Below are 112,461 nucleotides of genomic sequence, written 5' to 3'. Positions count from 1 at the left end.
CCTGCAAAAGGTGACGGATCACTTTACGACCCTAAGTGGGCGTGAGGTAACCCTCGAAATCTGGGTGGAACAGGCGAATCTGGACAAGACCGACCACGCCATGGCCTCGCTCAAGCGGTCGATGGCCTGGGACGAAGCCACCTACGGGCGCGAGTACGATCTGGATCTTTTCATGATCGTGGCGGTGAGCGATTTCAACATGGGCGCCATGGAGAACAAGGGGCTCAATATCTTCAACTCTGCCGCGGTGCTGACCCACCCGGATACCGCGACGGACGGCACCTTCCAAAACGTCGAGGGTATCGTCGCCCATGAGTACTTCCATAACTGGTCGGGTAACCGCGTCACCTGTCGCGACTGGTTTCAGCTCTCGCTGAAAGAGGGCTTCACCGTCTTTCGCGACCAGTGCTTCTCGGCGGACACCAACTCGGCGCCGGTCAAGCGTATCCAGGACGTGTCGTTTTTCCGTACCGCGCAGTTTGCCGAGGACGCCGGGCCCACCGCGCACCCGGTTCGCCCGGATCATTACATCGAGATCACCAACTTCTACACCCTGACCATTTACGAGAAGGGCGCGGAAGTCGTGCGTATGCTTTATAACCTGATCGGCGAGGAGGCCTTTCGCCAGGGGGCGGACCTGTACTTCGAGCGCTTCGACGGCCAGGCGGTCACCATCGAGGACTTCGTTGGCTGCATGGCCGAGGTGTCCGGGGCGAATCTCGACCAGTTCATGCGCTGGTACGGCCAGGCGGGTACCCCGGAGATCGATGCGTTTGGCGAGTACGACTACGTTCACGGCGAGTACCGTCTGACCCTTCGCCAACGTACCCCGGCAACGCCGGGCCAAACCGACAAGCAGCCGCTGCACATTCCGGTGTTGATGGGGCTGGTGGGCACCAAGTCCGGCCAGGATTTGACCCTGACCCTCGACGGCGAGTCGCTCGGCAAGGAAGGCGTCGTCCACCTGACCGAGAACGAGCAGACGTTTGTGTTCAGCAACGTGGCCGAGGCCCCGGTACCGTCGCTTTTGCGCAACTTCTCGGCCCCGGTCACGCTTCACTACCCGTACTCCCGCGAGGATCTCGCTTTCTTGTTGACCCATGACAGCGATGGCTTCAACCGCTGGGATGCGGGCCAGCGCCTGTCGATGCTGGCGTTGGACGATTTGATCGCCGCGCACCGCAACGGGGTCGAAAAGGTCATGGACAGCCGAGTCATCGAGGCCTTTAGAGCGCTGGTGGCCGGTGAAATGGACGACAAGGCGGTGCTCGCCGAGATGCTGACGCTGCCGACCGAGGCCTACATCGCCGAACAGCAGCGCATCGTCGATGTCGATGCCATTCATTCGGCCCGCGAGTTCATGCGCCAGTCGCTGGCGGTGGCGCTGCGCGATGAGTTCATCGCCACTTATGAAGCGAACGTGCTCGATGAGCCCTACGCGCCAAGCCCTGATCAGATCGCCACGCGCAGCCTCAAAAACGTCGCGCTTGCGTACTTGATGTCGATCGAAGACGAGAAGGGCATTGCGCTTTGCCAGGCGCAGTTCGAGGCGGGTCTCAACATGACCGACGTGCGCCAGGCGCTGACGCTTCTGGTACACAGCGACCGCGACGATTTGGCGGCGCCGGCGCTCAAGGCCTTTGGTGAAAAGTGGGCCCATGACGCGCTGGTCATGGATCAATGGTTCACGGTGCAGGTCACGCGCCCGCAGCCCGATGTGCTCGAGCGGGTGCGGTATTTGATGGACCATCCGGCGTTTTCGATGAAAAATCCCAACAAGGTGCGCGCGCTGATCGGTGCGTTTACCCAAAACCGGGTCAACTTCCACCGTCTGGATGGCCAGGGCTATAGGCTTCTGGCCGATGCGGTGATCGAGCTCAACCGCTTGAACCCGGAAATCGCCTCACGACTGGTCACGCCGCTGACGCGCTGGCAACGTTTCGACGAAACCCGCCAAGCGCTGATGCGTGATGAGCTAACAAGAATCAGCAAAGAGCCGCTCTCTTCCAACGTTTTCGAGGTCGTCGAAAAAGCGTTGGCGTGAGGGTGTGGAGCAACCATGCAAAGGAAAACGCCGGTGACAGATTCGGATAAGCGTTACTTACTGATTATTAACGGTAAATCTGCTGGAGATCCGGTGTTGCGCGAGGCGGTTATGGCCGAGCGCGAAGCAGGGAAGCAGATCGAAGTCCGCGCCACTTGGGAAGCGGGGGATGCTGCCACATTCGCCTTTGAAGCTGCCGGCAACGGTATTACCCACGTGATTGCCTGTGGCGGCGACGGCACGGTCAACGAAGTGGTCAACGGGCTGATGCGCGCAGCCCACGACCAGCGTCCGGCGTTGGGTATCGTGCCCATGGGTAGTGCCAACGATTTCGCGGTCTCCGTGGGGCTTCCGTTGGAGCCCCAGCCCGCATTGGAGGCGGCGCTTGGCTACAGCGCTTACCCGATCGACGTGGTGCGCATGAGTGCCGAGACCGAAGGCGAGGAGTCGATCAGCTACTACGTCAACATGACCACCGGTGGTTTCGGTGCCGAGATCACTTCGACCACACCCAAGATGCTCAAACGCATGCTGGGGGGCGGCGCATACTCGCTGATGGGTGCCTTGAAGGCGTGGCGGCATCAAAGCTATAAAGGGACGCTGCATTGGCAGGAGCAAAAGCGCAGCGAAGCGCTATTGCTGCTGGCGCTGGGTAATGGGCGCCAGTCCGGCGGCGGCCAAGTGCTCGCCCCCCGGGCCAAGCTCGACGATGGCCGTCTCGACGTACTGCTGGTCAAAGACTTCTCCTCGGTGTGGGAGCTGCCCACCTTGATTGGCGAGCTGCAGAACTTTCCCGCGGAGGGCCGTTTCGTGCGCTACTTTACCGCGACCCGGTTCATGGTGACCACCCGGGGGGAGGACGAGCCCTGGCCTTTGACCCTGGACGGGGAGGCGCGCCGACACGAGCGCTTTACCGCCGAGGTCGTGCCGCTTGCGCTGAGTGTACTGCTACCGGAAGGTTGTACGCTGTTGTCCGCCAACGACCCGCACTGATTTATACTGCCGTCATCAATGAATAACGCCATGGTCAACGTAGTGCCATGGCGAATGGCCACCAAAGGAGAGTAACCCGATGGGAAATCGTTTATGGATACCGCTATTGGCAAGTCTGGCGCTTTTATTGAGCGCCTGCGGCGAGTCTCAGGAAGAGCCCACTGTCGAGCCGGATGACTCCGCAAGCTCGGTGTCCGAGGATGAGGCGGTACAAAACGAAGAGGCCCCCCAAGCGGCGGAAAATGCCGCCAATATGCCGGACCCGGAAGAGATGGAGGATGAGGTCGAGTCGCGCCAGGCCGCTGAAGAACTCGAGCGGGCCGAGGCCCTGGACGCCCAGGGCGAAGAGTCGACAGCCACGGTGGGTGAAGAGGTCCAGGCTGGCGAAGAGACACTGGCCGCCGACCCGGATGAAGCCCTCGATGAAGAGAGCGCCATGCCCGGCGAGACGACGCGCTCCGACGTCGACGATGTCATTGCCGAAACCGAGCGCCGTTTTGAAGAGGCCCAGCGCCAGCTCGAGCAACAGTTCCAGGAAGTGGAGAACCAAACCCCTGAGCTCGAACCCATGGAGAGCGAAAGCTTCTCCGAGGAGTGGGAAGTCGAGAGCAGCATCCCGGAGCGGGAGCGTCTCGAAGACGACCTGGAAGCGACGGATGTCGATGCCCTGATCGAAGATACCGAGCGGCGTTTCGAAGAGGCGCAGCAGCGCTTGAACGAGCAGTTCGAAGAGATCGAGCGCGAGCGTAGCGCAACGGCCACTGAAAGTAATTTTACTCGGCGCGACGAGCAGGGTGCTAGCGGTGAAGAGGCCGGTGTGCGGCAAACCGACGGCGAGCAGCCGACGGACAGCGACAGCGGCGAGGCGTCAGAAAACGCGTCCACCACCGATTCAAACCGCGACGACGCGAGCGGCGACGATGAACGCGCCCCTGGCGATGTCGAGGCCGGCGATGAGCAAGAAGGTAGCGAGCAGATCGAAGACGAGCGCGATCTGGATAGCCTCAACGCGGCACAGTAACGTTTGGACAATAAAAAGGCCCGCAAAAGCGGGCCTTTTGTTTCGCGCGGTGCTCGGTGCTACGAGCAGTACCTTGTTTAAAACAATACGTTGTTTAAAACAGTATTCTATTTAAAACGGTACTTAGGAGGCGCGAATGTTGGAAGCCTGAAGGCCTTTTTTACCTTGCGTGACTTCGAAAGTGACTTTCTGTCCATCCTGCAAGGACTTGAAGCCTTCAGCCTGAATTTCAGAGAAATGCGCAAAAAGGTCATCGCCGCCGTCATCCGGTGAGATGAAGCCATAACCTTTGGTGTCGTTGAACCACTTGACGGTACCAGTTGCCATCTTTCGTTTCCTTAACGTTCTTAAGTAATACGTGGGTGCCGCCTTGCGGGCCCACAAAATTCACTGTAGAAGTAAAAAAAGTGATCGTCCAGTGGCGGTTTCAGGTTTCTTTTCAATGCGACGAGCGCTGCCCCATGAGCCAACTCACTCTGTTTGATGCCCAGTTCATTCCCTTCGTGGTGGCGATTACGCTGCTGACCGTAAGCCCGGGCGTGGACACCCTGCTGGTCATTCGCAACACCGCCCGGGGCGGGGTGCGCGATGGCGTCGTCACCAGTATCGCGATCTGCTGCGGGCTGTTCGTGCATGCGACGGTCTCGGCGCTGGGCATCTCCTTGATCCTTCTGCAGTCCGCCTTCGCCTTCACGCTTTTAAAGTTTGCCGGTGCGGGGTACCTGGTCTGGCTCGGCATCAGCAGTCTGCTGGCCGCCAAACGCGGTGCGGCGCTGCCGGTGGGTGGGTTCGACCAGGCCCGCTCGCCGGTCGGCCTTTATCAGCCGGCCAAGGAAGGGCTTTTATCCAACGTATTGAACCCCAAAACGGTAGTGTTTTATATGGCGTTTCTGCCGCAGTTCATCGCACCCACGGACCCGGCGCTTTTGAAGTCGCTGTGGCTTGCCGGGGTGCACTTTGCGATTGCCAACGTATGGCAGATAGGCGTGGTTTTGATGGTGGGGGGCGCGAGCCGGTTTTTGGCAAGCGCGCGTTTTGCGCGGGTGTTGAACGCCACCACCGGGGCAGTGCTGGTGGTGTTTGGCGTGCGTCTGGCCCTCGAGCAGCGCCCGGTCTGACCGGGCGCTACCATGTTTAACTAAGCGCCAACGTTTAACGAAGCGCCAGCAGCGCGCGGTCGTAGCGTACCTGCTGTTCGTTGTCGGTCAGCAGCGTCACGCCTTGGCTGTCACCGCCCTGGTCCAGGCTTTCGAAAATCACCCGGTAGCTAAGCACCGCTTGCACGTAGTCACGGGTTTCGCGAAACGGAATGCTCTCCACGAATAGATCGAAGGACTCCACGCCGCTGCCGTTACCTAGCCACTGATCGACCCGGCCGGGGCCCGCGTTGTAGGCCGCGGTGGCCGCCAGCCGGTTGCCCTGGTAACGGTTGAGCTTGTCGCGAAGATATGTGCTGCCCAGGCGGATGTTGGTTTCCGGGTCCAGCACGCCATACGGGCCGGGGTCGCTCAGACCGAGCTGGCGACTAACCAGAGCGGCGGTGCCCGGCATTAGCTGCATCAGGCCCCGCGCACCGGCGGGCGAAAGTGCGACCGGGTTATAGGCGCTTTCGCGGCGGGTAATCGCCATCAACAGATACGGGTCGACCCCGGTTTGATTGCCCCAGCGCATGAAACTTTCCCGGAAGGCGGGCGGAAAGCGCCAGTCCAGCGCGTCCCACATTTCGGCGGCAATGGTGGTTTGTACCAACAGCGCGTGCCACTGACGCTGGGCGGCATAATCGGCCAGGGCGCGGGCCTGTTCGGGTGGGGCGTTACGCGCCGCGTGCAGCCACTCGCTGTTGGCCAGGCCGTCTTCACCAATGCGCATCAGCGCCTCGGTGCGCTGCACCACCGGAAGGCTCGCGGTACGCTCGCGGGAGATATCGTCGAAATGGCTACGCTCGTTGTTCAACCGGTAGGGCACGCCTAGTTTCTCCGCGGCGGCGAAGCCGTAGAAACTGCGATCCAGTGCCGCCTCACGATAGCGCGCCTCGGCGGCGTCGTGATTGCCGAGTTGCTCGTTGGCGCGGGCCAGCCAGTACTGCCAGCGGCTGTTTTCCTGCTGGCTCGGCGGCATCTGGGCGACCCAGTGCATCACGTCCTGCCACTGGCGTTCCTCCAAACCCCGGCGTACGCGTAGCTCCAGCACCCGCTCGCTTTCAAGTCCCGGTAGTACGCTATCCACCCAGGTGAGCGAACCCGGCACGCTGCGCACCAGCGCGTAAAAGGCGAGCTCCTCTTCGATGACGCGGCGCTCATCCTGGGTGAGCGAAAGCCTGGGGGCAAGGCCTTGCCAGGCGTTCAGCGCTGCCGCAGTGTTGTCTCGGGTATAGCGCTGCATCGCCGCTTGATAAAAGGGCGCGCTCGCCGCGCACTCGGGCCCCAGGCAGGCGGAGGCTTGGGTGATCATCTGCGGGTTGCGGTCGACCGAGTCGACGGTGTCCATGGCGGTCTGCCATTGGCCGCTCAAAAGCCCATCCAGGTAGCTATCGAGGCCGGTTTCGCCGGCCTGCCAGGCAAGCATCTTGCGCTGCCATACGGCGCGGTCGTCGATGGTGTTATCGGCGCGCAGCCGGTTAAACAGGTTATCGCAGGCGTTGGGCTGGGAGCTTCCGGTCAGCCATAGATCCAGCCCCGCGGCGCGTGCCTCGCTCGGTGCGCGCTCCATCAGGGCGCTATAGTAATAGCACTGGCGGGCGGCGCCGGTGGGTTCGCCGTCGGCGACGCTCAATAGATCCGCGTAGCGTCCGGCGTAGCCGTAGTTGGCAATCGCCTGGCCACGCATCCACTCCGAAAGCGGCGAATCGGCGTTGCGCTGAATGAACGCCTGCACCTCATGGGCGGGTACGTTGGGTAGCCTACCGCGTAGGCGGTGATACTCGACGTAACCGCTCAAGACATGACCGGCAAGGGCGCGTTCGTCGATGCGCTGCCACTGCTGGTCGCGGGCAGCTTCCAGCGCCTCGCGCATTTGGGTGTCCGTGGCCGCCGTGGCGCTCGTGGCTAGGCCGATGAGCGCCGCGGCGCATAGCGCTTTGAGGCGAAAACGAGATCGCGTAACCGGCATGGCTTCCTCTCTTTAACGTATGACGCTGACTGCTAGGGGGTTGACCGTCTATAGTGGACTATAACGGCAAACGGTGCTCATTCAATCCCTTTGCCCGATGCATTGAACGAGAATCTCAACCAGGGTGGGTCCTAATGGCGCGATGGATGAAATGGTGGTGGCTGTCACGTTTGAAAGGCCGCGTATGGGCGTTCAAACGGATCCTGCGCGCGTTGAAGCTCTTTTTTCCGATGACCCGGGATGTGCTCAGCGGGCGGTTTCGCCCGGTGCCCTGGTCGGCCTTTGGCATGATGGCGCTGGCCCTTGGCTATCTGATCATGCCCTTCGATCTGATCCCCGATTTTATCTTCATTCTCGGCCTCGTCGATGATGCGCTTATCATCGGTTGGCTGCTGGACCGTATCGACCGGCGCCTGGCCGGCTACCGGGTTTGGAAGTACGGTGAGCTCGAAACACCGGATTCGCCGTCTTCAGCTTCTTGAAATTACTCGCACTAGCCCCATATTGACCTTCACACGACGCTTCGCGCGAACTAACGCGCATTGGTAATGCAGTGATAGGCAATTGAGGGCTACGCATGAGTACGGCAACCCACGAAGAAACACTTGGTTTTCAAACGGAAGTCAAACAGCTTCTTAACCTGATGATCAACTCCCTGTATTCGAACCGGGAGATTTTTCTCCGCGAGCTGATTTCCAACGCCGCGGATGCCTGTGACAAGCTGCGCTACGCCGCACTCGACAACGACGCGCTGTATGAAAACGACAGCGACCTGCGTATCGAGATCGAGCACGACGCCGCGGCCAACACCGTGACGCTACGCGACAACGGTATTGGCATGAATCGCGAAGACGTGATTTCGAACCTGGGCACCATCGCCCGCTCCGGCACCTCCGAGTTTTTGCAGCAGCTCTCCGGCGAGCAGCAAAAAGACGCCAAACTGATCGGTCAGTTCGGTGTCGGCTTTTACTCTGGCTTTATCGTGGCCGACGAAGTCGTCGTGCGCACCCGTAAGGCGGGCGCGGACGCCGGTGAAGGCGTCGAGTGGCGCTCGAAAGGCGAGGGCGAGTTCAGCGTCGCCGATATCGAGCTCGATAAGCACGGCACCGAAATCACCCTGCATCTGAAAGACGATGCCAAGGAGTACGCCGACGATCATCGCTTGCAGGGCCTGGTGCGCAAATACTCGGATCACATCGAAGTGCCGGTGCGCATGCCGAAGACCGAGACCGCCAAGGATGACGAAGGCAACGAGATCGAAGGCAGCGAAGTCACGACTTGGGAAACCATCAACGAAGCCACCGCACTTTGGGTTCGCCCGAAAAGCGAGGTGAGTGACGACGAGTACAAGGCGTTCTACAAGCACGTCGCCCACGACTTCAGCGACCCCTTGACCTGGAGCCACAACAAGGTCGAAGGCAAGCTCGAGTACACCAGCCTTCTATACGTGCCCGGCCGCGCGCCCTTCGACATGTTCGAGCGCGACGGCGCCCGCGGCGTGAAGCTTTACGTTCAGCGCGTGTTCATCATGGACGACGCCGAGCAGTTCTTGCCGCTTTACTTGCGCTTCATCAAGGGCGTGCTGGATACCCGCGACTTGTCGCTCAACGTGTCGCGGGAAATTCTTCAGCAGGACCCCAAGGTCGAGAAGATCAAAGGGGCGCTGACCAAGCGTGCGCTGGACATGCTCAAAAAGCTCGCCAAGGACGACGAACAGTATCAGACGTTCTGGAACACCTTCGGCAGCGTGTTGAAAGAAGGCCCGGGCGAGGACGCCGCCAACCGCGAAAAGATTGCCGAACTGCTGCGCTTCGCCTCGACCCACACCGATACCGCCGCTCAGGAAAACGCGCTGGCCGGCTACATCGAGCGGATGAAAGAGGGCCAGAAGAAGATCTACTACGTGGTAGCGGATAGCTTCAATGCGGCGAAAAACAGCCCGCACTTGGAGATCTTCCGCAAGAAAGGCATCGAAGTGCTGCTGCTTTCTGATCGTATCGACGAGTGGCTGATGAGCCATCTGACCGAGTTCAACGGCTACTCCTTCGCCGACGTGGCCAAGGGGGAGCTTGACCTGGGCGAGGTCGAAGACGAAGAGGAAAAGAAAGCTCAGGAAGAGACGGCCAAGTCCAAGGAAGAGCTGGTCCAGCGCGTGAAAGAGGCGCTGAGCGAAGGCGTGCAGGAGGTGAAGATCACGCACCGTCTGACCGATTCGCCGGCCTGCGTGGTGCTGCCCGAGCACGAAATGGGCTACCAGATGCGCCGCATCATGGAAGCCGCGGGCCAGCCGATGCCCGAGGTCAAACCGATTCTTGAGCTCAACCCGGATCACGCCCTGGTGGCGCGCCTTGAAGGCGCCGACGGCGAACAGTTCAGCCAACTGGCGCACATCCTGCTGGATCAGGCGATCATCGCCGAAGGCGGCCATCTCGATGACCCGGCGGCCTACGTCAAACGTTTGAACAGCGTACTGACCGCGTAAATCAGACGCGTAGACCTTCGGCCCGCCTTTTTGGCGGGCCGATTTGTTTGTGGTTTGAATAGATATCGAGGGCGCTCAAGCGCCGCGCTATTAGTGATAAAGTAGACGTATCGTTTAGGGAGTAGGACAACGTCATGGCTTTGGAGCAGATCAAGGTGGCGGTGCTGGGCGGCGGAAGTTTCGGCACGGCCCTTGCCAGTATCGCCGCCGATAACGGCGCCCAGGTGTGCCAATGGATGCGCGACGAGGCGCTGGTTGCGCAAATCAATCAGGAGCACCGCAACGGGCGCTACCTGCCCGATTACGCGATCAACGCAGCAGTCGAGGCCTCCACGGATATTCGCGCGGTGGTCGAAGGTGCGGCGCTGGTGCTGGTCGCCATTCCCTCCAAGGCGTTTCGCCAGGTGGTGCGTCAGGCCAGGCCCTGGCTCACCGCGGAGCAGATACTCGTCAGCACCACCAAGGGCATCGAGCAAGAGGGCTTTTTGCTAATGAGCCAGGTGCTCGAGCAGGAGACCGGCTTTGAGCATATCGGCGTGATCGCCGGGCCCAATCTGGCCTCGGAAATCGCCGATAAGCAGCTCACCGCCACGGTGATCGCAAGCGCGGACCCGCTGACCCGTACCCGGGTGCAGCAGGCGTTGGGGTGTGGCTATTTTCGCGTCTATGCCAGCAACGACCGCCACGGCGTGGAGCTTGGCGGGGTGCTTAAAAACATCTACGCCATCATCGCCGGGATGGCGGCGGCGCTGGGCATGGGCGAAAACACCCGCAGTATGCTGATGACCCGGGCGCTGGCGGAAATGGGCCGCTTCGCCGTGGCCCAGGGCGCCAATCCGATGACCTTTCTGGGCCTGGCCGGGGTGGGGGATCTGATCGTCACCTGCTCATCGAGGCTTTCGCGCAACTACCGCGTGGGGTTTGCCATGGGTGAGGGGCGCACGCTCGACGAGGCCGTCGATGCGTTGGGCCAGGTGGCGGAAGGCGTCAACACCGTTCCCATCGTGTGCGACCGAGCACGGGAGATGGGGGTCTACATGCCGCTGGCCGAGGGGCTCTATCGGGTGCTGTTCGAAGGCGTGGCCGCCAAGGAAATGGCGAGCACGCTGATGATGGGCGAACACAGCAGCGACGTAGAGTTCGTGTTACCCAGGGAGACCGTCCAGCAAGCGCACAATGAGACAGGGGATTTGAATGACCGCGAGTAGCCGACTTTTAATCATGCGCCACGGCGAGGCGGGCCCCGGGCGGGTCGACTGCGAGCGCAGGCTGACCCAAAACGGCGAAGCCGAGGCCGCGCGCATGGCGCGCTTTCTCGAAACCCGTAAGCTCGGGCCGGTCGTGCTTTACGCAAGTCCCTTCGTTCGCGCCCAGCAAACCGCCCGCGCAGTGGGTGACGCACTCGGTGTGTCGGTGACGACGCTTGAAGGCATTACCCCGGACGACTCGCCGGCGAAGGTCAACGATTGGCTGCTGGCCCGGCCGGAGGGCGAGACGCTCATGTTGGTTAGCCACATGCCGCTGGTCGGCGCGCTGTGCGGGCGGCTCGTCGAAGGCCCGCAAAGCCAAGAGCTCGGCTTTCCCACCGCGGCCATCGCTGAGCTCGAGGCCGATGTCTGGGCAGCGGGCTGCGCAAGGCTCGTTCGCTTTACCGAACCCCGCCAGCTCTAGCTTTTTTCAGGCACCATAAAAAGAAACGGCGGCCAGGGGCCGCCGTTTCTGAATGCGCGAGCGCCAGGTTTAAAGCAGCGCGTCGAGCTTTTCCTTGAGCAAGCCGTTGACCTGCTGCGGATTGGCGGTGCCGCGGGAGGCTTTCATCACCTGGCCCACGAAGTAGCCGATCATCTTGCCGCGCTTTTCCGGTTCGGCGTCACGGTACTGGGCGACCTGGGCCGGGTTCTCTGCGATCACCTGGTCGATCATCGTCTCGATGGCGCCGGTGTCGGTCACCTGCTTCAAACCCTTGGCCTCGATCACCTCGTCGGCATCGCGGCCCTGGCCGTTCCAAAGCGCCTGGAAGACCTCCTTGGCGGCCTTGCCGTTGATCGTGCCATCGACCACGCGACCGATCAGCTGACCGAGCTGCTGGGCGGATACCGGGCTTTGGTGAACGCTCAGATTCTCGCGGTTCAAGGCGCCGGAGAGCTCGCCCTGTACCCAGTTGGCGGCCTGCTTGGCGTCCCCACAAACGCGATGGACTTCCTCGAAGAACTCGGCCATTTCGCGGCTCGCCGAAAGCACGTGGGCATCATAAGCCGAAAGCCCTAGCTCGGTTTGAAAACGCGCGCGCTTGTCGGCGGGAAGCTCCGGCAGCTGGCTTTTCAGGTGGTCCAGGTAGGCCTGGTCGAGCACCACCGGCAACAAATCCGGGCAGGGGAAGTAGCGGTAGTCGTTGGCCTCTTCCTTGGTGCGCATGCTGCGCGTCTCGTCGCGCTCCGGGTCAAACAGGCGGGTTTCTTGCACCACCGTGCCGCCGTCTTCGATCAGCTCGATCTGGCGCTCGACCTCGAAGGCGATCGCACGCTCGACGAAGCGAAAGGAGTTGACGTTCTTGATCTCGGCGCGGGTGCCAAACGCCTCCTGGCCCTTGGGGCGCACGGAGACGTTGACGTCGCAGCGCATCGAGCCTTCCGCCATGTTGCCGTCGGAAATCCCCAGGTACGTGACGATCGAGTGGATCGCCTTCAGGTAAGCGGCGGCCTCTTTGGCGCTGCGCATGTCCGGCTCGGAGACGATCTCCAGAAGCGGCGTGCCCGCGCGGTTGAGATCGATGCCGGTCATCCCCTGGAAGTCTTCGTGCAGCGACTTACCCGCGTCCTCTTCCAGGTGCGCGTGGTGGATGCGGATGCGTTTGGTTAGATCCTCGTCCAGGGTGACTTCGACCTCGCCCGGGCCCACGATGGGGTGATACATCTGGCTGGTTTGGTAGCCCTTGGGAAGATCCGGGTAGAAGTAGTTCTTGCGATCGAACACCGAGACTTCGGGGATCTCGGCGTGGACCGCCAGGCCAAACTGAACCGCCATTGCCACGGCCTGCTCGTTGAGCACCGGAAGGCTTCCCGGTAGGCCAAGATCTACCGCGCTTGCCTGGGTGTTGGGTTCACTGCCAAACGAGGTCGAAGCACCCGAAAAGATCTTGGAGCGCGTGGCGAGCTGAACGTGAACCTCGAGCCCAATTACCGTTTCCCATTGCATTAGGCGTTCTCCTCGGCGAGTGCGGGAAGGTGAAGATGCCAGTCGGTGGCCTGCTGGAACTTGTGCGCCACGTTGAGAAGCTGCGCCTCGGCAAAGTGGGTGCCCAGAATCTGCAGGCCCACCGGGCGGCCGTTCACGAAGCCCGCGGGCACGCTCATGCCCGGAATGCCGGCAAGATTTACGGCGATGGTGTAGATATCCTGCAGATACATCGACACCGGGTCCTTCTTGGCGCCAATGTCGAAGGCGGTGGTGGGCGCGGCCGGGCCCATCAGCACGTCGACGTCCTCGAAGGCGTCCAAAAAGTCCTGGCGGATCAGGCGGCGCACTTTCTGTGCCTTGATGTAGTAGGCGTCGAAAAAGCCCTCAGACAGGGTGTGCGTGCCGATCAGAATGCGCCGCTTCACCTCTTCGCCGAAGCCTTCCTCGCGGGTACGCGTGTAGAGATCGATCAAATCTTTCGGGTCTTTACAGCGGTGGCCAAAACGCACGCCGTCAAAGCGGGAAAGGTTCGACGAGGCTTCCGCCGGGGCGATGACGTAGTAGGCCGGAATGGCGTAGTGGGTATGCGGCAGGCTCACTTCGCGCACGGTCGCCCCCAGCGACTCGTATACCTTGACCGCTTCGCGTACCGCCTGTTCGACGTCGCTGTCCAGGCCGTCGCCGAAGTACTCCTTCGGCAGACCGATCTTGAGCCCGGAGAGCGGGGCGTCCAACTGCTCGAGGTAGTCGGGCACGCCGCGGGTAGCGCTGGTGGAGTCGCGTACGTCGTGGCCGGCGATCACGTTCATTAGATGCGCGCAATCAGAAGCCGAGCGGGCCATGGGGCCCGCCTGGTCGAGGCTCGAGGCGTAGGCGATCATCCCGTAGCGCGAAACGCGCCCATAGGTCGGCTTCAAGCCCGTAATGCCGCAAAACGCGGCGGGCTGGCGAATCGAGCCACCGGTATCGGTGCCCAGTGCGGCGGGTACCAGGCCCGCGGCGACTGCCGCGGCACTTCCGCCGGAGCTTCCGCCGGGCACCGCGTTCAAATCCCAGGGGTTTTTGACCGGCCCAAAGTGGCTGTTTTCATTGGAGGAGCCCATGGCGAACTCGTCCATGTTGGTCTTGCCAAGGCTTATGCTGCCCGCGGCGTTGAGCTTCTCTACCACGGTGGCATCATAAGGGGCGACGAAGTTGTCCAGCATTTTGGAGCCGCAGCTGGTCTTCACGCCCTTGGTGCAGAAAATATCTTTTAGGGCCAGCGGTACGCCGGTCAGCGCGTGGCCGCCGCCGTCGGCGCGGGTCTTGTCGGCGGCTTCGGCGTTATTGAGCGCCTGCTCACCGGTCACGCTGATAAAGCTATTGAGCTTGCCGTCGATTTTCTCGATCCGCTGTAGATAGTGGGCGGTGAGTTCACGACTCGAGAGCTCGCCACTTTTCAAGGCAGCGGCCAGCTGGGTTACGGTTTGATTATGCATGACCCAAAAGCTCCGTTCGGGGCGAATAGAAGGAAGTCAAAAAGCGGGGCGCCAGGCGCACTCACTCCACCACGCGCGGTACCAGGTACAGGCCGTTTTCCACCGCCGGCGCGCAGCGCTGATACTCGTCGCGCATGTTGGCGTCGGTAACTTCGTCGGCGCGCAGGCGCTGGGTCGCGTCCAGCGGGTGGGCGAGCGGCGCGACGCCTTCGGTATCGACGCGCTGTAGCTGGTCGACCATGTCTAAAATCTGGCTGAGATCGTCCACAAAGCGGCTGGCCTGGTCGTCACTGATGGCGAGTCGGGCCAGGTGTGCGGCCCGGCGCACGTGAGATTCTTCAAGCGCCATGATCGGGGTTTCCTCGCAAACGTAATGGAACATATTCCGCATTGAGCGGTATACATACGGTCGTCTTGAATTCGTCTTGCTTGAAGACACGAATTTAAGACATGGAAAATAGCCGCAAAAGGTACCACATAATCAATGCAACGGGCAGGGGAGCGACTCGTGCTTGCTGCCAAGGGGTTGCGGTGATACCGTTTGCATCCGCACAGGGTTCCCGGTCTGCACTAGGTAACAACATCCATGTTCAAACGCTTGAGGGGGCTGTTTTCCAGCGATCTATCGATCGACCTGGGTACGGCCAACACACTGATTTATGTACGCGGTCGCGGTATCGTCCTTGATGAGCCGTCCGTTGTCGCCATTCGCCAGTCGGGCAATATGCGAAGCGTCGCTTCTGTCGGCGCCGATGCCAAACGCATGCTTGGCCGCACCCCCGGCAATATTACGGCGATTCGGCCCATGAAAGACGGGGTCATTGCCGACTTTACCGTGACCGAGCAAATGCTCCAGCACTTCATTCGCAAAGTGCATCAAAGCACCTTTTTGACGCCAAGCCCCAGGGTACTGGTTTGTGTGCCTTGCATGTCGACCCAGGTCGAGCGCCGCGCGATTCGTGAATCCGCCGAGGGCGCAGGGGCACGGGAAGTCTTTTTGATCGAAGAGCCCATGGCCGCCGCGATCGGCGCTGGGCTTCCAGTCGAAGAAGCCCAGGGCTCGATGGTCGTGGATATCGGCGGCGGTACCACCGAAATCGCGATCATTTCGCTCAACGGCGTGGTGTACTCCGAATCCATCCGCGTAGGCGGTGACCGTTTCGACGAGGCGATCACCGCCTACGTGCGCCGCCACTACGGCAGCCTGATCGGCGAGGCTACCGCCGAGCGTATCAAGGAAGAGATCGGCTGCGCCTACCCCGGCGGCGAGCTGCGCGAGATCGACGTGCGCGGACGCAACCTGGCCGAGGGTATTCCGCGAAGCTTCACGCTCAATTCCCACGAGATCCTCGAGGCGCTTCAGGAAACCCTGGGTTCGATCGTGGCCGCGGTGAAAAGTGCGCTGGAGCAGTCACCGCCGGAGCTTGCCTCGGACATCGCCGAGCGTGGCCTGGTGTTGACCGGCGGCGGAGCGCTCTTGCGTGATCTGGACAAGCTGATTGCCGAAGAGACGGGGCTTCCCGTGATCGTGGCCGAAGATCCGCTGACCTGCGTTGCGCGTGGCGGTGGCAAGGCGCTGGAAATGATCGATCAACACACTTTTGAGCTACTCTCAAGCGACTGATTTTAGCGGTTTACTGCGGAGGGTTGCCTATTAAACCGCTATTTTCGCACGGCCCCATACCGGGCTACCGGTTCTTCTTTTGCGTGCTGGCGGCAAGCGCTTTGATGTTTGTCGACCAGCGCTTTACGCGTATGGAAGACGTGCGTGCCCACATGACCATGGTGGTCGCGCCGATTCAGTGGGTCGTTAGTCTGCCAAGCGATCTCCTTAACTGGGGGTCGCTGGTGCTTTCCGATCAACAGGCGCTGGTGGATGAAAACCGCCGCCTGCGCGAGCAGATTTTGACCCTCTCGCACCGTGGCCAGCGTCTGGCCAATCTCACCGCCGAGAACGCTCAGCTGCGCGAGCTGCTCGACGCCGCCGAGCGTACCGAATTTCCCTATATGTCGGCGGAACTCCTCTCTTTGGATAACGACCCGTTCAGCCATCAGATGGTGGTGGACCGCGGGCATCGTAACGGAGCCTACGTGGGCCAGCCGGTGATCGATGCCTTTGGGCTGGTCGGCCAGGTCACGGCGGTGTCTGCCTACTCGAGCCGAGTGCTGCTGTTAGCGGATGCAAGCCACGCCTTGCCGGTGCAGGTCAACCGCAACGGCCTGCGCTTTATCGTTCAGGGTACCGGGCGCTACCAAAGTGTTAACGTATTGCACGTACCGGATACCGCCGACATTCGCGAAGGCGACTTGTTGACGACCTCCGGGCTTGCCGGGCGCTTTCCGCCGGGTTATCCGGTCGCCCGGGTGAGCGAGGTGTATCACGACCCGGGCCAGCCGTTTGCCCAGGTGAGCGCAACACCTTCGGCACAGCTCACCCGCTCGCGCCATTTCCTGCTGCTCTTTCCGCCGCCGCTCGAAGAGGAAGACACCACGCTTTGGAATAGCGACATGTCGCTTTCTGCCCAGGCGATCCACGCCTCCGAGCGCCTTGGCGAAGTAGGCCCGGCGCCACTGCCGGAGGCGCCCAATGGCTAGAGCACCGGTTATTCCCCTCGTCGTGGTATGGCTAAGCCTGGTGCTGGCGCTTTGCCTGCAGGTAATGCCGCTGGCCGACGGCTGGCAGGTCTACCGGCCCGACTGGATCGGCCTGATGTTGGTCTACTGGTGTATGCGGGTGCCCGACCGGGTAGGCGTATTCCACGGCTTCGTGATCGGTTTGATGGTGGATCTGATCGAGGGCAGCGTGTTGGGCCAGCACGCGCTGGTGTTTTCGTCGCTGGCGTTTCTGGCGGCGCTGGTCTATCCGCGCTTTCGCGCCTACTCGCTGGTTCAGCAGGCGGTACTGGTACTGGTGCTTTTGGGCCTTGCCCAATTGGTCGAGCAGTGGGTGCGCGTGCTGACCGGTGAGTTCACCATTCATTTGTCGTTTTTGATTTCGTCGTTGATCAGTGGGCTTTTATGGCCCTGGCTTGCCACCATGCTCAAGGCGCTCGAGCGCCGAGCGGCAGGGGGCTAGCGTATGTCGTCGGGTAATGCCCCGTCGTGTGCTTGCAGCGCCCAAAAGCGCGCGGCCGTGCTCTGCCTGGCCTCCGCGTCCCCTCGGCGCCGGGCGCTTTTGGAATCCATCGGCGTCGCGGTCGAGGTGTGTCCAGGCGATATCGACGAAACCCCTAACCCTGGCGAGCCAGCGCTAGCCTACGTCGAGCGGTTGGCGATCGCCAAGGCCGAAGCGAGTAAAGCGAGTACCCATCTTCCGGTGCTGGGCTCGGATACCGCCGTGGTGCTCGACGGGCGCATTCTGGGCAAACCGCGCGACGCGCGTGACGCCCGAGCCATGCTCACCGCGCTTTCCAACCGGACCCACCAGGTGATGACCGGTGTGGCCGTGATCGGCCCTGCGGGCACCCAGTCGTGCTGTGTCACGACCACGGTGCGGTTGCGCAGAATCGAAGACGATGAAATCGAGCGCTACTGGCAAACCGGTGAGCCCCAGGACAAGGCGGGTGGCTACGCCATTCAGGGCCTGGCCGCGGTCTTCGTCGAGGAGATACGCGGCAGCCATTCGGCCGTGGTGGGGCTTCCGCTTTTCGAGACTTCACGACTACTTTCAAACCAGGGTGTGTCCGTTTGGTCGGCCCGCCTGTAAAGTAGCTTCAAACGGATACCTTGAAGCAGCCGAGCCCCATAAGGAAGAGTGCATGAGCGGTGAAGTCCTTATCAATTTAACCCCCATGGAAACCCGCGTGGCGCTGGTCGAAAACGGGGTGTTGCAAGAGGCGTTGATCGAGCGCTCACGCAGGCGCGGCATCGTGGGCAATATCTACAAAGGCAAGGTGGTCAGGGTTTTGCCTGGTATGCAGGCTGCCTTTGTCGATATTGGTCTGGAGCGCGCCGCCTTCATTCATGCCCACGAGGTGATGGCCTCGGGGGCGCTCACGGACACGCCGCCGACGATCAATCACCTGCTTCACGAAGGCCAGGCGCTGGTGGTTCAGGTCACCAAGGACCCGATCGGCACCAAGGGCGCCCGGCTGACCACGCATCTCTCGATTCCTTCACGGTATCTCGTCTATATGCCGGATTCGTCCAACCACGGCGTTTCTCAGCGCATTGAGGACGAAGCCGAGCGCGAACGCTTGAAAGCGCTGCTCGATAAAAGCGTGAACGCCCAAACACTGGAAATTACCGGCGGCTTTATCGTACGTACCGCCGCCGAAGGCGTGGGCGATGAAGAGCTCGAAAGCGATATGTACTTTCTGCTACGCATCTGGCGCAAGGTGAGCGAGCGCAAGATCAGCGCCGCCCCTCCGAGCGCGATTTACGACGATCTGCCGCTTTTCATGCGCACCCTGCGGGATGTGATGCGCGACGATATCGAGAAGGTGCGTATCGACTCCCGGGAGAACTTCGTCAAGCTCAAGGAGTTCGCCGAAGAGTTCATGCCCTATGCCGTGGATCGCATCGAGTACTACCCCGGCGAGCGGCCGATTTTCGATCTCTATAGCGTCGAAGACGAGATTCAAAAGGCGCTGGCGCGCAAGGTGCAGCTCAAATCCGGCGGGTACCTGGTGATCGACCCCACCGAGGCGATGACCACCATCGACGTCAACACCGGTGGCTACGTCGGCCACCGTAATCTCGAAGAGACCATTTTCAAGACCAATCTGGAAGCGGCTACCGCCATTGCCCGCCAGCTCAGGCTGCGTAACCTGGGCGGTATCATCATCATCGATTTTATCGACATGACCGATGTCGAGCATCAGCGCCAGGTGCTGCGCGTGCTGGAAAAAGCGCTCGAGCGCGACCACGCCAAGACCAAGTGCACCGGCGTCACCGAGCTTGGCCTGGTACAGCTAACCCGCAAGCGCACCCGGGAGAGCCTGGAGCAGACGCTTTGTGAAGCCTGCACCACCTGCGGCGGACGCGGTACGCTGAAAACCCCGGAAACCGTGTGCTATGAGATCTTTCGCGAAATACTGCGGGAAGAGCGGGCCTACAGCGCCGACACCTACCGCGTGCTGGCCTCTCAGCCCGTGGTGGATCGTCTCCTCGATGAGGAGTCGGCGGCGGTAGCCGATCTCGAGGCGTTTATCGAAAAAACCATACGGTTCCAGGTCGAGCAGCACTACTCCCAGGAACAGTACGATATCGTGCTGATGTAATGACGCTACCTGCTTCACTTTTTGGCAAAGTACTGGCCACCCTCGCCGGGCTTTTGGCGCTGATCGCGGTCGTGCTTCTGTCGGTCCGGCTGCTGTTCAGCCAGGCCGAACACCTGATCCCCCCGATCGAGTCGCTGCTCGAATCCAGAATCGGCGCGCCGATCACCATCGAACACCTGGCGCTGTCGCTCGAGCGCAACGATATCGTGCTGCGTCTGGAGGGGCTCAATGCCGAGACCGATGACGCGCCGCTGGTGTCGCTTAAAAGCGCCTACCTGCGCCTGGACACCTGGGCGTCGATCAAAGCGTTCGCGCCGATTTTCAGCGACGCGCGCCTTGCCGAACTCGATTTTCACCTCTATCAAACCGGCGAGGCCAGCTGGGGCTGGCCCGAGCCCGCCACGCTCCCTTTGCTTTTCGCCGAGGAACCCGAGGTCGATCTCGACAAGATCGACCGCTGGACCGCGATCATTTTGAAGCAGCGCCTCTGGATGCGCGATAGCCTGCTTACCCTGCATGGACGCGAAGATTCCCTGACGCTCAGCGCCCCCCGGTTGCTTTTGGGGGGCAACGAGGAGCTTGCGCGCTTCGAAGGCGCGGTCAATATCCTGGAGGCGAGCACGCTCGACGAGGTCGATGCGCTGCCAGCGCTGATTGTGCAGGCGGAAATGCGGCCGGGCCCCGACGGGCCCAGCGATTTCTCTGCCGCGATGCAACTCGAACTGCAGTTGGACCACCTGGTGGCGCTTGGCGATGTGTTTCGCGCCGACCACATGCCGCATATCGAGCAGGCCGGCGGGTCGGTACGGCTGTGGGGTGATTGGTTTGGCGGCGAGCTGAGAGAAGTACGCGTCGGGATGGGTATTCCCCAGCTCACGCTGCGCCAGCAAGCACAGTTTGCGGTGCTGCGTGATATTCAGGCCGACGGACAGTGGGCCCGCGACGACGAGGGCGGCGAGGCGTGGCTTAGCGCCAACGCCGAAAGCGTCGAGTGGGCGCAGCCGGATAACGTCAGCGAAGGGCCGGCGCTGCCGCGCCACTGGTATCTGGCGCACCAGCCCGGCCAGTGGGAGCTGCGCACCAGCCCCTTCGAGCTTGCCTCGCTGACGGCCTGGCGCGAGTACGCCTTTTTGCCCGAATCAGTGACGCGGGTACTGCAAACGCTTTCACCCAGCGGCCAGGTGCAGGGGCTGCGCCTTGGCCAGCAGGAGGGGCGCTGGGGCATAGATGCAGCGGTCACTAATCTCAGCGTTCAGCCCTGGCAGCAGGCGCCTGGCGGTGGCCCGCTGGATGCCTGGGTGCAGGCGCGGGATTTGCGCGGGCGTGTCACCTTTAATAGCGCCGGTGAAAGCGAGCTCTACTTCCCCAGGCTGTTCGAGGCGCCGATGCAGCTTCGCCACGCCGAAGGCCGTGTGGAGTGGGTCTACGATGGCCCACGCAGCATGGTCAGTGGACGCGATCTGGACGTTAACTGGGACGGCGCCGAAATAAGCGGGGGCTTTGGTCTGATGACCGGGGAGGGCCGAGGGCAGTTCGGTCTGAATATCGATTTTGCCAACGTCGACGCCATCAACTACCCGCTCTCCCAGTGGCTGCCGGTCAAAACCTTTGGCGAGGGCATTCGCGATTTTTTGCTGGATGATGTCGGCGGCTTCGTGCCCAGCGGTTCTCTGCGCCTGGGACTGCCCTTTGGCGGTAATCGTGAGGAGAATCCGCTCACCGCTACGCTCGCGCTCGATATCGAACGCGGCTACCTGCCGATTGCCGACGACTGGCCGATGCTCGAAGGCGTGGAAGGGCGTTTGACCTGGCAAAACCAGGTGCTCGAGGCCCAAGTCGACCGGGCACAAAGCCTGGGCGTCGAGGCCTTCGATGGCGAAGTGCGCATGGAAGATGAGTACCTCAACATCGGCGGGCGGCTTTCCAGCAGCGGCGCATCGCTGATCGATTTTATCCAGGCGATTCCCGATATCGATACTGCGCTGCTGAACGACCTGGAGGCCAGCGGCCAGGTGGAGGGCGAGCTAATCGTTGGGCTGGATTTGGACGACCCCGAGGCGCTCGAAGTCGAAGTGAACGCCAGGCCCTGGTTTTCACGGATAAGCTACGCGCCCCTGGACCAGGCACCGCTGACCGATGTCGGCGGAGACATTACCTGGCAACAGCGTGGTTCACGGTTTGCGCTACTGGGCAGCGCCGAGGGGCGGCTACTGAACGGGCCCATCACGGCGGATTTCGACGTGCCCGCCGAAGGGATCACGTTAGGCGGCGAGCTCGATACCGGGGCGCTTTTTACGTTGGCCGGTATCGAATCGGAACACGCCCGGTCGCTTTTGAATGGACGCGCGGATTGGGCGAGCTTCGTTCGCCTCGAACCAACCCCCTACGTGCGCTTTCAAAGCGATTTTACCGGCGTGGAGAGCACGCTACCGGCGCCGTTCGATAAACGCCGCGGCGTGGCGTGGCCTTTCGCCTTCGAGGCCGATATCGAAAGTGGCAACGTGGAGGCCCGGCTGGCGGATGTGCTTCACGCGCGACTTATTGTCGATGATGCCATTGAAGGTGCGGTAGCGGTGGGGCGCGCCGCGCCGCTGACCGAGCTTTCACCGGCGCCGGGACTTCGTATCGAGGCGGATCTCGAGCGCCTCGATATTGGCGACTGGCAGCGCGCGCTGGCCCCGCTGAGCGGCGGCGGGTCCGGCGCCTCCGGCGGGTCTCCGGATGAGCTTTTGCGCTTCGACGCGCCGGTGTCGCTGATGTTCGATACGCCGTGTCTGAGCTTTGATGACGCGTGTCTGGGGGAGCTTAGCCTGTCGGCGCGTTTGGCCGACCAGGCGTTGAACGCCCAGGTCGGCGGCGATATCGTTTCCGGGCGAGTGGCGTATCAGCCGGAAGACGAGCGGCCGCTGGATATCACGATCGCCACCCTCAACGCCGACAAACTGATGGACCTCTCCTTTGGCGATGACGACGCGCCCGCTCCGGACTCCTGGATGGACGCGATCGAGACCTCGCACGTTGAGCCGGTGGGCGCGCCGGACTGGCTAGACAAGATGCCCAACGGGCGCTTGCGCCTTGCCGAGGTCAATATCCAGGATAACCAGGTCGGCCCGCTGACCGCCTACTGGCAGACCGGGCCACGGCGCTTTGCGCTGTCACCGGTGGGGCTCACGCTTGGCCAGCTTTCGCTGACCGGTGAGCTTTTATGGCAGGGCCAACAGAGTCGCGCCGATATCGCCGTACGCGGCGGCGATATCGGCTCGGCGCTCGAGCATCTTGGCCAACCGGTGCCGATTCGAAGCCGCACCACGCGCGCTAACGCAAGCCTTGATTGGCCCGGCGCCCCTTGGCAGTTGGACCTGGCCCGCGCCACCGGGCGACTGGATGCGGATATCCGCGATGGGCGCTTCGTCTCGATGAACTCGACGTCGGCGCGGCTCGTCGGGCTTTTGAACTTCGATAATATTCTTAGGCGCCTGCGCCTGGACTTTAGCGATGTCACCGGCGAAGGTACCGCTTTCGACCGGGTTTACGGCAGTGCCACCGCCGCCGGCGGGCAACTCACCCTTCGCGAGCCCTTGCAAATCGAGGCGCCGGCCGCCACGTTAAGGCTTACAGGACGTGTTAATCTTTTACAGCGTGAACTCGATCAACGCTTGGGCGTCACACTGCCCGTTAGCCAAACGCTGCCTCTGGCCGCAGTGGCAGTGGGGGCGCCGGCCGTCGGCGCCGCGCTGTTCGTCGCCGATCAATTGTTTGGCGAGCCGCTGAATCGAGCAACAACTTTACATTTTCGCGTGCAAGGCCCCTGGACCTCGCCGCGGGTTACTTTGGAAGGCCCTTAATGACCGCACACACGAGCGATTTGGATTTTGCCGCCTCTATTTTACTGGCGCCCAGCGGCCTGGATGTGAAGGCGCTGGATACCGGACTCGACTACGCGCTGGGTGCCGGTATCGACTACGCGGATCTTTACTTTCAGCGCACTTGGCAAGAGGGCTGGGTACTGGAAGATGGCCGCGTCAAGGAGGCCAGCTACAACATCGACGGTGGTGTTGGCGTGCGCTCGCTAGCGGGTGAGAAAACCGGCTTTGCCTACTCCAACCAGATCAACGCCAACGCCCTGATGGATACCGGGCGCACCGCCGCGGGCATCGTGCGTAGCGGCAAGCGCCTGCCGGGCCAGGCGGTCAATATCGTCACCGCCGAGCATTATTACGCCGGCCTCGATCCGTTGGCCGGGCTTGGCGCCGAAGAGAAAGTCGCCATGCTCATGGAGGCGGATAAAGTGGCGCGCGCCGCCGACCCAAGTGTTAGCCAGGTCAGCGCCTCGCTCTCCGGCACGTATGAAGTCGTGCTGGTGCGGGGCAGCGATGGAACCCTTGCCGCCGATATCCGCCCGCTGGTGCGTTTCAACGTCAGCGTCATCGCCGCGAAAAACGGCCGCCGCGAGCGCGGCGGCGCCGGTGGCGGTGGGCGCTACTCCATGGCCACGCTCAAGGAGCAGGGCGCGGCGAGTATTTACGCTAAAGAAGCCGTGCGCCAGGCGTTGGTCAATCTCGAGGCCGTGGACGCCCCGGCCGGGCAAATGCCGGTGGTGCTGGGGGCAGGCTGGCCGGGTATTTTGCTTCACGAAGCGGTCGGCCATGGCCTGGAAGGCGATTTCAACCGTAAGGGCAGCTCGGCGTTTTCCGGGCGTATGGGCCAGCGCGTTGCCGCCAAGGGCGTGACCGTCGTGGACGATGCGACGATCATGGATGGCCGGGGCTCATTGAGTATCGATGACGAAGGCACGCCGGGCCAGAACACGCCGCTGATCGAGGACGGTATCCTGACCGGCTACATGCAGGACAAGCTCAATGCTCGGCTGATGAACATGGCGCCTACCGGCAACGCCCGGCGCGAGTCCTTCGCGCACTTGCCCATGCCGCGCATGACCAACACCGTCATGCTGGCCGGCCAGGACAGCCCCGAGGACATCATCAAAAGCGTCAAGCGCGGTATCTATGCGGTGAGCTTTGGCGGTGGCCAGGTGGATATTACCTCGGGCAAGTTCGTCTTCTCGGCAAGCGAGGCGTACCTGATCGAGGATGGCAAGCTAACCGCCTCGGTCAAGGGGGCCACTTTGATTGGCAACGGCCCAGAGGCGATGGGACGGGTGTCCATGATTGGCCACGACATGGAGATGGATACCGGTGTCGGCGTGTGCGGTAAAGAAGGTCAAGGCGTGCCGGTGGGCGTGGGTCAGCCCACGTTGAAGCTCGATGAGCTGACCGTGGGCGGCACGCAGTCCTGATGGATCCAGGTGCCCCTAAAAAAGGGGCCCTAATGAAGGGTTCTAAAGAACGAGGGTTTCGCGCAGATGCTTGAAAAGCTTGCGGGCGCTGACCGGCGGCTTTTCCTGCTCGCGCTCTTTGCGGGCGTTGCGTACCAGTTGGCGAATGGCCTGGCGGTCGGCGTCCGGATGCTCCGCCAGAAAGCGGTCCACGGCGGGGTCGCCTTCGTCGATCAAGCGGTCGCGCCACTTTTCGAGGCGGTGAAACGCATGATCGCGCTGGTTTTTCTCCGCTTCGATGGCGTCGAACACCGCGTGGATCGCCTCGAGATCCTCCTTGCGCACCAGCTTGCCGACGTACTGCATATGGCGACGGCGCCCTTCGTGGGAGCGAATGCGCGAGGTTTCCTCGATGGCGGCGAGCAGGTCGTCGGATAACGGAAAGCGCGCGCGTTCGGCGGGCTTCATGGCAATGAGCGTCTCGCCCAGCGTCTGGAGTTCGTGCATTTCGCGCTTGAGCTGGGACTTGCTGGGCCGCTCGAGCGGTTCATCGAACTGATCGTCAGGGCCGCTAGCGGGGCGTTTTTTAGGCATACAGGCACTCACTTAATAGATTTGTCGCCAGCTAGTATACCAGCTGCGACCACGACATTTGATCCGCCAGCCACGATAGGCGATGAGGAGAGAGTTATGGCACAGGCATTCGATGCAGCCGCTCAGGAAAAGGAGTTGGTCGCGCGCGCCCAGGAAGCTCTGGCGCTTGCCAAAGAGCTGGGCGCCGATGAAGCCGAGGTAGGCGCAAGCGTCGACCAGGGGCTTGGCGTGAGCGTCCGCCTGGGCGAGGTCGAAACCGTCGAGCTTTCCCGGGATCAGGGAATTGCGGTCACGCTTTACGTGGGCAAACGCAAGGGCAGTGCTTCGTCGAGTGACGCAAGCTCGGCGTCGATCAAAGCGGCGGTCGAGAAGGCGCTGGCAATTGCCCAATACACCGGCGAAGACCCGGCGGCGGGGCTCGCCGACGCCTCGCTAATGGCCACCGAGTTTCCGGATCTCGACGTTCACCACCCCTGGGCGCTAGACACCGAGCGCGCCACCGAACTGGCGCTTGCCTGCGAGCAAGCCGGGCGCGACGTGGCGGGTATTCATCAGTCCGAAGGCGCGTCGCTTTCAAGCGGCGAGGGCGTGCGGGTCTACGCCAACAGCCACGGCTTCATGGGGACCCAAAAAGGCAGCAGCCACTCGCTTTCCTGCATGCTGATCGCCCAGGACGAGCAGGGCATGCAGCGCGACTACGACTACACCAGCGCCCGGGACCCGCGCGCGCTTCGAGACCCGGAAAGCGTAGGCCGTGAGGCGGCCAGGCGTACCCTGCGCAGGCTCGGCGCCAAGCGTCCGCCGACCGGCACCTTTCCGGTCCTTTTCGACCCCTCCCAGGCAAGCGGGCTGGTGGGCCACCTGATGGGGGCACTGGCCGGCGGCGCGCTTTATCGCGAAGCCTCGTTTCTATGCGACAAGCTTGGCGAGCCGCTTTTCCCAAAGTGGTTCAGCCTCGAGGAGCGCCCGCTGGAAGTGGGGGCCATGGCGAGCTCGCCCTTCGACGGCGAAGGCGTGCAGACTCGCCACAACCGGTTCATCGAAAACGGGCGCATCGCAAGCTACATGCTCTCCTCCTACAGCGCGCGGCGCCTTGGCATGAGCACCACCGGCAACGCGGGCGGGGCGCGTAATATTCGTCTCGAAGCGCCGTTGGAAAGTCTGGACGCACTTCTCGAGCGCATGGGGCGTGGGGTGCTTGTCACCGAGTTGATGGGCCAGGGCGTGAATGGCGTTACCGGCGACTACTCGCGCGGCGCGGCGGGGTTCTGGGTAGAAAACGGCAAAATTCAGTATCCGGTGGAGGAGTTCACCATCGCGGGCAACCTCAAGACCATGTTTAGCGGGCTGAGTGGGTTGGGCGACGACCTGGACACCCGGGGCAGCATCCATACGGGCAGCTGGCTGGTCGATGCCATGACCGTGGCCGGTAGCTGATCCCGATACACGCCACTTGCTAAAGCAAAAGCCCGCCGTTCAAAACGGCGGGCTTTTTATTGGGCAGGCTTTTTTAAACGCTAAAAAGTAGGCGCTAAAAAGAGCGCTCAGCGTATACGGCGGTAGTTCGCGTCCAGCCCCAACCGCTCGAGCAGACGGGTGAACAAGAAGGCTTCGTCGCCGGTGAGTGAACGGCTCAGGCAGTTCAGGTACTCACGGCGCGAGTAGCGCCACCAGCGCGGCGCCTTGTAGGCATCGAGGTCGATGGCGACCATGCGCCCGTCGCGTACCAAAAAGTTGCCGGTATGTAGGCCGCGACAGTGAATGCCGTTTTGATCGAACGCCACCAGGGCATCCAAATATTGCGCCTGCAGGTCTGGCGAGTCCAGGATCAGCTCCTTTAGCGCCACGCCGTGGATATTTTGGGTGGCCAACCGGTAGGGGCGGGCCTCGGTGATCGTTGGCGTGGCAATGCCCAGCGCGTCCAGGCGCGAGGCAATCAGCGCGAAGTTGAGCCCGGGGTAGGGGCGAATGCGCAGCAGGTAGCGCAGCCGGTCGAAGGTCTTGGGTTGGAAGGTCTTGATGAACTGGTCGTGCTCGGGGTCAAAGTGGACCCGGGAGTATTTGCCGGTTTGGATTAGCTGCATATTTTGCTCGACAGGTGGATGGGGACGCTGCCGCTTATGGCCCGTTGTCAGGTATCTTCGTCGAAGCGGGCGTCGAACAGTGCTTGAATCGCTTCCAGGGTCTGTTCGGCGTCCTGGCCCACGGCTTCGACGGTCAGCGCCGTACCGCAGGGCGCGGCCAGCATTAAAAGCGACATGATGTTGGCGGCGTCGGCCTTCTGGGTCTGCTTATAGACGTATACCCGAGACTCGAACCGCTGCGCGCAGGTGACAAGCTTGGTGGCGGCGCGGGCGTGAAGGCCGCGCTGGTTGGTCAATGTAAGAATTCTTTCGGGCACCCTGGTTCCTTTTTGCCTAGCGGTGTCTTGGTTGAATGTGCGTGGTTCATAAGGGATGACACGGCAAGCTCCCGCCGCCCAGCATTACGATGGGGTGGCGTCATCAACGCTGTAGTGAATGCCCAGCTCGCGGTGGCGAAGCTGTACGCTGGAGCGCTTATCGAGCATCTTTTTGGCCAGCTGTTCGACCATGTACACCGAGCGGTGCTGGCCGCCGGTACAGCCGATAGCGATGGTCATGTAGCTGCGCTGGCTGCTCTGGTAGGCCGGAAGCCACTTCTCCAGCCAGTTGAGAATATCCATGCCCATCTCATCGACGACCGGATAGGCCTCTAAAAAGGTGGCAATCTCGGCGTCGCGCCCGGTGAAGTGTCTAAGCGTCGGGTCCCAGTAAGGGTTGGGCAGACAGCGGATATCGAACACGATATCCGCGTCCAGCGGCACTCCCCGCTTGTAGCCAAACGACTCGAGCGTCAGGGTGAGCTGGCTCTGGCGCTGGTGGCCCAGCTGGTCGGTGATCCGTCCGCGCAAATCGTGCACCGTCAGCCGCGAGGTGTCGATCATTAGATCCGCCAGTTCGCGGATGCCAAAAAGCGTCTCTTCCTCCTTGGCGATCGCTTCTTCCAGGGTCATCCCGCTGTCCCGGGTCAGCGGGTGGCGCCGGCGCGTGGCCGAATAGCGCTCGAGCAAAATCCGGGCGTCGGTGGTGAGATAAATCACCTGTACGCGGGTACTGCCGGATTTGATGTCCTGAAGCAGCGCCGGAAAGCGCTCCAGGGCGGTGGGCAGGTTGCGCGCGTCGATACTGACCGCCAGGTGCGTGCGCTCGCCTTGTTGTCTTAGCTCATCGACCAGTGAACCCAGCAGCATGGCCGGCAAGTTGTCGATGGCGTAGTAGCCCAGGTCCTCCAGCGCCTGAAGCGCAATAGACTTTCCCGACCCGGAGCGGCCGCTGATAATCACCAGTTGCATAGTGTTTCTCTTCGGTCTGTAGGGCTGGGTGGGTAGGGCCTTTATTTAGCTGCCCGTTTGCTCGCGAATTTTGGCGGTGACGATCTCCAAAAGCTCGCGCTGGCTCTCGCATTTGCGAAACTGCGCGCGCGTGGCGGCGTCATTCATGATGGTGGCAACCTGACCCAACAGCGCAAGGTGGGTGTCGTCGGCCTCTTCCGGCACCAGCAGTACAAACACCAAATCCACCGGGTCACCGTCGATGGCGTCGAAATCCACCGGTTCGGCAAGCTTTAGAAAGCCGGCGATAGGGGCGCTGCAGTGAGGGCTGCGGGCATGGGGAATCGCGACCCCATTACCAATGCCGGTACTGCCTAATCGCTCGCGGCCTATCAGACGGCTGAACACTTCCTGGCTATCCAGGCTGGGCGTATTTTGGGCGATGAAGGTGCTGAAGAACTCCAGCACGCGCTTTTTGCTGCCCCCGGGGACGTCGAACAGCACGCGCTCCGGGGGGAGTATGGTTTCCAGGGTCATCGATTTAACGCACGCCAGCGCCCTGGGCGCGAGCTTGTGCTTTTTCCTTGTGTTTTACGAGTTGGCGGTCGATTTTGTCGGCCAGCGCGTCAATGGCGGCGTACATGTCGTTGTCCTGGGCTTCGGCGTGCAAATCGGCGCCGGCCGCATGGAGGGTGCAGGCGGCCTGCTGACGCTCTTTCTCGATGGAAAGCGTGACATGAACGGTGGTGATATTGTCGTAGTGACGCTCGATACGTTCGAGTTTTTCATTAACGTAATCGCGCAGAGCGTCGGTCAGTTCCAGGTGATGGCCCGTAATATTGACTTGCATCGACGTACTCCTAATCCAGGACTGTCCTTTGATTGTAACCCTTTTTCTACCGTTGCAAAGCCCCGGCGGCCAGTTTCACTTTTTAACGCAAACGCCGCCGTTCGCTGGAGGAGGGAATCCCCATGGCCTCGCGGTATTTTGCCACCGTGCGCCGCGCTACGCTAATACCGCCATCTTCCAATAGTGACACCAGGCGGCTGTCCGAGAGCGGCTTGCCCGGCGTCTCTTCTTGAATCAGTTTTTTCAACCGGGCGCGGATCGCCGTGCTGGAGTGGCTGTCGTTGCCATCATGACCGCTCACCTGGCTCGAGAAGAAGTACTTGAGCTCGAATACGCCGCGGGGGGTGTGAATGTATTTTTGCGTCGTCACCCGTGAAATCGTCGACTCGTGCATCTCCACGGCCTCGGCGATATCGGCGAGTATCAAGGGTTTCATGGCCTCTTCGCCGCGCTCCAAAAAGCCAAGCTGGCGGGCGATGATCTCGCGACCGACGCGTAACAGCGTATCGTTGCGACTCGAAAGGCTCTTGATCAGCCAGCGAGCCTCTTGTAGGTGCTCTTTTAAAAACTGGTTGTCCTGGCTCTTGTCCGCCCGCTTGATCAGGCTTGCGTAATCAGGCTGGACGCGCAGCCGCGGAAGCGCCTCGGGGTTGAGCTCGAGGTGCCAGCCTTCGTTATCGTGGCGTACCACTAGATCCGGAGTGATGTAGCTATCGTTGGTGATGCCATATGCGCTGCCCGGGCGCGGGTCCAGGCTTCTGATCAGTCCGATGACGTCATCGAGTTGCTCGTCGTCAAGCCCCAGGCGGCGCTTCAAAAGGCGCATGTCGTCCTTGCCGAGCGCTTCGAGAAACTGGCGCACCAGGCGCTTGGCGGGCACCAGAAGCGGCGTGTCGTCGGCCAGGGTGGCGAGTTGGAGCATCAGACATTCGCGAAGGTCGCGGGCGAAAACGCCGGTGGGTTCGAACTGCTGCATACGCATCAGCGTGTTTTCTACCTCGCGCTGACTCAAACCCTCGAGCCCCTGGGCCTTGAGCCCTTCGCGAATATCGTTGAGAGGCTGGGTGAGGTAGCCGTTGGGGTCCAGCGCGTCGATCAGGCTTTCGGCAATGGCGTATTCGCGCTCACTGGCGTCGGTCATGGCCAGCTGCCAAAGCAGGTGGCCATGCAGGCTTTGGCCTGCTGCCTGGCGCTCGAAATCCGGCCCCTCACTGCCGGCGCTGGCCGCCATGTCCTGATAGGTGTCGGACCACTCGCTATCGATGGAGAGTTCGCTGGGGATGCTCTCTTCCCATTCGGCTTCGGCGGTCTCGGTCACGCTCTCTTCGCCAAACTCGTCCTCTTGTTCCAGCAACGGGTTGGCGTCGAGCGCCTGCTGGATTTCCTGGCGAAGATCGAGGGTGGAAAGCTGTAGCAGGGCAATGGCCTGCTGCAGTTGAGGCGTCATGGTCAGCTGCGTGCCGACACGCAGCTGTAAAGAGGCTTTCATGACCATTGAAGAACCACTCGTTACTCGTAAAGCTCCACCCTAGTGCGAGTTGGGGTCCGGCGCAAGTGCAATAAATATGCCACTACACGGAACTTTAGGATTGGCGATGGTTTAGAGGCGGAAATCGGCGCCCAGATAGACCTCACGAACCTTCTGGTTATTCAAAATGGCGGTTGAGTCACCGCTTGCAATGATGTGGCCGTCACCCACGATATAGGCGATATCGCAGATATCCAGCGTCTCGCGCACGTTGTGGTCGGTGATTAGCACCCCGATGTGGCGTGCCTTGAGGGCCAGGATGATCGACTTGATCTCGCCGACCGAGATTGGGTCGACCCCGGCGAAGGGTTCGTCGAGCAAAATGAACGCGGGGTCGGTGGCAAGCGAGCGGGCAATCTCCACGCGGCGGCGTTCGCCGCCGGAAAGACTCATGCCCAGGTTGTCGCGGATATGGGTGATGTGGAAATCGTCGAGCAATTGCTCCAGGCGCGCCTCCCGGGCGCGGCGGTCCAGCTCCTTGCGCGTTTCCAGAATCGCCATGATGTTATCGGCCACCGACAGCTTGCGAAAAATCGATGCCTCCTGGGGGAGGTAGCCGATGCCGGCGGTGGCGCGTTCGTGCATCGGTGCCCGGGTCAGGTCGCGCTCGTCGATTCCTACCGTGCCGGCATCGGCCTTGACCAGGCCCACGATCATATAAAACGAGGTGGTCTTGCCCGCCCCGTTGGGCCCGAGTAGGCCCACCACGCTGCCCTGGGTGATCTCCAGGTTGATGTCTTTTACCACCCGGCGGCGCTTGTAGCTTTTGGCGAGATGGCGGGCGTGAAGCGTTTTGACCGCCCCAGATTGCGTGCTCGACACGGTCATTCTCCTATTGCGCGGGCTGTAGCGTCATGCGGATGCGCTGGTTGTCGCTACCGCTAACGTCTGAGCGCGCCTGAACCACTTCGCGGTCGATGAAGTACTCAAGGCGCCCGCCCTGAAAGCGGTCGGCTCGCTGGTGGAGTTCGGCCTGGTCGATAAGCTCGATGCGCCGTTCGCTGACGTGGTAGACGATACGCCGCGCCCAACCTTCCATCGGGCCTTCGTCGTTTTCGAGCTGATTACGAAGGTAGGCGCGCTCGCCGGTGGCCACTGCCTGGGAAAGCTCGCCGGCGTCGTTGCGCGAGATTTCGACACGGTCGCCGCGAATCTGCATTTCCCCCTGGCGGATATCCACATTGCCGGAGTAGACGGCGGTACCCGCGCGCTGATCAAGATCGAGCCGGTCGGCTTCGACTTCGACGGGGGCTTGGCTTGTCTGGGCGGCGGCGCTCAAAGGCAGGGCCAGTACCAATAGCGCGGTACGTAAAAACGGGTGCATAACGACTCCTAAGGCGTTGAGCGGGCAGGCGGGTGAGTGCCGCGTACGTTATCGGTGAGCCGGACCTGGCTCGTGTCGAGCCAGACATCCATGCGGTTGGCGCTCATCTGCTGAGGGGGCTGCTGTAAAAGGGCCGGTGCCTCGGTGTAGGCGTGGCGGTCGACGCCATCGTAGTGTAACCGCTCGGTGTCGAGCTGCCAGCCCTCCTCCGGGGCGAGCAGTCTGGCCGAGCCCTCCATGACCAGCGACTGACGCTCGTTTTGCAGTATGCCGTGGTCGGCGCTGGCGAGCCACTGGCGCTGGTCGGAATCGAATAGCGTCGCGCGCGGCGCGTCGACCTCGGTCAGCGCTTGCTGAGGTGTATGTACCAGGTGCGGCGTTCGAAGGTGCTGTGTGACGCCGCCGGTTTCGCCAAACAGCGTAAGCTCGGCATTTTCCAGCACATGGCCGGGTTCCTCGCGCTGTACGTCCGGGTCGACCTCGACGACCTCCGGCCCGCGCGGGTCGAGCCAGACGAGCCAGGCCCCCAGCGCAATGACCAGCGCCGGTAGCCACAGGCGTTTTCTGATCCGCGTTATCGTCAAACCCGCCATCGCGTTGCCTCTAGAGGTAGGTGTCCATCACCGCGTCCCAGTGGCCCTGGGTCATCAGCAGCGTATCGCAAATTTCGCGCACCGCGCCGTGGCCGCCAAGTGAGTCGGTGATCCAGTCGGCGTGGGTATGCATGTAGTCCGGCGCGTTGGGCACGGTAATGCCGACACCGGCCCGTTTGATGCAGCCAAGATCGGGCAGATCGTCGCCGCAATAGGCCACCTGATCGAGGGTGATGTCCAAACGCTTACAGAGCGCTTTAAGGGTATCGAGCTTGTGCTCGACGCCTTGATAGACGTGGGTGATCCCTAGCGACTTCGCGCGTTGGCTGACCATGGGCGAATCTCGGCCGGTGATCAGCGCGACGTGAAAACCGGCGCGCTTCAAAAGCTTGAGGCCGTGGCCGTCCTGGGTGTGAAAAGCCTTGATCTCGACACCGTCGGCCTGAAAGTAGAGGCGGCCGTCGGTGAGTACTCCGTCCACGTCGATCGCGAGCAGGCGAACGTGGCGGATGCGGTCGTTTAAAGCATCGGGTACGGCCATGGAGTCTCCTTTATAGCGGTATTGGGACTGAGTACGGTTTAAATCACGCCGCTCGAAAGCAGGTCGTGCATGTGTAAGGCACCAATGGGGCGCTCGTGTTCATCGACCACCGCAAGCGCAGTAATGCGGCTATCCTCCATCAGGCGGACGGCCTCGGCGGCGAGCATGTCCGGGCGGATGCGCTTGCCCGGACGAGTCATGACCGTATCGACGCTGATGACACGTAAATCGTGGTGTTCGTCGAGGGTCCGGCGCAGGTCACCGTCGGTGTAAACGCCGGCCAGTCGGCCCTGGGCGTCGACCACGCAGGTAAAGCCAAGCCCCTGGCGGGTGATTTCCAAAAGCGCATCGCGAAGCGGGCTGCCCAAGGGGACCGTCGGCAGACGCTCGCCGCTGTGCATCAGATCCTTCACGCGCAGAAGCAAACGCTTGCCAAGGCTGCCACCGGGGTGGGAAAGTGCGAAGTCCTCCGCAGTAAAGCCCCGCGCCTCCAAAAGCGCGACTGCCAGCGCGTCCCCCAGCGCCAGGGCCGCGGTGGTCGAGCTGGTCGGCGCCAGGTCGAGCGGGCACGCCTCCCGGGCCACGCCGCTATTCAGATGGGCGTCGGCGTGGGTGCCAAGCGTGGACTCGGGGCGGCCGGTCATGCTGATCAAAGGCACGCCCAAACGCTTCAAAAGCGGCAAGAGGGCGGTGACCTCGGCGGTTTCGCCGGAATTCGAGAGCGCGATGACCACATCCGAGCGGGTGATCATCCCCAGGTCGCCGTGGCTCGCTTCACCCGGGTGGACGAAAAAGGCCGGCGTGCCGGTGCTGGCAAGCGTGGCCGCCAGCTTGCCGGCGATATGGCCGGATTTGCCCATGCCGGTCACGACCACCCGCCCCTGGCAGGCCAGAATCAAGGCGCAGGCGTGATCGAAATGTTCGTCCAACTTTTCCTGAAGCTCGCCTATGGCGGCCTGCTCGATTTGTAGCGTGCGCAGGGCGCTTTCACGTAACGCGCTGGGGGAGGCGAGAGGCGCTGACATTATGGGCTCACTAAGCTTGCGGTATTAAGGCCTTAGAATAGCATTTTGGATCAATGGATAGGTATCGCCGTTTTGACAATTCCTTGTAGAGCAACGTTTTAAAAAACATCCTTTTGGGCGGCTTCGCGCGTAACGGGTAGCGTTGAGGTACAATGTTCGCTAATATTTCGGAAACACTGTTTTTAAATTGCCGGTCTTGATGAGCCCGTGCCCAAGCGTTAGCCATGACTTTAATGGTCGCGATATTTTAGCGTTAGTGGTGTCCCGGCCCTGGCGTCGACGATACCGCCGTTAAATCTCGATACGCAAAGTCAGTCAGCTATCCGCCCTGTGAGGAGGGTTTATCCACTCATGACGCAAATACCCTTCATTGAAATCGAAGACCTTCACTTTTCCCGAGGCGAGCACGAAATTTTTCGCGGCGTGAACATGCGTATCCCGCGGGGGCAGGTCACCGCCATCATGGGCCCCAGCGGTACGGGTAAAACCACGCTGTTGAAACTGATCGGCGGCCAACTGGAGCCGGACCGCGGTCGTGTGCTGATCGACGGGCAGGACGTTCATAAACTTTCGCGCAAGGCGCTTTTTGCCCTTCGCAAACGTATGGGCATGCTGTTTCAAAGCGGCGCGCTTTTCTCGGATCTGAACGTTTTCGAAAACGTGGCGTTTCCGCTTAGAGTGCATACCGACCTGCCCGAGGCGATGATTCGCGATCTGGTGCTTTTGAAGCTTCAGGCGGTGGGGCTTCGAGGTGCACGCGAGCTGACCCCCGCCGAGCTTTCCGGCGGCATGGCGCGGCGGGTGGCGCTGGCGCGCGCCATCGCTCTGGACCCGGAGCTGGTGCTTTACGATGAGCCCTTCGTCGGTCAGGATCCGATCTCCATGGGCGTGCTGGTGCAACTGATCAAGCGCCTGAACGAGGCGCTCAGGCTGACTTCGGTGGTGGTCTCCCACGATATCAAGGAGACGCTGAGCATTGCCGACTACCTGTATCTGATCGCCGATGGTCAGGTCGTGGCCGAGGGCACGCCGGACACCTTCGATACCAACGACGACCCCCGGGTGAGCCAGTTCGTTCACGGCGAGCCCGACGGGCCAGTGCCGTTTCACTACCCGGCGGCAAGCTTCTATAGCGATATGCTGGGCCAGGCGCTGCCCAAAAGGACAGAGTAATGCAGGCACTATTCAAGCAAGTCGCAAGGCTTGGTCGTAAAGGATGCGACACGGTAGAGGCCCTGGGCCGCGCCGGGGCATTTCTTGCCCAGTCGAGTGTCGGCGTTCCCTCCAAAGAGGGTTTTTCGCTTTGGCTGCGACAGATGCACTTTATCGGCGTACTGTCGATCGCCATCGTGCTGGTATCGGGGCTATTTATCGGCATGGTGCTGGCGCTGCAGGGCTATACTATTCTGGTCGACTTCGGCGCCGAGCAGGCGCTTGGGCAGATGGTGGCGCTGTCGCTTTTGCGAGAGCTTGCCCCGGTGGTCGCCGCGCTGCTGTTTGCCGGCCGTGCCGGGTCGGCACTAACCGCCGAGATAGGCTTGATGAAAGCCACCGAGCAGCTGACCAGCATGGAAATGATTGGCGTGGACCCGCTCAAGCGCGTGGTGGCCCCCAGGCTCTGGGCCGGGTTCGTGGCGCTGCCCATTCTGACCGTTGGCTTTAGCGTCGTCGGTATCTGGGGAGGCTACCTGGTCGGTGTCGAGTGGCTGGGCGTGTTCGAAGGCTCCTACTGGAGCAACATGCAGGCAAGCGTTGCCTTCGTGAGCGACGTGGGCAACGGCATGATCAAAAGCCTGGTGTTCGCCCTGGTCGTCACGTGGATCGCAGTTTTTCAGGGTTACGATTTGGTACCTACTTCCGAAGGGATTTCCCGGGCGACGACGCGTACCGTCGTCTACTCGTCCCTGGCCGTGTTGGGCCTTGATTTTGTACTTACCGCCGTCATGTTCGGCGGCCTTTGATAGCGGGAGCACGTTCATGAAACGCAGTAAAGCCATGGAGTTCGGCGTCGGTCTGTTTATGCTGGCGGGCATCGTCGGGCTCGTTTTTCTGGGCCTTCGGGTTAGCGGGCTTTCGCTTTCGGCGCCAACACAAACGTTTCAGCTGGAAGCCAATTTTTCCAACATTGGTGGCCTCAAACCGCGCGCGCGGGTCACGATGGCCGGTGTCACCGTGGGTCGGGTCGAGTCCATCGACCTGGATACCGACTGGTACGATGCCCGCGTTGTGCTGCGTCTGGATAACGACCTGGAGGGGCAGCTCTCCCAGGATACGACGGCGGCGATTCTCACGGCGGGCCTTTTGGGCGAACAGTACGTGGGGCTGACCGTCGGCGGGGCGCCGGACACGCTCGAAGACGGTGGCGTTATCCGCGACACCCAGTCGGCGCTGGTACTGGAAGAACTAATTCAGCAATTTGTATCCAACATGGTTAGCAGCTAAACCTGTACCGGATTCGTTATAAAACACTCAGTCGAGAGGTAGAATGTCATGAAAGCCTTCAATAACCCGCTAAGTTACTGGTTGACGGTGCTACTGGCGGCCGTGGTGTTTGCGCTGCCGGCGACCGCCAGCGCCCAGAGCCAGTCCCCCGAGGCGATGATTCGTGAAAACGTAGCCGGCTTCATGGCACGTATCGACGGCCGCGAAAGCTACTACGCCAATAATATTAACGAGCTCAAGTCGATCGTCGATGAAACGCTGGACGAGGTCGCAGACTTTCGTTATATCGGCGCAAGCGTGATGGGGAGCTATTTCCAGAACGCGTCGCCGGAACAGCGCAGCCGTTTTGCCAGCGTCTTTCGCCAGACCCTGATCGATACCTACGCCCGTGGCCTTGTGACCTACGACTACGAAGACCTGCGCGTGCTCGATAACCAGCGTGGCCAGCGTTACGAAGACCAGGCAACGGTCGACATGCAGGTCGTGGCCAGTGGCGGCCAGGTCTATCCGGTCAGCTATAGCCTGCGCCAGACCAATGGTGAATGGCGCGTCGTCAACGTGATCGTTAACGGCATCAACCTGGGGCTTACTTTCCGCAACCAGTTCGACCAGGCCATGCGTCAGCAAAATCGCGACTACGATGCGGTCATCCGCAACTGGTCGCCGGAAGTAGGCGTGGAAGAGCTCGAACAGGGGGGCGATGCGTGACCCAACTGGTAACCCAGGACGGTGTAACGCTCGATCAACAGGGCGCGACACTGTTTCTCCAGGGCGGTTTGACCATGAACGCAGCGGCCCAGGTGGCCGCTGCGGGCACGTTGTGGCTCGAGCAAAGCGCATCGACCCCTGTGACGCTTGATTTTACCGGTGTCGAAACCGCTAGCAGCGTGGCTTTGAGCGTGCTTTTCGAGTGGTTGAGAACCTGTGGTCAGCGCGCCATTACCGTGGAGCGTATCGCGCTTTCACCCCCCTTGATGCGCCTGGCTTCGCTCGCCGAACTCGATGATATGATCGACGCGCCCCACCTCGCCTTGACCTCTTGAGACCGGCATCGCCAAGCGCGATGCTTTTCTTTATCATGTCGCCTTATTTTTTTAATTAATCGTCCCCAGAGGAGTTTTCTGTCTCATGCAACCCAACGAGGTAAAAGCGCTGCTTGAATCCCGCATCGACGGATGTGACTTTCATATTCAGGGGGAAGGTTGTAATTTTCAGGTCGTCGCGGTGGGTGAGGCCTTCGAAGGGCTCTCACCGGTCAAACGCCAGCAACTGGTGTACCAGGCGTTGAGTGACGAGATTGCCTCCGGCGCCCTTCACGCGATCAGCATTAAAACCTATACGCCGGCGCAGTGGCAAAACGCGCCGGAAAACGCCCAGTAAGGCGCCTCCATGGATAAACTCCTGATTACCGGCAACGGTCGTGCCGACGGCGAAGTGTGGGCGAGCGGTGCAAAAAACGCGGCTCTGCCGATTCTGTGCGCCAGCCTGCTTTCGAAAGGCCCGGTGGTGATCGGTAATTTGCCGCATTTGCAGGACATCACCACTACCCTCGAGCTTCTAGGGCGTATGGGGGTCGAGCCCGTGATGGGCGAGCGGTTGAGTATCCAGCTCGATGGCTCCCAGGTCACGCACTGCCACGCCCCTTACGAGCTGGTCAAAAAGATGCGCGCCTCGATTCTCGTGCTGGGCCCGCTTCTGGCCCACTTCGGTAAAGCGGATGTTTCGCTACCCGGCGGCTGCGCGATTGGCTCGCGCCCGGTGGATCTGCACATTCGCGGGCTGGAAGCGATGGGCGCCCAGATTCGCGTCGAGGCCGGCTACATTCGCGCCAGTGTGGAAGGGCGCTTGAAAGGCGCAACCATCTATTTCGATACCGTCACCGTGACCGGCACCGAGAATCTTTTGATGGCGGCGACACTGGCCGAAGGTAAGACGGTGCTGGAAAACGCCGCCCGCGAGCCCGAAGTGGTCGACCTGGCCGAGTGTCTGATCAAGATGGGCGCGAACATTCGCGGCCAGGGTACCGACACCATCGTCATCGAAGGCGTGGAGTCGCTTCACGGCTGCGAGCACGATGTCATGCCGGATCGCATCGAAACCGGGACGTTTTTGGTCGCCGCGGCGATGACCGGCGGCCGGGTGAAGGTCACGCGCACCCGGGCGGACATTCTCGAGGCGGTACTCGCCAAGCTCGAAGAAGCGGGTGCGGACATCACCTGCGGGGATGACTGGATCGAGCTCGATATGCACGGCAAACGCCCGAAAGCGGTCAATATACGCACCGCGCCGTACCCGGCGTTTCCCACCGACATGCAGGCGCAGTTCGTGGCCATGAACGCCGTGGCCGAAGGCCACTCCCGGGTGGTGGAAACCATCTTCGAGAACCGCTTCATGCATGTTCAGGAGCTCAATCGCATGGGCGCTGACATTGCGCTCGAGGGCAATGCCGCGCTGATCACCGGTGTCGATAAGCTCTCCGGGGCACCGGTGATGGCGACCGACTTGCGCGCCTCGGCGTCTCTGGTGATTGCGGCGATGATGGCCGAGGGCGAGACCCTGGTCGATCGTATCTACCATATCGACCGCGGCTACGAGTGTATCGAAGAGAAAATGCAGTTGCTGGGGGCGAAGATTCGCCGCATTCCCGGCTAGCCACGCGACCAACTACTGGCCAACACCATGAGTAAGCAACTGATTTTAGCGCTCTCCAAGGGGCGCATATTAGAGGAAACGCTGCCGCTTCTAGCCGACGCAGGTATCACGCCGGCGGAGGATCTGGGCAAAAGCCGCAAGCTCTTGTTCGATACCAATCTGCCCGATGTGAAGTTCGTCGTCATTCGCGCAACGGATGTGCCCACCTACGTGCAGCTGGGCGCGGCGGATTTGGGGATTGCGGGTAAGGACGTGCTGCTCGAGCACGGCGCCGAAGGGCTTTACGAGCCCGTCGATTTGGATATCGCGCGTTGCAGGCTGATGACCGCGGGCGTGACCGGTCAGGCGCCTTCCAAGGCACGCCGCCGAGTCGCGACCAAGTTCGTCAACATCGCGCGGCGCTACTACGCCGAGCAGGGCATCCAGGCCGAGGTGATCAAGCTTTACGGGGCGATGGAGCTGGCGCCGCTTATGAACCTGGCCGATGAAATCGTCGATATCGTGGACACCGGGAATACGCTGCGCGCCAACGGCATGGAGCCGCGAGAGCTGATCGCGGATATCAGCACCCGGCTGGTCGTCAACAAAGCGGCCATGACCATGAAGCACGATCGTATCAAGCCGCTGCTTGCACGGCTTTCCAGCGCGGTCGAAAAACGCCGGGCAGACGCAGTCCAGTCATAAGGGATTTTCGATGAGTAATAAAGCGGCCACCATCAACCGGCTCTCCACCGCCGAGAGCGCCTTCGGGCAACGCCTGGACGCACTGCTCGACTGGGAAGGTGTCTCCAATAGCGACGTGCAGGCGCGGGTTCATGAGCTGTTGGAGGACGTCAAAACCCGCGGCGACCAGGCCGTCATCGAGGCAACCAACCGCTTCGACCGGGTCGATGTGCGCCAAATGAGCGAGCTCTGCCTGACACCGGCGCGGTTGAAGGCCGCTTTCGACGGCCTGCCCGTTGACCAACGCGACGCGCTGAACGTTGCCGCCGAGCGTATCAAGCGCTACCACGAGCACCAAAAGCCCGTGTCCTGGCAGTATGAAGAGTCGGACGGCACGGTGCTGGGTCAGAAGGTCTCGCCGCTGGATCGCGCGGGTATCTACGTGCCCGGCGGCAAGGCCGCGTATCCCTCGTCGGTATTGATGAACGCCATTCCCGCCCACGTGGCAGGGGTTGGCGAAATCGTCATGGTGGTGCCCGCGCCGGATGGCGTGTTGAACGAGCTGGTGCTGGCCGCGGCGCACCTGGCTGGGGTCGACTACGTCTTCACCATTGGTGGCGCCCAGGCGGTGGCCGCGCTTGCCTATGGCACCGAAAGCGTACCGCGGGTCGACAAGATCGTGGGGCCTGGCAATATCTACGTGGCGACCGCCAAGCGTGCGGTATTTGGCCAGGTAGGTATCGACATGATCGCCGGGCCATCGGAGATTCTGGTGGTGTCCGACGGGCAGACCGACCCGGAGTGGCTGGCGATGGATCTGTTCTCCCAGGCCGAGCACGACGAGGATGCCCAGGCGATTCTGATCAGTTGGGACGCCGAGCACCTCCAAGCGGTCGAGGCGGCCATCAAGCGGCTGCTGCCGACGCTGGAGCGTGAGACGATCGTGCGCGCCTCATTGAGTAAGCGCGGCGCGCTGATTCACTGCGCAAGCGAACACGAGGCGATTGACCTGATCAATCGGGTTGCGCCGGAGCACCTGGAGCTTTCGGTGGCCAACCCGGAGCAGTTGGCCGAGCAGGTACGCCACGCCGGGGCGATCTTCATGGGGCGCTACACCGCCGAGGCACTAGGCGACTACTGCGCCGGGCCCAACCACGTGCTGCCCACCTCGGGCACCGCGCGCTTTTCATCCCCCCTGGGCGTTTACGATTTTCAAAAGCGTTCGTCGATCATCCACTGCACCGCCGAGGGCGCCTCGACGCTTGGCAAAACCGCCTCCGTGCTTGCCCGGGGCGAGTCACTCACCGCCCACGCCCGCTCCGCCGAATACCGCATTCGCGACTAGGTGGCTTCGCGCCAGCGTTTGCTGGCGCGCTTTCCCGGCGGCTACGAGCCGCCCTCAGGCCCTAGAGTGGCGCGAACCGGCGTAGGGCGCTCGCCTACTTCCACGGATGTCTCGATGCGCTCGCCGTTACGTACGACGGTGAGCGGCAGCGACGTGCCCGGTGGGATCGAGGCGATATCGCTCATGGTCGCCCGGGCGTCCAAAATCGCCTGATTGTCGATGGACAGCAGCACGTCTCCCGGTTGAAGGCCCGCCTGGGCGGCCGGGCCGTCGCTCACCACGCCCGCCACGATTACCCCCTGGGGCGTACGCAGCCCGAAAGAGGCCGCAAGCTCGCGGGAGAGCGCCTGGGCTTCGATCCCCAGCCAGCCACGAATCACCCGGCCGCGTGTGACCAGTTCGTTGAGAATGCTGTGGGCCAGATTGGCCGGGATGGCGAAGCCGATACCCTGGGAGCCGCCGGAACGCGAGAAGATCGCCGTATTGATCCCCACCAAAGCGCCTTCGGCGTTGACCAGCGCGCCGCCGGAGTTGCCGGGGTTGATCGCCGCGTCGGTCTGAATGAAATCCTCGTAGGCGTTGAGGCCTAGGTGGCTTCGGCCGGTGGCGCTGATGATACCCATGGTGACGGTCTGGCCGACCCCAAAGGGGTTGCCGATCGCCAGCGCCACATCGCCCACGGCGACTTCCTGGGAGTCGGTGAGCTCGATCACCGGCAAATCTTCCAGGTCGATGCGCAGCACGGCCAAATCGCTTTCCGGGTCGGTGCCGATCACTTCCGCCAGGGTTTCGCGGCCGTCGCGAAGCGCTACCTGAATCTGGTCGGCGTCGTTGATGACGTGGTGGTTGGTCAGCACGTAGCCGTCCTGGCTGATGATCACCCCGGAGCCCAGGCTCGAAAGCATACGCTGGTGGGCGGTGGGGTCTTCGCCGTTAAAAAACTGCTGAAAAAACGGGTCCGACATCAGCGGATGCTGGTCGCGCTCGACAATCCGCGAGGAATAAATATTCACCACCGCCGGGGCGGCCTGGTTGACGGCATCCGAGTAGCTGGCCGGCCCCTGATTGCGATCCAGCGGCGCCGCCTGGCGGATTTCCGGGCGCGGGCGGCTAACATCCTGGGGGCTCGTTTCGCTGGCGGGGACCAATGCGCCAGGGGTTTGCGCCGGCGGGGCGGCTCGAAACGGGTTGGGCAACAGGTCGGGAAAAGCAAATAGCAGCAGCGCAGCCAGAAGAACTCCGGTAACGATTGGCCATACATAGGGCAGCACATAGCGGTGCATGCGAGACATCCTCAGCCGTTGACGGTCTTTTGGGCACGAAAGGGGCGCGGTGGTAGGCGTTTCGTACAAGCATTGAGTTCGCGACGTCTTGTTCGCAAGGCCTCGTTCGCGATAACAAGACGCGAGCTTTACAATAGTGAATAGGGTAACACTTTTTGAACGCGATCCTCAGTAGCCAAACCCCATAAGGAGATGACGTGGTTAACCGCGACCAGCTTGTCAAAGCGTGCGATCACCAGCTTCGCGCATCTAGTTTCAAGGACTACACCGTCAACGGTCTGCAGGTAGAAGGGCGCGACAGTGTCGCCCGAGTGATGACCGGCGTGACGGCCAATCAGGCGCTGCTCGAGGAGGCCGTTGCCTGGCAGGCGGACATGGTGCTGGTCCATCATGGCTATTTTTGGAAAAACGAACCGGTGGCGATTACCGGCATGAAGCAAAAGCGTATCAAGACGCTTTTGAATCACGATATCAACCTGCTCGCCTACCACCTGCCATTGGATGCCCACGCCGAGCTTGGTAACAATGCCGAACTTGCCAGGCGTTTGGGCTGGAAAGTGGAAGGCTGCATTGACGGCGAGCTTGGTGAAGGGCTTTTATGGTCGGGTAGGCTTGGTCAGGCCCAGTCCCTTCACGGTCTGGCCGAGCAGGTAAGTGCGGTGCTGGAGCGTGTACCGACGGTGATCGAGGCGCCCGGCCTTGCCCGTATCGAGCGTGTCGCCTGGTGCACCGGTGGCGCCCAGGACATGATTACCGCCGCTTATGAGGCGGGCGCCCAGGTGTTCGTCTCCGGCGAAATCTCCGAGCGTACCACTCACCTGGCCCGGGAAATGGGTATTCACTACATCGCAGCCGGCCACCACGCGACCGAACGTTACGGGGTGCAGGCGTTGGGCGAGTGGCTGGCCAGCGAGTACGGTGTGGCCCACCGCTTTGTCGATATCGATAACCCGGCCTGAATGTAAAAAAGCGAGGGAGAGCCCTTAATGCCGATCAGTTAAGCTTGGCTACCACCTGTGGGACGGAGCTTTAGCTCGCGACGGGTGGCTTGGACAAGGCGCCTGACGGTGCCATTCGCCGAATTGTCGGACCACCGCTGAAGCGGGCTCCACAACAACGAAATCTTGCATCCATCCCTTGTAGGAGCAGGCTTCAGCCAGCGATGCAGCGCAACGCGCTGCTGGGGTTAGTGATGATGGCAACCAAAAGTGCCGTCGCCACCGAAGGGCGGCTATCGCCGCCATCGCCCAATGGAATTGGGCTCCTACAATGGAGTCGTGCCCCATCCCTCGTAAGAGCAGGCTTTAGCCAGCGACGCATCGCAACGCGCTGCTACAATAGATTTACCGCTCGTTGTGGGTAGGCAAAAGCCTTGACTGATCGGCATTAGGGAGAGCCCTCGCTTTTTTGTTTGGCGTGCCGTGTTTCGGCGATGGCTTAGTAGCGCGGCGGCTGGTCGACGGCAGCTTCTTTTTTCGCCTTCGTGTCTTTTAAGCCGTACTCCTCGGAGAGGGTGCCGCCCTTGCCGTCGGCGTAGTCGCGGGGGGTGGCGGGCGACTCGGCCTCGGGAGCTTTGGACGTTGTCGAAGTACCTGGCGCCGGTGTTTTGCGCGGCTGCGTGAAGGCGGTGTCCGGGTTTTTACTCAGTTCCCACTGCTCGGCGCCGGCGTCCAGCTTGTCCTCGATGTCGTCGGCCTGGCTGCGGATGGCCTCGAGGCACTGGCGAACGTCGCTTACGTGGCTGCCCATCGCTTTTTTGAGTTCGGCGATCTGGTGTTCGCGCTCCAGAAGCGTTTGCTTAAGCGATGCCCGATGGCGCTCACCCTTGTTCGCCAGCCGGTAACACAGAAGGCCGATCAAAAATCCAACGGCCAGGCCGATCAGCGCATAGATGATTGGTGAGTTTGCTTCCACAGTTTTCTCCCTAAAACCAGGTTGGATCAGTTCAGGCGCATCGCCAAGCGCTAATGCACGGCTGGCTTCATTATAGGCGTCACTTAGCGGGTTGGGTCAATGCGCCGATGCGTTCAGGGTTTATCCAGCGTATAATTTGGCTGCTTTACAATGCATTGCCCCTGGTGACTGCGCTGTAAAACGCTACCTTGTGTTAGTGCTTTGAATGCGTACTTTATATCCATACTTTGCAACCGTACTTGGTGTCGTCCGTACTGAGTATCCGTACTTGGCAGCCGTCTTTTGCGCCGCCGCGGGTGGCCATTCGGCTTCCCGCGCCACCCTTTGGAGAGTGTTTGAATGTCATCGAAAACCGCCTCGGCCAAGGCAAGTTCCACGCACCCGCCAACGCCTCTGGCGCGTTATAAAAGCGATATTCAGCGCGATGATTTTCAATTCGATGAAGCCCAGCAAAAGGCCGTCGAGCACCTGCAGCGACTTTACGACGAGTTGCTGGCAACCCCTTCTACAACGCCTAAAACCGTAGTGGCCAACAAGGGGTTCAAGGCGCGAATGGCCGGGCTCATGGGCAAGAAAACGTCAAAAGATGAGCCCGCCATGCCACGGGTGAACGGTCTTTACTTTTGGGGCGGCGTGGGGCGGGGTAAAACCTATCTAGTGGATACCTTTTTCGAGGCGCTGCCGTTTCCCGATAAGATGCGCACCCATTTCCACCGTTTTATGCAGCGGGTGCATAACGAGCTCAACCACTACAAGGGCGAGAAAAATCCGCTCGAGTTGATTGCGGGTAAATTTGCCTCTGAAGCACGCGTTATCTGCTTTGACGAGTTCTTCGTCAAGGACATTACCGATGCCATGATTCTGGCCAATCTTTTGGAGGCGCTTTTCGAACGTGGCGTGGTGCTGGTGGCGACCTCCAATATCGTGCCCGACGATCTCTACAAAGACGGGCTTCAGCGGGCGCGCTTCGAGCCTGCGATCGCGCTTTTGAACCGCCACTGCGAGGTGGTCAATGTGGACTCCGGGGTGGATTACCGGCTGCGCGCGCTGGAGCGTGCCGAAATTTTCCACTCGCCCTGCGATGACGAGGCCGAGCGTGAGCTTGCGCGTAGCTTCAAGGAGATTGCCGGCCAGGCCGGCGAGCAGGGCGCGCCGCTGGAGGTCAATCACCGCGTGTTGAAGACGCGCCGCCTGCACGAAAACGTGGCCTGGTTCGAATTTCGCGAGCTTTGCGACGGCCCGCGCAGCCAAAACGACTATATCGAGATCGCCCGGGAGTTTCACACCGTGCTGGTTTCCAACGTCATCCAGATGAGTGCCAAGCAGGAAGACCAGGCACGGCGCTTCATCAATATGGTCGACGAGTTCTACGACCGGGGCGTCAAGCTTTTGATGTCGGCGGAGGTCGAGGTCGAATCGCTCTATACGGATGGCAAACTCTCCTTCGAGTTCGAGCGCACGCTTTCAAGGCTTCAGGAAATGCAGTCCAGGGAGTATCTGGCGCTGGCCCACAAGCCGTGAGGCCGTGGCGAAAAGCCGGGGCGGCAGGGTAATAAAAATGCCCGGGGCGCTTAACGTGGCGCGTTTTGTCGTGTAGAATGCCGCCTCGCTGTACGTTACGGGCGTTTTCTTTGTCCCGTAACCAAAAAAAATAGGGATGGTGCTTATCCGCTTGGCGGCTAGGACACCCAATACATTTAATCTGGTGAATTTCATCCATGAAGACGTTCAGTGCTAAGCCGCAGTCCGTCCAGCGCGACTGGTATGTTGTCGATGCCACGGACAAAACGCTCGGTCGTCTGGCTACCGAAATCGCTCGCCGCCTGCGTGGCAAGCATAAGCCCGAATTTACACCTCACGTTGACACTGGCGACTACATCGTCGTCATCAACGCCGAGAAAGTCCAGGTCACAGGTAAAAAGGCCACGGACAAGAACTACTACCGTCACACCGGTTACCCGGGCGGTCTGCGCTCCATGACGTTCAACCAGCTGCGTGACCATGCGCCTGAGCGTATCATCGAGTTTGCCGTTAAAGGCATGCTGCCGAAGGGTCCGCTGGGTCGCGCCATGCACGCCAAGCTGAAAGTTTACGCTGGCGCCGAGCATCCTCACGCCGCCCAACAGCCGCTTGAACTGAACATTTAAGGAAATCTTCGCCATGTCACAGCAATATTACGGTACCGGGCGCCGCAAGACTTCCACCGCTCGCGTGTTCCTTAAGCCGGGTTCCGGCAACATCACCGTCAACAACCGTGCGCTGGACGACTTCTTCGGTCGCGTAACCGGTCGTATGGTGGTTCGCCAGCCGCTCGAGCTGACCGAAACGCTCAGCCAGTTCGACGTCTACGTGACCGTTGAAGGCGGCGGCGGCTCGGCACAGGCCGGCGCCATTCGTCACGGCATTACGCGTGCCCTGATGGAATACAACGAAGACTTCCGTCCTGCGCTACGTGCCGCTGGCTACGTTACCCGCGACGCGCGTCAGGTCGAGCGTAAGAAAGTCGGTCTGCGTAAAGCACGCCGTCGTCCGCAGTTCTCCAAGCGTTAATTTTTACGCGCGTTCTGCACAAAACGCCCAGGCCATCGGCCTGGGCGTTTTTTATGCCGGGCGTCTGCGTTGAGAGCGCGCATCTCGAGTTAGCGTAAGCGGTGTTAGGGTGCGCGGCAGGGCGCAGGAAGATGGCGCGGGTCTGCCTCCCCCAGGGAGGCCTTGGCATGTTATTATTGTCTATTGTTTTAATGCGAGGATGCTTTCATGGGTGTTGTGGCCAAGCGGTCTTCTATGATCTTCTATTCAGGTAATGACGATCATTTTAGCCATCGAGTACGCATTGTTCTGGCTGAAAAAGGGGTCGCCGTCGATATCGTCGACGTAAACGACGAGCAGCCGCCGCAGGAGTTAGCCGATCTCAACCCCTATAACAGCGTACCTACGCTGCTGGACCGCGATCTGGTGCTTTACGAGTCCAAGGTGATGATGGAATATCTGGACGAGCGCTTTCCGCATCCGCCGCTGCTGCCGGTTTACCCGGTCGCGCGCGCTCAAAGCCGGCTCTGGATGCACCGTATCGAGCGCGAGTGGTGCCCCATGCTCGACCAGATTCGTACCGGCGGCAAAAAAGAGGCCGAGAAGGCGCGCAAGGAGCTTCGCGAAAGCCTGATCGGTATTTCGCCGATCTTCGAAGACATGCCTTACTTCATGAGCGACGAGTTTACCCTGGTCGACTGCTGTCTGGCGCCGATCTTGTGGCGTCTGCCGGAGCTCAATATCGAGCTGCCCGAAAAGCAGGTCAAACCGCTTCTGAACTACATGTCGCGGGTGTTCGAGCGTGAGACCTTCAAGGCTGCTTTGAACGAGCGTGAAAAAGAGATGCGCGCGTAAAAACCCTTAAAGCCCCGCGGCGTTAGCTGGCGGGGCCTTGATGACCATCAAGGGAGTCTTATGAAATCGAGCCGTCCCTATATTGCCCGGGCGCTTTATCAGTGGCTTTTGGATAACGAGCTAACGCCGCATCTGGTGGTCGATGCCACCCAGCCCGGCGTCGAAGTGCCGCGCCAGTTCGTCCAGAACGGCCAGATCGTTCTCAACGTCGCGCCGACCGCGGTGCGCGATCTGTTCATGGAGAACGAGGCGGTCGGCTTTAGCGCCCGCTTTGGTGGCCAGCCGATGCAGGTCATGATCCCCATTCAGGCATTGATCGCCATCTACGCGCGGGAAAACGGCGTGGGTATGGTATTTGGTCACGAGCCCGAGCTTGAAGAGGGTGAAGACGATGCCGGTGAAACCGATGGCACCGTCCAAAGTGACGAAAGCGAAAAGAGCGGGCCTATGCTTAGCGTGACCGAGCCCACCGAGGAAGGCTCGGGCGAAACGCCTGACGCGCCTTCCGATGGGTCCGGCAAGCCGAAAAAGAAGCCGACGCTTCGCGTGGTCAAATAGCGCCGGCAAAGCAAAGCGTAACGCTGCCCCATAAAAAAGCCTCGCACATTCTGCGAGGCTTTTTTTTACGCGTTACTTTGGGTTAATCGATGTAGTCAAAGACTTTGACGATACGCTGGATGCCGCCGACGCTCGACGCCGCGTTGACGATACGCTCGGCTTCTTCGCGGGTCACCATGCCCATCAGATAAACGCTGGCGTTTTCGGTGGTGATTTTGAGCTTGGAGGAGTCGATATGCTCGTTGGTGGCCAGGTGGCTGATCACGTTAGTGGTAAGCCAGGTATCGCTTAGACGCTGGGTGGCCGGGAGGTTCGCGGCAATGGCCAGCTCGTTGTGCACCTGGTTGACCCCGCGCACGCTGGAGGCGACTTCGCTGGCCGTGTCGCGAAGCTCTTCACTCGGCACCTGGCCGACCAGCAGCACCGTCCCGTTGTAGCTGTGGGCGCGAATACGCGCATCGGCCAGGCGCGCATCCGCGCGGTCGAGGGTGCGCTCGACCTGGCGTTCGACCGTGGCGTCTACCGCCTCGACATCACTGCTTCGCTGGGCGTAGTTGGAAGGGTTGGAGGCCGAGTTGTTGGCGCAGCCCGCCAGCAGCACCGCGCTACAGGCGGTGATGAGGCAAAAAGAACGAAATGCGTTGCGAAGGGCCATGGCCGACTCCTTAAACACGAAAATGGTCAATCAAACGACGACGCTTCAAGCGGCGCCGCCAAAGAGCTGCTCGTCGATTAGATCGCACAGGCAGTGGATCGCCAGCAGATGCACTTCTTGAATGCGCGCGGTAGACGTGGCCGGGACGCGAATCTCGCAGTCATCCTGGCCCAAAAGTGAGGCCATGTCACCACCGTCGCGGCCGGTCAGTGCGACCACCACCATGTCGCGGTCGTGGGCGGCCTGAATCGCCTGAACGATATTGGCCGAATTGCCGCTGGTCGAGATGGCCAGCAGTATATCGCCTGGCTGGCCCAGGGCTCTAATCTGTTTTGAAAACACCTCGTTGTAGCTGTAGTCGTTGGCGATCGACGTTAGCGTGGAAGTGTCGGTGGTGAGCGCCAATGCCGGAAGGCTCGGCCGTTCACGCTCGAAGCGGTTCAAAAGCTCGGCGGAGAAGTGTTGGCTATCCCCGGCGCTGCCGCCATTGCCGCAGGCAAGGATCTTGCCTTCGTTGACCAGGCACTGAACCATCATTTGACTGGCCACCTCGATAAACGGGGGCAGCACTTCGCTGGCGTAGGTTTTGGTATCAATGCTTGCATTGAAGTGGCTAAGAATGCGGGATTGAAAGTCCATTAGGGCTTCCTGGTGTCGTGTTAGTAAGCGTCGAAAGCCGCCTTCTCCCAGTGATACTCGAGAGAAGGGGGTTGGCCGGTCATCGCTAGAATATCAAAGCGGCAGGGTGTTGAGACAGCGTGACGGGCCAGGTAAAGCGAGGCGGCGCGAATTAGGCGGCGCTGCTTGAGTGGGGTCACGGTCTCGAGCGGGTGGCCGTTACGTAGGGAAGTGCGGTGCTTGACCTCCACGAAGACCAGGGTGTCCTGGTCCATCATGACAAGATCGAGCTCGCCTCCTTTGACGTGGTGGTTGGCGGTGATCAGCGTTAAACCCTGACGCTGCAACCATTGAGCAGCAAGCTGCTCAATGGCGGCGCCGCGCTTGCGCGCGGTTTGCGGTTTACTGGTCACCCAGCAGGCCCGGCGATAGGATCGGTGCCGGGCGGCCGTTTTGGAAACGCGCCCAGGGAAGCTCGCGGTGAATGCGGCCATCGCCGGAAAGCGACAGCGTCCCGGTGCTACCGTTGAAGCCCTGAATGGAAGAGAGATCCGACAGCCGGGTCGCCAACTCGTACGCATCGACGCCCATGGCCTGCAGGCGGAAGAGTGACGCGTCCCCTTCACCGTGAAGCGCCTGGTAGCTTGCGCTGAACGGTAGCGCTTCTTCGCCGCCGACAGCTGCATCGGGAATCTGCCAGGGGATATCGACGAACATTACGTCGTCGAGGTCCTGGTTCAAGCGCCGTTCACGGCTGCCCTCGTTAAGGTGCGAGGTGGCATAGATGGGCAGCTCTTGGGCGTAGTAGAAGTCCAGCATGGGCGGTACCTGGCGGGCGTAGTCCGGCAGGGCGAGTAAAAAGAGCGCGTCGATACTGCCAAGCTGAGCGCGATCGCCGCTCACGTTCAGCGCAGTTTGTACGGCGCTGGAAACCTCGTTGTTCGGGTTGTAGCGAACGGCATTGGTGACTTCGCCCCCCTGGCCCTGAAACTCGTTCCAGAAGGCTTCGCCTACGCGGCGGCCCCAGTCGTTATCCGGCACCATGACCGACATTTGGCGCCGACCGTCCTGGTAGGCGCGCCGCGCGGCCTGACGTGCTTCATCTTCGGCAGAAAGGCCGTACTGGAAAAGCCCGGCGGCTTGGTTTTGCGAGCCGCTGCCGTAGTTCAGCGCAAGCGTCGGCAGCGGAACGCTGGACTGCTGTTCGAGGCGGCTGACCTGTTCCTTGTCCAGCGGGCCGACGATCAGCTGGGCGTTCATTTGCTCGGCGCGGCTATAGAGTTCGTCCATGGAATACTGCGCCGCGTCGACGAAGCTCAGCTCGACGCCCTGACCGCGAATCGCGCTGTGTTCGCGCATGGCATTGCTGATCGTATCGGCAATGTTGCTCAGTGGGCCCGACTGGGGAAGGGCGACCATGATGCGGCGAATGTCGGCGCCTTCGAGCGCCGGAAGCGAGGCTTGAACCCGGCCCGGCTCGTCCATTGCTTCCCGGGCCCACTGGGCGCGTTCGCGCAGCGTTTGCTGCTCGTTATCGCGCATGGGGAGCTCTTCGTCCAGTACCTGGGTGGCGCGCAGCACCGCGCGTGGGTCGTCAAGGGCGCGGCCAAGCTCCGAGAAGAGCAGCGCCCAGCGTACGCGGTCCTGCTCAGAAAGCGCGGCTTCGTCAACGGCGGCAGCGGCGTCGAACGCCTCTTCGCGCTGGCCCTGCTGAGCCAGGATGTTAGCGGCTTCCAGGCGGCTCAATGAGGCCTGCTCCGGCCCTTGCTGCTCGGCCTGGTTCAAAAGGCGCCCGGCGTCCTCGGCCGGGGCGCGATCCACCACGCCTGGCTGCTGAATGGCGCACCCGGTCAACACCAGGGCGGTAAAGGCGCTGGCGAGCAGGCCACGGAGTGAACGTTTCATGTATGCTTCCTTGGTTTTTTCATTTGCGCTGTTTAAAGCCGAGGATAGATCCCTCAATCCTTGCAAAAGCATAGCGCACCATTAGCTAGCGTCAGCTATTAAAATCGGGAGACATTATGACTCATCAGCCTCCGGGCACATTGTACGTGGTCGCCACGCCAATTGGGAATTTGGAGGACTTAACGCCACGCGCCGCCCGGATCCTTGAAAGCGTCTCGCGCATCGCCGCCGAGGACACCCGGCATAGCGGCAGGCTTTTGAGCCATCTTGGGATCAACAAGCCGCTCATATCGCTTCACGAGCACAATGAAAGCCACCGGGTGGAGGCATTGGACGGCTACCTCGAAGCCGGCGAGAGCATCGCGCTGATCAGCGATGCGGGTACCCCCTTGATCAGCGATCCCGGTTTCATTCTGGTAAGAGAACTTCGTTCGCGCAACCGCCACATCGTGCCCATCCCCGGCGCCTGTGCGTTGGTCGCCGCACTTAGCGGGGCGGGCCTGCCCACGGATCGATTCAGTTTTCGTGGTTTTTTGCCCGCCAAGGCTGGCGCCCGCCGTCAGGCGCTGGAGGTCTGCAGCGAGCGCGAGGAGACGCTGGTATTCTACGAATCCCCCCACCGTATCGTGCAGACCCTGGAAGCGCTGAACGAGCAGATGCCCAACCGGGCCATCGTGCTGGCCCGCGAGCTGACCAAAACTTTCGAAACCTTTCTACAGGGCGTGGCCAGCGAGCTGCTCGATAGGTTAGCCGCCGACCCCAACCAGGCCCGCGGTGAGTTCGTGGTAATGGTGGCCGGGGCGCCGGCGGCTAAAGAGCAGGACGCGCAGACCATTAACGATGAAAAGCTTTTGAAAACGCTGTTGGACGAGGGGGTCGGTGTGAAGCAAGGCGCGGCGATTGCCGCGAATCTGCTGGGCGGGCGTAAGAAAGAGTGGTACGCCAGATTGCAGGCAATGAAAACAGAGCATTGAGGCGGGGGCGGGGCGCTGGTATGCTTGCCGCCGGAGTTGGCCAGACAGTCGCCGCTGCGCGTGCGCAGGGGAGGAAAGTCCGGGCTCCATAGGGCAGAGTGCCAGGTAACGCCTGGGCGGCGTAAGCCGACGGAAAGTGCAGCAGAGAGTAGACCGCCTAAGCCCCGGAAATAAACCTTCGGGGCCGGTAAGGGTGAAAGGGTGCGGTAAGAGCGCACCGCGCGCCTGGCAACAGTGCGTGGCAAGGTAAACCCCACTCGGAGCAAGACCAAATAGGGATCCATTGGCGTGGCCCGCGCTGGATCCGGGTAGGTTGCTTGAGCGCTTTGGCGACAAAGCGCCTAGAGGAATGACTGTCCACGACAGAACCCGGCTTATCGGCCGACTCCCCATTTCCATGCAAGGCCCCTCTCGGGGCCTTCCAACACAGTGTGCGTATCATGTCCTCTGCCAGCCAGACCGTTTCCGACTTTCGCCATACCAGCGTTTTGCTAGACGGAGCGGTCGACGCCCTCGTGCATTCGGCAAACGGCGTCTACCTTGACGGCACCTTTGGCCGCGGCGGACATTCGCGCCTGATTCTTTCGCGTCTTGACGAAACCGGCCGCCTGTTGGCCATGGACCGGGACCCCCAGGCCATCGAGGCCTCCAACGCCATCGACGATTCGCGCTTCTCGATTACCCGGCGCGAATTTGCGCGCCTTGGCGAATACGCCAAAGAGCAGGGCCTTTTCGGCAAGCTCTCCGGAATACTGCTCGACGTCGGCGTGTCGTCCCCCCAGCTCGATGATCCGGAGCGCGGCTTTAGCTTCATGCGCAACGGCCCGCTGGATATGCGCATGGACCCCACCCAGGGCGAAAGCGCGGCGGATTTTTTGGCGCATGCCAAGGAAGCGGAGATCGCCGACGTTTTCAAAACCCTGGGCGAGGAGCGTTTCGGTAAACGCCTGGCGCGCGCAGTGGTGACCCGGCGCGCCGAGAAGCCGTTCACCCACACCCTGGACTTGGCCGAGGTACTCAAACAGGCACATCCCGCCTGGGAGAAGGGCCGCCACCCGGCCACCAAGGCGTTTCAGGGGTTGCGTATCTACTTAAACGGCGAACTCGATCAGCTCGACGCTGCCCTCGAGGCCGCCCTCGAAGCACTGGCGCCGGGCGGGCATCTGGTCGTGATCAGCTTTCATTCGCTGGAAGACCGCCGAGTGAAGCGCTTCATTCGCCACCACGTCCGCGGCGATACCCACCTGCCCAAGGGCGTGCCGGTGCGTGACGATCAGATCAATCGCCGCCTCGAGGCGCTCAACAAGGGCGTACGGCCTACGCCGTTCGAGGTCGATCAAAACCCGCGCGCGCGTAGCGCGGTCATGCGGGCGGCCAAAAAGCGAGGCTGACCATGCTTGAGCGAATCGACTACTGGTGGTCCGTGTTGCGTAGTGAGTGGCCCTTCAAGCTACGTTTACGCCTCTGGCCCCTCATCATCCTGGCGCTCTTTCTCGGCTGTATGCTGACAGCACTCGCCGTGGTGGCAACGACCCACATGACGCGCACTCAGTACGCTCAGCTTCAGCGCCTTGAGCAGGAAAAGAACCAGCTGCAGACCGAGTGGGGCCAGCTTTTGCTCGAAGAGGGCGCCTGGTCGACGCCGGCACGTATCGAGCAGATCGCCACCGAGCGCCTTGAAATGCGCATTCCCGATGTAGACGATGTCGAGGTTATTCGGCCATGAACCAACGCCGCCGCGGGGGCACCTCCCGGCAGACGCCCATTGCGCCGCCTTTGGGTGGCGGGCGCTTTCTGTTCATTCTCGTTTTAGTCGCCATGGCCGCCTGCGTGCTGGTCGGGCGTATTACACTTTTGCAGGTGATCGACCGGCCGTTTCTGCAAAGCCAGGGCGACGCGCGAACCCTGCGCCACGAAGTGATTCCCTCCCACCGCGGTATGATTACCGACCGCAACGGGGAGCCGCTGGCCATTTCGACGCCGGTGGTAACACTTTGGGCCAACCCCCAGGAACTCCCTGCCGATGCGATCCAGCGCGTCATGCTTGCCCAGGCGCTGGGTATGAGCCTGGGGGATTTCGAGGCGCGCATCGAGCGCTACTCAAGCCGCGAATTCATGTATCTTCGTCGTCAGATGACCCCCGAGGCCGCCCAGCGCATTCTCGATTTGCGCACCCCCGGGGTTTATCAGCAGCGCGAGTACAAGCGCTACTACCCGGCGGGCGAAGTCGCCGCCCAGATTCTCGGGGTGACCAACGTCGACGATATCGGCCAGGAAGGCCTCGAGCTCGCCTATCAGCCCTTTTTGGCCGGCCACCCGGGCCAGCGCCGGGTGATCAACGACCGGCGCGGGCGGTTGGTGCGCGAACTGGGGATCATCAGCGATGCCCAGCCCGGCGGCGAGTTGACGCTGTCCATCGATCAACGTATTCAATATATGGCGTACCGTGAGCTGCGCGCGGCGGTGGCCGAAAACGAAGCCGATGGCGGCGTGCTGGTCACCATGGATGCACGCACCGGCGAGGTGTTGGCCATGGCTAATCTGCCGTCCTACAACCCGAATAACCGCGCCGGCCTCGACCCGCGGGGGTTGCGTAACCAGGCGCTGGTCGACGTGTTTGAGCCCGGCTCGGTGATGAAACCGCTGGCCATGGCGGCGATTCTCGAAAGCGGCGTGGTCGACCGCGATGTGATCGTGGACACCTCGCCTGGCTGGATGCGCATCGACCAGTTCACCATTCGCGATATTCGCAACTACGGCGAGCTGGACCTGCCCGGCATTCTGGAGAAATCCTCCAATATCGGTATGTCCAAGCTCACTCTTCGACTCGACGATACGACGGTCTGGGAGAAGTACAACCAGCTTGGTCTTGGTCAAAGCCCCGGTACCGGCTTCCCCGGCGAGTCCACCGGTAGCCTGCCCGCGCCGGTTCGCTGGTCGCGTAGTGAGCGCGCCGCGCTCTCCTACGGTTACGGGCTCTCGGTCTCGGCGGTTCAGCTGGCCAGCGCCTATACCGCGCTTGCCAATGACGGCGTGCGCATGTCGCCCTCGCTTTTGCGCCTTTCCGACACCCCACAAGGGAGTCAGGCGATCGACCCGAGTGTCGCCAACGATTTGCTCGATATTCTCGAAACCTCGGTCGGACCTACCTCCGGCGGGCGTCGCGCCCGAGTAGAGGGGTACCGGGTGGGCGGCAAGACTGGAACGGTGCGCAAAACCGGCCAGCAAGGCTACGCCGTCGACGCCTACCGCAGCGTGTTTGCGGGTATCGCACCGATTTCGGATCCGCGTATCGTGACGGTGGTGATGATCGACCACCCACGGGCCGGTCAGTTTTACGGCGGCGCGGTCGCCGCCCCGGTTTTTTCCAGCGTGACGGGCAATGCGTTACGGCTTTTGGATGTACCGCCCGACTACGAAGTGGAATAGCGTGAAGGAGACAAAATGACGTCCAGCCCCCGCCGTTTGTGGGATGCGTTAAAGAAAGGGTGGCCGGCCAATGAGCTGCCTGAAAAGCTACCCGCGTTACCCGATGAGTTCCGTTTGACCAGCGACTCCCGAGCGGTTGCCCCGGGTGACGTGTTCGTTGCCGTGCCAGGTAGCCAACGCGATGGACGCGATTACATCGATGCCGCCCTCGAGCAGGGTGCCGCGCTGGTGCTGGCGCACTCGAAAAAGCCGCGCGTTACCTTAGAGGGGTGTGTGCTTCATTTGCCCCACCTGGTGCTTCGCCTGGGTGAGCTGGGGCGTGCGCTTTTCGCCGTGCCCGATGACCTCGACTTGATTGGGGTGACCGGCACCAACGGTAAAAGCTCGGTCACCCACTACATTGCCGAGCTGAGCGAGCTTTTGAATACCCCGGCCGGGGTGATCGGCACTTTGGGTACGGGCCGGCTTGGCGAGCTGGCCGATAGCGGGCTGACCACGCCAGGACCGCTTTTTTTACAGCGTTCTTTGGCCGAACTTGCCCAAAGTGGTGCCCAGCGCGTGGCTATCGAAGCCTCCTCCCATGCGCTGGATCAGCAGCGGCTAACCGCCTGTAATATCCGTGCTGGCGTGTTTACCAACCTGAGCCGGGACCATCTCGATTACCATGGCAGCATGGCCGCCTACGCGGCGGCCAAGGCGAAGCTCTTTCGCCGCCCGGAGCTAGAGCTTGCCGTGGTCAACGCCCAGGACCCGCTGGCAAGGCTCATGCTGGCAGGTCTGGAAAAAGGCGTGCGCGTTTTGGCCATCGGCGATGACCAGGCCTGTACGCTGCGCGTGGTGGGCTGGCACCCTCATGCACTGGGCCAACACGCGCTCATCGCTACCCCGGAGGGGGAAAAGACCCTCGAGATGAACCTGATGGGGCGCTTCAACCTGGATAACGTGCTGCTCGCCATCGCCACGCTTTACGGGCTTGGCGAGCCGCTCGGCGCGCTTTTCGAGGCCGCGTCGAAGCTCAATCCGGTTCCCGGGCGCATGGCGCTTTATAAAGCGGCCCATTCCCCAAGCGTGGTGATCGACTATGCCCATACCCCGAATGCGCTTCACTCGGCCCTGGGCGCGCTGCGCGATCATCTAAGCGAGTCCGGCAAGCTTTGGTGCGTGTTTGGCTGTGGTGGCGAGCGTGACACCGGCAAGCGTGCGGAAATGGCGCGAGTGGCTGAAAAGCAGGCCGATCACAGCGTGATCACCGACGACAACCCCCGGGGCGAACCCGCCGACGCCATTCGCCGCATGATTGCCGAAGGCTTTAGCAAAGCCGGCGCGTTTAGCGAAATCGGCGATCGACGGGCGGCCATCGAGCAGGTGATTGGCCAGGCTGGCGTCGGTGACGTCGTGTTGATCGCGGGCAAAGGTCACGAGGCTTATCAAGAGATCGACGGCGTGCGTCATGACTACCGCGACGCAGCCGAAGTGCTAAAGGCGTTTGAACTGCGGAGCGGCGGTTAATGCGTTGGCACGTAGCGGACGTTGCCGCGTCCCTGAATCTAACCCTACCCGGCGACTTCCCGGCACTCGCGTTCACATGCGTGGTGACCGATACCCGGCGTATCACGCCGGGTTGTTTGTTCGTTGCGCTCAAAGGAGTGCGCTTCGACGCTCACGACTTTATCGAGCAGGCACGCACCCTGGGGGCGGCGGCCGCGCTGGTACAAACGCCGGTCGATTCGGCGCTGCCCCAGCTGGTGTGCGCCGATACCCGCCTGGCGCTGGGGCTTTTGGCTAGGGCCTGGCGCACGCGTTTCGACGCCCCGCTGGTGGCGGTTACCGGCAACAGCGGCAAGACCACCGTCAAAGAAATGACCGCGGCGCTGCTCGCGCCCCTGGGGCCGGTGCTGGCCACCGAGGCCAATCTCAATAACGATTTCGGCGCGCCGCTGACGCTTTTGCGCCTGACCCCCGAGCACCGGGCGGCGGTGGTGGAGCTTGGCGCCAATCACCTGGGGGAGATCGCCTGGACCAGCCGCTTGGCGGCCCCCGATGTGGCCATCATCACCAACGTGACCGGGGCCCACGTCGGCGAGTTCGGGGGTATGGGCCACATCGCCCAGGCCAAAAGCGAATTGCTGCTGGGACTCAAGCCCGACGGCGTGGCGGTACTCAATCGTGAAGACCGCTATTTCGACACCTGGGCGGCGCTTGCCCCGGGCCGGGTGCAGAGCTACGCCGTTGATAGCGAAGCGGATGTCTGCGCAAAGGCACTTTCCTGCGACAGCCAAGGGCGGTATGCTTTCACGCTTGTTCGAAAGGGGTGCGCGCTTGGCGAAGTGCGCCTGGCGCTGCCCGGCAAGCACAATGTGAGCAACGCTCTGGCCGCCGCCGCCGCCGCGCTTGCCGCTGGGGTGTCAGCGGATCGCGTGGTGGCGGGGTTGTCGGCGCTTGCGCCGCTTGCCGGGCGGCTTAGCGTGATCGAAGGGCCCAACGGCAGTACGCTTTTGGACGACACCTATAACGCCAATCCCGGTGCGATGAAGGTGGCGCTCGATACGCTTAAAAGCTTCCCCGGGCCGCACTGGTGTGCGCTGGGGGCCATGGGCGAGCTTGGCGAAAACGCCGAGGCGCTACACGGCGAAGTAGGGCGCTACGCACGCGAAATCGGTGTCGATACGCTGCTCACCTGCGGCGACGCCGCGCGCGCCGTCAGCGATGCCTTCGGTCGCGGGTACCACTTTGACGACCACGAGACGCTCGCGCGTCATATTATTAATACGTTGCCGCCTAACGCCACGCTATTGGTGAAAGGGTCACGCAGCGCGGGCATGGAAAACGTCCTTGCCGCGCTGCTCGGTTGAAACAGGGTAAACGCCGTTCATGTTACTTCACCTGGCGAATTTGCTAGCTCAATACCAAAGCGCTTTTCAGGTTTTCAACTACCTCACGCTTCGCATCATCCTGGCGGCCATCACCGCACTCATGCTTTGCCTGTGGCTTGGGCCGTGGGTCATTCGGCGGTTAGTCGACGGCCAGATCGGTCAGTCGGTACGCGACGACGGGCCCCAGTCTCATCTCTCCAAGGCCGGCACGCCCACCATGGGTGGCGTCATGATTCTCATGTCCATCGCCATCAGTACGTTCGTTTGGGGGGACCTGGCCAACCACTACGTATGGGTGGTGCTGGCCGTTACCCTGGGCTTCGGCGCGATCGGCTGGGTCGACGACTACCGCAAGGTGGTCGAGAAAAACCCCCGCGGCCTGCCGGCCAGGTGGAAATACTTTTGGCAATCCGTGGTCGGTCTCGGCGCGGCGCTGATTCTCTATTTCAGCGCGACCACCCCCGCCGAAACAAGCCTTTTGCTGCCGCTATTCAAGGATTTCGCGCTGCCGCTGGGCGTTTTCTATATCGTGCTGAGCTACTTCGTGATCGTTGGAAGTTCCAACGCGGTCAATCTGACCGATGGCCTGGACGGGCTTGCCATCATGCCCACCGTTTTGGTGGCCATGGGGCTTGCGGTGTTCGCCTACGCCAGTGGTAACGCGGTGTTCGCCAACTACCTACATATTCCGTTCATTCATGGTACCGGCGAAATCGCGGTGTTCTGCGCAACGATCGCCGGCGCTGGCCTGGGTTTTTTGTGGTTCAACACTTACCCGGCGCAGGTCTTCATGGGCGATGTCGGCGCACTGGCCCTTGGTGCGGCGCTTGGCGTCGTGGCGGTGGTCGTTCGCCAGGAGATCGTGCTGTTCATCATGGGCGGTATCTTCGTGGTCGAGACGTTGTCGGTGATCCTGCAGGTGGGGTCGTTCAAACTGACCGGGCGGCGTATCTTTCGCATGGCGCCGCTTCACCATCATTACGAGCTCAAGGGTTGGCCGGAACCCCGGGTAATCGTGCGCTTTTGGATCATTACCGTGGTGCTGGTGCTATTGGGGCTTGCCACCCTGAAAGTGCGCTAGGACCACGCGATTCTCGCAAGGCCAGCGGCTGGCTGTCAGAGCACTGGCCGCCGGATCGCCGGCCGTACGTAAGGAGCCAAGCAATGCAGATACCTGAGGGCGTGACCGCCGTTATCGGTCTGGGGGTTTCCGGCCGGGCGATCTGCCGCCATCTGGCTCGCCTGGGCGCACCCTTTGCGCTTTTGGACACGCGTACCGCGCCGCCAGGGCTCGAAGCGTTTCAGACGCTTTACCCCCAGGCCACTACCTACTGTGGCCCGCTGACCGCGGTCGATTTCAGTCGCGCCCGGGAAGTCGTAATTAGCCCGGGCGTCGACCCTTGTACGCCAGGCCTTGAAGGCCTGCTCGAACAGGTCAACGATAGCACCGGCGAGCCGAGGCTCGTGGGGGAAATCGCGCTTTTTCGGCGCGCGGTGAAAGCGCCAGTGGCAGCGATTACCGGCTCCAACGCCAAATCCACCGTGACGACGCTGCTGGGCGAGATGGCCCGTGCCTGCGGTGTCAACGCCGCGGTCGGGGGGAATCTGGGCACGGCGGCGCTGGAGCTTCTGGAGACCCATCCCGAGGCAGCGCTTTATATTCTCGAACTATCGAGCTTTCAGCTGGAAACGACCCCGCGCCTCGACGCGACGGCCGCGGCGTTTTTGAATCTAAGCGAAGACCACCTCGACCGACACGAAAGCCTTGCGCGCTACCGCGAGGCGAAGGCGCGCATTTTTATCGGCGCCGAACACGCGGTGGTCAACGCCGACGACCCGCTGACCTGGCCTCGCGGCGCCGCGCGGGTTTCGCGCTTTGGCAGCCGCGCCCACGAGGCAGGGGAGTGGGGGGTGAAAACTGTGGAAGGCCAGACGTGGCTCGCCCAGGGGGAAACCCTGCTGCTACGCACGGATTCGCTGAGCATGGCCGGCCAGCACAACTACATGAACGCCCTGGCCGCCCTTGCCCTGGGCGACCGCTTGGGTTTTTCGCTATCTGGCATGTGCCGGGCGCTTGTGGATTTCAAGGGCCTGGCCCACCGCAGCGAAGTCATCGCCACGCTTAATGGGGTGCGCTGGGTCAACGACTCCAAGGGCACCAACGTGGGGGCGACCCTGGCCGCTATCGACGGCATTGGCGCCACCCTCGAAGGGCGGCTCGTTTTGCTGGCCGGGGGTGTCGGCAAGGGCGCGGACTTTACGCCGCTGGCGGCGCCGCTCGCCCGTTACGCCCGGGAAGTCGTGGTGTTTGGCACGGATGCCCCGCGCCTGAAGGCCGTCCTGGGTGAAACGGTCCCGGTGCGCGAGGTGGACGACCTCGCCCAGGCCATGGCGCTTGCCTTCGAGACGGCGCGCCCGGGGGACTGCGTGTTGCTTTCCCCGGCCTGCGCCAGTCTCGATCAATTTGCCAACTTCGAAGCGCGTGGCGAGGCGTTTCGTGAGTGGGTCAACCGTCAACGCAGTGAGGTGGGTGCATGAGCCGACGCCAACGCTTTATGAATGCCGTGACCACTAAGCATCTGCCCTGCGATGTCTGGCTGATCGTGGCGGTGGTAACGCTTGCCGGGCTTGGCTGGATCATGGTGAGTTCGGCCTCGGTCGGCCTGCTGGAAAACAGCTACTACTACTCTCGCCAGCACGCGGTCTTTTTGCTAGTGGCCGGGATTGCGTGCCTTTTCATGCTGTGCGTGCCGCTGGAGGCCTGGCGCCAGAACGCCTCGCTGATTCTGCTCGCCAGTATTTTCATGCTGGTCATGGTATTGATGGTCGGTCAGGAAATAAACGGCAGTAAGCGCTGGATTTCGCTGCCCGGCCCGCTTCCCAGCCTGCAAATCTCCGAGCTTGGCAAGGTGGGGCTGATTTTCTATATGGCGGCGTTCATGTCGCGCTTTACCTATGACCTGCGCAATCGGGCGTTCAGCATGTGGCGGCCTATCGCGGTGCTCGCCGTGCCCGCCGGACTACTCTTTTTGGCGCCGGATTTCGGCGGCATGGTGGTGTATACCGTGTGCGTCATCGGCATGCTGATGATGAGCGGCGCTTCGCTCGTGCTACTGATCGGCAGCGGCAGCGTTCTCGCCTTCGGCGCAGTAATGATGGTCGTGATGGAGCCCTACCGGCTGGCCCGCTGGACCAGTTTCCTGGACCCTTGGGCGGATCAGTTCGCGACCGGCTACCAGCTGACCCAGGCGCTGATCGCTTTCGGGCGCGGCCATGTCGCCGGCACCGGGCTTGGCAATAGCGTGCAAAAACTCCACTACTTGCCCGAGGCGCATACCGACTTCATCTTCGCGGTGATCGCCGAAGAGCTCGGCATGATCGGCGCGATCAGCGTGGTGGCGCTCTTTACCCTGTTCGTTACCCGCGCCATGCTGATTGGCCGGCGCGCAGAGCTTGCCGGGCACCTGTTCGGCGCCTATGTAAGCTACGGTATCGGGTTCATCGTCTCCGCCCAGGCGTTTATCAATATGGCGGTAAGCTCCGGACTTCTGCCCACCAAGGGGCTCACACTTCCCCTGATTAGTTACGGCGGCTCGAGTCTTCTGGTGACCGGTATGATGATTGGCCTGCTGCTGCGCGTAGACGCCGAAACCCGCCACAGCCCCCGGCGCGCCTCCACCCCGTATAAGTCTCGCTTCGAGCCGCGTTTATCTTGAGTAAGGAGTTATTTGTGACGACGAATGCACGTCGACGCATTTTGATCATGGCCGGCGGTACCGGCGGTCACGTGATTCCTGCACTGTCGCTCGCCCGGGCGCTGCAGGCGCAGAACGTCGCGGTGGAGTGGCTGGGAAGCCCACGCGGCATCGAAAACCGCCTGGTACCCGAGGCCGGTATTACCCTTCACACCGTGGCCATTGCCGGGCTACGCGGCAAGGGGATGGTGGGCTGGCTCAAGGCGCCGTTCAATTTGAGCCGGGCGGTGTGTGATGCCCGTCGCGTCATCAAACGCTTCCAGCCCGATGTCGTCGTCGGCCTTGGCGGCTTTGCCAGCGGCCCTGGCGGGCTCGCCGCCAAACTTTCGGGTATACCGCTGGTGATTCACGAGCAAAACGCCGTGGCGGGGCTGACCAACCGGGTGCTTTCACGGCTGGCCAACAAGACCTACGCCGCTTTCGAGAACGCCTTTGGCCCTCGCGCCGAGGTGATCGGCAACCCCGTGCGCGGCGAGATCGCCGTGCTGGGTGAAACGCCGCGTACAAACGCCGAGCTCACCGCGCGCCGGCTCAGGCTACTGGTGGTCGGCGGGTCGCTGGGCGCCGTGGCGCTCAACGAACGCCTACCGGTGGCGCTAGCGGCGCTGGATGAAGCCAGCCGCCCCGAGGTGTGGCACCAGGCGGGCAAGGATCGCGATGAGGCGACACGCCAGGCGTATCGGTCCCTCGATGTCGAGGCCCAGGTGAGCGCGTTCATCGACGATATGGCCGCCGCCTACGACTGGGCGGATCTGGTGGTCTGCCGCGCGGGCGCTTTGACCGTGGCCGAACTTGCCGCGGCGGCGAAACCGGCCCTTTTGGTGCCATTTCCTTTTGCGGTGGACGATCATCAGCGCGTCAATGCCGACGTGCTGGTCAAGGCCGGGGCGGCGCGCTGCGTAGTGCAAAAGGAGTTGACCCCAGAGCGGCTGACTGCGCTGTTGGGCGAGCTATTGACCCACGACACCTTGGCCAGCATGGCCTTGAGCGCGCGCCAGGCGGCGCACCTGGACGCCACCGAGCGTTTAGCGGCAGGATGCCTTTCGTTAGTGAAGCAAGGAGATTCGGTGTGACCGATTTAACGACCGACAAGCCAACCCCATCCGGCACCCCCACCGGGCCTGGCATGCGGCGAATCAAACGCCTGCATTTCGTGGGTATCGGCGGGGCGGGCATGTGCGGCATTGCCGAGGTGCTGGCCAACCAGGGCTACGCGGTTAGCGGTAGCGACATGAAAGTTTCGACGGTTACCGAGCGCCTGCGCGGCTGTGGCGTCAAGGTCTTCATGGGCCACGCGCCGGAAAACGTCGAGGGCGCCGACGTGGTGGTGGTATCCAGCGCGATCGATGAAACCAATCCGGAAATTCGCTGGGCGCAGGAACACCGCGTGCCGGTGGTGCGCCGCGCGGAGATGCTGGCCGAGCTGATGCGCTTTCGCCACGGTATCGCCGTCGCCGGCACCCACGGTAAAACCACCACCACCAGCCTGACCGCCACGCTGTTGGCCGAAGGCGGGCTCGATCCGACCTTCGTGATCGGCGGTAAGCTGACCAGCGCCGGTGCCAATGCGCGCCTGGGCGAGGGCGATTACCTGGTGGCCGAGGCCGACGAATCCGACGCCTCGTTTCTGCACCTTCAGCCCATGGTGTCGATCGTCACCAACATCGACGCCGATCATATGGCGACCTACGGCGGCGACTTCGAGCGGCTCAAGACCACTTTCATCGAGTTTTTACACAATTTGCCGTTTTACGGTTTGGCGGTACTGTGCACCGACGACCCGCACGTCAACGGGCTCTGTGAGCAGGTCAAGCGCCAGTTTGTCACCTATGGCTTCAACGAAGAGGCCGACTACCGCATCACGAATTTCACCCAGCGCGAAGGCGAAGTGACGTTTACCGCGCTGCGCCCGGACGGCGCTGCGCCGCTCGAAGTGCGTCTGGCGATGCCAGGCCGCCACAACGCGCAAAATGCCATGGCGGCGATCGTGGTGGCGACCGACGCCGGGGTGAGTGACGAGGCGATTCTGGCCGGACTCGCCGGGTTTGCCGGCGTCGGGCGGCGCTTTCAGGTGCATGGCCACTTCCCGGCGCCGGGTCAAGACGGCGAGGTCATGCTGGTCGACGACTACGGCCACCACCCTCGTGAAGTCGATATGGTGATCAAGGCGGTTCGCGCCGGTTGGCCCAAGCGGCGCCTGGTGATGCTCTACCAGCCTCACCGCTACAGCCGCACCCGGGATCTGTTCGAGGACTTCGTGCGCGTACTCTCCCAGGTCGACACCCTGGTACTGTTGGACGTTTACAGCGCCGGCGAGGCGGTGATTCCAGGCGCGGAAGGGCGAACGCTTGCCGGCTCGATTCGCCAGCGCGGCGAGGTCGACCCGCTGTTCGTCGAGGAGAAGCAGGAGCTTTCGACGATTTTGGAAAAGGTGCTGCGCCCGGACGACATTCTAATCACCCAGGGCGCTGGCGATATCGGCGGTATTTCGCTGGCCCTGGCAAAGGCAAGGCTTGTGCTGGACGAGGTTGAGCTATGAGTACACAAGCAATGAACACGTCGCTGGATAACGTCGTGGTCGTGTTGGGGGGCGTCTCCGGCGAGCGCGAGGTGTCGCTGAAAAGCGGTGCAGCCATACTCGAAGCGCTAAAACGCCAGGGCGTGAACGCCACGGGCTATGACCCACGCGATGGCGGCCTTGCCGGGCTCGAGGCGCTGGCACCTTCACAGGTGTTCATCGCCCTGCACGGGCGCGGCGGCGAAGACGGCACCCTCCAAGGCGCGCTCGAGCTTTTGAGCATTCCCTACACCGGCAGCGGTGTGCTCGCATCGGCTTTGGGTATGGATAAAGAGCGCACCAAGCAGGTGTGGCGCGCCCAGGGGTTGCCGACCCCCGAAAGTATCACGCTGGACGACGATGCGAATTGGAGCGCGGTCATCGATGCACTCGGCCTACCCATGATCGTCAAGCCCGTTCACGAAGGCTCGACGCTTGGGATCAGCATCGTCAAAAGCGAAGCGGAGCTTAAAGCCGCTTATACCGAAGCCGCCCGGTTCGACGCTCAGGTCATGGCCGAGCGGTTCATCGAAGGCGAAGAGTACACCGTGGCGCTTTTGGGGGATGAAGCACTCCCCGCTATTCGTGTCGAAGTGCCCGGCGGCTTTTACGACTACGAAGCGAAGTACCTCTCCGATACGACGCTTTACCATTTGCCCTGTGGGCTCGACACGAGTGAGGAGCAGGCGCTGGCCGCGCTTTGCCAAAAGGCGTTTCGCGCCATGGGCGGGCAGGGCTGGGGGCGGATCGATGTGATGCGCGACGCCGACGGCACGTTCTGGCTAATCGAAGTGAATACCGTGCCCGGTATGACCGATCATAGCCTGGTCCCCCAGGCCGCGGCGCACGCCGGCATTGGCTTCGACGAGCTGGTCATGAAGATATTAGCGACCGCCGGCCCCGCATGAGCTTCTCTACTGTGAAGATAGTTCTATGAAGACAGCTTTATGAAAAAGCGTAACGCATGGGTGGGCGTGATTTTGCTTGCGCTGCTGCTCGGTGCGGGCGGTCGGGCGCTATGGCTTTGGCTGGACCGGCCCATCGAGCGGGTCTCGATTCGCGGCGAGTGGGATTACGTCAGCGCCGACTACCTGCGCACCCAGCTTGCACCACTGGTGCAAAACGCGACCTGGCTTTCGGCGGATCTGGGCGAGCTGCGCGAACGGGCGCTTAGAATCGGCTGGCTTTTCGAGGTGCGTATTTCTCGGGAGTGGCCCAATGCGCTGGTCTTCGAGCTGGTCGAGCAGGACCCGATCGCGCGCTGGAACGACGATTTCTTGCTCAATCCGCTAGGGGAGCCTTTTCCCTTCGCACCGCTTGATGTACCGCCGAACCTGCCCGACCTGGCAGGGCCCGCGGGCAGTAGTGAAGAGGTGCTCGACTACTATCAGCGCCTGACTCCGCACTTTGCCACGCTGTCGCTAACGCTTTCCCAGCTGCGCCTTGAGCCCCGCGGCGCTTGGCGACTACAGCTCGATAACGGCGCCTGGGTCATGCTGGGTAGACGCCAGCACGATATTCGCCTGGCCAGGCTCACGGCCTCCTGGCAGCGCGAGCTTGCAAGCCAGGGCGACCAGATTCGCTATATCGATCTTCGCTACCCCAACGGGGTGTCGGTTGCCTGGCACGGGCAGAGCGATTTCGACGATAGCGAGGAGTAAAAAGCCGCTTTAATGAATAAAGCGGCGCTTGAAAGGTAAAAGTGAGCGTTTGCCAACAAGGAAAACCCGATAATGGGGTTTAAATTATCCGCCAAGCCCATTATCGTGGTGCATGACTGGTCGTATAATGGTCATCGTTTCTATATGATGGGTTTGTTCGCTGATGTTTATTTGTGTTGATTTAGTGTTACATGCTCTGATCAACGTATAACATTTAAGGATCGGCAGTGCTTCATGGAGGCCAACGCGGCTTAAGCGCTCGTTGTTTATCTGAGTATTTTTAAACGGGCTTTTACGATGCTCGTGTATAAATATACAGGTTTTAAGCGCCATGTACAGACCTGTCACCAGGGATAATTTGGCAAAAGGCGTTGAGTAAATAATGTCACTTTAAAGCGCCGATTCGAAGATGTTCCGCTATGAGAATGAAGAACGTTGAGAAATAAAGTGCGCTGAGAAATAAAGTACGTTGCAGATAGTTCGTCGCAGATAGTTCGTTGCGGATAGTTCATTGCAGATAGTTCGTTGCAGATAGTTCGTCGAGAATAGTCGGCTAATGGCTATCAATGACAGGCAAATGTGTAGATAAGCGGTTGTCGACCATCAACCGTCTATCGTTTACAGGATTACTATAAGGAGATCACCCGACTCATGGCAGGCTCACCCAATGCATCCAATATGGTTGTCGGGCTGGACATCGGAACGTCCAAGGTCGTCGCGATAGTCGGTCAACCCACCGATGACGGTGGAATCGAGATTGCGGGTATAGGCTCTCATCCTTCAAGAGGGATGAAGCGTGGCGTTGTGATCAATATCGAATCGACGGTCCAGTCGATTCAACGCGCGGTCGAAGAGGCGGAACTCATGGCCGGCTGCGACATCCATTCGGTGTACGTAGGCGTTGCCGGCAGTCACATTAGCTCGATGAATTCAGACGGTGTGGTGGCGATTAAAGAGCGTGAAGTCACCCCGTCTGATATTGATCGTGTTATCGACTCCGCCCGCGCCCGGGCCGTTTCCGAAGGCCAGCGCGTGCTGCACGTGCTGCCTCAGGAATTCTCCATCGACGCCCAGGGCGGCATTCGCGAACCCCTGGGAATGTCGGGCGTGCGTCTGGAGGCTCAGGTGCACCTGGTCACCGCGGCCTTGAACGCGGTGCAAAATATCGAAAAGTGTGTCCGCCGCTGCGGGCTTGACGTGGATGCCATCATCCTGGAGCAGCTGGCATCCAGTATGGCGGTGCTCACCGAAGATGAGCGCGAGCTTGGGGTGTGCATGGTCGATATCGGTGGGGGCACGACCGATATGGCCATATTCAGCGAAGGCGCGATACGCCACACGGCGGTCATTCCCATCGCCGGTGACCAGGTGACCAACGATATTGCGATGGCGCTGCGTACACCGACCCAGCATGCTGAAGAGATCAAGGTGAAGTACGCTTGCGCGCTGACCCAGCTGGCCGCAAGCGATGAAATGATCAAGGTACCAAGCGTTGGAGACCGCGCATCGCGCGACCTATCCCGCCAGGCGTTGGCGGAAGTGGTCGAGCCGCGCTACGAAGAGCTCTTTACGTTGGTACGCGATGAATTACGCCGCAGTGGCTATGAAGACATGGTGGCCGCCGGAGTGGTACTCACCGGCGGCACTTCGCGTATGGAAGGGGTGAGCGAGCTGGCGGAAGAGATCTTCCACATGCCGGTGCGCATCGCCTGCCCGCAAAACGTGCGCGGGCTGGCGGATGTGGTGCGCAACCCCATCTATGCGACAGGCGTTGGCCTTTTGCATTACGCACTACAAGAGGCACGTCACGGACAAGGTCTGGAGAGCCATGGGCGAGTTAGCACGGCGCATAAAGCGCGCGGTGAGCTCGTTCAGCGTGATAGCAGGGATGGTCATTCGGCGCTAGCGAAAATCAAAGGCTGGTTCAAAGGAAATTTCTGACAGGGCCGCAAGCGCGGTTCAGGAGACGGGGCTATGTTCGAATTGGTAGATAACGCACCCTCGAGCAGTGCGGTCATTAAAGTGGTCGGTGTTGGCGGCGGCGGCGGTAACGCGGTCAACCACATGGTGGAAAGCAACATCGAAGGTGTTGAATTCATCTGTGCCAATACCGACGCTCAGGCGCTCAAGCGCGTATCGGCTAAAACGGTGTTACAGCTGGGTGGCGAGATCACCAAAGGGCTGGGCGCCGGTGCGAACCCCGAGGTGGGGCGCCAGGCGGCCATGGAAGATCGCGAGCGTATCGCTGAGCTTCTGGACGGCGCCGATATGGTGTTCATTACCGCCGGTATGGGCGGTGGCACCGGTACTGGCGGTGCGCCGGTGGTAGCCCAGGTCGCCAAGGAGCTGGGTATTCTAACGGTGGCCGTGGTCACGCGGCCGTTCCCGTTCGAAGGGCCCAAGCGCATGCGCGCGGCGGAAGAGGGCATGAAAGAGCTCTCCGAGCACGTCGACTCGCTGATCACCATTCCCAACGAGAAGCTTTTATCCGTACTGGGTAAAAACGCTACGCTCTTGACCGCTTTCAGCGCCGCCAACGACGTGCTGCTCGGGGCGGTTCAGGGTATTGCGGAGCTGATAACAAGCCCGGGTATCATCAACGTCGACTTTGCCGACGTGCGCACGGTGATGTCCGAAATGGGTATGGCGATGATGGGCACCGGTGGCGCCACCGGCGAAAACCGTGCTCGCGAAGCCGCGGAAAAAGCAATTCGCAGCCCGCTGCTGGAAGATATCGATCTGCACGGTGCCCGCGGTATTCTGGTCAACATCACCGCTGGCCCGGATCTCTCCATCGGCGAGTTCAACGATGTGGGCGCCACGGTTCAAGAGTTCGCCTCTCAGGAAGCGACGATCGTGGTCGGCACCTCGATCGACATGGAGATGTCCGACGAGCTGCGCGTGACCGTGGTGGCTGCGGGCCTCGATGGCAACAAGCCCAAGCAGGCCGTTCGCGAACCGGCCACGCGCCGCGCCGCAGCGGAGCCGGCGGACTACCGTAAAATGCAGCAGCCCACCGTGACGCGTCAGCAGTCGGCGGCGCGCGCTGAAGCCCAGGAATCGTCGCCCAAGCCGCGCCCGGAAAAGCGCCGTTCCGCGGAATCCGACGACTACCTGGATATTCCCGCGTTTTTACGCCGCCAGGCGGATTGATTCAATACAGTGCGCTGAGTTACCAGCGAGCGTTTTAACCACGACCTATTGGTTAAGGCGCTCGTTTGCTGTTAAAGTAAACACTGTTCGATAACTTTTCTTTCCCTCGGCGTGCCGGCCTTTTGCCGGGCGGCGCCGTTTTTAGAGTTCTACCACGCCCATGATCAGACAACGCACATTACAAAATGTCATTCGCGCTACCGGAGTGGGTCTGCACTCGGGTAAAAAAGTCCATTTGGCTTTGCGACCGGCACCCGCAAACACAGGGATAGTGTTTGTCAGAACCGATCTGGACCCCGTGGTACACGTTCCTGCTCGCGCCGAGCTCGTGGAAGACACGCGGCTTTGCACCGCGCTCTCCTTCGAGGGTGTCAAAGTGGCGACGGTCGAGCATCTGATGTCTGCGTTTGCAGGCCTTGGAATCGACAACGCCTACGTGGATATCAGTGCTGCGGAAGTACCCATCATGGATGGCAGCGCCAGTCCCTTTGTTTTTCTGATTCAGTCGGCGGGGATTCTGGAGCAGGATGCGCCCAAGAAATTCATTCGCATCAAGCAGCGCATCGCGGTGAGTGACGGCGACAAGGAAGCGGTTTTTCTGCCTTATCAGGGCTTTAAAGTATCGTTTTCGATCGATTTCGATCACCCGGTGTTCGAGCAACAAAACCAGCACGCATTGATCGACTTCTCGACGACCTCCTTCGTCAAGGAAGTCTCGCGGGCACGCACCTTCGGTTTCATGCGCGATCTGGAGTTTTTACGCTCCAATAATCTGGCGCTGGGCGGAAGCCTCGACAACGCTATCGTGGTCGATGATTACCGCATCGTGAACGAGGGCGGGCTGCGCTACGAAGATGAGTTCGTCAAGCACAAGGTGCTCGACGCCATCGGTGATCTTTACCAGCTTGGCTTTAGTTTGATTGGCGAGTTTCGTGGCATCAAGTCGGGTCACGCGCTCAACAATCAGCTTTGCCGCGAGCTGCTGGCCCGGCCCGAATCTTTCGAGATCGTGACGTTCGAAGACGAGAAGGACGTCGCCCCGATCTCCTACGCCGCACCAGCCATGGCCTAAGGTATCGGGCAGAAGCACTGGCCCAAAGTAATCCGGGGTGGGCGGTTGAAAAAAACCTACCTTACCCCATTTATAAAGCACCGCTTGCGGTGCTTTATGCGTTTATTTGGGGCTATTTTTACCTTTGGCGTGGGAGGCCAGGCGCTCCAGCGCGCCTTTGAGGCGTGCATCTCGGGTGTCCTCGGCGCATTGGGTCAGCGTTTCACCGGCGCTTTGGGAAAGCGCGCGGGTGTTTCGGGTCGGTGCGGTAATCGGGCGTACCGGACGTACCTTGAAATGAAAGCCGGTGACGGCCTCGAAGCCCGGCAACTGGTGGAGCAGTTCGAGTAGCCGACTTTGCTCGAATCGAAGCCAGGCAAGCCAGCTGGCCTGGCCGCTAATCAGCGTGAGCCGCGCATTGCTGAAGCCGCCGACAAAGATATGCTCGCGCATCTCTTCGGGTAGATGGGCGCTAAGATGACGCTGGGCCTGGTCGATCATACGCGATTGGCGCAGCAGGTTGCTCACCTCGGACGAGCTTGCAAGTACCTGGTTGATGGGCTGTGCGCGAGAACGCTTAACCTTTATACTCATACGCTTAATTCCAAAGAACCGATTCGATACGCCCGCGGCTTTAGCCCGGCGTAAGACAAAGAGCCTACCACGCTCAGGAGCCGACACCCAGCATGCCGCTTAACGCCGCGCCAGCCACTTTGACCGCCCCAGGGCGCGCTCGCCGCTGTGGGCTGGCGCGCTGGTGGCTGGCTGGGCTTTTGGTAAGCTGCTTGCTCCCGGTGGGCCTGTCGCCCGCAAGCGCCGCCAACCGCGGCGAGCGCGCGGTTTTGGTATGCCTCTGGGTACCCGCTATCTTGCGTGCTCAGTCCCGGCGTATCGCGATCAAGCGCCGCGTACGACACCTGGCCTGTCGCGTCAAAACCCCCACCGTACGGTTTTGTAAAAGGCTTTGGGATACCTCTTTTATCACGCTTTATAAGGTCGCCGCTCAAGACGTGCTGACCCAGCGCGGACCGCCCCACCAGTAGCTGTCACTCTTTTTTTCGCCGTTTTATTTAACAGGGTGCCCCGCGGGCGCGCTTGAAATGATTTTGGAAGGTTCATGATTAATACACTACTGCGCAAGGCCATTGGTTCGAAAAACGACCGCGACGTAAAGCGCATGAAAAAAAGCGTCCTGGACGTCAACAAGCTGGAAACCGAGATCGAGGCGCTTGACGACGCCGGGCTTCAGGCAAAGACCGGCGAGCTACGCACCCGTCTCGAGTCCGGCGAGTCGCTGGACAAGCTTCTACCCCAGGCGTTTTCCGTCGTGCGTGAGGCGAGCAAGCGCGTCATGGGCATGCGCCACTTCGATGTGCAGATGGTCGGTGGTATGACGCTGCACAGCGGGCGCATCGCCGAAATGAAAACCGGCGAGGGTAAAACCCTGGTCGCGACGCTGGCGGTTTACCTGAACGCGCTACCCGCCAAGGGCGTGCACGTGGTCACGGTCAACGACTACCTGGCCCGCCGCGACGCCGAGTGGATGCGCCCGCTGTATGAATTCCTGGGGCTCACCGTGGGCGTCATTTTCTCCGGGCAAACCGGTGACGAGAAGCGCCACGCCTACGGCTGCGATATCACCTACGGTACCAACAACGAGTTCGGCTTCGATTACCTGCGCGACAACATGGCGTTCTCCCTCGACGAGAAGGTGCAGCGCGATCTGCACTTCGCCATCGTCGACGAGGTCGACTCGATTTTGATCGACGAGGCGCGCACGCCGCTGATCATCTCCGGCGCGGTGGACGAAAACACCGAGCTTTATAATGTGGTCAATGGTCTGGCCCAGCAGCTAGAGCGTGGCGAGGTGAGCGAAGACGACGAGACGCCGGTGAGCGGCGATTTCGTGCTCGACGAGAAGCAAAAGCAGGTCGAGCTCACCGAGCAGGGTCACAACAAGGTCGAAGAGATGATGCGCGCCCAGGAGCTTTTGGGCGAAAACGACTCGCTCTACGCCGCGCAGAACCTGAACCTGTTGCAGCACGTGCACTCGGCGCTTCGCGCGCGCTACCTGTACCAGCGCGATGTGGACTATATCGTCGTCGAAGGGCAGGTGGTGATCGTCGACGAACACACCGGGCGCAGCATGCCCGGACGGCGCTGGTCGGAAGGCTTGCACCAGGCGGTGGAAGCCAAAGAGAGGGTGACGGTCCAGCGCGAAAGCCAGACGCTTGCCTCCACGACCTTCCAGAACTACTTCCGCTTGTACGATAAGCTGGCGGGGATGACCGGCACCGCCGATACAGAAGCCTTCGAATTCCGCCAGATCTATGGCCTCGATGTGGTGGTGATTCCCACCAATCGGCCGCTGGCGCGTAAGGATCTCAACGACCTTGTCTACCTAAGCGGCGAAGAGAAGTTCGAAGCGATCATCAAGGACGTTCAGGCCGTGACCGAAGCCGGACGCCCGGTGCTGGTAGGTACCGCCTCGATCGAAACCTCGGAGTATCTTGCCAAGCTGATGCTCGAGGCGGGCGTCGAGTTCAGCGTGCTCAACGCCAAACAGCACCAGAGCGAAGCCGAAATCATCGCCCAGGCGGGTCGTCCGGGGGCGGTCACGATCGCCACCAACATGGCGGGCCGCGGTACCGATATCGTGCTCGGCGGTAACTGGGAAGCCGACGCCGCTAAGCTCGACAACCCGAGCGATGCCCAAATCGCCGAGCTCAAGGCCGAGTGGCAAAAGCGCCACGACGCGGTGCTCGAGGCCGGCGGCCTTCACGTGATCGGCTCCGAGCGCCACGAGTCGCGGCGTATCGATAACCAGCTGCGCGGCCGGGCCGGTCGTCAGGGCGACCCGGGCTCCACGCGCTTCTTCCTGTCTTTGGAAGACAGCCTGATGCGCCTGTTCGGCTCGGACCGGGTCAAGCGTTTGATGCAGGCGTTGGGGCTCGAGCGCGGCGAGGCGATCGAGCACAAGATGGTCTCGAACGCCGTCGAGCGCGCCCAGAAGAAGGTCGAAGGGCGTAACTTCGATATCCGTAAGCAGCTTCTCGAGTATGACGACGTGGCCAACGACCAGCGCCGCGTGATCTACGAACAGCGCAACGACGTATTGGGTTCCAACGACGTTTCCGAAGCCGTGATCGGTATTCGCGAAGAGGTCATGGAAAGCACCATCAGCGACTTCGTGCCGCCCCAGAGCCTGGCGGAGCAGTGGGACCTGGCCGGACTCGAAGCGCACCTGAAAACCGAGTTCAACCTCGATGCGCCGGTCACCCAGTGGGCGGGCGAAGATGAGCGCTTCAGCGAAGAGAAGCTCAGAGAGCGCCTGCAAACCATGCACCGCGAAGCGTATGACGCCAAAATCGCCGCCGCCGGCCAGGCGCTCATTCAGCGCTTCGAGAAGCAGGTCATGCTGCAGGTGCTCGATACCCGCTGGAAAGAGCACCTTCAGTCGATGGATCACCTGCGCCGGGGTATTCATCTGCGCGGCTACGCCCAGAAAAACCCCAAGCAGGAATACAAGCGCGAAGCATTCGAGCTTTTCCAGCATCTGCTGACCAATATCAAGGCCGACGTCACGCGGATTTTGAGCCACGTTCAGGTGCGCCAGCCCGAAGAAGTGGATGCCCTCGAGCAGAAGCGCCGCGAAGACGCCGCACGGGAAAAGGCCGCCGCTTCCGAGGCCCAGCAAGTACCGGAGCAAGCCAGCGAAGCGGTCGCACCTGCTACCGCCGGCGCCGAAGCCCAGCCCCAGCGCCGCGAAGGCCCGAAGGTCGGGCGCAACGATCCGTGTATCTGCGGGTCGGGTAAAAAATACAAGCAGTGCTGCGGCAAGCTTCAATAGCCCGCTCTCGGTTTAAGGCGAGAATCGGTTTACGTTAAAGGAGAAGAGCATGGCGGTGGGTCACTATCCGTTTCCACAAATGCCGCCCCTCGAGGGGGTGCGGCTTGGGTCTGCCATGGCGGGGATAAAAAAGCCCCAGCGCCGTGACCTCGTCGTCATCGAGCTGCCAGGCACCGCCACCACGGCGGGCGTGTTTACCCAAAATGCATTTTGCGCCGCGCCGGTGATGGCGGCAAAGGCGCATTTGCAGGATGAAAGCGCGGCGCCGCGCTACTGGGTCATCAATACCGGCAACGCCAATGCGGGCACCGGTGAAGCAGGTATGAGGGATGCGTACCAGACCTGCCAGGCCCTGGCGGAACAGGCCGGTGTTTTGAAGCACCAGGTACTGCCGTTTTCGACCGGCGTCATCGGCGAACCGCTGCCCATGGAGCGCCTGTTGGCCGGTCTTCCCGCCGCCCTTGAGGCGCTGGAGGATGGCCCCGAGGCCTGGGCGTTGGCCGGGGAGGGCATTCTAACCACCGACACCCGCGCCAAGGGCGCCACGGTGACCGCAGAGATCGACGGCCAATCCTTTAACATCAATGGGATTACCAAAGGCTCGGGCATGATCAAGCCCAACATGGCAACCATGCTGGGCTTCGTGGTCACCGATGCGAGCATCGAGCAGCCCCTGCTGGCCCGGCTTCTGCGCGAAACCGTAGATGAATCCTTCAACGCGATTAGCGTGGATAGCGACACCTCGACCAACGATGCCTGTATGCTGGCCGCCACCAACACCGGCGTACGGGTAGAGACTGATGCGCAGGTCGCGGTATTCAAGCAAGCGCTTGGCCAGGTGATGACCCGGCTTGCCCAGTCGATCATCCGCGACGGCGAAGGCGCCACAAAGTTCGTCACCCTCGAGGTAGACGGCGCCGAGAGCGTCAAGGAGGCGCGGGACGTCGCCTTTACCGTGGCCCATTCGCCGCTGGTGAAAACCGCGCTGTATGCCTGCGACGCCAACTGGGGCCGCATTCTGGCCGCCGTTGGCCGCGCGCCGGTCGAGGCCTTCGATGTCAGCCGCGTGATGATCGACTTGGGCGATGTCCGGCTGGTCGAAAACGGCGGCCGAGCGGCGAGCTACTCGGAAGCCGCGGGTAGCCGCGTGATGGCCGAAGAAGAGATCACGATCCGTATCCAGCTTGGGCGTGGCGATGCCCGCGCCACGGTGTGGACCTCGGATCTTTCCCACGATTACGTATCGATCAACGCTGACTATCGAAGCTAGCCGGCGCCTGATCGAGTCGCGTTTATAGTAAAGTTTAGTCCTGTGCAGTTAAGCGCTACGCCATGTCATAGCGCTCCAATGTGGAAAACACGTAATGAATGTAATGGTAAAACGACGGGTTCACGTCGCCGCGGCCGCCATCGTTAGTGCGGACAAAAAGCATGTGTTGATTGCCCGCCGGCCTTCCAACGTGGATCACGGCGGTCTATGGGAGTTTCCTGGGGGGAAGCTGGCGCCTTACGAAACCGGTCTTGAAGGGCTCAAGCGCGAGCTTCACGAGGAGCTCGGCGTCGAGATCCGCCGTGCTCAGCCGCTCATTCGCGTTCATCACGAGTACAGCGACAAACATATCCTGCTCGATGTTTGGCTGGTGCATGAGTTTGCCGGCGAGCCTTTCGGGCGGGAAGGCCAGGCGGTGCGCTGGGTCGCGATGGAAGATCTGGCCGGCTACCCCTTCCCGGCGGCTAACCTGCCGATTTTGCGCGCGGTCATGCTGCCCAAGGAGTATCTGATCACCGGGGAGGAACCCGACGATGAACGCTTCGAGGCCCTGTTGCGCCGCGCCCTCGACGAAGATGGCGTGCGTCTAGTCCAACTGCGTGCCAAGGGGCTCGAACGCGATGCTTACCTCAAGCGCGCCGAGAAGGCGCTGGCGCTGTGCCGCGAATTCGGCGCCAGGCTGTTGCTCAACGGCGAGCCGGATATTTTGGAGCAGGTGGATGCCGATGGTATTCATCTGACCAGCCAGCGCCTGATGGAGCTGGAGCGCCGTCCCATTGCCGAGGGCAAGTGGCTGTCTGCATCGACCCACGACGAGGAGCAGCTCAATAAGGCGCGAGGTCTGGGTTGCGACTTCGTTACCCTTTCGCCGCTTCGCACGACGCCTTCGCATCCGGATGTCGCGCCCATGGGCTGGCACGATTTTCAGCAGCTGGTCGAGCATGCCGGCATGCCGGTTTTCGCCCTCGGTGGCATGACCCGCTTTGACGCCAACCACGCGCGCGCGGTTGGCGCCCAGGGCATCGCGTCGATTCGCGATTTCTGGAAGTAGCTACTTGGCCTTTCGAGTGCCCCGGTTAGAGGCTGCTCGAAAGGCGTGAAGCATTCAAAAGCACCGGCGTCCTTGAGGGCGCCGGTGCTTTTGTTTAATCGCGGTAGCGGCGGGTCAAGTCAGCGTAGGCATCGACCCGGCGGTCGCGAAGAAACGGCCAGATACGCCGGGTATCCTCGCTTTTAATCATATCGAGGGTGGCCACGAGCTGTTCGGTGCGCGTCGAGGCGTGGGCCAGAAACTCGCCCTGGGGACCGCAGATGAAGCTGCCGCCCCAGAAGTCGACCCCGGCGCCGACCCCGGAGTGGTCCGGCTCGAAACCGACCCGGTTGGCGGCCAGTACCGGCAGGCCATTGGCGACGCCGTGGGCGCGCTGCACCAACGTCCAGGCGTCCTTTTGGCGCGCCTTCTCTGCATCATCGTCATTCGGGTCCCAGCCGATGGCGGTGGGGTAGAGCAGTAGCTCTGCGCCGGCCAGCGCCATCAGGCGTGCCGCTTCCGGGTACCACTGATCCCAGCACACCAAAACGCCAAGCCTTCCCACCGAGGTGTCGATGGGGGTAAAGCCTTCACCCCGGGCGGCGTCGATATCGCCCGGGGTGAAGTAGAATTTCTCATAAAAGCCCGGGTCGTCGGGGATATGCATCTTGCGGTACTGGCCCACTCGCCCCTTGGCGCCGTCATACACCACCGCGGTATTGTGGTAGAGCCCGGCGGCGCGCTTTTCGAAAATCGAGCCGACCAGCACGATATCGAGCTCCCGGGCCAGGGCCGCCAGGCGCTGGCCCGTGGGGCCATCCAAAGGCTCGGCCAGGTCGAAAAGCGCCGGGTCTTCGTACTGGCAGAAGTAGTGCGTAGCGTGAAGCTCCTGCAAAAGCACCAGTTTCGCCCCCTGGGCGGCGGCGTCGCGCACGCCTTTTTCACTCTCGGCCAGGCTCTGGGCCTTGTCCGGCCAGGCCGCTTGCTGGATCACTGCCACGCTCAAAGTGTTGCTCATGGTGCCTCCTCGAAAAGGGCCTGGTTAAGCGTGCCCTTGGGTAGCTGCATGGTCAGACAATGCAGGCTACCGTGTTGGCGAATCACGCTTTGACACTCGATGGGAATGATGGCGTGTTCGGGGAACGCGCTGGCCAAGGCGTCCAATGCCGCCAGGTCGTTGGCGTCGGCGTAGGTAGGCACCAGTACGGCGCCATTGATGATAGTGAAGTTGGCGTAGGTGGCCGGCAGGCGGTGGCCATCCTCGGGGTCGAACGCCGCCGCGGGCCAGGGAAGGGCGATCAAACGGTAGGGCTCACCGTTTGGCTGGCGAAACTCTTGTAGTTCGGCTTCCATCGCTTTGAGCGCCGAATAGTGCGGGTCCGTCTCGTCGTCGCAGCGCACGTAAGCAATGGTCGTGGGGCTGCAAAACCGGGCCAGGGTGTCGATGTGGCTGTCGGTATCGTCGCCGGCCAGGTAGCCGTTTTCGAGCCACAGTATTCGTTCGACGCCCAGGTCCGTTTTTAGCGCGTGCTCGAGCGCCTCGAGGGAGTAGTCCGGGTTGCGGTTCGGATTTAAAAGGCATGCTTTGGTGGTTAAAAGCGTCCCCCGGCCATCGGTTTCGATACCGCCACCTTCCAGTACCAGCGACTTGCTCACCACCTTGCAGGCCCAAACCCCTTTGCTATCGAGCGCTTTCGTCAAGGCATCGTCGCGGCGGGCGGGAAACTTGCCGCCCCAGCCGGTAAAGGTGTAGTCGAGAAGTGCCATTTCGCCGTTCGCACGCATCACCCCAAGCGGGCCGTGATCCCGCGCCCAGGTGTCGTCGGTGGCGGCTTCGATGAGCAGCAGCCGCGCGCGGGAAACGCCCAGGGTGGCAAAACGTTCGCCAAGGCGCGTCTTTGTGGCGGTATCCGGTACGCTGACGACAACACGCTGATAGCGCACAGCGGCCAGCACGATGCGCTCGAGCGTTGCCTCGATACGCTCTAAAAGGGGGCGCCAGTCGCCGTCCGGGCGCGGCCAGGTGAGCTGCAGTCCATCCTGGGGGTGCCATTCCGGCAGCAAACGGTCAGTAGGGTGTGCCAAGATTGCATGCTCTCGTTGCCAAGGAAGAGGCCGGGCTTGGATACCGACCAAAGGGCGCAATGTAGGGGCTCGCCCGCCAAGTTGCAAGTCATCCCGCGCGCCACCGCGCCGGGTAAAAGATTACTTCTGTCATGCGTGTTTACCCATGCAGGGCGTATAAAAAAACCGTACCATGGGCGCCATATAACCAAGGAATGATGCCATGCTTGATCGTTTGCCTTTTTTGGTGGGGCTGCGCTACGTGCGCGCTAAACGCCGAAACCACTTTATTTCGTTTATCTCGTTGATTTCGATGCTGGGTTTGACGCTGGGCGTCACGGTGTTGATTCTCGTGCTGTCGGTGATGAACGGCTTCGACTACGAGCTGCGCACGCGCATTCTGGGCATGGTGCCGCACACCAAGATCGAGTATCAGCCCGGGCTCGTCGAGTGGGAGGCGCTCGCCGACCGGCTGATCGAGCGCGACCGCGTCATCGGCGTGGCGCCCTACGTGGAGCAGCAAGGCATGTTCTCGGCCAGCGGGCGCAACGAGGGCGCCATGGTGACCGGTATCGACCCGGCCTGGGAGGATCAGGTATCGATCATCGGCGATCACATGCGCCGGGGCGAGCTTGACGATCTAGCGCCGAACGAGTGGAACGTGGTGCTGGGCTCGATACTGGCCAGCCGCCTGGGCGTCGGTGTCGGCGATCGGGTGACGCTGCTGGTCCCCGAGGCCTCGATTACCCCGGCGGGCGTCTTTCCGCGTCTCAAGCGCTTTACGGTCAGCGGTATCTTCAGCGTGGGGGCCGATCTTGACGGCAGCCTGGCCTACGCCAACATCGAAGACATGCAGACCCTGGCGCGCCTTGGCGACGCCATCGGCGGCCTGCGCCTCGAGCTCAACGACCTGTTCGTGGCTGGTAGCGAAACCCAAGCGATCGTCAACGACCTGGGCCCGGGCTATGTGGGCCGCGACTGGACCTTTACCCAAGGCAGTCTGTTCCAGGCGATCCAGATGGAAAAACGCATGATCGGGCTGTTGCTGACGGTGATCGTGGCGGTCGCTGCGTTCAACATCGTCTCGACGTTGGTCATGGTAGTCACCGATAAGCGTGCGGACATCGCTATTTTGCGCACCCTCGGCGCCACGCCGCGCTCTATCATGGGGATCTTTATCGTTCAGGGGCTGACCATCGGCATCATCGGTATCGCCCTGGGGGTGCTGGCCGGGGTGGTGCTGGCGCTAACGATTTCGGATGTAATCGGCTGGTTCGAAGGCATCACGGGTATTCAGTTCCTCGATTCCGGCGTCTACTTCGTCAGCCACCTACCGTCGCGGCTGCTGTTCGACGACATTCGTAACATCGTTCTGGCCGCTTTCGGTCTCACTTTCCTGTCGACGCTTTATCCCGCCTGGCGGGCCGCGCGCGTACAGCCGGCGGACGTACTGCGCTATGAATAAGGACGCGCCCATGAACTCAACGATTTCCCAGGCTCCGGTCATGCTTTCCTGCCAGAACCTGACCCGCGTATATAGCGTCGGCCCCCAGGAGTTGACGGTGCTGGATCAGCTCAATCTCGAGGTGCGCGCCGGCGAGCGCGTCGCCGTGGTGGGTAGCTCCGGTTCCGGTAAAACCACGTTGCTGAATATGCTGGGCGGGCTGGACCGGCCAAGCGAGGGCAGCGTGATGATCGCCGACGAATCCCTGGCCGGGCTCAATGAAACGCAGCTGGGCCGCTTTCGTAATCGCTATATTGGCTTTGTATACCAGTTTCACCATCTGCTGGCCGAGTTCAGCGCCGTCGAGAACGCGGCGTTTCCCTTGATCATTCGGGGCCAGCGTAAAAAAGCCGCCGAAGAGCGGGCGATGACGATTCTGGAGCGGGTTGGGATGAAGGCGCGGGCAGATCACAAGCCCGGCGAGCTTTCCGGCGGCGAGCGCCAGCGCGTGGCAATCGCCCGGGCACTTGTGACCGACCCAAGCCTGGTGCTGATGGACGAACCCACTGGCAATTTGGATCAAACCACCGCCAGCACTATTTTAAGCCTGATGGATGAGCTTGCCCGAGAGAGTGCCTGTGCGTTCGTGATCGTGACCCACGACGTGGCCCTGGCGGCCCACCAGGACCGGGTCATGCGTCTCAATGCAGGAAGGCTGCAAGAGGAAGTGACAGCGCCCGTTTAGGGCGCTTCGTCCTGCTCGTCCAGTTCGGCTTCTATGGTCGCCCGGCGCTGCTGGCGTTTGAGCCGGCGGCGCTTCCAGCTTTGCGAGACGTGCCAGCGCCAGATCAGCCGAATGACCACGTTGGCCGCCACGGCGAGAATCACCGCTGTCACGATAGAGCCTAGAAAAAGAGGCGGAAGCAGGTCGTGCATCTGCTCGGCCAGCCAGCGGGTCGAAATACGTGACGGTGCCTCGCGCACCGGCGCGCCCATCAAAAACGTTCCCACCCGATAGTTGAAATAAAAGATCACCGGCATGGTCAGCGGATTGGTAATCCAGACCAGACTCACCGAAAGCGCCAGGTTGCAGCGCCCGATGCGCGCACCCAGTGCCGCGACCATCATCTGCAGCGGGATGGGCAGCATGGCGCAGAAAAGCCCGACGCTAAAGGCGTTGGCGACACTTCTGCGGGTCAAGAGCCACAATCCGGGGTCGGCAATCAAGGGCGCCATGAAGCGAAGCGAGCGCTGGCGCCTTAACGTATCGGGCTTGGGCATGTAGCGCTGCAGGAAACGGCGCGGCATGTCGGTTACTCTTTGAAATAGTGCGCTCTATTATCCACATCGCGCGGCGGTTAGGCTACGCCGAGCGTTGAACGCCGGCCACGGAGGGGACGATGCGGGCAGGGGGGATCATACCGGCGGCGGTGGCAGCGCTTGGCGGGGCGCTTTTAGCATGGCTAAGCGGCCCCGGCGGGCATTTGGGCGTGGCCATCGGCGCGCTCCTGCTGGCCGCGCTTTTGATGATCAACCGCGCGCCGCGCGCGTTGGCCCTGCTTTTGATCGGTGCCTGGGTGTTCGTGGGGATTCAAGTTGAGTGGCAGCGCGCGCTCCCCGCAGGGCTTGGTGGCGAGGATCTCCTGGTCGAGGCGCGCGTCGATAGCGTTAAGCCCCTGGCGGGTGCGACGCGGCTGACGCTGCGCGTTGACCGGTGCGAAAGCCCGCCCCATCGCTTGAGCTGCGAGTCGCTCAAACGCGTGCGTGTCACGACTTACAGCGATATATCGTATCAAGCCGGCGAGCAGTGGCGACTGACGCTTAGACTGCGCCCACCGCGCGGTTTTACCAACCCCAATACCTTCGACTACGCCCGATGGCTCTGGCGCGAGGGCATCCACGCGACGGGCTACGTACGTGAAAGCCCCGCACCGCTTCGCTTGAAAGACGCACGCTCGACGCTTAAAAAGCGCGCACTTGCGAAAATCGCGGACACCGACCTTTCTGATCGAACCAGGCGCTGGCTGGCCGCGCTTACGCTGGGCGAGAGCTCTCAACTGACCCAGGACGATTGGGCGCTATTGAACGCCACCGGCACGACGCACCTGGTGGTGATCTCCGGGCTGCACGTGGGGCTGATCGCTTCGTTGGTTTTGCTGGTCGCCCGGTTCGCGGCACGCCTGCTCACCCCGCTCGACTGGCGGCTGCGTGCCTGGCCCTGGTGGGCGGCGGGGGCCGCCTGCGTGGGCTATGCCTTACTGGCCGGTATGGGGCCGCCTGCCATGCGTGCCATGGTGATGACGCTGCTCGGGCTCTGGGTGCTGAGCGGGCGTCACGCGCCCGGGCCCTGGCAGGCCTGGTGGCTGGCGCTTTTGTTGATCGTGTTGCTCGACCCGCTGGCCCTTTGGCGCCCCGGGCTTTGGCTCTCCTTTGTCGCGGTCGGGTGGCTTATCGTTATTTGGCAGGGCCGCGCCCGGCCTTCCGGGGTGAAAGGCTGGTGCTGGGCGCTGGTGCGCACCCAGCTACTGCTGGCGCCGCTCATGGCGGCGGCGGTCCTGATCGCTTTTGGCCGGGTAGCCCCGGGCGCGCCGCTGGTGAATCTGCTGGCTGTCCCCTGGGTCAGCTCGCTCATGGTACCGCTGGCACTACTTGGCTGGCTGTTGGCGCCGCTTCCCTACGTCGGCGTGTTCGTGTGGTGGGGCTTCGAGCAGGCGCTCGGCGTTTTTCATGGACTGTTGAGCCTGACCCTCGGCGCGGCGCCGCTTTGGGAGCCCTCGGCGTCGCTCAAGCTGCCGCTGGCGGCGGCACTGTTGCTCGTGGCGCTTTGCTTTGGGCTTGCCTTCGTGCCGCGTTGGCTGCGCGCGGCGGCGCTGCTGGTGACCGCCGCGCTTGTCTTGACGCATCAGCCAAGCGCTTTGGCGCCGGGCGTTTTACGCGTCACTGTATTCGATGTGGGCCAGGGGCAACTGGTCGAGCTCGAGAGCGCGTCCTGGCGCATGCTTTACGACACCGGTCCACGCTTTCAAAGCGGCTTCATGCCGCTGGAGACGCTTTGGGCGCCGGGTCAGCGCTTCGATCGGGTGATGGTCAGCCACAGCGACATCGACCACGCCGGCGGGGTGGCGGCCCTGATGCGCGAACACCGCGCCGCACAGTGGCTGGCGCCCCAAGGCGAGGCCTTGCCCGTTTCGTTCGAGCACTGCGTAAGAGGCCAGCACGAAGAGCACGACGGCGTCAGTTATCGCGTGCTTTGGCCGCCGGCGGGGGAGAATCAGCTAACCCACAACGAGCGCTCCTGTGTGCTGGAGGTCAGCATTGGGGAGCACCGGCTTTGGATTACCGGTGACGTGGGTCGTGACACCGAGCGGCGCCTGGTGGGCGACATCGAATCACCCATAAGCGTGCTGGTCGCAGGGCATCACGGTAGCCGCACAAGCTCCGGCGTTCAGTTCGTCCGCGCCAGCCGCCCCCAGCACGTGGTGTTCAGCGCCGGGCGGGATAACGCTTTCGGCCATCCGGTGGATGACGTCGTGCGCCGTTTTCGACGAAACGGCAGCTGTCTTTGGAGCACCGCCCAGCACGGGGCGCTGACGTTTTATCTAAAAGCGGGCCGTGAGGTCGAAGTGTCGGCGCAGCGCGGCATCGATGGAGGGCGTAAGCGGTGTTGATACGCGGCGCCTTAAGGTAGAATCCTGCGCACTGCACATCACGCCAGGAGCCCGTGTGACCGATTCGAGTTGGGTGTTGTATAAACGCTTGCTGAGCTACGTAAAGCCGCACTGGAAAATGTTCGCGCTGGCGATCATCGGCTTTTTGATTTACGCCGCCTCCAGTACGGCGCTGGCCGAGATGATGAAGCGCCTGATCGATGGAATTCAAAATCCGGACGCGGCGTTTCGCTTCTTTTTGCCGTTGTTCGTCGTACTGATGTTCGCCTCCCGCGGGATCGGCACGTTTTTAAGCACCTATTACATGGCCTACGTGGGGCGCTACGTGATCCATACCCTGCGCTGCGATGTGTTCGATCATATGCTGCATCTGCCCGGGCGTTTTTTCGACCAGCACTCGAGCGGGCATCTTGTGTCGCGGGTGACCTACCACGTCGAGCAGGTGGCGGGAGCGGCGACCAATGCGGTCACCGTGATTCTGCGTGAAGGGCTATTCGTCATCGGGCTGGTGCTTTATCTGCTTTGGACCAACTGGATGCTCACGCTGCTGTTTTTGGGCGTGACGCCGGTGATCGCGGTCGTGGTGAGTTTCGTGAGCAAGCGCTTTCGCAAGATTTCCAAACGCATCCAGAATTCCGTGGGCGACGTAACCCACGTGGCATCCGAAGCGCTGTCCGGCTACCGAGTGGTGCGTACCCATGGCGCCGAAGCCTTCGAAAAGCAGCGCTTCGAGAAGGCCAGTGAAGAGAATCGCCGCCAAAGCATGAAGCAGGCGATGACCCGGGCGGTCAGCTCGCCGGTGATTTTGATGCTGGTGGCGGTCTCCATGGCGCTATTGGTGTGGCTTGCCATGGCGCCCGCCTTCATGGCGGATATGACGCCGGGCGAGTTCGTCGCCTTCATCACCGCCGCCGCCCTGATGATCAAGCCGGTGCGCCAGCTCACCGAAATCAACGGCGACATTCAAAAGGGCTTGGCCGCCGCCGCCGAGCTTTTCGGGGTGATGGACCTAAGCGTCGAGCCGGATAACGGCACGCGGGAAGCGAAGGGCTTGAAAGGCGACGTGCGCATCGAAGGGGTGAGCTTTCGCTACGACACCGACCAGCCCGACGTGCTCCACGATATCAACTTACATATACCGCCGGGGGAAATGGTCGCGATCGTTGGCCGCTCCGGTGGCGGTAAATCGACGCTGGTGGGGCTTCTGCCGCGCTTTTACCGGCCCACCGAAGGGCGTATTTTAATCGATGGCGTGAGCGCCGATGAGTACGCACTAAGCGGGCTGCGCCAGCAGATCGCCATCGTTTCGCAACAGGTGACGCTGTTCAACGCAAGTATCGCGGCCAACATCGCCTACGGCGTGGACGATCCGGATCTTGAAAAGGTGAAACAGGCCGCCGAGGCCGCCTACGCCAGCGAGTTCATCGAAAAACTGCCCCAGGGCTATGACACCGTGGTGGGCGAGAACGGCTTGATGCTCTCCGGCGGACAGCGCCAGCGCTTGGCCATTGCGCGGGCGATCTTCAAGGATTCGCCGATTCTGGTCTTCGACGAGGCGACCTCGGCGCTCGACTCCGAGTCCGAGCGCTACATTCAAAAGGCGCTGGAACACGTTTGCCAAGGCCGCACGACGCTGGTGATCGCCCACCGCCTGTCGACCATCGAGCGCGCGGACCGAATACTCGTCATGGACCAGGGGCGCGTGATCGAAGAGGGCACCCATCAGGCGCTGCTGGAAAAGCGCGGGGCCTACGCCGGCCTTCATCAAATGCAGTTTCAGGAGCACGTGTGAGCTTTGCAAGCCGCTGGCTGGAGGGCATTTATAAAAAAACCGCCCGACAGGCGCCGTGGCTTGTACCGCTGTACCCGCTGGGCGCGCTCTACGCCACGGTGATGGCGCGACGCCTCCACGCTTATACGTCGGGTAAAAAGCCCATTTGGCGGGCGCCCGTGCCGGTCATCGTGGTGGGCAATATCACCCTGGGCGGCACCGGCAAATCGCCGCTGGTGGCTTGGCTTGTCAATCTGCTCCAGCGTCACGGCTGGCGCCCCGGTGTAGTGACCCGCGGCTACGGCGGCCGCGCACCGCGCTACCCGCTGGTGGTGAGTGATACCACCAGCCCCGCCCATAGCGGTGACGAGCCCCTGATGCTTTTCAAACAAGCCGGTGCGCCGGTGGTGGCGGACCCCAAGCGCGCGCGCGGGGCTAAAAAGCTGATCGAGCTGGGGTGCGATATCGTGATCAGCGACGATGGCCTGCAGCACTTGGCGTTGGCCCGGGATATTGAGCTGGTGGTCGTCGACGGCGCCCGGGGGCTTGGCAACCAGCACTGCCTGCCCGCCGGGCCGCTTCGCGAGCCGGCCCAGCGCCTTTCAAGCGTGGATGCGGTGATCGCCAATGGCGATTTGGCCGAGGCGCTTCCGGTCGAGGCGGTACCGATGACGCTGGCGCCGGCGCGGTGGCGGCGGGTAAGCACCGGTGAGCACGCGGCACTGACACCGCTGCCGTTCAAGTTGCCGGTTCACGCCGTGGCGGGTATCGGCAACCCCGCGCGCTTTTTTAAAACCCTCGAAACACTTAACGTAGCGGGTGAGATGCACCCGCTTGCAGACCATCAGACATTTACGGCCCGTACCTTCGACTTTACGTCCAAGCGTGCGCTCGTGATGACGGCCAAGGACGCGGTAAAGTGTCAATCGCTCGTTCCCTTTGACAGCTGGGCGCTGGAAGTCGACGCCGAGCTGCCCGGGGAATTCGAAGCCTGGCTGCTCGAAAAGCTGGCAACGCGGCCTACGAATAGATCACTATCGACGAACACAGACGAGGAAGGCGCTCATGGATAAGGAACTCTTGGCAATGCTGGTTTGCCCACTCTGCACCGGTAAACTCGACTACGACCGCGAGGCGCAGGAGCTTACCTGCCACTACGACGGTCTGGCCTACCCGATTAAAGAAGACATTCCGGTGATGCTGCCGGAAGAGGCGCGGGTGCTTAGCGCCGACGAGAAGCTCAACCGCTCACCGGGGCGTACAGGGCAGGCGTGATGACGGTACCAACGACCGATCCGAGGGTCGACTTTATCGTCGTCATTCCCGCGCGGTTTAACTCCTCGCGGCTGCCCGGTAAACCGCTCATGGAGATCGCCGGTGAGCCCATGGTGGCCCACGTATGGCGCCGCGCCTGTCTAAGCCTTGCCCGCCGTGTCGTGGTGGCGACCGACGATGCGCGCATCGAGGCGGCACTTTTGCCCTATGGGGCCGAGGTGGTCATGACCCGGGACGATCATCTCTCCGGGACGGACCGGCTGGCCGAGGTGGCGGATATTTTAGGGCTTGCAGGCGATACGCTGCTGGTCAACGTACAGGGCGATGAGCCGCTGATTCCCCCGGCGCTGATCGATCAGGTGGCCGAGCGTTTGGCGTGCGATGCCGACGCCGCCATGGCCACCCTGGCCGAGCCTATCCACGATATCGAGACGCTTTTCAATCCCAACGTGGTGAAGCTCGTTCGCACCCACGCCGGGCGGGCGCTCTACTTCTCCCGCGCGCCGATTCCCTGGGACCGGGAGCAGTTTGCGCAAAAGCCGAGCCTTTTGAATACCGATGCCTGGCTCAGGCACATCGGCATTTACGCTTACCGGGCAAGCTTTTTGAGCGCTTACCAGAGCATGGTGCCTTCGCAGCTCGAACACCTCGAGCAGCTCGAGCAGCTACGCGCGCTTCAGCATGGCTACATCATCCAGGTAGCGCTTGCTTGCGAGCCCAACCCTGCCGGGGTGGATACCTTTGAGGATCTGGCCAAGGTGCGCTTACTCATCGACCAAGCGGAGTCTCAATGACGCGGGTACTGTTCGTCTGTTTAGGAAACATTTGCCGCTCGCCCAGCGCCGAAGGCTTTTTTCAAAAGGCACTGAACGAGGCGGGTTTGCAAAGTGAAATAGAAGTGGACTCTTGCGGCGTGGGCGATTGGCACCTGGGTAAGGCCCCGGATGCGCGCGCCCAGCAAGCGGCCAGCCGCCGTGGTGTGGATATCGGCCATCTGCGTGCTCGAAAGCTAAGCGTCGAGGATTTCAGCCACTTCGACTACGTATTGGGGATGGACCACGCCAACATGGACGCCATTCGCGCGCGGGTGCCCCAGGATAGCCGCGCCCGCACGGCGCTTTTTCTGTCCTACGCCGATAGCATCGAGGCCGAGGTGCCGGACCCTTACTACGGGGGCGAGGAGGCCTTCGAGCACGTGCTGGATCTGATCGAGTCGGCCTGTCAGGGCCTTCTCGACGCTATCAGGAAGGGGTGAGGGTGGCCTATCTAACCCCCCGGGTGGACCTGACCCTTGCCAATACGCTGAAGCTTCCCTGCCAGGCGGCCTTTGGCGCTCGTCCGGCCACGCTCAACGAACTACGCGGCGTGCTCGAACAGTGCCGCGCAAACAACCTGGCGATCACGCTACTGGGTGGTGGCAGCAACGTGCTGTTGCCCGAACGTTTCGAGGGCGCGGCGGTGACGCTGGCCTTCGACCAGTGGTGGATAGAGACCCGCGGGCGCGAGGCCACCGTGTTCGCCGGCGCCGGCGTCAATTGGCATGAGCTGGTCATGGCGCTTGCCGCGCGGGGCTGGTGGGGGATCGAAAACCTGGCGCTGATCCCCGGCAACTGCGGCGCTGCACCGGTACAAAATATTGGCGCTTACGGGGTCGAGCTCAAGGACGTGATCGAAGGTGTCCAGGTCATGGAGCTTGCCAGCCAGCGCGCTTACTGGTTAACGCCCCAGGCGTGCGGCTTTGGCTATCGCGATAGCGTATTCAAAAACGCGCTGAGTGGAAAAGTGGCCATTACTCGCTTGGCGCTCAAGCTTACCCGCGATGGCGCTCCCCGGCTTGGTTACGGCGATCTGGCCCGCCGCGTACCCGCCAGCGCCGGCCCGCTGGAGGTGGCGCAAGCGGTGGGCAGTGTACGCCGAGAAAAGCTTCCGGACCCGGCAACGCTTGCCAATGCCGGGAGCTTCTTCAAAAATCCGGTGGTCGAGGCCCCGGCGGCGAAGGCGCTAGCCGAGCGCTACCCGGACATGCCGAGCTTCCCCCAGCCGGACGGGCGTTGCAAGCTGGCGGCCGGCTGGTTGATCGACCAGTGTGGGCTCAAGGGTAGCCGCGAAGGCGCATTTGGCGTACACGCGCGTCAGGCGCTGGTGCTGGTTCACTTTGGCGGTGGTACCCGCGAGGAGCTTTTAAGCTTTGCCCGGCGCATCATGGAAACGGTGCGCCAACGCTTTGGCGTTACCCTGGAGCCGGAGCCGCGGGTGGTCTAGCGCCGTTGGTGAAACCGGCACTTTTGTAAGGCATAAAAAAACCCCGCGCCAGGCGGGGTTTTTTTGCGCACGCGGTTTACTCCTGGCCGGTGCTGCCTTGCTTGCGCTTTTCACGCGGGTCGTTATGTGCCCGCCGGCGGCGCTTGGGCGCCGTTGTGGGGCTGGCGTCCTCATCCTGAGGCTGGCTTGCCTGGTCGGAAGCCTCGACCTTGTCGGCCATATCGTCAGAGCGCTTTTGTGCTTCGTCCATGTCAGTGGCCGCGGTGGGCTCTGTCTCTTCCGACGCTTGCTCAAGCGGTGCGGCCTCGGCCAGCGTAGACGGCCTGGCTTGCTCGCTTTCCGAGGACGTCAAGGGCGCATCCGTCGCCTGGTCGGCTTCGCGCTGTTGCGGCGCTGCCTCGGCTTCGACGTGCGGCTCGCGCGTCTCCTCGACAGGCGCCTGCTCCTCGGCGGGCGCGGCGTTTTCACGCTGCTCGTCAGCCGCAACGGGCTTGGCGGGCTCGGTCTCGAGCGCTTGTGGAGCGGCGTTTTGCTCGAGGGTTTCAGCCTGAGTGGTTTCTTCGGCTAGCGTGGCTTCTGCAGGCTGGGGCACTTCATGGGTTACCTCATCCTGAGCGCTTGTCGGCGCACCGTCTTGCTCGACCCGGTGTTCGGTTTCGGCTTCCACGGCGGGGGCGGTGGTTGCTTTGACCTCTTCGGCCTGCTCGACCGCGTCGGGTTTGGCGTCGTCGACGGGCTTGTCGGCCTCGGCTACCGGCGCCGCTTTGGCCGTGGGCGACTCGAGCGTTTCGCTCGGGACCGCCTGGCCAGAGGTATCATCAGCGGCGTTCTCGGCCGGCGCTTCAACGGCTGCTTCGGTCGTCGGCTCGACGCTTTCCGGCGTTTTCTCCTCGGCTACCTGGGCGGCGACTGGCTCGCTAACCGGGCTCGAGGCGTCGCTGCCTGTATCCTCCGGCGCTGTCGCCTTGGCGGCTTCGGCTTGAAGCGCTAGCTGCTCGGCTTCGGCTTTTGGGTTGACGGCCTGCTTGCGCGAGCGGTTACGCGGGTTGTTGCGCGTACGCTTGGGTTTGCCGTCGTCTTTGGGGGCGTCCTGCTGGGCCTCGGGTTTCGTCTCGGCTTTGGCTTCCTGCTTGGGCTCGGACTCCTTGGCGCCACGGTTCGATTCGCTTTTAGGCTTGTTGGCTCGGCCATTTTCCTGGGGCGTCTCTTTGGCGTTGTCCTTGCCAGCGTCCCGGGGCTTGTCGCGGCGGCTGTCCGAGCGCTTGTTTTGCGGCGCCGGGGCGCTGGCTTCGCTCTGCTCGGCCTCGCGCTCGCTTTGGCGCCCGGGTTTGGTGGCGTTTTCGCCCTGTTTCTGCTCGCTGCCCGGGGCGTTACGGCGGCGATTGCGCGAGCGGCTCGGGCCGCTACGCTTGTCGCTGGCGTCGTCCTGGCTCTTCGCGGGGGCGGCGCTGCGCGCATCGGAGGCGCTCGACTCGCTTCGCGGTGTGGCGCTTTCCGGGCGTCTCTCGCGGGCGGGCTTGTTGGCGCGCTCGCCGCCGCGCTCGCTGCTTTGCGTCTTGCGGGCAGCGGGTTCGGCAGCCGGCTTGCTCTCGGGGCTTGCGGTATCGTCGCTACCGAGGAGCTTGGCAAAGCCGCGGATCAAGCGGCCCAGTACGCCGGTCTCGGCGCTATCAGCGCTCTCGACTTTAGCGCTGCTGGCCGGGGGTTCTTCGTTTTGCAGCGACGCCGGCGCCGGCGCGTTATGGGTTACGGTCTTGACCGCGGCTTCGGCGCGCTGGGCTGGCGGCGCGAAGCTTGCGTCGGGCTCTTTACCGACCTCGGTATCCACGGACAGCTCGTAGCTTGAAAGCGTATGGCTTTCGTCTTCGTCGAGGTGGTCGTTACGTAGGCGCTGCACGTCGTAGTGCGGCGTGTCCATGTCCGGATTGGGTAGCAGCACTACGCGAACGTCCTGACGCGCTTCGATATCGGCGAGCACGCTGCGCTTTTCGTTCAGCAGATAGGTGGCGACCGGCACCGGCAAAATGGCGCGGATTTGGGCGCTACGCTCTTTCATGGCTTCTTCCTCGATCAAGCGCATGATCGAGAGCGACAGCGAACGCACATCGCGAATGGTGCCCTGGCCATTACAGCGCGGGCAAACCACGCCGCTGGTTTCGCCAAGCGAGGGGCGCAGGCGCTGGCGCGACATTTCCATCAGGCCAAAGCGGGAAATTCGCCCGATCTGAACCCGCGCCCGGTCCAGCTTGAGCGCGTCGCGCATGCGGTTTTCCACTTCGCGCTGATTGCGTGCCGGGCCCATGTCGATGAAGTCGATGACCACCAGGCCCCCGATATCGCGCAGGCGCAGCTGCCTGGCGATCTCGTCGGCGGCCTCGGAGTTGGTCTGCAGGGCGGTCTCTTCGATGTCGCTGCCCCGGGTGGCCCGCGCCGAGTTGATATCGATGGAGACCAGCGCTTCGGTGTGGTCGATCACGATCGAGCCGCCGGAGGGCAGCTTCACTTCGCGCTGATAGGCGGTTTCGATCTGCGATTCGATCTGAAAGCGCGAGAACAGCGGCACTTCGTCGGTATAAAGCTTGATCTTCTGCTGGTAGGAGGGCATTACCTGGCGGATGAAGCTCAGCGCCTCGGCGTGGATCTCGGGGCTATCGATCAATACCTCGCCGATGTCCTGGCGCAGGTAGTCGCGCATGGCGCGGATGATCACATTGGATTCACGGTAGACCAGAAACGGTGCCGGGCGTTTGGAGGCTTCCGCGGTCACCGATTCCCACACCTGGGCGAGGTAGTCCAGGTCCCACTGAAGTTCTTCGGCGCTTCGGCCGATACCAGCGGTGCGCACGATCAGGCCCATCTTGTCCGGCACGGTCATCTGCGACATGGCGTCTTTTAGCTGACTGCGATCGTCACCCTCGATGCGCCGCGAAATGCCGCCGGCCCGGGGGTTGTTAGGCATTAGCACTAAAAAGCGTCCGGCCAGGCTGATAAAGGTGGTCAGCGCCGCCCCTTTGTTGCCGCGCTCCTCTTTATCGACCTGAACGATGACTTCCTGTCCCTCTTTCAGGACTTCCTTGATGCTGGGCCGACCGGAAACGTCCTTGAGGAAATATTCCCGGGAAATCTCTTTAAGCGGCAAAAAGCCGTGGCGTTCGGCGCCGAAATCGACGAACGCTGCTTCGAGCGAGGGCTCGACGCGGGTGATTTTGCCGCGGTAGATGTTGGCTTTTTTCTGTTCGCGCGCGCCGGATTCGATATCCAGATCGTACAGGCGCTGACCGTCGACGAGCGCAACCCGCAGCTCTTCGGGCTGGGTTGCGTTGATGAGCATTCTTTTCATGGTGTCTCGCAAAGCGTGTGCACCGATACGCCGTCAAGGCGGTAGCGTCGACGAATCGCTTTTGCTGCGTGCTTGTGCTCGGCGCATGGCTATGCTGACGCATTGAACCGGGGGCGTGGTGGCCCGACGGTTGGTGGGCGTTGAGTACGTGGCGGAGGCAGGACGTGTTTCGGTGGCTTGTGCGTCCATCCGGCCCTGCTGACACCGCCAACACCTGGCATTCATCGATTCGTCAACGCCGGTATCGGCACAGCGTTGATCCTGACGCCCAAGGTCGAGAAGGTGCAGCAAAGCGACTCGGCCTTGGGCGTTACGTGTCTTCAAATCACTCATGGCGGCCAATCAGGTAGCGCCATGGACTCTATCGTTTGGAAAACGGTAGAGGTCCTTCATTTCTAACCTTCGGTTATGGGTAATGCGTACACTAATCCATTAAACCTTTGCTCGGGCCTGCGTGTTAGTCGGGCAGGCGCTTGCGTATGGCGTAAGACGACAGGCGGGGCGCTTAAAACGCGATGACCGCAGCGTTCGTCGGGCTGACCTTACGGTGGGTCACGCCATACCAATGAGCCGCCTCGAATATAACAGTAAAGCCAACCGCCAGCAATTGACGCAATGGCTCGAGCACTACGTTAGAATGGCGCTTTAGCCGGATATTGTAAAAACCGACCAGGAGCATGCGGCGATGGCCGAAGGGCGTGAAGTACAGTGGGTGGAGATCGCCCCGGAACAGGCGGGTCAGCGTATCGATAATTTTTTGATGACCCGTTTAAAAGGGGCGCCCCGCGCCTTGATCTATCGCATCGTGCGTAAAGGTGAGGTGCGCGTTAACAAAAAGCGCGTCAAGGTCGACTACCGGCTGACCTCCGGCGATCTGGTTCGAGTGCCGCCGCTGCGTTTGGCGCCCAGGGAGGCGCAAAAAGAGGTGAGCGACAACCTGCGCGACTTGCTGATCGGGAGCGTCATCATGGAAGGCCCGGACTGGATGGTACTTAACAAGCCTTCGGGGCTGGCGGTCCATGGCGGTAGTGGGGTGAAGATCGGTTTGATCGAGGCGCTTAGGCAGGTGCGTGATGACCTGAGCTTTTTGGAGCTTGTCCACCGGCTCGACCGCGACACGTCTGGCTGCCTTCTTCTGGCCAAATCCCGCGAGGCGCTGGTCACTTTAAACGAGTCGCTTAAAAAGCACGGCATGGACAAGCGCTACGTGGCGCTGGTCAGCGGGCGCTGGCCGGCGCGCAAGACCTACGTCAGTGCCCGGCTGGATCGTTATGATGCCGGTAACGGCGAGCGTCGCGTGCGGGTCGACCCGAACGGCAAGGTCTCGCGCACTCACTTCCAGGTGCTCGAAACCTTCGAGAAGGCCACGCTGATCGAGGCCGAGCCCGTGACCGGGCGCACCCATCAGATTCGCGTGCACGCCACTTACGCAGGCCACGCGCTTTTGGGCGATGACAAGTACGCCACTAAAGAGAGTAATTACATGACGCGCCAGCTCAAGGTCGAACGGCTTTTTCTTCACGCTCGCGCGTTGACCTTTCCCGAGCCGGGTAACGGGCGCCCGGTCACGGTAAAGGCGCCGCTGCCCGAGGCACTGGAATCCGCGCTTGCTCGCGCGCGCCGTTAAGGAGCGATCCATGCGCTATGAACTCATCATTTTCGATTGGGACGGCACGCTGATGAACTCGGTGCCGAAAATCGTCGCCTGTATGCAGGCCGCCGCTCTGGAAGCCGAGTGGGGCGAGCTCGCGGTGAGCGATATCGAAAACATCATCGGCTTGGGCCTTCCCGAAGCGATTGCGACTCTCTGCCCGGGCATTCGACCCGCCCAGGCCGAGACCCTCAGGCAGCGCTACTCGCACCACTTCGTACATCTGAACACCACGCCCATGCCGTTTTTCGACGGGGTCGAAGAAGGGCTCGAGCGCCTGCGCTCAACGCCCGGTCAGCGGCTGGCGGTGGCAACGGGTAAAAGCCGCCGCGGGTTGGACCGTATTTTTGAACAAACGCATAGCGGCGGTTTTTTTCACGCAAGCCGCACCGCCGACGAAACCCGCTCCAAGCCCCACCCGCAAATGCTCAACGAGCTTTTAACAGAGCTCGATGTCGACGTGTCGCGGGCGGTGATGGTGGGGGATACCGAGTATGATCTGGAAATGGCCCGCGCGATCGGTATGGATCGGGTCGGGGTGACCTACGGTGTGCATACACCGGCCCGTTTGAAAGCGAGCGAGCCCAAGTGGGTGGCACACAGCGTGGATGATCTCTTCAACTGGCTTGACGGCACCAGGCCGGCAACCTCGTAACCGACTGCGTACAGGAAACATGACGATGGCAACCGATAAAGAACAGCAGGACGGCCGGCCGCGGCGGCGCCTGGATGAGCAAGGCGCGGCGGATCGCTGGACCCAAGGCCCGGAAGTCAGCGCCGCCAAAGGCCAGGAGAGCACGGCCGGGGCAGCAAACGATACCAGCGAAACGCTTCGCGAGCGTCAGCGTCTGGCCCAGATCGAGATGATGGATCGCTGGATCGGCGGTGTGCTCACCGAACAGCGCCGCAGTCGGCGCTGGAAGCTCTTCTTTCGCCTATTGATCCTCTTGGTGGTGCTGTCGGTCATCTTCTTTACGGTGTATCGCGCCTTCTTTGCGGAATCCGGCAGCGCCGCGCCGACCCAGGAGCATCTGGCGCTTGTCGAGGTACGTGGTGTTATAGCGGGCGACTCACCGGCGAACGCTGAGCGCATCATCAAAGGGCTCAACCGGGCCTGGGAGGCCGACAGTGCCACCGCCGTGGTGCTGCATATCGACAGCCCCGGTGGAAGCCCGGTGCAGTCCCAGCGGGTCTACGCCGAAATCATGCGCCTTCGCGAGCAGGGCGATAAGCCGATCATTGCGGTCATCGAGGATATCGGCGCCAGTGGCGCCTACTACATTGCCTCCGCCGCCGATGTCATCGTCGCCTCGCCGGCGAGTCTGGTCGGCTCGATCGGCGTGATCTACGCAGGTTTCGGTTTTCAAGAGGCGATCGATCAGCTGGGTGTCGAGCGCCGCGTGATGACCGCCGGTGAGAACAAGGCGTTTTTGGATCCCTTTCAGCCAGTGGATGAAGACATTGCCGCGTTCTGGCAGGGCGTGTTGACCCAAACCCACCAGCAGTTCATCGACGACGTCGTTGCTGGCCGAGACGGCCGCTTGGTCGAAAACGACGAGCTTTTCTCGGGGCTTATTTGGAGCGGCGAGCAGGCCATGGAGCTTGGGCTGATCGACGAGCTGGCAAGCCTGGAACAGGTCGCCCGGGATCAGGTGGGCGAGGCGGTGTGGGAAGATTACACACCTCGCCTCGATCCGTTCGAGCGTCTTACCCGTCGCTTTACTGGGGCCGCGGCCGAGATTCTGGGCATTGAAAGCACTCAGTCGCCGCTGCGCTTTCAGGCGCGCTAACGCTAGCGCTCGCCGAGCGGGTCCATGCCCGCTTGGCGGAGAAGCCCGCAAAGCGCGATCAGCGGCAGGCCGATCAGCGCGTTGGGGTCGCGCCCGTTGAGTGATTCGAAAAGCGTGATCCCAAGTCCTTCCATACGAAAGCTGCCGGCGCTATCCAGCGGCTGCTCGAGCGCGACGTAGCGGGCGATTTCCGCCTCGTCGAGCGTGCGAAAGAGTACTTCGAAAGGCTCGACATGCACCTCGCTTTGGCCGGTTCGCGTGTCCAGCAGCGCAAGGCCGGTAAGAAAGGTGACTTTATTGCCGGAAAAACGGGCCAGGTTGGCGCAGGCGCGCTCGGCAGTGTGCGGCTTACCGAGAATCTCGCCGTCGAACAGGGCGATCTGATCCGAGCCGATGATCAAGTGGTGGGGGAAGTTCTGGGCAACGGCGCTGGCTTTGCCCAGCGCCAGCCGGCGCACCAGTGCCTCGGGCGCTTCATCAGCGTGGGGCGTTTCGTCTATATCCGGCGATAAGCACTGGTAAGGAAGCGCCAGACGGTCGAGAAGCGCCTTGCGAAAGCGTGAGCTCGAGGCGAGTACTAGGGGGGCGTTAGCGGTTTCGGGCACTGCATTCTCCATTGGGTAAGTGATGCGTTTAAACGATGCGCTCCCGCGCGTATGAGGCGGTGAGATAAGTGTTGGCTAAACGCATGCGCGTATAAATATTTTAATTAAAAGTGCTGGAGCGGCGGTATTTTACTGGTTTGCGCACAAAACAGCGAAGAAATGGCGGGACGGCTTTGACAGCGCCGCGGCGAGTGCCTATCATTGCGCGCCTATGTCGACCTCACAACTCCCCAGTCGGGTTGAGCCTTACAAGCTTGCAGCCCGCCACGAACGACTCGAAGGCCAAGTGGCGCTTGATAAGTTGCCACGTCTTGCCGAAGAGGCAGGCGAACAAACCGGCGAGTGCTATGCATCGCTCGAGTTTGGTATCGATGCCCAGGGTCGCCGTGAAATTCGTGGCCAGTTGCGCGCAACGCTTTCGCTTGCGTGCCGCCGCTGCCTGGTGCCGTTGAGCCAGGATGTCTCCAGCGACTTTCTTCTGGGCATGGTGTCCGACGAGGCGCTGGCGTCCGAGCTGCCTGCCAGTCACGAGCCCGTGCTGGTGGAGCGCGAACAGCTGGACCTGCTCACCGTGATCGAAGACGAGCTGATCCTTAGCTTGCCTCAGGTGGTCTACCACGCCGAGGAAGAGTGCTTTGTCTCGGCAGAGCAACTGGTCAGTAAAACCGACGGCGCGGACGAAGAGCCCGCGCCTCGATCGAATCCTTTTGCGGTGCTTGGCGCCTTGAAGGATAAAGATTCATCCGACGGTAAGAAATAAGCAGCACTTACCCATCCACTTTTGGAGTAACTACTCATGGCAGTTCAAAAGAACCGTAAAACCCGTTCCAAGCGCGGCATGCGTCGTAGCCACGATGCCCTGACAGGCCCGACGCTGTCTCAGGACAAAGAAACCGGTACGACACACCTGCGCCACCACGTCGCGCCGGATGGTTTCTACCGCGGTCGTAAGGTGGTCGAGGTATAAGCCTCGAGCCTCTTTCAAGCGGCAAAGCAGAGCCAGTATCCAGTGCGCCTGGCGATTGATGTCATGGGGGGCGATCAGGGCCCCCGCGCCATCATCGAAGGCTGTGCCAGAGCGGTGATTGAACGCCCTGACCTCGAGCTGGTTCTGTTTGGTCCGTCTCAGCACCTGGCGGCTGAGTTAGCACGTTTGCCGCGGCCCTTGGCTGCGGCAACGTCACGTTTGGCGGTCAGTAATGCGCCAGAACAGGTTTCGCCGGACGCCACGGCGGGCTGGGCGCTGCGCCATGGCAAGGCCACCAGTATGGCCGCCATGTTGCGCTGCGTGGCCGAAGGCGATGCCGTGGCGGGGCTAAGCGCGGGCAATACCGCCGCCCTGGTCGCCCTTGCCCGGCGCGAAATCGGGTTGTTCGACGGCCTTTCACGTCCGGCAATCAGCGCGTCCATTCCCAGCGGGCAGCAAAAGCGCTGCTATCTGCTCGATTTGGGGGCTAACGTGGATTCGCCGCCGGCCAGACTTTTCGATTTCGCCATCATGGGTGCGGCGATGGCGCAGTGTCTGGATGGGGTCGAGCGGCCCAAAGTGGCGCTTTTGAACGTGGGAAGCGAAGCCATGAAAGGCAGTGCCTGCGTGCGCGAAGCCGACCACGTATTAAAGCAGCGCAGCGCAGCGCTGGGTTTCGACTACTGTGGCTACGCTGAGGGTGATGCCATTTACCAGGGCAGCCTGGACGTCGTCGTCTGCGATGGCTTCGTCGGTAATGTGGCCCTCAAGGCCAGCGAGGGCTTGACCCGGATGCTGGCCGAGCGCGCCCGGGTGGCGTTCGAGTCACGCTTTCGCGCTCGCTTGGCGAGCCTGTTGATTCGGCCTTTATTGCGCCAGCTCAAGCAGGAGTTGAATCCGGTGCGCTATAACGGTGCGAGTCTTTTAGGGCTTAAAAAAAGCGTCGTCAAAAGCCATGGTAGTACCCAGGCCGATGGCTTCTACTACGCTATTGAGCGCACGCTGCACGAGGTGGCGCAAAATTTGCCCGCGCGGATCGAGCGCCTGCTAAACGAGCAGGGCGCACGCGTCTCGGGTACCACAACAACGCATTGATAGTTTATTGAATAGTTTATTGGCAGGTCCAGGCGGTGGCGCGGCAAGCGCTGCGTCGGCGCTGGTAATGCTGCCCATACGCTCGGATGAGCAAATGCCTACTAGAGCAAAGGTGAACGACATGTCTCAACCCCTTGCCCTCGTTTTTCCCGGTCAGGGTTCACAGCAGCTTGGCATGCTGCGCGAACTGGCCGAGCGCTATAGCGTGGTGGGAACGACATTTGAGGAAGCGTCAGACGCTTTGGGTTTCGATCTATGGAAAATCGTCCAGGATGGCCCGGAAGAGGCGCTCAATAAAACGGCATGCACTCAGCCGGCGCTTTTGACCTCGAGCGTGGCAATCTGGCGCGTGTGGCAAGAGCTCGAAGGCCCGCGTCCTGGCATCATGGCCGGCCATAGCCTGGGCGAGTACAGCGCCATGGTCTGCGCCGGGGTGATGGGATTTGCCGAAGGCGTGCGCCTGGTGCGCATGCGCGGCGAAGCCATGCAGGAAGCCGTGCCCGAAGGGGAAGGCGGCATGGCGGCCATTTTGGGCCTCGATGACAGCGCCGTCGAGGCAGCGTGTGAGAGCGTGGCTCGCAACGAGGTCGTCTCCGCGGTGAACTACAATTCGCCCGGTCAGGTGGTGATCGCCGGCAACAAGGGGGCCGTTGAACGCGCCATCGTGGCTTGTCAGGAAGCCGGTGCCAAGCGGGCGATGGCATTACCCGTGTCGGTGCCCTCGCACTGTGCATTGATGCGCCCGGCCGCCGAGCGGCTAAGTGATTACATGAAAGAGATCGAATTTCGCACGCCGCGCTACACCGTGGTTCAAAATGTTGACGGTCTGGCGCACTCCGATGTCGAAACGCTGCGCACTCGGTTGATCGAGCAGCTCTATCAGCCGGTGCGTTGGTCCACCTGTGTAGAGGCGATGGCCAGGCAGGGCGCGAGCGTATTCATCGAGTGCGGGCCGGGTAAGGTACTGACCGGGCTCAACAAGCGTATCGTGCGCGCAAGCAAAGGGCTTGCAGTGAACGACCCGGACTCGCTGGACCAGGCGCTCGAGCTTGCTCGCGAAGCATTGGCCGACAGCAGCGCCTAAGCGCTACACTGCACAAACTCTTAAATGGTTAAAGGCAAAGCGTTATGACCGAGGAACATCAGGAACGTAAAGTTGCGCTGGTCACCGGCGCCAGCCGGGGCATCGGTCGTGCCATCGCCCACGAGCTCGGCCGCCAGGGGCGAATCGTGATCGGCACCGCCACCAGCGAAGCCGGCGCCCAAAAAATCGACGACGATTTGAAAGAACAGGGTATCGATGGCGCTGGCTTGTGTCTGGATGTTACCGATCAGGCCAGCATCGACCAGGTATTGAAAGCGATCAACGAGCGCTTCGACGCGCCTACCATTTTGGTCAACAATGCCGGTATCACCCGTGATAACCTCTTGATGCGTATGAAAGAGGACGAGTGGGACGCGGTCATGGATGCCAACCTGAAATCCGTTTATCGTGTAAGTAAAGCTTGCCTTCGCGGTATGACAAAGGCACGCTTTGGGCGTATCGTATCGATCAGCTCGGTGGTGGCCACTATGGGCAATCTGGGCCAGACCAACTATGCTGCTGCCAAAGCAGGCATGGAAGGCTTTAGCCGGGCGCTGGCACGCGAAGTCGCCTCGCGGGCGATTACCGTAAACAGCGTTGCTCCGGGCTTTATCGCCACCGATATGACCGAGTCGCTGCCCGAAGCGCAGCACGAGGCGCTGTTAAAGCAGATACCTTTAGCACGTTTGGGCGGGCCCGAGGAAATTGCCGCCGCCGTCGGCTTTTTGACAAGTGATGCCGCCGGCTACATTACCGGCGAGACACTGCATGTCAACGGCGGCATGAATATGCGTTGATGGCTTGGGGTTGGCGGTTGCGTCGGCCCCGGGGCGTCTATAAACTACCCCGCAGCTTTTTGCTTGCGGTTTCCTATCTAGCTGGTTATCAATACGGCTAACTGTGAATGACTGGAGTACGTTGATGAGTACTATTGAAGAGCGCGTTAAAAAAGTTGTGGCTGAGCGCCTGAACGTGAAAGAAGAGGACATCCAGAACAGCTCTTCTTTTACTGAAGACCTGGGTGCTGACTCGCTTGACACCGTTGAGCTGGTAATGGCGCTGGAAGAGGAATTCGACACCGAAATCCCTGACGAAGAAGCCGAAAAGATCACGACGGTTCAAGAGGCCATCGACTACGTCAACGCCCATCAGTAAGGGTTTGGTCGACGCAGGAGCTTCGGGTAGTCGGTGACTACCCGGCGTGAAAAAAGCCGCCCTGGCTCAGGGCGGCTTTTTTTGTGTCGGAGGTTGAGTGAATTCACCCCACAATCTCCGTTATACTAGGCAAAATTTTTCAGCAATGGCCGTTAAGGGTCTTGTACCAAGGATGCCGGGAGGAGAGCTGATGGCGCGAAGAAGGGTAGTAGTCACCGGGTTGGGCCTGGTGACACCGGTCGGCAATACGGTCGAACAGTCGTGGGCCAACATCGTAGCGGGTAAAAGCGGCATAGCGCCGATCGAGCATTTTGATGCCAGCAGCTTCAATACGCGCTTTGGGGGCTCGGTCAAGGATTTCGATATCAGCGGGTATCTCAATCCCAAGGACGCCCGCAAGATGGACCTGTTCATCCAGTACGGCATGGCCGCGGGTAGTCAGGCCATCACCGATGCCGGTATCGAGTGCACCGACGAGAACGCCGCGCGCATCGGCGTGGCTATCGGTTCGGGTATCGGCGGTTTGCCAATGATCGAGCAGAACCACAATGCGCTCAACAAGGGCGGGGCGCGGCGAGTTTCGCCGTTTTTCGTACCGGGCTCCATCATCAACATGATATCGGGCAACATGGCGATCCAGCACGGCTTCAAGGGGCCGAACATTGCGATCACCACGGCGTGTACCAGCGGTACCCACAACATTGGTTATAGCGCGCGGACCATTGCTTACGGGGATGCCGACGTCATGGTGTGCGGCGGCGCCGAGATGGCCACGACGCCGCTGGGGCTTGGCGGTTTCTCCGCGGCGCGGGCGCTTTCTACGCGCAACGACGACCCCCAAGCGGCTAGCCGCCCCTGGGATGCGGATCGCGACGGTTTCGTGCTCTCCGATGGCGCCGGTGTGCTGGTGCTCGAAGAGTACGAGCACGCCAAGGCGCGCGGGGCGCACATCTACGCCGAGCTCTCGGGCTTTGGCATGAGCGATGACGCCTATCACATGACCGCTCCGCCGGAAGACGGCCGTGGCGCGGCGCTTGCCATGAGCAACGCCATCAAGGATGCTGCCATCGACCCGGAGAAGGTGGACTACATCAACGCCCACGGTACGTCGACCGCGGCCGGCGACCTGGCTGAAAGCCGGGCCATCGAGCGCGTGATCGGAAGCGCTGCGAAAAACGTGGCGGTCAGTTCGACCAAGTCGATGATTGGCCACCTGCTGGGGGCGGCCGGCGCGGTAGAAGCGGTATTCTGCATTCTGGCGATTCGTGACCAGATCGCACCGCCCACCATCAATCTGGATAACCCTCAGCCAGGCTGTGATCTCGACTACGTGCCCCACACGGCGCGCGAGATGCGCATCGACACCACGCTCTCCAACTCCTTCGGGTTTGGCGGCACCAACGGCTCGCTGCTGTTTACGCGGGTGTAAGCGTTCATGTCCGCCACCCAGGTGCCCGTTGACGACCGTGGGCTCGCTTATGGTGATGGGCTGTTCGAGACGGTGCTAATGCGTGCGGGCCAGCCGCTTTTGTGGTCTTACCACGTAAAGCGGCTGGCCCGCGGCTGTGAGCGCCTGCAAATTCCCATGCCAGCGCTTTCGGATCTAGAGGCAAGCTTTACCCGCGCCCCGGATAGCGAGCTTGAAGTGCTCAAACTCGTGCTGACCCGGGGCAGCGGTGGCCAAGGGTACAAAGCGCCGCTTCCACCCGAACCGAGGCTCTTGCTAAGCCGCCGACCGTTTACGGCCCCGGTAGAGCGCTGGCGCGAGGGTGTATGCGTGCGCCTTTGCGATCTCCGTTTGGGGCACCAGCCCCGCCTGGCGGGAATCAAACACTTGAATCGCCTCGAGAACGTGCTCGCGCGCCAGGAGTGGGAGTCCCCGGATATTCATGAGGGCCTTCTGGCCGACACGGACGGGCGCGTGATCGAGGCGATCAGCATGAACGTTTTTTGGTCCGACCAAAAGCGCTTTTACACCCCAGGGCTCGAGCGTTGTGGGGTGGCCGGTACGCTGCGTGAAGCGCTCGTCGAACGAGGCGCGGTGCTCGAGGGCGAGCTCGACGTTTGCGCGCTTGCAAACGTCGAAGGGCTTTGGGTGGGTAACTCCGTTCAGGGCGTTTGGTCGGTACGCACCCTGCTCGATAGCCGGGGCGAGGTGCTCAATACCTGGCGGGGAGGCGATGCTTCTCTTCAACGCCAGGCGCACCGCCTGTTGGGCTACCCTGAATCTTTTTGATACGAGGCTTTGAGTAACATGGTGAAACGGTTACTGACCGCAGGTTTGGTTCTGGTGGTGCTGGCCGCTGCCGTGTTGGCCGGTGGCTACGTGTACTGGCAAAGCCGCCTCAATGCGCCGGTGGCACTCGATGAGCCTACGCTCTACTACGTACCACCGGGGGCGGGGTTCAACCAGGCCCTTCGCGAGCTCGACGAGCAAGGCGTCGTCGATGACACCTGGGCATTCCGGCTATTGGCCCGGGTATCGCCGGAGCGCATACCCAGGCTGCGGGTGGGTGAGTATCGCATCACGCCGGATATGAGCGCGATGGAGGTCATGGAGCTTTTGGGAAGCAGTAACGTGGTTACCTATCGGCTTACCGTTCCCGAGGGGTGGACGTTTGCTCAGATGCGCGCGCGCCTCGATAGTGCCGAAAAGCTCGCCCACGAAACCAGCGGGCTGAGCGATGCGGAGGTCATGGAGGTTTTGGAGAGGGAAGGTACCTACCCCGAGGGCTGGTTTTTTCCGGATACCTACCGCTACCACTTGGGCATGAGCGACGTGGACATTCTGCGCCAGTCGATCGAGCGTATGGAGCGAATGCTCGATGAGGCCTGGCAAAACCGCGACGACGATCTGACGATCGATACGCCCTATGAGGCCTTGATCATGGCCTCGCTCATCGAGCGCGAAACCGGTGCGCCGGAAGAGCGCCGCGAAATCGCTGGGGTGTTCAAGCGGCGCATGGAGCAGGGGATGCGCCTGCAAACCGATCCGACGGTGATTTATGGCATGGGCGAGCGCTACGAAGGGCGTATTACCCGGGCGGATTTGCGCGAAGCCACCCCCTACAACACTTACGTGATCGACGGCATGCCCCCCACACCGATTGCCATGCCCGGTGCGGCTTCTTTGGAGGCGGCGGTGAACCCGCTGCCCGGCGAAACGCTCTATTTCGTATCGAAAGGCGACGGCACGCACCATTTCTCGCGCACGCTCAGAGAGCACAACAACGCCGTCAACCGCTATATTCGCAACCAGTAACGAGAGGGCGCCGGGCAAGCCCCGGCGCTGGAAAGCTATTTTATGAGGTTTCAATGACCGAGCGCGGGCGCTTTATTACCCTGGAAGGGGGCGAGGGAGTGGGCAAGTCCACCAACGTCGCGTTTGTGGCCGCCTGGCTCGAGGCGCAGGGGCTCGAAGTGGTCTGCACGCGTGAACCCGGTGGCACACCGGTTGCCGAATCGATCCGCGCGCTACTGCTGGCCACCACATTCGACGAGCCGCTGCACACCGACGCGGAGCTTCTGCTCATGTTCGCCGCTCGGGCCCAGCACCTGGCCGAGAAAATAATTCCGGCGCTTAAGCGCGGGGCCTGGGTGGTCTGCGACCGGTTCACCGATGCCACCTTTGCCTACCAGGGCGGTGGGCGCGGCATCGATGTCCAGCGTATCGAAATCCTCGAGCAGTTCGTCCAAAAAGGGCTAGCGCCGGATTTGACCCTGCTGCTGGATATGTCCCCCCAGGCGGCCAAGGATCGCCTCGAGGGGCGGCTGCGCGCTGAAAATACCCAGCGCGACCGCTTCGAGCAGGAGCAGGCGGACTTTTTCAGCGCGGTACGAAGTGCCTACCGGGCCCGCGCCGATGCCAGCCCCGAACGCTTTGCGGTGATCGATGCGGAACAGCCGCTCGAAAAGGTCCAGGCCGCGCTTGAAAACGCGCTGACCGAACGGGTGCTACCATGGCACTAGCGGATCTGCTTCCCTGGCATGGCGAGGTATGGCAGCAGTTCACCCGGCTGGCCGAGGAGGGGCGCATGCCCCATGCGCTTCTTTTAAGCGGCGCTCACGGGGTCGGCAAGCAGCAGCTGGCCGAGGCACTGGTCGCGCGCACGCTCTGTGCGCACCCCGAAAACGGCCAGGCGTGTGGGCACTGCCACAGCTGCAGTATGCTGGCCTCGGGCTACCACCCGGATTTGATGCGTATTGCGCTCGATGAAGGCAAGCGCCAAATCCGTATCGATCCGATTCGCGAGGTCAACCGCTTCGTTCACCAGACCGCTCAGCAGGGCGGCTATCGAGTGATCGTGATCAGCCCGGCGGAGGCCATGAACAGCGCCGCCGCCAACGCGCTGCTCAAAAGCCTCGAAGAGCCCGGCGAAAGAACGCTGTTCATTTTGCTGTCGGACGTGCCGTCGCGGATGCTGCCGACGATCCGTTCGCGCTGCCAGCAGTGGTCGCTACCCAATGTGGCCTTTGAGCGCTGCCAGGGCTGGCTGACCGAGCAGTTGGGCAGTGAAGAGGCACATTTTTGGTGGCAGGTCTCCGGCGGTCTGCCGCTTTTGGCCGTGGAACTTGCCGCCCCGGACGAGCGCGCGCTGCGCCACCAGATCCACGACAGCTTCGAGCAGCTGGTGCGCGGCGCCGAGCCGGTTTCCGAAGCGGCCAGGCTCGATCGTCAGGCGATCGACGCCATTCTATGGTACGGTATCGCCTGGCTCGAAGACCTGATTCGGCTGGGGCTGACCGGGCAAACCACGGCGCTTCATAACCCGGATTTGGAACCTCTTTATCGCCAGGCGGTGAAAAACGCCCGTGTTCAGGACTGGTTTAGGCTTCTGGACTACGCGCGGGAACAACGTCGGCTCCTTTTTGTCGGCGCCAACCCCAACCCGCAGCTGGTGCTCGAAGCCTGGCTGGTACGCTGGTCGGCGCTTTTACGCTCCTGACCAGGAGCCGAGCCGCTACCCGTCTCTACCGCCGCCCACTGTCCAGGAGGTATCGATGACCGCTCAAAAAGCGCTTTCGCTAACGGTGCCGGATATTCCCACGCTGCTATCGGCCTACATGCCTTATTTAGAGCGAGGCGGCATATTCGTGCCCGTCGAGACGTTCTATAGCCTCGGCCAGGTGGTGCATCTGCTGATAACCCTGCCCGGTGAAAGCGAACGGCTCAGCGTGACCGGAAACGTCGTATGGGTTTCGCCGGCCGGCATCAGCGGGCGTCGCATGGCGGGCATCGGGGTCCACTTTAGCCATCAGGACTACCCGGTGCGCGACAAGATCGAAACGTTATTGGCCGGCCAGCTGGATAGCGCGCCGGCTTCGTTTACCCTCTAGCCACGCCTTTCTATCGCTTTTATCTGCTCCACTGTTTATCGAGGCCCGAATGTTTGTTGATTCGCACTGCCACCTGGACCGTCTCTCGGAAAGTACCCACGGCGGCGACGTCGATGCCGCGCTCGATGCGGCGCGCGCGGCACGCGTCAATCAGTTTTTGGCCATTGCGGTGACTCTCGACGATATGCCCGGGCTGGCTGCGCTTTCGCGCAAACACCAGGACGTGGCGATCTCCGCGGGGCTTCACCCGCTGGCAAGCGTCGAGGTCGAGCCGAGTGTCGAGGATATCAAGGAGGCCGCCGAGCAGTACGGCGTCGTGGCCATCGGCGAAACCGGACTCGATTACCACTACCGCGAAAGTGTCGGTGTCGAGGTGCAGCACGAGCGCTTCAAGCGCCACCTGATCGCCGCTACCGAGCTCGAACTTCCCGTGGTGGTGCATACCCGCGAGGCCAAAGAGGATACGCTGGCGCTGCTTCGTGCTCACACCGACCCAAGTGTGGCCGGCGTACTGCACTGCTTTACCGAAGATATCGACATGGCCCGCGAAGCGATACGGCTGGGGTTTTATATTTCGCTGTCAGGCATCATTACCTTTGCAAGCGCTGCCTCGCTCAAAGAGCTTGCCCGGGCGCTGCCGCTGGACCGGCTGTTGATCGAAACCGATAGCCCCTATTTGGCCCCCGTACCTCACCGCGGTAAGGCCAACGAGCCCGCCTGGGTGGTGGAAGTCGCCGAGTGCATCGCCGCAGAGCGCGGCATCAGCGTCGACGAGGTCGCCATGCAAACCACGGCCAACTTTTACCGGCTCTTTCGCGGCGCCGTGCCCGACGCTCCGGCCCATGTCCAACAGGCGCTAGCGCAATCCGGCCTGGTTTGAACCATACTCGAGTCACGCTTACACCATGCGGTTGAGGACGCCATGAATATCGATCGACTGCTCAAACATCAGCCCGCTACTGCGAATATTCCGCCGGTGGATCAGTGGCAGCCCGCGCTTTCCGGCGATATCGATATCGTCATTCAAGCCGACGGCAGCTGGCGCCACGAAGGCACCGGCTTTGCGCGCCCGGAGATCCCGCACCTGCTGGCGCGCCTGCTGCGCCGGGATGAGGCCGGTATTTGCCTGGTGACCCCGGTCGAGCGCTGGCGGGTCACCGTTGAAGACTGCCCCTTCGTCATCGTCGAGGCGGATTTCAAAGAGGGCGCCTGGTGGTTCACCACCCAGTTCGACGACGTCGTCCGCCTGGACGACGTGCACCCCATGACCTTGAGTGCCGCGCCGAATGGCGACTGGATGCCGGAAGTCGCCATTCGCTTTGGTCTGACCGCGCGGCTTCATCGCAACGTGTTCTACCGGTTGATCGACCAGGCCCTCCTCGAGGAGAGCGCAGCGGGGCAGCGGCTTTGCCTGGAGAGCGCCGGTCAGTACTACCCCTTGGGCGAGCTGGACAGCGCTTCAAGTACCGATAGCGAGACGCCGTGAAGTTAACCCCGGAACAGCACGCGGTCGTTGGCCACGTAAACGGTCATGCGCGCGTCGCCGCGGTGGCCGGTGCGGGTAAGACCACCACCATGGCGGCGCGGGTGCTGCAGCTACTCGAAAACGGGGTGGCGCCCAAACGGATACTGGTGCTGATGTTCAACCGCTCCGCCCGGGAGGACTTTCAGCGCCGTCTGGCGAGCATGGCCCCTAAAGGGCAGCCGCTACCCGATGTGCGCACCTTTCATTCGCTGGGCCACCGGCTGACCCAAAGCCTTTGCCGCTGGGGGGCGCTTGCCTCGCGACAGCTGCTCTCTGCGGACTGGCAGCTAGAGCGGCTGCTGCGCCAGGCGAGCTTGAACGTACTGGCCGACCAGGCCGAGCGCCGCGATACGGCCCTGGACGCGGACCGCCTGGAAACCCTGGCCCACTTCTGCGGGCTGGTCAAAGCCGATATGTGCACGCCGGAGGCGCTCTTCGAGCGGCTGAATCTCGACGACGAGAGCGACTACTTTCCCGACGCTTTTCACGAGGCAGAGCGGCTTTTGGAAAGTCACGCCCTGATGACCTACGCCGATCTGCTCTACCGGCCGCTTCGCGCGCTGGAGGCGGACGCCTCGCTTAGAGGCCGCGTCGAAGGGTTTCTCGATCACGTCATCATCGACGAGTACCAGGATATCAATACCGCTCAGCAGCGCCTTTTGAAGGTGCTGGCCGGGCCGTCGGCGAGCGTGATGGCGGTGGGCGATGCCAACCAGTGTATCTACGAGTGGCGCGGGGCGCGGCCGGACACCATGCTCGAAAACTTCACCGCCACCTTCGGCCGCGCCGCCGACTATCCACTATCGACCACCTTTCGCCATGGCCACGCGCTGGCGCTGGCCGCCAATCACGCCATCATGAACAACGTTCGCCGGCCCGACCAGCTCTGTCTGGCCGCCCCGGCAAGCGCGGCGACCCATATTCACGCAGGCCAGGGCACGCGGCTTTTACTCGACGCGCTGAGCGACTGGCAGGCGAAGGGGCGGCGTTTCGACGAGGCGAGCCTGCTGGTGCGCAGTTGGGCGCTGTCGGTGCCGTTTCAGCTGGCGCTTTTGCAGGCAGGTATTCCTTTCCGGCTGCTGCGCGAGGACCGTTTCGTGTTTCGCCTGCCCCTGGTGCAGGCGCTGGCGGGCTATCTGAAACTCGCGCGCCGTCCGGCGCTTTTGCACGACCCGGCCCAACTGCTCTTGCTTTTGGCCCAGCCTACGCCTTTCGTGGCCCGCGAGCGGCTAAGCCAGCTGGCGCACCAGCTAGCGGCCACCCAAACCTTTCCCGAGCGCAGCGACCCGATCATCGCATCGCTCAAGCCGATTCAGCGGCGCACGCTCAAAAAGCGTTGGGAGCTTCTTTGTGAGCTGCCGCGCCTTAGTGCCTGGCCCCCGGCGAAGCTTTTACAACACGTGGTGACCACCATCGAGGCGGAAAAGACGCTCAAGCGGGCCGCCGCGCGTCGTGACAAGGGCGAGGAGGACGTGCGTCTGCTCGACGTGCTGATCGAACAGGCGGAAAGTGTCAACGATCCGGATGCCTTTATCGAGCTGCTCGAGCGCCCGGTGGAGAACCAGGCAGGCGGGGTTTTGATCAGCACCGTACACGGCGCCAAGGGGCTCGAATGGCCGCTGGTGGCCGTGGCCGGGGTCAACGAAGAGGATTTTCCGCACTACAGCCGCGATAACCCGCTAAGCGACGAGCGCCTCGAGGAGGAGCGGCGGCTTTTCTACGTGGCGATCACCCGGGCTCAGCAGCAGCTTTTGATCCTTCATGATGGCGGCGCCCACCGCCCGAGCCGCTTCATTGGGGAGAGTAGCTGGTCGGACAGCGTGCGCATCGCCCAGGCGCTCGATCATGGAAACGCCCCGGAAATGCCGCTTCAGGTGAGCGCCAAAGCGCTCATCGAGCGCTACTTGAAGCGCCTGGGGCGTGAGGATATTACGTTGGCCTGCGCCGAGGTCAACGAGTCGAAAGGCGCTTATCAAACCCTGGCCGAGTTCTACCCCGGGCAGAAGCTGCGCCACGAGGTGTTCGGTGAAGGTGAGGTCGCCGCCGTGGAGGGGAGTCCAGGCGATCCGGTGATCGATGTGCGCTTCGTTCAGGCCGGGCGGCGCCGTTTGATTGCCCGGCGCGCGCCGATTACCTCCCTCGACCCCGTTGGGCCGGCCTGACCGGGCCGGCCGCATCACGCTTACATATTGGGGTAGTTGGGCCCGCCGCCGCCTTCCGGTGCCACCCAGGTGATGTTCTGAGCCGGGTCCTTGATATCGCAGGTCTTGCAGTGCACGCAGTTTTGGAAGTTGATCTGAAAACGCGGCTGGCCCGCCTCGTCTTCCACTACTTCGTATACCCCTGCCGGACAGTAGCGCTGCGCGGGCTCGGCGTATTTGGGCAGGTTGTGCTCGATGGGAATCGAAGGGTCGGTAAGTTTCAGGTGGCAGGGCTGATCCTCTTCGTGGTTGGTGTTGGATAAAAACACCGACGAAGATTTATCGAAGGAGAGCTTGCCGTCGGGTTTGGGGTAGTCGATCTTTTCGAACTCCGCCGCCGGCTTGAGCGCGCCGTGGTCGGTCACCGTGTCGCGCAGGATCGGCAGCTTGTTGCCGACCAGCTGGTTGACGAAGTTGAACGCGCCGCCACCGACGTTGCCGTATTTGTGCATCGCCGGGCCAAAGCTCGCGTTCGCCTTGAGCTCTTCATACGCCCAGCTCGCTTCCCACCGGTCGTTGAAGCCGGTCAGCTCATTGGCGCCTTCGTCGCCCGCCTTGACCGCCTCGAAAACGCTTTCAGCGGCCACCAGACCTGACTTCATGGCGGTGTGGATGCCCTTGATCTTGGCGAAATTGAGCGTGCCCGCATCGCAGCCGATCAAAAGCCCGCCGGGGAAGGTCATGCGGGGCAGGCAGTTGAAGCCCCCTTTGGTGATCGCCCGAGCGCCGTAGGCCACGCGCTTGCCGTCTTTCAGGTACTGGGAAAGCGTGGGGTGGTGCTTCATGCGCTGGAATTCATCGAAGGGCGAAAGCCAGGGGTTCTGGTAGGCCAGGTCCATGATCAGCCCAACGACCACTTGCTGGTTTTCGGCGTGGTAAAGAAACCAGCCGCCCTGGGTCGAATTGTCCAGCGGCCAGCCGGAGCCGTGCAGGACAAGACCTGGCTCGTGCTGCTCGGCGGGTACGTCCCAAAGCTCCTTCAAGCCGATACCGTAGTGCTGCGGGTCGCGCCCTTCGTCCAGCGAGAACTCCTCGATCAGGCGCTTACCCAAATGCCCGCGGGAGCCCTCGGCGAAAAGGGTGTATTTGGCGCGAAGCTCCATGCCCGGCATGTGGCCATCCTTGGGCGTACCGTCCGCGGCCACCCCCATGTCGCCGACCACGATGCCGCGCACTGCGCCGTCTTCGATGATCACCTCTTGGGCGGCGAAGCCCGGGAATATCTCAACGCCCAGCGCCTCGGCCTGTTCGGCCAGCCAACGGCACAGGTTGCCTGCACTGATCACGTAGCGGGTCTGGTCGCCGCCGGTGTTATGCATGCTTTTGGGCACCAGCGCATGGGGCAGCTTCCAGCCTTTCTCGCTATCCTTCAAAAGGTAGACATCGTCCCGGGTTGCCGGGGTGTTGAGTGGCGCACCGCGTTCTTGCCAGTCGGGGAAAAGCTCGTTAAGCGCGCGGGGCTCGAATACGGCGCCGGATAGAATGTGGGCGCCTACTTCCGAGCCTTTTTCCACCACGCATACGCTTAGTTCTTGTTCGGCTTCGTTGGCTTGCTGCATCAGTCGGCAGGCGGCCGCCAATCCTGACGGCCCCGCACC

General features: G+C 61.8%; 108 protein-coding genes and 1 other RNA gene (2 of these 109 cut by a window edge). 79 read left to right on the top strand and 30 right to left on the bottom strand.

Annotated features, from left to right (window positions below; all coding sequences use genetic code 11):
- The 3 genes from pepN to ACWHRL_RS10335 form a co-directional block, all read left to right on the top strand.
- Positions 1 to 2,044: the 3' portion of an aminopeptidase N gene (pepN, locus tag ACWHRL_RS10345; protein WP_447893569.1), read on the top strand. It extends 584 nt beyond the left edge of the window; the window shows 2,044 of its 2,628 coding nt (coding positions 585–2,628); its start codon lies off the left edge, out of view; its stop codon occupies positions 2,042 to 2,044.
- Between the two features lie 33 nt (positions 2,045 to 2,077).
- Positions 2,078 to 3,037, top strand: a complete 960-nt coding sequence (gene yegS, locus ACWHRL_RS10340; protein WP_447893568.1) for a lipid kinase YegS — start codon at positions 2,078 to 2,080, stop codon at positions 3,035 to 3,037.
- Between the two features lie 79 nt (positions 3,038 to 3,116).
- Entirely contained in the window at positions 3,117 to 4,058 is a 942-nt protein-coding gene (locus ACWHRL_RS10335) for a hypothetical protein (protein WP_447893567.1), read from the top strand.
- Between the two features lie 123 nt (positions 4,059 to 4,181).
- Here the strand turns inward: ACWHRL_RS10335 and ACWHRL_RS10330 are convergent, their stop codons facing one another.
- Positions 4,182 to 4,385, bottom strand: coding sequence for a cold-shock protein (locus ACWHRL_RS10330; RefSeq protein WP_447529073.1), 204 nt, complete (start codon positions 4,383 to 4,385; stop codon positions 4,182 to 4,184).
- A 134-nt stretch (positions 4,386 to 4,519) separates the two neighbouring features.
- Between ACWHRL_RS10330 and ACWHRL_RS10325 the strand changes: the two genes are divergently transcribed.
- Positions 4,520 to 5,176, top strand: a complete 657-nt coding sequence (locus tag ACWHRL_RS10325) for a LysE family translocator (protein ID WP_447893566.1) — start codon at positions 4,520 to 4,522, stop codon at positions 5,174 to 5,176.
- 34 nt (positions 5,177 to 5,210) lie between these two features.
- Here ACWHRL_RS10325 and ACWHRL_RS10320 read toward each other — a convergent pair whose 3' ends face one another.
- Entirely contained in the window at positions 5,211 to 7,166 is a 1,956-nt protein-coding gene (locus ACWHRL_RS10320; RefSeq protein ID WP_447893565.1) for a transglycosylase SLT domain-containing protein, read from the bottom strand.
- A gap of 146 nt (positions 7,167 to 7,312) precedes the next feature.
- Between ACWHRL_RS10320 and ACWHRL_RS10315 the strand changes: the two genes are divergently transcribed.
- The 4 genes from ACWHRL_RS10315 to sixA all read left to right on the top strand — a co-directional run bounded on the left by ACWHRL_RS10315 (position 7,313) and on the right by sixA (position 11,319).
- Positions 7,313 to 7,648, top strand: coding sequence for a YkvA family protein (locus ACWHRL_RS10315; RefSeq protein WP_447893564.1), 336 nt, complete (start codon positions 7,313 to 7,315; stop codon positions 7,646 to 7,648).
- A 95-nt stretch (positions 7,649 to 7,743) separates the two neighbouring features.
- Entirely contained in the window at positions 7,744 to 9,648 is a 1,905-nt protein-coding gene (htpG, locus tag ACWHRL_RS10310; protein WP_447893563.1) for a molecular chaperone HtpG, read from the top strand.
- A 134-nt stretch (positions 9,649 to 9,782) separates the two neighbouring features.
- Positions 9,783 to 10,856 carry an NAD(P)H-dependent glycerol-3-phosphate dehydrogenase gene (locus ACWHRL_RS10305; RefSeq protein WP_447529068.1) on the top strand — a complete coding sequence of 358 codons (1,074 nt, stop codon included), beginning with the start codon at positions 9,783 to 9,785 and terminating at the stop codon, positions 10,854 to 10,856.
- Positions 10,843 to 11,319 carry a phosphohistidine phosphatase SixA gene (gene sixA, locus ACWHRL_RS10300; protein ID WP_447893562.1) on the top strand — a complete coding sequence of 159 codons (477 nt, stop codon included), beginning with the start codon at positions 10,843 to 10,845 and terminating at the stop codon, positions 11,317 to 11,319. The genes ACWHRL_RS10305 and sixA overlap by 14 nt, the downstream gene beginning before the upstream one ends.
- Before the next feature lie 69 nt (positions 11,320 to 11,388).
- Here sixA and gatB read toward each other — a convergent pair whose 3' ends face one another.
- The 3 genes from gatB to gatC all read right to left on the bottom strand — a co-directional run bounded on the left by gatB (position 11,389) and on the right by gatC (position 14,652).
- Positions 11,389 to 12,843, bottom strand: a complete 1,455-nt coding sequence (gene gatB, locus ACWHRL_RS10295) for an Asp-tRNA(Asn)/Glu-tRNA(Gln) amidotransferase subunit GatB (RefSeq protein WP_447893561.1) — start codon at positions 12,841 to 12,843, stop codon at positions 11,389 to 11,391.
- A complete protein-coding gene (gene gatA / locus ACWHRL_RS10290; RefSeq protein WP_447893560.1) occupies positions 12,843 to 14,303 on the bottom strand; it encodes an Asp-tRNA(Asn)/Glu-tRNA(Gln) amidotransferase subunit GatA in 1,461 nt (486 codons plus the stop codon). Before gatA ends, gatB begins: the two co-directional genes overlap by 1 nt.
- Before the next feature lie 61 nt (positions 14,304 to 14,364).
- Complete coding sequence (gene gatC, locus ACWHRL_RS10285; RefSeq protein WP_447893559.1) at positions 14,365 to 14,652, bottom strand: Asp-tRNA(Asn)/Glu-tRNA(Gln) amidotransferase subunit GatC; 288 nt, start codon at positions 14,650 to 14,652, stop codon at positions 14,365 to 14,367.
- Positions 14,653 to 14,889: 237 nt separating this feature from the next.
- On the opposite strand from gatC, the gene ACWHRL_RS10280 reads away from it, so the two are divergent.
- From ACWHRL_RS10280 to tldD, 7 genes are read left to right on the top strand one after another with little or no spacing between them, the layout of a single operon-like run.
- The gene (locus ACWHRL_RS10280; protein WP_018915723.1) at positions 14,890 to 15,927 is read left to right on the top strand and encodes a rod shape-determining protein; all 1,038 of its coding nucleotides are present in this window, start codon (positions 14,890 to 14,892) and stop codon (positions 15,925 to 15,927) included.
- Positions 15,928 to 15,950: 23 nt separating this feature from the next.
- Positions 15,951 to 16,898, top strand: coding sequence for a rod shape-determining protein MreC (mreC, locus tag ACWHRL_RS10275; RefSeq protein WP_447529063.1), 948 nt, complete (start codon positions 15,951 to 15,953; stop codon positions 16,896 to 16,898).
- Entirely contained in the window at positions 16,891 to 17,379 is a 489-nt protein-coding gene (gene mreD, locus ACWHRL_RS10270; protein WP_447529062.1) for a rod shape-determining protein MreD, read from the top strand. Before mreC ends, mreD begins: the two co-directional genes overlap by 8 nt.
- A 3-nt stretch (positions 17,380 to 17,382) precedes the next feature.
- A complete protein-coding gene (locus tag ACWHRL_RS10265) occupies positions 17,383 to 18,009 on the top strand; it encodes a Maf family protein (RefSeq protein ID WP_447893558.1) in 627 nt (208 codons plus the stop codon).
- A 52-nt stretch (positions 18,010 to 18,061) separates the two neighbouring features.
- Positions 18,062 to 19,525: a ribonuclease G gene (rng, locus tag ACWHRL_RS10260; RefSeq protein ID WP_447893557.1), complete on the top strand. Its 1,464-nt coding sequence runs from the start codon at positions 18,062 to 18,064 to the stop codon at positions 19,523 to 19,525.
- A complete protein-coding gene (locus ACWHRL_RS10255; RefSeq protein ID WP_447893556.1) occupies positions 19,525 to 23,370 on the top strand; it encodes a YhdP family phospholipid transporter in 3,846 nt (1,281 codons plus the stop codon). Before rng ends, ACWHRL_RS10255 begins: the two co-directional genes overlap by 1 nt.
- Positions 23,370 to 24,821: a metalloprotease TldD gene (gene tldD, locus ACWHRL_RS10250; RefSeq protein WP_447893555.1), complete on the top strand. Its 1,452-nt coding sequence runs from the start codon at positions 23,370 to 23,372 to the stop codon at positions 24,819 to 24,821. The genes ACWHRL_RS10255 and tldD overlap by 1 nt, the downstream gene beginning before the upstream one ends.
- A gap of 42 nt (positions 24,822 to 24,863) precedes the next feature.
- On the opposite strand, the gene yjgA is transcribed toward tldD, so the two are convergent.
- Positions 24,864 to 25,394 (bottom strand): ribosome biogenesis factor YjgA, encoded by a 531-nt coding sequence (gene yjgA / locus ACWHRL_RS10245; protein WP_447529057.1) that lies wholly within the window; start codon positions 25,392 to 25,394, stop codon positions 24,864 to 24,866.
- A 96-nt stretch (positions 25,395 to 25,490) separates the two neighbouring features.
- Here yjgA and pmbA point away from each other — a divergent pair, with 96 nt between their 5' ends.
- Positions 25,491 to 26,831 (top strand): metalloprotease PmbA, encoded by a 1,341-nt coding sequence (gene pmbA / locus ACWHRL_RS10240; protein ID WP_447893554.1) that lies wholly within the window; start codon positions 25,491 to 25,493, stop codon positions 26,829 to 26,831.
- A 107-nt stretch (positions 26,832 to 26,938) separates the two neighbouring features.
- Here the strand turns inward: pmbA and ACWHRL_RS10235 are convergent, their stop codons facing one another.
- The 11 genes from ACWHRL_RS10235 to ACWHRL_RS10185 form a co-directional block, all read right to left on the bottom strand.
- A complete protein-coding gene (locus ACWHRL_RS10235; RefSeq protein WP_447529055.1) occupies positions 26,939 to 27,478 on the bottom strand; it encodes a hypothetical protein in 540 nt (179 codons plus the stop codon).
- Positions 27,479 to 27,525: 47 nt separating this feature from the next.
- Positions 27,526 to 27,795, bottom strand: coding sequence for an HPr family phosphocarrier protein (locus tag ACWHRL_RS10230; RefSeq protein WP_447529054.1), 270 nt, complete (start codon positions 27,793 to 27,795; stop codon positions 27,526 to 27,528).
- An 84-nt stretch (positions 27,796 to 27,879) separates the two neighbouring features.
- The gene (gene rapZ / locus ACWHRL_RS10225; RefSeq protein ID WP_447529053.1) at positions 27,880 to 28,767 is read right to left on the bottom strand and encodes an RNase adapter RapZ; all 888 of its coding nucleotides are present in this window, start codon (positions 28,765 to 28,767) and stop codon (positions 27,880 to 27,882) included.
- A 45-nt stretch (positions 28,768 to 28,812) separates the two neighbouring features.
- Positions 28,813 to 29,283: a PTS sugar transporter subunit IIA gene (locus ACWHRL_RS10220; protein ID WP_447529052.1), complete on the bottom strand. Its 471-nt coding sequence runs from the start codon at positions 29,281 to 29,283 to the stop codon at positions 28,813 to 28,815.
- A 4-nt stretch (positions 29,284 to 29,287) separates the two neighbouring features.
- Positions 29,288 to 29,596 carry a ribosome hibernation-promoting factor, HPF/YfiA family gene (gene hpf, locus ACWHRL_RS10215; RefSeq protein WP_447529051.1) on the bottom strand — a complete coding sequence of 103 codons (309 nt, stop codon included), beginning with the start codon at positions 29,594 to 29,596 and terminating at the stop codon, positions 29,288 to 29,290.
- A gap of 82 nt (positions 29,597 to 29,678) precedes the next feature.
- Positions 29,679 to 31,091, bottom strand: a complete 1,413-nt coding sequence (locus tag ACWHRL_RS10210; protein ID WP_447529050.1) for an RNA polymerase factor sigma-54 — start codon at positions 31,089 to 31,091, stop codon at positions 29,679 to 29,681.
- Positions 31,092 to 31,196: 105 nt separating this feature from the next.
- Entirely contained in the window at positions 31,197 to 31,946 is a 750-nt protein-coding gene (lptB, locus tag ACWHRL_RS10205; protein ID WP_447529049.1) for an LPS export ABC transporter ATP-binding protein, read from the bottom strand.
- Positions 31,947 to 31,956: 10 nt separating this feature from the next.
- Entirely contained in the window at positions 31,957 to 32,448 is a 492-nt protein-coding gene (gene lptA / locus ACWHRL_RS10200; protein WP_447893553.1) for a lipopolysaccharide transport periplasmic protein LptA, read from the bottom strand.
- Between the two features lie 8 nt (positions 32,449 to 32,456).
- Positions 32,457 to 33,041, bottom strand: a complete 585-nt coding sequence (gene lptC, locus ACWHRL_RS10195; protein WP_447529047.1) for an LPS export ABC transporter periplasmic protein LptC — start codon at positions 33,039 to 33,041, stop codon at positions 32,457 to 32,459.
- Positions 33,042 to 33,051: 10 nt separating this feature from the next.
- A complete protein-coding gene (locus ACWHRL_RS10190) occupies positions 33,052 to 33,582 on the bottom strand; it encodes a KdsC family phosphatase (RefSeq protein ID WP_447893552.1) in 531 nt (176 codons plus the stop codon).
- A gap of 38 nt (positions 33,583 to 33,620) precedes the next feature.
- A complete protein-coding gene (locus ACWHRL_RS10185) occupies positions 33,621 to 34,607 on the bottom strand; it encodes a KpsF/GutQ family sugar-phosphate isomerase (RefSeq protein WP_447529045.1) in 987 nt (328 codons plus the stop codon).
- 351 nt (positions 34,608 to 34,958) lie between these two features.
- On the opposite strand from ACWHRL_RS10185, the gene ACWHRL_RS10180 reads away from it, so the two are divergent.
- From ACWHRL_RS10180 to hisD, 9 genes are all read left to right on the top strand, one after another.
- Positions 34,959 to 35,780, top strand: coding sequence for an ABC transporter ATP-binding protein (locus tag ACWHRL_RS10180; RefSeq protein ID WP_447529044.1), 822 nt, complete (start codon positions 34,959 to 34,961; stop codon positions 35,778 to 35,780).
- Positions 35,780 to 36,568: a lipid asymmetry maintenance ABC transporter permease subunit MlaE gene (mlaE, locus tag ACWHRL_RS10175; protein WP_447529043.1), complete on the top strand. Its 789-nt coding sequence runs from the start codon at positions 35,780 to 35,782 to the stop codon at positions 36,566 to 36,568. The genes ACWHRL_RS10180 and mlaE overlap by 1 nt, the downstream gene beginning before the upstream one ends.
- Positions 36,569 to 36,584: 16 nt before the next feature.
- A complete protein-coding gene (mlaD, locus tag ACWHRL_RS10170; RefSeq protein WP_447893551.1) occupies positions 36,585 to 37,049 on the top strand; it encodes an outer membrane lipid asymmetry maintenance protein MlaD in 465 nt (154 codons plus the stop codon).
- 48 nt (positions 37,050 to 37,097) lie between these two features.
- Entirely contained in the window at positions 37,098 to 37,757 is a 660-nt protein-coding gene (locus ACWHRL_RS10165) for an MlaC/ttg2D family ABC transporter substrate-binding protein (RefSeq protein WP_447529041.1), read from the top strand.
- Positions 37,754 to 38,092 carry an STAS domain-containing protein gene (locus ACWHRL_RS10160; protein WP_447893550.1) on the top strand — a complete coding sequence of 113 codons (339 nt, stop codon included), beginning with the start codon at positions 37,754 to 37,756 and terminating at the stop codon, positions 38,090 to 38,092. Before ACWHRL_RS10165 ends, ACWHRL_RS10160 begins: the two co-directional genes overlap by 4 nt.
- Before the next feature lie 85 nt (positions 38,093 to 38,177).
- The gene (locus ACWHRL_RS10155; RefSeq protein ID WP_447529039.1) at positions 38,178 to 38,429 is read left to right on the top strand and encodes a BolA family protein; all 252 of its coding nucleotides are present in this window, start codon (positions 38,178 to 38,180) and stop codon (positions 38,427 to 38,429) included.
- Positions 38,430 to 38,438: 9 nt separating this feature from the next.
- Complete coding sequence (gene murA / locus ACWHRL_RS10150; protein ID WP_447529038.1) at positions 38,439 to 39,701, top strand: UDP-N-acetylglucosamine 1-carboxyvinyltransferase; 1,263 nt, start codon at positions 38,439 to 38,441, stop codon at positions 39,699 to 39,701.
- A 27-nt stretch (positions 39,702 to 39,728) separates the two neighbouring features.
- Complete coding sequence (gene hisG / locus ACWHRL_RS10145; RefSeq protein ID WP_447893549.1) at positions 39,729 to 40,385, top strand: ATP phosphoribosyltransferase; 657 nt, start codon at positions 39,729 to 39,731, stop codon at positions 40,383 to 40,385.
- 10 nt (positions 40,386 to 40,395) lie between these two features.
- Complete coding sequence (gene hisD / locus ACWHRL_RS10140) at positions 40,396 to 41,709, top strand: histidinol dehydrogenase (RefSeq protein ID WP_447893548.1); 1,314 nt, start codon at positions 40,396 to 40,398, stop codon at positions 41,707 to 41,709.
- A gap of 41 nt (positions 41,710 to 41,750) precedes the next feature.
- Here hisD and ACWHRL_RS10135 read toward each other — a convergent pair whose 3' ends face one another.
- Positions 41,751 to 42,992 carry a S1C family serine protease gene (locus tag ACWHRL_RS10135; RefSeq protein ID WP_447893547.1) on the bottom strand — a complete coding sequence of 414 codons (1,242 nt, stop codon included), beginning with the start codon at positions 42,990 to 42,992 and terminating at the stop codon, positions 41,751 to 41,753.
- A gap of 197 nt (positions 42,993 to 43,189) precedes the next feature.
- Between ACWHRL_RS10135 and ACWHRL_RS10130 the strand changes: the two genes are divergently transcribed.
- Positions 43,190 to 43,951 (top strand): Nif3-like dinuclear metal center hexameric protein, encoded by a 762-nt coding sequence (locus ACWHRL_RS10130; RefSeq protein WP_447893546.1) that lies wholly within the window; start codon positions 43,190 to 43,192, stop codon positions 43,949 to 43,951.
- Between the two features lie 478 nt (positions 43,952 to 44,429).
- On the opposite strand, the gene ACWHRL_RS10125 is transcribed toward ACWHRL_RS10130, so the two are convergent.
- Positions 44,430 to 44,906 carry a YhcB family protein gene (locus ACWHRL_RS10125; protein ID WP_447893545.1) on the bottom strand — a complete coding sequence of 159 codons (477 nt, stop codon included), beginning with the start codon at positions 44,904 to 44,906 and terminating at the stop codon, positions 44,430 to 44,432.
- Between the two features lie 339 nt (positions 44,907 to 45,245).
- Here ACWHRL_RS10125 and zapE point away from each other — a divergent pair, with 339 nt between their 5' ends.
- From zapE to ACWHRL_RS10100, 5 genes are all read left to right on the top strand, one after another.
- On the top strand, positions 45,246 to 46,427 hold the full coding sequence (gene zapE / locus ACWHRL_RS10120) for a cell division protein ZapE (protein WP_447893544.1): 1,182 nt from the start codon (positions 45,246 to 45,248) through the stop codon (positions 46,425 to 46,427).
- 197 nt (positions 46,428 to 46,624) lie between these two features.
- Positions 46,625 to 47,053 carry a 50S ribosomal protein L13 gene (gene rplM / locus ACWHRL_RS10115; protein ID WP_447529031.1) on the top strand — a complete coding sequence of 143 codons (429 nt, stop codon included), beginning with the start codon at positions 46,625 to 46,627 and terminating at the stop codon, positions 47,051 to 47,053.
- Between the two features lie 13 nt (positions 47,054 to 47,066).
- Complete coding sequence (gene rpsI / locus ACWHRL_RS10110; RefSeq protein WP_447529030.1) at positions 47,067 to 47,456, top strand: 30S ribosomal protein S9; 390 nt, start codon at positions 47,067 to 47,069, stop codon at positions 47,454 to 47,456.
- Between the two features lie 207 nt (positions 47,457 to 47,663).
- Positions 47,664 to 48,290, top strand: coding sequence for a stringent starvation protein SspA (gene sspA / locus ACWHRL_RS10105; protein WP_447529029.1), 627 nt, complete (start codon positions 47,664 to 47,666; stop codon positions 48,288 to 48,290).
- Positions 48,291 to 48,350: 60 nt separating this feature from the next.
- A complete protein-coding gene (locus ACWHRL_RS10100) occupies positions 48,351 to 48,848 on the top strand; it encodes a ClpXP protease specificity-enhancing factor (protein ID WP_447529028.1) in 498 nt (165 codons plus the stop codon).
- A gap of 82 nt (positions 48,849 to 48,930) precedes the next feature.
- Here ACWHRL_RS10100 and ACWHRL_RS10095 read toward each other — a convergent pair whose 3' ends face one another.
- The 4 genes from ACWHRL_RS10095 to ACWHRL_RS10080 are packed head-to-tail and all read right to left on the bottom strand — an operon-like array spanning position 48,931 to position 52,026.
- On the bottom strand, positions 48,931 to 49,503 hold the full coding sequence (locus ACWHRL_RS10095) for a BON domain-containing protein (protein ID WP_447529027.1): 573 nt from the start codon (positions 49,501 to 49,503) through the stop codon (positions 48,931 to 48,933).
- A 45-nt stretch (positions 49,504 to 49,548) separates the two neighbouring features.
- Entirely contained in the window at positions 49,549 to 50,142 is a 594-nt protein-coding gene (locus tag ACWHRL_RS10090) for a phosphoheptose isomerase (protein ID WP_447529026.1), read from the bottom strand.
- A 20-nt stretch (positions 50,143 to 50,162) separates the two neighbouring features.
- Positions 50,163 to 50,534 carry a YraN family protein gene (locus tag ACWHRL_RS10085; protein ID WP_447529025.1) on the bottom strand — a complete coding sequence of 124 codons (372 nt, stop codon included), beginning with the start codon at positions 50,532 to 50,534 and terminating at the stop codon, positions 50,163 to 50,165.
- Positions 50,524 to 52,026, bottom strand: a complete 1,503-nt coding sequence (locus ACWHRL_RS10080) for a penicillin-binding protein activator (RefSeq protein ID WP_447893543.1) — start codon at positions 52,024 to 52,026, stop codon at positions 50,524 to 50,526. Before ACWHRL_RS10080 ends, ACWHRL_RS10085 begins: the two co-directional genes overlap by 11 nt.
- 116 nt (positions 52,027 to 52,142) lie before the next feature.
- Here ACWHRL_RS10080 and rsmI point away from each other — a divergent pair, with 116 nt between their 5' ends.
- From rsmI to lpxC, 17 genes are all read left to right on the top strand, one after another.
- Complete coding sequence (rsmI, locus tag ACWHRL_RS10075) at positions 52,143 to 53,000, top strand: 16S rRNA (cytidine(1402)-2'-O)-methyltransferase (protein WP_447529023.1); 858 nt, start codon at positions 52,143 to 52,145, stop codon at positions 52,998 to 53,000.
- 32 nt (positions 53,001 to 53,032) lie between these two features.
- Positions 53,033 to 53,393, top strand: an RNA gene (gene rnpB / locus ACWHRL_RS10070) — RNase P RNA component class A.
- Between the two features lie 47 nt (positions 53,394 to 53,440).
- On the top strand, positions 53,441 to 54,391 hold the full coding sequence (rsmH, locus tag ACWHRL_RS10065) for a 16S rRNA (cytosine(1402)-N(4))-methyltransferase RsmH (protein ID WP_447529022.1): 951 nt from the start codon (positions 53,441 to 53,443) through the stop codon (positions 54,389 to 54,391).
- 2 nt (positions 54,392 to 54,393) lie between these two features.
- Positions 54,394 to 54,726 carry a cell division protein FtsL gene (gene ftsL / locus ACWHRL_RS10060; RefSeq protein WP_447529021.1) on the top strand — a complete coding sequence of 111 codons (333 nt, stop codon included), beginning with the start codon at positions 54,394 to 54,396 and terminating at the stop codon, positions 54,724 to 54,726.
- Complete coding sequence (locus ACWHRL_RS10055) at positions 54,723 to 56,429, top strand: peptidoglycan D,D-transpeptidase FtsI family protein (RefSeq protein ID WP_447893542.1); 1,707 nt, start codon at positions 54,723 to 54,725, stop codon at positions 56,427 to 56,429. The genes ftsL and ACWHRL_RS10055 overlap by 4 nt, the downstream gene beginning before the upstream one ends.
- Before the next feature lie 15 nt (positions 56,430 to 56,444).
- Positions 56,445 to 57,938, top strand: coding sequence for a UDP-N-acetylmuramoyl-L-alanyl-D-glutamate--2,6-diaminopimelate ligase (locus ACWHRL_RS10050; RefSeq protein WP_447893541.1), 1,494 nt, complete (start codon positions 56,445 to 56,447; stop codon positions 57,936 to 57,938).
- Positions 57,938 to 59,281 carry a UDP-N-acetylmuramoyl-tripeptide--D-alanyl-D-alanine ligase gene (locus ACWHRL_RS10045; RefSeq protein WP_447893540.1) on the top strand — a complete coding sequence of 448 codons (1,344 nt, stop codon included), beginning with the start codon at positions 57,938 to 57,940 and terminating at the stop codon, positions 59,279 to 59,281. Before ACWHRL_RS10050 ends, ACWHRL_RS10045 begins: the two co-directional genes overlap by 1 nt.
- A 19-nt stretch (positions 59,282 to 59,300) precedes the next feature.
- On the top strand, positions 59,301 to 60,383 hold the full coding sequence (gene mraY / locus ACWHRL_RS10040; RefSeq protein ID WP_447529017.1) for a phospho-N-acetylmuramoyl-pentapeptide-transferase: 1,083 nt from the start codon (positions 59,301 to 59,303) through the stop codon (positions 60,381 to 60,383).
- A gap of 83 nt (positions 60,384 to 60,466) precedes the next feature.
- The gene (murD, locus tag ACWHRL_RS10035; RefSeq protein WP_447893539.1) at positions 60,467 to 61,840 is read left to right on the top strand and encodes a UDP-N-acetylmuramoyl-L-alanine--D-glutamate ligase; all 1,374 of its coding nucleotides are present in this window, start codon (positions 60,467 to 60,469) and stop codon (positions 61,838 to 61,840) included.
- A complete protein-coding gene (ftsW, locus tag ACWHRL_RS10030; protein ID WP_447893538.1) occupies positions 61,837 to 63,018 on the top strand; it encodes a putative lipid II flippase FtsW in 1,182 nt (393 codons plus the stop codon). Before murD ends, ftsW begins: the two co-directional genes overlap by 4 nt.
- Positions 63,019 to 63,032: 14 nt before the next feature.
- Entirely contained in the window at positions 63,033 to 64,130 is a 1,098-nt protein-coding gene (gene murG / locus ACWHRL_RS10025; protein ID WP_447893537.1) for an undecaprenyldiphospho-muramoylpentapeptide beta-N-acetylglucosaminyltransferase, read from the top strand.
- Between the two features lie 53 nt (positions 64,131 to 64,183).
- Positions 64,184 to 65,596, top strand: coding sequence for a UDP-N-acetylmuramate--L-alanine ligase (gene murC, locus ACWHRL_RS10020; protein ID WP_447896163.1), 1,413 nt, complete (start codon positions 64,184 to 64,186; stop codon positions 65,594 to 65,596).
- Entirely contained in the window at positions 65,593 to 66,522 is a 930-nt protein-coding gene (locus ACWHRL_RS10015) for a D-alanine--D-alanine ligase (protein ID WP_447893536.1), read from the top strand. Before murC ends, ACWHRL_RS10015 begins: the two co-directional genes overlap by 4 nt.
- 39 nt (positions 66,523 to 66,561) lie before the next feature.
- Positions 66,562 to 67,275 carry a cell division protein FtsQ/DivIB gene (locus ACWHRL_RS10010; RefSeq protein WP_447893535.1) on the top strand — a complete coding sequence of 238 codons (714 nt, stop codon included), beginning with the start codon at positions 66,562 to 66,564 and terminating at the stop codon, positions 67,273 to 67,275.
- Between the two features lie 651 nt (positions 67,276 to 67,926).
- Positions 67,927 to 69,216: a cell division protein FtsA gene (gene ftsA, locus ACWHRL_RS10005; RefSeq protein ID WP_447529011.1), complete on the top strand. Its 1,290-nt coding sequence runs from the start codon at positions 67,927 to 67,929 to the stop codon at positions 69,214 to 69,216.
- A 33-nt stretch (positions 69,217 to 69,249) separates the two neighbouring features.
- Positions 69,250 to 70,428: a cell division protein FtsZ gene (ftsZ, locus tag ACWHRL_RS10000; protein WP_447529010.1), complete on the top strand. Its 1,179-nt coding sequence runs from the start codon at positions 69,250 to 69,252 to the stop codon at positions 70,426 to 70,428.
- Between the two features lie 160 nt (positions 70,429 to 70,588).
- Positions 70,589 to 71,500, top strand: coding sequence for a UDP-3-O-acyl-N-acetylglucosamine deacetylase (gene lpxC, locus ACWHRL_RS09995; RefSeq protein ID WP_447893534.1), 912 nt, complete (start codon positions 70,589 to 70,591; stop codon positions 71,498 to 71,500).
- Positions 71,501 to 71,602: 102 nt separating this feature from the next.
- Here lpxC and ACWHRL_RS09990 read toward each other — a convergent pair whose 3' ends face one another.
- Positions 71,603 to 72,073 (bottom strand): DUF721 domain-containing protein, encoded by a 471-nt coding sequence (locus tag ACWHRL_RS09990; protein ID WP_447893533.1) that lies wholly within the window; start codon positions 72,071 to 72,073, stop codon positions 71,603 to 71,605.
- Between the two features lie 92 nt (positions 72,074 to 72,165).
- On the opposite strand from ACWHRL_RS09990, the gene ACWHRL_RS09985 reads away from it, so the two are divergent.
- The 4 genes from ACWHRL_RS09985 (at position 72,166) to ACWHRL_RS09970 (ending at position 77,650) form a co-directional block, all read left to right on the top strand.
- Positions 72,166 to 72,522: a hypothetical protein gene (locus tag ACWHRL_RS09985; protein ID WP_447529007.1), complete on the top strand. Its 357-nt coding sequence runs from the start codon at positions 72,166 to 72,168 to the stop codon at positions 72,520 to 72,522.
- Positions 72,523 to 72,596: 74 nt separating this feature from the next.
- Positions 72,597 to 75,329 (top strand): preprotein translocase subunit SecA, encoded by a 2,733-nt coding sequence (gene secA, locus ACWHRL_RS09980; RefSeq protein ID WP_447893532.1) that lies wholly within the window; start codon positions 72,597 to 72,599, stop codon positions 75,327 to 75,329.
- A 49-nt stretch (positions 75,330 to 75,378) separates the two neighbouring features.
- Complete coding sequence (gene argJ / locus ACWHRL_RS09975; RefSeq protein ID WP_447893531.1) at positions 75,379 to 76,599, top strand: bifunctional glutamate N-acetyltransferase/amino-acid acetyltransferase ArgJ; 1,221 nt, start codon at positions 75,379 to 75,381, stop codon at positions 76,597 to 76,599.
- A gap of 103 nt (positions 76,600 to 76,702) precedes the next feature.
- On the top strand, positions 76,703 to 77,650 hold the full coding sequence (locus ACWHRL_RS09970) for a Nudix family hydrolase (RefSeq protein ID WP_447530520.1): 948 nt from the start codon (positions 76,703 to 76,705) through the stop codon (positions 77,648 to 77,650).
- Between the two features lie 94 nt (positions 77,651 to 77,744).
- On the opposite strand, the gene ACWHRL_RS09965 is transcribed toward ACWHRL_RS09970, so the two are convergent.
- A complete protein-coding gene (locus ACWHRL_RS09965; protein WP_447893530.1) occupies positions 77,745 to 78,647 on the bottom strand; it encodes a carbon-nitrogen hydrolase in 903 nt (300 codons plus the stop codon).
- A complete protein-coding gene (locus ACWHRL_RS09960) occupies positions 78,644 to 79,714 on the bottom strand; it encodes an agmatine deiminase family protein (protein WP_447893529.1) in 1,071 nt (356 codons plus the stop codon). Before ACWHRL_RS09960 ends, ACWHRL_RS09965 begins: the two co-directional genes overlap by 4 nt.
- 202 nt (positions 79,715 to 79,916) lie before the next feature.
- Between ACWHRL_RS09960 and ACWHRL_RS09955 the strand changes: the two genes are divergently transcribed.
- Together ACWHRL_RS09955 and ACWHRL_RS09950 are read left to right on the top strand one after the other, a co-directional pair.
- Positions 79,917 to 81,158 carry a lipoprotein-releasing ABC transporter permease subunit gene (locus ACWHRL_RS09955; RefSeq protein WP_447529002.1) on the top strand — a complete coding sequence of 414 codons (1,242 nt, stop codon included), beginning with the start codon at positions 79,917 to 79,919 and terminating at the stop codon, positions 81,156 to 81,158.
- A gap of 10 nt (positions 81,159 to 81,168) precedes the next feature.
- Positions 81,169 to 81,882 carry an ABC transporter ATP-binding protein gene (locus ACWHRL_RS09950; protein WP_447893528.1) on the top strand — a complete coding sequence of 238 codons (714 nt, stop codon included), beginning with the start codon at positions 81,169 to 81,171 and terminating at the stop codon, positions 81,880 to 81,882.
- Here ACWHRL_RS09950 and ACWHRL_RS09945 read toward each other — a convergent pair.
- The gene (locus ACWHRL_RS09945; RefSeq protein WP_447893527.1) at positions 81,879 to 82,445 is read right to left on the bottom strand and encodes a DUF2062 domain-containing protein; all 567 of its coding nucleotides are present in this window, start codon (positions 82,443 to 82,445) and stop codon (positions 81,879 to 81,881) included. The genes ACWHRL_RS09950 and ACWHRL_RS09945 overlap by 4 nt on opposite strands.
- A gap of 92 nt (positions 82,446 to 82,537) precedes the next feature.
- On the opposite strand from ACWHRL_RS09945, the gene ACWHRL_RS09940 reads away from it, so the two are divergent.
- From ACWHRL_RS09940 to murB, 7 genes are read left to right on the top strand one after another with little or no spacing between them, the layout of a single operon-like run.
- Complete coding sequence (locus ACWHRL_RS09940) at positions 82,538 to 84,805, top strand: DNA internalization-related competence protein ComEC/Rec2 (protein WP_447528999.1); 2,268 nt, start codon at positions 82,538 to 82,540, stop codon at positions 84,803 to 84,805.
- Between the two features lie 55 nt (positions 84,806 to 84,860).
- Positions 84,861 to 86,597: a lipid A export permease/ATP-binding protein MsbA gene (gene msbA, locus ACWHRL_RS09935; RefSeq protein WP_447893526.1), complete on the top strand. Its 1,737-nt coding sequence runs from the start codon at positions 84,861 to 84,863 to the stop codon at positions 86,595 to 86,597.
- Entirely contained in the window at positions 86,594 to 87,649 is a 1,056-nt protein-coding gene (lpxK, locus tag ACWHRL_RS09930; RefSeq protein ID WP_447893525.1) for a tetraacyldisaccharide 4'-kinase, read from the top strand. The genes msbA and lpxK overlap by 4 nt, the downstream gene beginning before the upstream one ends.
- Positions 87,642 to 87,851 (top strand): Trm112 family protein, encoded by a 210-nt coding sequence (locus ACWHRL_RS09925; protein WP_447893524.1) that lies wholly within the window; start codon positions 87,642 to 87,644, stop codon positions 87,849 to 87,851. Before lpxK ends, ACWHRL_RS09925 begins: the two co-directional genes overlap by 8 nt.
- Complete coding sequence (gene kdsB, locus ACWHRL_RS09920) at positions 87,851 to 88,645, top strand: 3-deoxy-manno-octulosonate cytidylyltransferase (RefSeq protein WP_447893523.1); 795 nt, start codon at positions 87,851 to 87,853, stop codon at positions 88,643 to 88,645. Before ACWHRL_RS09925 ends, kdsB begins: the two co-directional genes overlap by 1 nt.
- A complete protein-coding gene (locus ACWHRL_RS09915) occupies positions 88,642 to 89,106 on the top strand; it encodes a low molecular weight protein-tyrosine-phosphatase (RefSeq protein WP_447893522.1) in 465 nt (154 codons plus the stop codon). Before kdsB ends, ACWHRL_RS09915 begins: the two co-directional genes overlap by 4 nt.
- Positions 89,107 to 89,108: 2 nt before the next feature.
- Positions 89,109 to 90,113 (top strand): UDP-N-acetylmuramate dehydrogenase, encoded by a 1,005-nt coding sequence (gene murB, locus ACWHRL_RS09910; protein WP_447893521.1) that lies wholly within the window; start codon positions 89,109 to 89,111, stop codon positions 90,111 to 90,113.
- 76 nt (positions 90,114 to 90,189) lie between these two features.
- Here the strand turns inward: murB and rne are convergent, their stop codons facing one another.
- Entirely contained in the window at positions 90,190 to 93,453 is a 3,264-nt protein-coding gene (gene rne, locus ACWHRL_RS09905) for a ribonuclease E (RefSeq protein WP_447893520.1), read from the bottom strand.
- Between the two features lie 685 nt (positions 93,454 to 94,138).
- Between rne and ACWHRL_RS09900 the strand changes: the two genes are divergently transcribed.
- Genes ACWHRL_RS09900 through sppA form a run of 3 tightly spaced genes read left to right on the top strand, consistent with a single transcriptional unit; the run spans position 94,139 to position 96,894 of the window.
- Positions 94,139 to 95,080, top strand: coding sequence for an RluA family pseudouridine synthase (locus ACWHRL_RS09900; protein ID WP_447893519.1), 942 nt, complete (start codon positions 94,139 to 94,141; stop codon positions 95,078 to 95,080).
- A 10-nt stretch (positions 95,081 to 95,090) separates the two neighbouring features.
- Positions 95,091 to 95,759, top strand: a complete 669-nt coding sequence (locus tag ACWHRL_RS09895; protein WP_447893518.1) for an HAD-IA family hydrolase — start codon at positions 95,091 to 95,093, stop codon at positions 95,757 to 95,759.
- Positions 95,760 to 95,784: 25 nt separating this feature from the next.
- Positions 95,785 to 96,894: a signal peptide peptidase SppA gene (gene sppA, locus ACWHRL_RS09890; RefSeq protein WP_447893517.1), complete on the top strand. Its 1,110-nt coding sequence runs from the start codon at positions 95,785 to 95,787 to the stop codon at positions 96,892 to 96,894.
- 2 nt (positions 96,895 to 96,896) lie between these two features.
- On the opposite strand, the gene ACWHRL_RS09885 is transcribed toward sppA, so the two are convergent.
- Positions 96,897 to 97,499 (bottom strand): Maf family protein, encoded by a 603-nt coding sequence (locus ACWHRL_RS09885; protein ID WP_447893516.1) that lies wholly within the window; start codon positions 97,497 to 97,499, stop codon positions 96,897 to 96,899.
- A 211-nt stretch (positions 97,500 to 97,710) separates the two neighbouring features.
- Here ACWHRL_RS09885 and ACWHRL_RS09880 point away from each other — a divergent pair, with 211 nt between their 5' ends.
- The 15 genes from ACWHRL_RS09880 (at position 97,711) to ACWHRL_RS09810 (ending at position 110,824) form a co-directional block, all read left to right on the top strand.
- Positions 97,711 to 98,259 carry a YceD family protein gene (locus tag ACWHRL_RS09880; RefSeq protein ID WP_447528986.1) on the top strand — a complete coding sequence of 183 codons (549 nt, stop codon included), beginning with the start codon at positions 97,711 to 97,713 and terminating at the stop codon, positions 98,257 to 98,259.
- Between the two features lie 36 nt (positions 98,260 to 98,295).
- A complete protein-coding gene (rpmF, locus tag ACWHRL_RS09875) occupies positions 98,296 to 98,466 on the top strand; it encodes a 50S ribosomal protein L32 (protein WP_447528985.1) in 171 nt (56 codons plus the stop codon).
- Between the two features lie 42 nt (positions 98,467 to 98,508).
- Entirely contained in the window at positions 98,509 to 99,561 is a 1,053-nt protein-coding gene (gene plsX / locus ACWHRL_RS09870; RefSeq protein WP_447893515.1) for a phosphate acyltransferase PlsX, read from the top strand.
- Between the two features lie 121 nt (positions 99,562 to 99,682).
- Positions 99,683 to 100,645 carry an ACP S-malonyltransferase gene (gene fabD, locus ACWHRL_RS09865; protein ID WP_447893514.1) on the top strand — a complete coding sequence of 321 codons (963 nt, stop codon included), beginning with the start codon at positions 99,683 to 99,685 and terminating at the stop codon, positions 100,643 to 100,645.
- A gap of 44 nt (positions 100,646 to 100,689) precedes the next feature.
- Complete coding sequence (gene fabG, locus ACWHRL_RS09860) at positions 100,690 to 101,442, top strand: 3-oxoacyl-ACP reductase FabG (RefSeq protein ID WP_447893513.1); 753 nt, start codon at positions 100,690 to 100,692, stop codon at positions 101,440 to 101,442.
- A gap of 124 nt (positions 101,443 to 101,566) precedes the next feature.
- Positions 101,567 to 101,800: an acyl carrier protein gene (acpP, locus tag ACWHRL_RS09855; protein WP_008956801.1), complete on the top strand. Its 234-nt coding sequence runs from the start codon at positions 101,567 to 101,569 to the stop codon at positions 101,798 to 101,800.
- Positions 101,801 to 101,990: 190 nt separating this feature from the next.
- The gene (fabF, locus tag ACWHRL_RS09850) at positions 101,991 to 103,229 is read left to right on the top strand and encodes a beta-ketoacyl-ACP synthase II (RefSeq protein ID WP_447893512.1); all 1,239 of its coding nucleotides are present in this window, start codon (positions 101,991 to 101,993) and stop codon (positions 103,227 to 103,229) included.
- Positions 103,230 to 103,235: 6 nt separating this feature from the next.
- Positions 103,236 to 104,036 (top strand): aminodeoxychorismate lyase, encoded by an 801-nt coding sequence (pabC, locus tag ACWHRL_RS09845; RefSeq protein WP_447893511.1) that lies wholly within the window; start codon positions 103,236 to 103,238, stop codon positions 104,034 to 104,036.
- A gap of 18 nt (positions 104,037 to 104,054) precedes the next feature.
- Positions 104,055 to 105,062, top strand: a complete 1,008-nt coding sequence (gene mltG, locus ACWHRL_RS09840) for an endolytic transglycosylase MltG (protein WP_447893510.1) — start codon at positions 104,055 to 104,057, stop codon at positions 105,060 to 105,062.
- A gap of 53 nt (positions 105,063 to 105,115) precedes the next feature.
- Entirely contained in the window at positions 105,116 to 105,769 is a 654-nt protein-coding gene (gene tmk / locus ACWHRL_RS09835) for a dTMP kinase (RefSeq protein WP_447893509.1), read from the top strand.
- Entirely contained in the window at positions 105,760 to 106,746 is a 987-nt protein-coding gene (locus ACWHRL_RS09830; protein ID WP_447528977.1) for a DNA polymerase III subunit delta', read from the top strand. Before tmk ends, ACWHRL_RS09830 begins: the two co-directional genes overlap by 10 nt.
- 55 nt (positions 106,747 to 106,801) lie before the next feature.
- A complete protein-coding gene (locus ACWHRL_RS09825) occupies positions 106,802 to 107,137 on the top strand; it encodes a PilZ domain-containing protein (RefSeq protein ID WP_447528976.1) in 336 nt (111 codons plus the stop codon).
- A 49-nt stretch (positions 107,138 to 107,186) separates the two neighbouring features.
- Positions 107,187 to 108,017, top strand: coding sequence for a TatD family hydrolase (locus ACWHRL_RS09820; RefSeq protein WP_447893508.1), 831 nt, complete (start codon positions 107,187 to 107,189; stop codon positions 108,015 to 108,017).
- Between the two features lie 42 nt (positions 108,018 to 108,059).
- The gene (locus tag ACWHRL_RS09815) at positions 108,060 to 108,623 is read left to right on the top strand and encodes a DUF1285 domain-containing protein (protein ID WP_447893507.1); all 564 of its coding nucleotides are present in this window, start codon (positions 108,060 to 108,062) and stop codon (positions 108,621 to 108,623) included.
- Positions 108,620 to 110,824, top strand: coding sequence for an ATP-dependent helicase (locus ACWHRL_RS09810; protein ID WP_447528973.1), 2,205 nt, complete (start codon positions 108,620 to 108,622; stop codon positions 110,822 to 110,824). The genes ACWHRL_RS09815 and ACWHRL_RS09810 overlap by 4 nt, the downstream gene beginning before the upstream one ends.
- A 20-nt stretch (positions 110,825 to 110,844) precedes the next feature.
- Here ACWHRL_RS09810 and ACWHRL_RS09805 read toward each other — a convergent pair whose 3' ends face one another.
- Positions 110,845 to 112,461 carry the 3' portion of an electron transfer flavoprotein-ubiquinone oxidoreductase gene (locus ACWHRL_RS09805; protein ID WP_447893506.1) on the bottom strand. 48 nt of this gene lie beyond the right edge of the window, so only the last 1,617 of its 1,665 coding nucleotides appear in the window; the start codon falls outside the window, past its right edge; it ends in the stop codon at positions 110,845 to 110,847.

This window comes from Vreelandella sp. GE22 (assembly GCF_968212445.1).
This window is presented reverse-complemented; position numbering and strand designations above follow the sequence as displayed.

Bases quoted from the DNA above. Each gene is read 5' to 3' on its own strand.
- ACWHRL_RS10335 (WP_447893567.1), top strand. From the start codon at position 3,117: ATGGGAAATCGTTTATGGATACCGCTATTGGCAAGTCTGGCGCTTTTA.
- ACWHRL_RS10330 (WP_447529073.1), bottom strand. From the start codon at position 4,385: ATGGCAACTGGTACCGTCAAGTGGTTCAACGACACCAAAGGTTATGGC.
- ACWHRL_RS10325 (WP_447893566.1), top strand. From the start codon at position 4,520: ATGAGCCAACTCACTCTGTTTGATGCCCAGTTCATTCCCTTCGTGGTG.
- ACWHRL_RS10320 (WP_447893565.1), bottom strand. From the start codon at position 7,166: ATGCCGGTTACGCGATCTCGTTTTCGCCTCAAAGCGCTATGCGCCGCG.
- ACWHRL_RS10315 (WP_447893564.1), top strand. From the start codon at position 7,313: ATGAAATGGTGGTGGCTGTCACGTTTGAAAGGCCGCGTATGGGCGTTC.
- htpG (WP_447893563.1), top strand. From the start codon at position 7,744: ATGAGTACGGCAACCCACGAAGAAACACTTGGTTTTCAAACGGAAGTC.
- ACWHRL_RS10305 (WP_447529068.1), top strand. From the start codon at position 9,783: ATGGCTTTGGAGCAGATCAAGGTGGCGGTGCTGGGCGGCGGAAGTTTC.
- sixA (WP_447893562.1), top strand. From the start codon at position 10,843: ATGACCGCGAGTAGCCGACTTTTAATCATGCGCCACGGCGAGGCGGGC.
- gatB (WP_447893561.1), bottom strand. From the start codon at position 12,843: ATGCAATGGGAAACGGTAATTGGGCTCGAGGTTCACGTTCAGCTCGCC.
- gatA (WP_447893560.1), bottom strand. From the start codon at position 14,303: ATGCATAATCAAACCGTAACCCAGCTGGCCGCTGCCTTGAAAAGTGGC.
- gatC (WP_447893559.1), bottom strand. From the start codon at position 14,652: ATGGCGCTTGAAGAATCTCACGTGCGCCGGGCCGCACACCTGGCCCGA.
- ACWHRL_RS10280 (WP_018915723.1), top strand. From the start codon at position 14,890: ATGTTCAAACGCTTGAGGGGGCTGTTTTCCAGCGATCTATCGATCGAC.
- mreD (WP_447529062.1), top strand. From the start codon at position 16,891: ATGGCTAGAGCACCGGTTATTCCCCTCGTCGTGGTATGGCTAAGCCTG.
- ACWHRL_RS10265 (WP_447893558.1), top strand. From the start codon at position 17,383: ATGTCGTCGGGTAATGCCCCGTCGTGTGCTTGCAGCGCCCAAAAGCGC.
- rng (WP_447893557.1), top strand. From the start codon at position 18,062: ATGAGCGGTGAAGTCCTTATCAATTTAACCCCCATGGAAACCCGCGTG.
- ACWHRL_RS10255 (WP_447893556.1), top strand. From the start codon at position 19,525: ATGACGCTACCTGCTTCACTTTTTGGCAAAGTACTGGCCACCCTCGCC.
- tldD (WP_447893555.1), top strand. From the start codon at position 23,370: ATGACCGCACACACGAGCGATTTGGATTTTGCCGCCTCTATTTTACTG.
- yjgA (WP_447529057.1), bottom strand. From the start codon at position 25,394: ATGCCTAAAAAACGCCCCGCTAGCGGCCCTGACGATCAGTTCGATGAA.
- pmbA (WP_447893554.1), top strand. From the start codon at position 25,491: ATGGCACAGGCATTCGATGCAGCCGCTCAGGAAAAGGAGTTGGTCGCG.
- ACWHRL_RS10235 (WP_447529055.1), bottom strand. From the start codon at position 27,478: ATGCAGCTAATCCAAACCGGCAAATACTCCCGGGTCCACTTTGACCCC.
- rapZ (WP_447529053.1), bottom strand. From the start codon at position 28,767: ATGCAACTGGTGATTATCAGCGGCCGCTCCGGGTCGGGAAAGTCTATT.
- ACWHRL_RS10220 (WP_447529052.1), bottom strand. From the start codon at position 29,283: ATGACCCTGGAAACCATACTCCCCCCGGAGCGCGTGCTGTTCGACGTC.
- hpf (WP_447529051.1), bottom strand. From the start codon at position 29,596: ATGCAAGTCAATATTACGGGCCATCACCTGGAACTGACCGACGCTCTG.
- ACWHRL_RS10210 (WP_447529050.1), bottom strand. From the start codon at position 31,091: ATGGTCATGAAAGCCTCTTTACAGCTGCGTGTCGGCACGCAGCTGACC.
- lptA (WP_447893553.1), bottom strand. From the start codon at position 32,448: ATGCACCCGTTTTTACGTACCGCGCTATTGGTACTGGCCCTGCCTTTG.
- lptC (WP_447529047.1), bottom strand. From the start codon at position 33,041: ATGGCGGGTTTGACGATAACGCGGATCAGAAAACGCCTGTGGCTACCG.
- ACWHRL_RS10190 (WP_447893552.1), bottom strand. From the start codon at position 33,582: ATGGCCGTACCCGATGCTTTAAACGACCGCATCCGCCACGTTCGCCTG.
- ACWHRL_RS10185 (WP_447529045.1), bottom strand. From the start codon at position 34,607: ATGTCAGCGCCTCTCGCCTCCCCCAGCGCGTTACGTGAAAGCGCCCTG.
- ACWHRL_RS10180 (WP_447529044.1), top strand. From the start codon at position 34,959: ATGACGCAAATACCCTTCATTGAAATCGAAGACCTTCACTTTTCCCGA.
- mlaE (WP_447529043.1), top strand. From the start codon at position 35,780: ATGCAGGCACTATTCAAGCAAGTCGCAAGGCTTGGTCGTAAAGGATGC.
- mlaD (WP_447893551.1), top strand. From the start codon at position 36,585: ATGAAACGCAGTAAAGCCATGGAGTTCGGCGTCGGTCTGTTTATGCTG.
- ACWHRL_RS10165 (WP_447529041.1), top strand. From the start codon at position 37,098: ATGAAAGCCTTCAATAACCCGCTAAGTTACTGGTTGACGGTGCTACTG.
- ACWHRL_RS10155 (WP_447529039.1), top strand. From the start codon at position 38,178: ATGCAACCCAACGAGGTAAAAGCGCTGCTTGAATCCCGCATCGACGGA.
- murA (WP_447529038.1), top strand. From the start codon at position 38,439: ATGGATAAACTCCTGATTACCGGCAACGGTCGTGCCGACGGCGAAGTG.
- hisG (WP_447893549.1), top strand. From the start codon at position 39,729: ATGAGTAAGCAACTGATTTTAGCGCTCTCCAAGGGGCGCATATTAGAG.
- hisD (WP_447893548.1), top strand. From the start codon at position 40,396: ATGAGTAATAAAGCGGCCACCATCAACCGGCTCTCCACCGCCGAGAGC.
- ACWHRL_RS10135 (WP_447893547.1), bottom strand. From the start codon at position 42,992: ATGCACCGCTATGTGCTGCCCTATGTATGGCCAATCGTTACCGGAGTT.
- zapE (WP_447893544.1), top strand. From the start codon at position 45,246: ATGTCATCGAAAACCGCCTCGGCCAAGGCAAGTTCCACGCACCCGCCA.
- rplM (WP_447529031.1), top strand. From the start codon at position 46,625: ATGAAGACGTTCAGTGCTAAGCCGCAGTCCGTCCAGCGCGACTGGTAT.
- rpsI (WP_447529030.1), top strand. From the start codon at position 47,067: ATGTCACAGCAATATTACGGTACCGGGCGCCGCAAGACTTCCACCGCT.
- sspA (WP_447529029.1), top strand. From the start codon at position 47,664: ATGGGTGTTGTGGCCAAGCGGTCTTCTATGATCTTCTATTCAGGTAAT.
- ACWHRL_RS10100 (WP_447529028.1), top strand. From the start codon at position 48,351: ATGAAATCGAGCCGTCCCTATATTGCCCGGGCGCTTTATCAGTGGCTT.
- ACWHRL_RS10095 (WP_447529027.1), bottom strand. From the start codon at position 49,503: ATGGCCCTTCGCAACGCATTTCGTTCTTTTTGCCTCATCACCGCCTGT.
- ACWHRL_RS10090 (WP_447529026.1), bottom strand. From the start codon at position 50,142: ATGGACTTTCAATCCCGCATTCTTAGCCACTTCAATGCAAGCATTGAT.
- ACWHRL_RS10080 (WP_447893543.1), bottom strand. From the start codon at position 52,026: ATGAAACGTTCACTCCGTGGCCTGCTCGCCAGCGCCTTTACCGCCCTG.
- rsmI (WP_447529023.1), top strand. From the start codon at position 52,143: ATGACTCATCAGCCTCCGGGCACATTGTACGTGGTCGCCACGCCAATT.
- rsmH (WP_447529022.1), top strand. From the start codon at position 53,441: ATGTCCTCTGCCAGCCAGACCGTTTCCGACTTTCGCCATACCAGCGTT.
- ftsL (WP_447529021.1), top strand. From the start codon at position 54,394: ATGCTTGAGCGAATCGACTACTGGTGGTCCGTGTTGCGTAGTGAGTGG.
- ACWHRL_RS10055 (WP_447893542.1), top strand. From the start codon at position 54,723: ATGAACCAACGCCGCCGCGGGGGCACCTCCCGGCAGACGCCCATTGCG.
- ACWHRL_RS10050 (WP_447893541.1), top strand. From the start codon at position 56,445: ATGACGTCCAGCCCCCGCCGTTTGTGGGATGCGTTAAAGAAAGGGTGG.
- ACWHRL_RS10045 (WP_447893540.1), top strand. From the start codon at position 57,938: ATGCGTTGGCACGTAGCGGACGTTGCCGCGTCCCTGAATCTAACCCTA.
- mraY (WP_447529017.1), top strand. From the start codon at position 59,301: ATGTTACTTCACCTGGCGAATTTGCTAGCTCAATACCAAAGCGCTTTT.
- murD (WP_447893539.1), top strand. From the start codon at position 60,467: ATGCAGATACCTGAGGGCGTGACCGCCGTTATCGGTCTGGGGGTTTCC.
- ftsW (WP_447893538.1), top strand. From the start codon at position 61,837: ATGAGCCGACGCCAACGCTTTATGAATGCCGTGACCACTAAGCATCTG.
- murC (WP_447896163.1), top strand. From the start codon at position 64,184: ATGCGGCGAATCAAACGCCTGCATTTCGTGGGTATCGGCGGGGCGGGC.
- ACWHRL_RS10015 (WP_447893536.1), top strand. From the start codon at position 65,593: ATGAGTACACAAGCAATGAACACGTCGCTGGATAACGTCGTGGTCGTG.
- ACWHRL_RS10010 (WP_447893535.1), top strand. From the start codon at position 66,562: ATGAAAAAGCGTAACGCATGGGTGGGCGTGATTTTGCTTGCGCTGCTG.
- ftsA (WP_447529011.1), top strand. From the start codon at position 67,927: ATGGCAGGCTCACCCAATGCATCCAATATGGTTGTCGGGCTGGACATC.
- ftsZ (WP_447529010.1), top strand. From the start codon at position 69,250: ATGTTCGAATTGGTAGATAACGCACCCTCGAGCAGTGCGGTCATTAAA.
- lpxC (WP_447893534.1), top strand. From the start codon at position 70,589: ATGATCAGACAACGCACATTACAAAATGTCATTCGCGCTACCGGAGTG.
- ACWHRL_RS09990 (WP_447893533.1), bottom strand. From the start codon at position 72,073: ATGAGTATAAAGGTTAAGCGTTCTCGCGCACAGCCCATCAACCAGGTA.
- ACWHRL_RS09985 (WP_447529007.1), top strand. From the start codon at position 72,166: ATGCCGCTTAACGCCGCGCCAGCCACTTTGACCGCCCCAGGGCGCGCT.
- secA (WP_447893532.1), top strand. From the start codon at position 72,597: ATGATTAATACACTACTGCGCAAGGCCATTGGTTCGAAAAACGACCGC.
- argJ (WP_447893531.1), top strand. From the start codon at position 75,379: ATGGCGGTGGGTCACTATCCGTTTCCACAAATGCCGCCCCTCGAGGGG.
- ACWHRL_RS09970 (WP_447530520.1), top strand. From the start codon at position 76,703: ATGGTAAAACGACGGGTTCACGTCGCCGCGGCCGCCATCGTTAGTGCG.
- ACWHRL_RS09965 (WP_447893530.1), bottom strand. From the start codon at position 78,647: ATGAGCAACACTTTGAGCGTGGCAGTGATCCAGCAAGCGGCCTGGCCG.
- ACWHRL_RS09955 (WP_447529002.1), top strand. From the start codon at position 79,917: ATGCTTGATCGTTTGCCTTTTTTGGTGGGGCTGCGCTACGTGCGCGCT.
- ACWHRL_RS09950 (WP_447893528.1), top strand. From the start codon at position 81,169: ATGAACTCAACGATTTCCCAGGCTCCGGTCATGCTTTCCTGCCAGAAC.
- ACWHRL_RS09945 (WP_447893527.1), bottom strand. From the start codon at position 82,445: ATGCCGCGCCGTTTCCTGCAGCGCTACATGCCCAAGCCCGATACGTTA.
- ACWHRL_RS09940 (WP_447528999.1), top strand. From the start codon at position 82,538: ATGCGGGCAGGGGGGATCATACCGGCGGCGGTGGCAGCGCTTGGCGGG.
- ACWHRL_RS09925 (WP_447893524.1), top strand. From the start codon at position 87,642: ATGGATAAGGAACTCTTGGCAATGCTGGTTTGCCCACTCTGCACCGGT.
- kdsB (WP_447893523.1), top strand. From the start codon at position 87,851: ATGACGGTACCAACGACCGATCCGAGGGTCGACTTTATCGTCGTCATT.
- ACWHRL_RS09915 (WP_447893522.1), top strand. From the start codon at position 88,642: ATGACGCGGGTACTGTTCGTCTGTTTAGGAAACATTTGCCGCTCGCCC.
- rne (WP_447893520.1), bottom strand. From the start codon at position 93,453: ATGAAAAGAATGCTCATCAACGCAACCCAGCCCGAAGAGCTGCGGGTT.
- ACWHRL_RS09900 (WP_447893519.1), top strand. From the start codon at position 94,139: ATGGCCGAAGGGCGTGAAGTACAGTGGGTGGAGATCGCCCCGGAACAG.
- ACWHRL_RS09895 (WP_447893518.1), top strand. From the start codon at position 95,091: ATGCGCTATGAACTCATCATTTTCGATTGGGACGGCACGCTGATGAAC.
- sppA (WP_447893517.1), top strand. From the start codon at position 95,785: ATGGCAACCGATAAAGAACAGCAGGACGGCCGGCCGCGGCGGCGCCTG.
- ACWHRL_RS09880 (WP_447528986.1), top strand. From the start codon at position 97,711: ATGTCGACCTCACAACTCCCCAGTCGGGTTGAGCCTTACAAGCTTGCA.
- rpmF (WP_447528985.1), top strand. From the start codon at position 98,296: ATGGCAGTTCAAAAGAACCGTAAAACCCGTTCCAAGCGCGGCATGCGT.
- fabD (WP_447893514.1), top strand. From the start codon at position 99,683: ATGTCTCAACCCCTTGCCCTCGTTTTTCCCGGTCAGGGTTCACAGCAG.
- fabG (WP_447893513.1), top strand. From the start codon at position 100,690: ATGACCGAGGAACATCAGGAACGTAAAGTTGCGCTGGTCACCGGCGCC.
- acpP (WP_008956801.1), top strand. From the start codon at position 101,567: ATGAGTACTATTGAAGAGCGCGTTAAAAAAGTTGTGGCTGAGCGCCTG.
- fabF (WP_447893512.1), top strand. From the start codon at position 101,991: ATGGCGCGAAGAAGGGTAGTAGTCACCGGGTTGGGCCTGGTGACACCG.
- pabC (WP_447893511.1), top strand. From the start codon at position 103,236: ATGTCCGCCACCCAGGTGCCCGTTGACGACCGTGGGCTCGCTTATGGT.
- mltG (WP_447893510.1), top strand. From the start codon at position 104,055: ATGGTGAAACGGTTACTGACCGCAGGTTTGGTTCTGGTGGTGCTGGCC.
- tmk (WP_447893509.1), top strand. From the start codon at position 105,116: ATGACCGAGCGCGGGCGCTTTATTACCCTGGAAGGGGGCGAGGGAGTG.
- ACWHRL_RS09830 (WP_447528977.1), top strand. From the start codon at position 105,760: ATGGCACTAGCGGATCTGCTTCCCTGGCATGGCGAGGTATGGCAGCAG.
- ACWHRL_RS09825 (WP_447528976.1), top strand. From the start codon at position 106,802: ATGACCGCTCAAAAAGCGCTTTCGCTAACGGTGCCGGATATTCCCACG.
- ACWHRL_RS09820 (WP_447893508.1), top strand. From the start codon at position 107,187: ATGTTTGTTGATTCGCACTGCCACCTGGACCGTCTCTCGGAAAGTACC.
- ACWHRL_RS09815 (WP_447893507.1), top strand. From the start codon at position 108,060: ATGAATATCGATCGACTGCTCAAACATCAGCCCGCTACTGCGAATATT.